This is a genomic window from Sandaracinobacter neustonicus, from assembly GCF_006385875.1.
Lineage (GTDB): Bacteria > Pseudomonadota > Alphaproteobacteria > Sphingomonadales > Sphingomonadaceae > Sandaracinobacteroides > Sandaracinobacteroides neustonicus.
The window spans coordinates 1-87,532 of the sequence record NZ_VFSU01000010.1 but is presented as its reverse complement, the minus strand read 5'-3'; the positions used below and the strand labels follow the sequence as shown (position 1 = coordinate 87,532).

Here is an 87,532-nt window from a genome sequence, read left to right as displayed (position 1 = left end):
TCGCGGACGTTCGTTAACGGAACGATCTGAAACTTCGTTCCGAAAACTGGCTTGACGTAAAATTCGGAACGCCCTTAGTATCGATACAGTATTACGGAACGGAGTGAGTTATGTCCCGAGTTTTCGCTTATTGCCGCGTGTCTACTGCCGACCAGACGACCGACAACCAGCTTGGGGAAATAGAGGCCGCTGGCTTCAAGCCAGACCCCAAGCGAGTGGTGACAGAAACGGTTTCAGGCTCTACGGCCGCAATGGAGCGCAAGGGTTTTGCCAAGCTGGTCGACCGGCTGGAAAGCGGGGACATTCTCATTGTCACCAAACTGGACCGGCTAGGCCGAAATGCGATGGATGTACGGGCGACCGTTGACCGGCTCGCCGTTCTGGGCGTGAGGGTTCATTGTCTCGCTCTGGGCGGAGTGGACCTCACGAGCCCGGCCGGTCGCATGACCATGGGCGTCATTGCAGCCGTGGCTGAGTTCGAGCGCGACTTGCTGATAGAGCGAACGCGGGCTGGACTTAGCCGCGCGAAAGCAGAGGGGAAGGCTCTAGGACGCCGATCAAGCCTAACTGCCCCGCAACAAGAGGAAATTTGCGCGAAGCTGGCAGAGGGGCAATCTTACCGCTCACTGGCCAAGGCCTATGGTGTCGGCCTCGCCACAATCCAGCGAGCGCAGCGGGCTGCCGGGAGCGGCCACAATTCCCAACCGTCCAGTGACCTCGCAGTCTGCTCTAGCTAGCGTCTGCTGTCAGCCGTCGCTACGCTGCCTGCCGAAGGGGTAGTCATGCGTCTCAGTTGGAACGAAGTCAGGGCACGCGCTGCGAAGTTCGCCCGCGAACATGCAGACGACAAGGACGAGCGGTCGCAGTCGCAGCGCTTCTGGATCGACTTCTTCGACATCTTCGGCTTGGATAGCCGCCGAGTCACCACGTTCGAGAAGCGCGTGCAGCAGCTCGACGCAACCAAGCGCGGCTTCATAGACCTGTATTGGCCCGGCACGCTTATCATCGAACACAAGTCGGCCGGGCGCGATCTGCTATCCGCCACCAAGCAAGCGCTGGACTACTTCGACTGGCTTTCCGAAAAGGAACGGTTCCGATACGGAGCACGATAGCCCCCTGCCGTGTGAAAGCAGTGCCCTCCGGCAGCTTGCCCGCTGTGATGTCAACACAGTTGCCCTGCCGCGCCGGGATAAAGCCACGGCTTAGGAAGCCGCCGGCCAATCGGGCACCGCGCGGGCTGGGCTGGGACACGCCCCCTATGGGGGAAACGGCGTCAGGAACGTGTGGGACTGCCCCCGCGCATGGGGATGCCGATTTCAGGTCGCAGGGCCGTTGGTGACGGTTAGCGCGTGGATCGCTGGCAACTCTCTGGATGGGAGAGCAAGGTGCTGCCCACACCGTTTCTAGAGGATAAGACCATGTTCGACCGACCGCAGTTCAAAGTGACCTTCTTCCGCAACTACAAGCCCGTTCAGGAAATCCGGGGCACCGCCCTTGATGTCTATGAAAAAGCACGGGCTTGGGAGGCCCAAGGTTTGGGAGCGGTTAGGATCGTTCGACACAGGGGACGCCGCCCCCTGTCGTTGGTCGATCTTTGGTGCTTAGCGGAGCGGGAGGCGCAGCAGCGCGACCGCGACATTTACGGCTAACAGCCCGCTCGATCTGCCACGAATTCAAGTCCCTCTCTCCGGCCCGGATTGACGCGGCTGTCTCCACATTGCTACACAGGCGCTCCACACCTGTCGCGGTGCAGGAAAAATAACTTATTGTTTTCAATAAATTGGCGAGCCGGATTTCAAGTCCTGCCCCCGCCACCACGTGTAGCTAAGCACCTTAAATGCTTAGAACGCATTGAAATCATAGGAATTTTCTACACACAACTGCCACAGGCGTGGCGATCGAAGGGCGTCCTATGTGCGCCTGCCTGAAGGCTCCATCCAAAGGCAGTGCATATTACAAATTCCGGCGGCGTGTCCCTGACAAGCTTCGTCCCATCATCGGCAAGCGGGAATGGCGGATCACCCTTGAGACGAAGGACCGAGCCGAAGCCAAAAGCCTCATTCCTGACCTAACCGAAGCAACCGACGCGGTGGTTGATGAAGGCGCGAGAGAAGCTGGCGGCCTGTGCAGGGTAGCCGAACCCGTGAAAACGCCCTCGGCGGCCTCCCCAGCCCCGGCAAAACACGTCCCGATCACGATCTCCCGAGGGGAATCGGTGCAGTCGGAGCGCGAGAGCGGACGCAGAAGCACAGGACAGAAACATAGATTGCAGCGCAAGCCCGCCGAACCTGCGACGGGATGCGACCCGGTGAAGCTGGAGCCGCTCCCCGAAGCCTATGTTGCGGAAACCGCGGAGGGGCGTTTGCCGCGCGATCTGGCCAGCAGCCGGATACACATGCGGAGTCTCGTGGATTTCCTCAAGGTCGATGACCTGTGGCCGGCTGCCAAGACCAGGATGATTTCCTGAAAGGACTAGGGCGTGAACTTATAAATGGAAGGCATTTTGATGGGGCAGGCAGGGAAAATCGGCGTTGGCAGACGCTGTAGGCGGGGCTTTGCCCCCCGGCGAGCGGCGCGACGACGTTGATTTTCCCTGCCTGCCCACCGAAGGCGTGGTTTACAGCCCCGATCCAGCGCTCGGTGCGCTGGCTGCGTACGGACACTGCCGCGATGCCCCGGCATCACGGCAGTTCCTGTTCCTTGCCAACACGAAAAACCCCGCGCGGCGATTCATTCAAAGAGGATTTGGGCTTCATCTTCGGTCCTTCGTCACTCCGACGAAGCCCAAATCCTGTTCACATCGCAACCTCATATCTGCGCCATTGGCACCGACAGCAGAAACGCGCCGAACCAACCCACAGATGATTTTGGTTAGTAGCTGTAATACATGTCAAATTCCACCGGACTCGGCGTCATTTCCCACCGCGCCACATCTTCCATCTTCAGCTCGATATAGCTGTCGATCTGGTCGTCGGTGAACACGCCGCCCTTGGTGAACACGGCCCGGCCCTTGTCGAGCGCGGTCAGAGCTTCCCGCAGAGACCCGCAGACGGTCGGAACCTTCTTCAGTTCCTTCGGCGGCAGATCATACAGGTTCTTGTCCATCGCGGCACCCGGGTGGATCTTGTTTTCGATCCCGTCCAGCCCGGCCATCAGCAGCGCCGAATAGCAGAGATAGGGGTTGGCCATGGCATCCGGGAAGCGCACTTCGACGCGGCGCGACTTGGCGCCCGAGCCATAGGGAATCCGGCACGAAGCCGAGCGGTTGCGGCTGGAGTAGGCCAGCAGCACCGGCGCTTCATAACCCGGCACCAGCCGCTTGTAGCTGTTGGTGGTGGGGTTGGTGAAGGCGTTGCAGGCCTTGGCATGCTTGATGATGCCGCCGATGAAATACAGCGCCATTTCAGAGAGGCCGGCATAGCCTTCGCCCGCGAACAGGGGCTTGCCCTTGTTCCAGATCGAAAGATGGGTGTGCATGCCCGAGCCATTATCTTCCTTGATCGGCTTGGGCATGAAGGTCGCCGTCTTGCCATAGGCCTGGGCGACCATGTGCACGACGTACTTGTAGATCTGCATCCGGTCTGCGGTTTGCACCAGCGTGCCGAATTCCAGACCCAGTTCGTGCTGGGCGGCGGCGACTTCATGGTGATGCTTGTCGCACGGCAGGCCCATGTCCAGCATGGTCTGCACCATTTCGGCGCGGATGTCGGTGGCGGAATCCACCGGAGCCACGGGGAAATAGCCGCCCTTGGCGCGCGGACGGTGGCCGAGGTTGCCTTCCTCATAGGTGCGGCCGGTGTTGGTCGGCAGTTCGATGTCATCGAAGCTGACGAAGCTGCCGTTGTAGGACTGGCCGAACTTCACATCGTCGAACATGAAGAATTCGGCTTCCGGGCCGATGAACGCGGTGTCGCCGATGCCGGTGCCCTTGAGGTAGGCTTCGGCGCGCTTCGCAGTGGAGCGCGGATCGCGGGCATAGAGTTCGCCGGTGGAGGGTTCCACCACGTCGCAGAACAGCACGCCCATCGGGGTGGCGCTGAACGGATCGATGTAGAAGGCGTCCAGATCGGGCTTCAGGATCATGTCGGATTCGTTGATCGCCTTCCAGCCGGCGATCGACGAGCCGTCGAACATGAAGCCTTCTTCCAGATTGTCTTCATCGATGACGCGCTTGGCCATCGTGAGGTGCTGCCACTTGCCCTTCGGATCAGTGAAGCGCAGATCGATCCACTCGATCTCCTTCTCCTTGATCTGCTTCATGATATCGCTCGGCTTGGTTCCCATGTGCGTCCTCGCTTGTGGTAAAACGGGTTAAGTGGCTTGAAATGAACAGCGAAATCAGATGGCGTCCAGATCCGTCTCTCCGGTGCGGATGCGGATGGCCTTGTCGATGGTGGAAACGAAAATCTTGCCGTCGCCAATGCGACCGGTGCGCGCAGCCGTGGCGACGGCTTCCACCACCCGATCCACCTGCGCATCGTCCACCACCACTTCCAGCCGCACCTTGGGCAGGAAATCGACGATATATTCGGCACCGCGATAGAGTTCGGTATGCCCCTTCTGGCGGCCGAAACCCTTCGCCTCTGTCACGGTGATCCCGGAAACGCCAATGTCATGCAGCGCTTCCTTCACTTCATCCAGCTTGAACGGCTTGATGATCGCTTCAACCTTTTTCATGTGCCCGGATAGCTCCCTCGCAGCGGGTGATCGCCCGCACCTCGATGCCATTTGTAATGCAAACCCCGTGCCAACCGCTGCACAGCAGGGACATAGGCCGTCCTGTGCGCAAGAACTGCCCATTTTGGCGGCAGTCTGATGAAAATTGGGGCAATCGGCTGGAAAGTGGCTGAAAACTGCGCGGAAAACCAGCGGAATCCGCTCAGTTGCCCACGGCTTCCGGCGGCGGGATTTCCCCCAGCGCGGTATCGGGCGCATCCGGCTGCCAGTTCTGGCCGGGGCGGAAAATGGTGTCCCGTCCGGCCATCACGTCGCCGGACGCCACCTGTAACGCCAGCCGCTCGCTGTCGCGGCGGATATATTCCTCATGGATGGCGTCGATCGTGTCTTCCGGCGTGCCCAGTTCGCGCAGAGCGATGCGCCCCAGTTCGATCGCGCTGAAGAACAGCTCCCGCACGGCAAGGTCGATGTCACCCGCCATCAGCCGCATATAGTGCAGCCTGTCATGCGCGCGCACCAGCACGCGCAAATGCGGGAAGGCATGGCGCACGGCGTCCAGCCGCTGCGGTTCCCACGCGCCGCCGGTCGTCACGATCAGCAGCCGCGCCTCGGCAGCGCCCGCCGCGCGCAGCACGTCCGGGCGAAAGCCGTCTCCATAATAGACCTTCCAGCCAAATTGCTTGGATTGCTCGATCTGATCCGGCCGCGTGTCGATCAGCACCACGTTCAGCCCGCGCGCATGCAGCATCTGCGTGACGATCTGCCCGAAGCGGCCATAGCCCATCACGATCACCCCGCCCGGCCCGGCGGCCTTGGGGGTTTCCAGCCCATCCGTATCGGCCTCTTTCGGGCCATGCTCCATCAGCCGGTGCCATAGCGCGAGCGCGGGCACGGTCAGCGCCATGGAAACGGTGACGACGGCGGTGAACAGCGATGCCGCCTCCGGCGCGATCAGCAGGCCGACGGTGGCGGCGGCCAGCACGATGAAGGCGAATTCCCCGCCCTGCGACAGGTGCACGCCGATCAAGGACGCCTCTTTCCACGAGGAGCCGAACAGCCGGGCCAGCGCCGAGACGACGGCGAACTTTATCGCCATCAGCCCCACGGCGAAGAACAGGATTCTGAGCGGCTGGGACAGCACGACCGAGAGATCCAGCGTCATCCCCACCGCCATGAAGAACAGCCCAAGCAGCAGGCCGCGGAACGGCTCGATATCGGCCTCCACCTCGTGCCGCCAGGGGCTGTCTGCCAGCATCACGCCCGCGATGAACGCGCCCATCGCCATGGATAGCCCCAGCGAGGCCATCAGGAACGACGCCCCCAGCACCGCCAGCAGCGCGCCCACCACGAACACTTCGCGCGTGCCCGTCATCGCGATCAGCCGGAACAGCGGGTTCATCAGGTAACGCCCCGCCAGCACCAGCCCGCCGATGGCGATCAGCGACAGCCCCAGCATTTCCCAGCCCGAAACCGCGTTGGGATCATGCACGCGGGACAGCGCGCTGGTGACGAGCAGCAGCGGCACGATGGCGATATCCTGCAGCAAATGAATGGAAATCACCCGCTCGCCCATCGGCGTGTTGATCTTCTGCTGATCCTGCAGAATCTGCACGTCCAGCGCGGTGGACGACAGCGCAAGCGCCAGCCCCACCACCACCGCGGCCTGCCATGTGAAGCTGCTGACCAGCAGCAGTGCCGCCGCCAGCACCAGCCCGCACATCACAACCTGCAGCGTGCCCAGCCCGAAGATATCGCGCCTCAGCGCCCACAGCCGGGCGGGGTTCAGTTCCAGCCCGACCACGAACAACAGCATCACCACGCCATATTCGGCGAAGGCAAGCACCCGCTCAGGCTCTGCGATCAGCCCCAGCGCAGAGGGGCCGATCAGCATGCCGCCCGCCAGATAGCCCAGCACCGCACCCAGCTTCAGCCGGGTGAAGAAAGGCACGGCGACGGCGGCGACGGCGAGGTAGATCACCGCTTCGCGCAGGATGGTGGTGTCGACGGCCCCGGCCATGTCAGACAGCCACGGGTTGCGTGGCTTCGGCCGCAGCGGCTGCTGAGGCTTCGAAGGCGAGCAGGATAGAGGGGTGCCGCCCCGGATGCGCGCGCGCGGGGTGCAGCAGCGCCAGTTCGGGGAAGCGTTCGGCCAGAGGCGCGGGCAGATCGCCCTCCCCCTTCAGCCAGCCCTTCAGCAGATCGCGCGCTTCGGCCAGCGACTGCGCGGTTTCGCCAAGGATGTGGCGGCCCAATATGGAGGCAGAGGCCTGCCCCAGCGCGCAGGCGCGCACCTCCTGCCCGAAGGCGGAAACCCGGCCTTCGGCATCCAGCGCGAGATCGACGGTGACGCGGCTGCCGCAGATCGGCGAGCTGCGCTGCGCGCTGGCCTGCGGCGCTGTCAGCCGCCCGGCATGCGGAATGGAGGCCGCGAGCCGGAGGATTTCGGCATTGTAAAGGGGCGCATCCATCGCCCGCTTATAGGAAGCGGTTCAGGGCCGGGTAAAGGCCGGGAGATAGCGCGGCAGCACAAAAGCCGTGAATGGGTCCGCATCGACCGTGATTTCATACACGCCCTCGGCCCATGGCCCGGCTTCATAGGGCGGGACGAGGATGAGGAAGCTGCCGATGCGGCCGTCGCCTACTGGCAGGATGGGATAGGCAGACGGATCGGGGCAATCGGTGAAGCCTTCCAGCTTTTGGCCCTGCCGCCGGTCCGCGCGCTCGGCGTCCAGTGCCTTGCAGAAGGCGGGCTTCAGCGCCGCCATCGCCGCCTTTTCGTCCTTGAACAGCTCGCCGAAGCTGATGCGGCGGCCCGCGCCGCGATCCCAGATCACCCCGCGCATCAGCAGATTGCCATGCGCGCCGCCGGTGAAGCTGTATTGCTGCGCCGAAAGCGCCAGCAACTGATCGGTTTCGGCCTGCGGCTTCCAGCGTTCCAGCCACTGCGTCTGATACTGGCGGCCGCCCGCGGCGGCTTTGAATGCTTCGTCTGCCTCGCGAATGGTCTTTTGCCGGTCCGCCAGCGCTTCGGTGCGCATCTGCGTGACGAGCGCGGGTTCCAGCGCGGCTTCGGGCGCGAGCGACCAGCGGAAGCTGAGCGCCGGGCTTTCATAGCGCAGCAGCAGGTCCGTCGCGGGCAGCTCCGGTTCGGCCTGCAAGGGGGCGCTGGCGCGCGGCGCGGAGGCGAGCGGGGCTGTCTGCGCCATCGCCGGGGCGGCGAGCAGCAGAGTGGTCAGCAGGATGTGGCAAGCCTTCATCACACGCTCTCCCTCAGCGTTTTTTCACGAATTCGGCGCGCAGCACGAGGCCCTTGATGCCATCGAAGCGGCAGTCGATCTCCTGCGGGTCGCCGGTTAACCGGATGGAGCGGATCACGGTGCCGACCTTCAGCGTCTGCCCCGCGCCCTTCACCTTCAGATCCTTCACCAGAGAGACGCTGTCGCCATCGGCCAGCAAATTGCCGACGGCATCGCGCACCTCGACGGCCGCAGCCGCCTTCGCCGCCACTTCAGAGGCAGGCAGCCATTCGCCGCTGGCTTCGTCATAGATATATTCGTCGTCAGACATGGGTCAGGCCTTCCGCCAGCTTGTGGTGCCGTCTTTCGCGACGGAGATTTCGATGCCCTGCGCTTTCAGCGCGTCGCGGATGGAGTCCGCCGCCGCCCAGTCCTTCCCGGCGCGGGCTTCGCGGTAACGGGCGAGATCGGTTTCGATTGCCGCTGCATCGGCCCCGCCAGCGAACCATGTCGCGGGATCGGCCTTGCCGAAGCCCAGCAGCCCGGCCCCATCCGGGAATACGGCCAGCGCTTCGGGCGTGTTCAGATCGTCGAGCAGCGCGGATGCATCTGCCGCGCCGGTTTCGCCATCCGCCTTTCGGCGATAGAGCCGATCCAGCTTGGCGCGGCTTTGCTCCAGCAGCGCGTCCGTCCATTGCAGCGGCTGGCGGTAGTGCGCGGAGAGCAGCGCCAGCCGCAGCACTTCGCCCGGCCAGCCCGCCTCCAGCAGTTCGCCCGGCGTGATGATATTGCCCAGCGATTTGGACATCTTGGTTTCGCCCATCGTCAGGAAACCATTGTGCATCCAGATGCGCGCCAGTTCCGCACCGCCATGGGCGCAGCAGCTTTGCGCGCGCTCATTTTCATGGTGGGGGAATTGCAGGTCCAGCCCGCCGCCGTGGATGTCGATGGTGTCGGTTTCCAGCACGCTGCGGATCATCGCCGAGCATTCGATATGCCAGCCGGGGCGGCCCCGGCCCCACGGAGATTCCCAACCGGGCTGATCTTCGCTGGAGGGTTTCCACAGCACGAAATCGCCGGGCGCGCGCTTATAGGGGGCCACTTCCACCCGCGCGCCGGCGATCATCTCGTCCATCGGGCGCTTGGATAGTTCGCCGTAGCCGGGGAATTTGGCGATTTCGAACAACACATGGCCATTCGCTTCATAGGCATGTCCGCGCGCGACCAGCGCCTCGATCATGGCGATCATGCCGAACTCACCCGCGATATGCTCGGTGGCGCGCGGGTTGAAATCCGGCTTCAGGCAGCCGAGCGCCGCCATGTCGGCGAAATAATGCGCTTCGAACTCAGCCGCGACAGCTTGCGGCGTGCGGTTCTCCGCCACCGCCTTCGCCATGATCTTGTCGTCGATATCGGTGATGTTGCGCGCGTAACGCACATTTTCCGGCCCGTGCAGCTGCCGCAACAGGCGATAGAGCGTGTCGAACACCACGGCGGGCCGGGCGTTGCCGATATGGGCGCGGCCGTAAACCGTGGGGCCGCAGACATAGAGGGTAATCGGCTTGCCCGGTTCGGGGGTGCGAACCGGCTTCTTCGCCCGGCTCAGCGTATCATACAACTGCAACTGCATCAGATTTCGACCTGATCGCCCGACTTCGCGCCTTCGTCCAGCAGCTCGTCCAGCGCACGGCGGTCGTCATTGCTGTAGCCCCGGTCGCCCGGATTGGCGGGCGCGCCCTGTTGCGGCCCGAGTTGCGGGTGGCCCGGCGGCAGCACGCCCGGCGGCGGCACCATGCCGGGCGGCAGCGTCAGCACCTTGCCTTCGGGCTTGTCGTCCTGAAACTCGTTCACCCACCCCACCATGGCATGGGCGCTGAGGCTGAGCAGCGGCGCGGTCTTGCTCTCTGCCAGCCATTCCGGCGGCTGCTGATCGGGATCAAACAGGCCGGTGGCGAACTGCGTCAGCAGGAAGATCACCGAGCCGAGGATCAGCCCCTTCAGCGCGCCGAAGCCAAGGCCCAGCACCCGGTCCATCGGCCCCAGCGCACTGCGCTTGGCGAAACCGCCCGCGGCACCCGCGATCATGCGGGCGACGATCACGGTGCCGAAGAACAGCAACAGGAAGGCGATGATCGCGCCGGAGGCCTCTCCGCCCACGCGGGGGGCCAGCCACAACGTTGTCTGCTCGTGGAAAAAGCGCACCACGACGATGCCCAAAATCCAGCCCGCAAGGCTCAGCGCCTCTTGCGTGAAGCCGCGCAGAAGCCCCGCGATGGCCAGCAGCCCAACCAGCGAGACCACGACCCAATCGAAACCGGTGAACCCATCAATGATATCCATAAACCCGCGCCTAAGCCCCGGACTTGATCCGGTCAACGAGCGCCGCGACGGATGCGACGGGTGACACCTTCAAAGCCCCCACGCCAGAGACGCCCGGCGGCACCAGCGCGCGGGCAAACCCCAGCTTCTCCGCCTCTTTCAACCGCAGCGCCGGGTGGGCCGTCGGCCGCACTTCGCCGGACAGGGCGATTTCGCCAAAGGCCAGCGCGTCGCCCGGCACCGGCAGGTCCAGCAACGCAGACACCAGCGCCGCCGCCACCGCCAGATCGGCCGCCGGATCGACCACGCGCATCCCCCCCGCGACGTTCAGATACACCTCCGCCCCGCCGAAGCCGAGGCCCGCGCGCGCCTCCAGCACGGCCAAAATCATGGCAAGGCGGGAACTATCCCACCCCACCACCGCCCGGCGCGGGGTCGCGCCACTGGGCAGCCGCACCGTCAGCGCCTGCAACTCCACCAGCACGGGGCGCGTCCCCTCCAGCGCGGGGAACACCACCGCGCCCGCAACCGCCTTGTCGCGCTGCGTCAGGAACAGGCTGGAGGGGTTCAGCACCTCGGCCAGCCCGTCGGATTCCATGGCGAACACGCCGATCTCGTCTGTGCCGCCAAAGCGGTTCTTCACCGCGCGCAGCACGCGATACTGGTGCCGCCCCTCCCCTTCGAAATAGAGCACGGCATCGACCATATGTTCGAGCACGCGCGGCCCGGCGATCTGGCCGTCTTTGGTGACATGGCCCACCAGAATCAGCGCCGTGCCGGATGTTTTCGCCCAGCTGATGAGTTCAAGCGACGCCGCCCGCACCTGACTGACGGTGCCGGGCGCGCCCTCCAGCTGATCGGAGTGCATCGTCTGGATGGAATCGATCACCAGCAGCGTCGGCGCGTCGCCTGCGGACAGCGTGGTGAGGATATCGCGCACGGAGGTCGCCGCCGCCAGCTGCACCGGCGCATCCGAAAGCCCCAGCCGCCGCGCCCGAAGCCGCACCTGATCCGCAGCCTCCTCACCCGAAACATAGGCCACTTTGTGCCCGGCCCGCGCCATCCGCCCGGCCGCCTGCAACAAAAGTGTGGACTTGCCGATGCCCGGATCGCCGCCGATCAGCACGGCCGAGCCGGGCACCAGCCCGCCGCCCAGCGCCCGGTCCAGCTCGGCAAAGCCGGTGGGCAGGCGCTTGGGCAGTTCGATCAACGCATCCAGCGGCTGCATCTGCAACACCCGCCCGCCTGCCTTCAAACTGTGCTTCTGCGCGAACGGAGTGACGCTGGCGGTAGCCTCTTGCTGGAGCGTGTTCCATTCCCCGCAATCGGGGCACTGGCCCATCCATTTCGGGGCCACACTGCCACAGGACTGGCACACATAACGGAGCTGCGGTTTCGCCATGGGGGGGATGTAGGGGGTTTGGGGCGGCGGGGAAATGGGGGATGCACGGCCAAGGGCTCTGCCCTTGGAACCCGGCAGGGAGCCGTGCTCCCTGCACCCACATTTGCAGGTCTTTCGGATAGGGTGGGCTTGCGGTTGGTTTGATTGCCTGCGGCGCTTTGGGGTGGTGTCCTGTCATCTCTCCCCCGCTCAGGCTGAGCTTGTCGAAGCCCGATGTGGGATGAGCGCGGGCTTAACCGTTGCGGTTTCACGTCCGGGGCTTCGACAAGCTCAGCCTGAGCGGGATGGGGAGTGGGTTGCGGATGGCAGCTACGGGTGGAGGTTGCGGGTTTGTGGAGATGGCGGAGGATCAGGCCCGGCGGGGCCACCCCCTCTCCAACTCTCCCCCTTGCAGGGGGAGAGGGCTGCGTAGCGCCGCAGGCAATCGAATCTGATCACTCACACGGTGTTGGAGGTTTCGCGCGACACCAATTAAGAGGGTGCAGGGAAATCATTTCCTTGGCACGGGTTCCAAGGGCAAAGCCCTTGGCCGCCGGAGGCAAGACCTTCTGCCCGCCGCTAAGCCGCCCCGAACGCCAGCAGCGCTGCGTGCAGGGCCAAACCGATGCTGCCGCCGATGAGGGTTCCGTTCAGGCGGATATATTGCAGGTCGCGCAGGACGGCGTTTTCGAGGCGGTCTGTGATGGTGGCGGCGTCCCAGCCTTTGACGGTTTCGCTAACGAGTTTGACGATGCTGTCGCCATGGTCCGCCACGGTGCCGACGACGGCGCGACGGGCGAGTTGGTTGACGGCACCGGAGAGGGCCGGGTCTTCGCGGAGCGAACGGGCCATGGCTTCGCCGATTTCGGAGAGGCCTTCGCCTTGGGCGGCGTTCAGCAGGCCTTCCTTCGCGCGCGCCCACAGGCCTTCCAGCCAGTCTGCGACGGCGGGGTTGGCGAGCAGTTCGCGTTTGACGCGTTCGACCTTGGCCTGTGTTTCGGGCATGTGCTGCAGATCGAAGGCGAGGTTGGCGAGCGCGGTGTCGGCACGGTCGCGCAAGGGGTGGTCGGGATCGGTGGCGAGGTCCGCCAGCAGGCCGCGCAGGCCGTTCACCAGTTCGTTGGAGATGCGTTCATCGACGTTGACGAGGCGCAGCACCCAGCTGGTGCGTTCCTCCACCATGGCGCGGATCAGGCCTTCCTGACTGTCGATGGCGTTGTTGGCCCAGAGGATCAGCTGATCGATGACGGGGCGGTGGCGGCCATCTGCGATCATCGCTTCCAGCATGCGGCCCAGCAGCGGGGCGATTTCCAGATCGCGCAGGCGCTGGGCGGTGCCATCCTGCAGGCGCTTCATCACGGCGGCGGCGGCGGGGGTGTCGGCCAGTTGGCCGATCAGGCGGGAGACGCCCCGCCGCACCCGGCCGCCCGAGGCCGGGCGTTCCAGCACCCCGGCCAGCGCGTTGGCGGCATCGAATCCATCCAGCCGGCGGGCGACATTGCCGGGGGTGAGGAAATTGTCTTTCAGGAAGGTGGCCAGCGCCTCGCCGATGCGATCCTTGGATTTGGGGATGATGGCGGTGTGCGGAATCGGCACGCCCATCGGGTGGCGGAACAGCGCGGTGACGGCGAACCAGTCCGCCAGCCCGCCCACCAGCGCGGCTTCGGCGAAGGCCTGCAACCAGACGAACTGCGGATGCACATGCGCCATCGCCCATGTGGAGGCGACGAGCAGGGCGGCCATCAGCAGCAGCAAACCGGTGGCCACCCGCCTGAGGCGGATGGCCTGTTCGGATCGCGTGGTTACGGCCGTGTCTGTCTCGTCATTCGGCAGGTTGGTGCCCCGTGGCGGAAGGAGTCGGCCCACCGCTACCAGCTTCGCCGCCGTTCGTGAACAGCCGCCTCAGCCACGGACCAACCTTTCGTTCCACATCATCCGCCAGCGTGAAGGCGGCCGGCACGATCAGCAGGGTGAGCACGGTGGAGAGCACCAGCCCGCCGATCACCGCGATGGCCATGGGAGCGCGGAAGCTGGCATCGCCGTGCAGGCCGGTGGCAACGGGGAGCATCCCCGCCGTCATGGCGACGGTTGTCATCACGATAGGCTGGGCGCGCTTGTGCCCGGCATCAAGGATGGCGGTTTCGCGGTCCACACCGTGGCGCATTTCCTCGATCGCGAAATCGACCAGCAGGATCGAGTTCTTGGCAACGATGCCCAGCAGCATCAGCAGGCCGATATAGACGGGCATGCTGATCGCATGGCCGGTGAGAATCAGCGCGATCACCGCGCCCAGCGGTGCCAGCAGCAGCGAGCCCATGTTCACGAATGGCGGCAGGATCCGCTTGTACAGCAGCACCAGAACCGCGAACACCAGCAACACGCCCGAGACGATGGCGACCATGAAGCCGGTGACCATTTCCTCCATCACTTCGGCCTGCCCTTGCTTCACCTGCTGCACCCCGGCGGGCAGATTCTTCATGGTGGGCAGCTGGTTAATCGCTTTCAGACCGTCGCCAAACTCCACGCCGTTCAGATCCGCTTCGATGGCGATGCGGCGGCTCTGGTTGTAGCGGCGGATCTTGGTGGGGCCTGCGCCGAAGCTGATATCGGCCACCACCTTCAGCGGCACGGAGCCGCCGGACGCGGTTGGAACCGGCAAATTGGCCAGCATGTCGGCATCTGTGCGGGCGTTTTCCACGAGGCTGACCCGGATCGGCACCTGCCGGTCAGACAGTGAGAATTTCGCCATATTCTGCTCGATATCGCCCAAGGTCGCGATGCGGATCGTCTGCGACAGGGTGTTGGCGGTGACGCCCAGTTGCGCCGCCACGTCGAACTTCGGGCGGATCAGGATTTCCGGCCGCTCGATATCGCCGTTGATGCGGGCGTCGCGCAGCACCTTCAGGCCCTGCATTTCCTTTTCCAGCTTGCGCGCCGTCTGATCCAGCAGCACCGGATCGTCTCCGGCCAGCATGATCACCATATCGCGGCCACCGAAGCCGCCGCCCATGGAGGCGAAGTTGATGCGCGCGTCGGCAATGCCCATCAGTTGCGGGGCAACGCGGCGCTCAAACTCCTTGGTGGTGACGTCGCGATCCTTGGCGTCTACCAGATTGATGAAGATGTTGGCGCGGCGCACATCGCCATCGTCGCCAATGGATTCGAACGCCTGCGCCACTTCGGGCTGCTGGCGCAGCACGGCATTCACCTGATCCACCACATGCGTGGTGTCTGCCAGCGTCACGCCGGGGGCCAGCTCGATCTGCACCTGCGAGGAGCCGAAATCGCCGTCGGGCTGGAAGGCCTGCGGCATCTGCGCAAACAGGAAGATGGTGAGGAAGAAGGAGAGCACGCCAAGGCCCACCACCGTCAACGGGCGGGCATGGGCTTCGATCTGCCCCCAGAAGCGGGCGAGCGCGTTGCCGTGCCGCTTCTGCGGCTCGCGGTGGATCGTCCATGAGAGCACGCGCATGTAGCGCTGCATCACTGGCCCGTCCTTATGTTCCTGATGGCCGTGCGGCTTCAGGAAATAGGCGGCGATCAACGGCGTTATCAATCGCGCCACCAGCAAGGACATAAACACCGCGATGGAGACGGTGAGGCCGAACTGCTTGAAATACTGCCCCGGAATCCCCGGCATGAAGGCCACCGGCAGGAACACCGCGATGATGGAGAAGGTGGTGGCGACAACGGCGAGGCCGATTTCGTCAGCCGCGTCGATGGAGGCCTGATAGGGCGATTTGCCCATGCGCATGTGGCGCACAATATTCTCGATCTCCACGATGGCGTCATCGACGAGGATGCCCGCCACAAGGCTGAGCGCCAGCAGGCTGATGGTGTTCAGCGTGAAGCCCATCATATCCATGAACCAGAAGGTCGGGATCGCGGAGAGCGGGATGGCCAGCGCGGAAATCACCGTCGCCCGCCAGTCGCGCAGGAACAGGAACACCACGATCACTGCGAGCAATGCGCCTTCCCACATCGCAGTCATGGCGCTTTTATATTCGACCTTGGTGTATTTGACGGTGGTGAACAGCTCCTGGAACTCGATACCGGGGAACTGTTTCTTCAGCTCGTCCAGCTGCTTGTACATCTTGTCATAGACTTCGACGTCGGAGGCGCCCTTGGCCTTCATCACGCCGAAGCTCGTCACCTGACGGCCGTTCAGCCGGGCGATGTTGCGCTGTTCCGATGCACCGTCGCGCACTTCGGCGATGTCGCCCAGGCGCACGTCGCGGCCATTGCCGATGGCGATGCGGGTTTCCGACAATTGCTCGGCGGTGCGGGCGCCGCCCAGCACGCGCACGGCCTGTTCGGCCCCGGAAATCTCCGTGCGGCCGCCCGGCGCATCCAGGTTCAGCTGGCGCAGTTGCGCGTTCACCTGCGAGGCGGTGATGCCATAGGACTGCAGCCGCGCCGGATCGAGGTTCACCCGGATCTCGCGGCTGACGCCGCCGCCACGATGCACCTGCGCCACGCCCGAAATGGAGGTGAGCGCCTTCGACACATTGTTGTCGACGAACCAGCTGAGCTGCTCCAGCGTCATCGCGGTGGAACTGACGGCGATATAGGCGAGCGCCCCGCCCTCGATATCCATCCGGCTGACCTGCGGCTCCATGATGCCGTCCGGCAGGTTCGAGCGCACCTTGGTGACGGCGTCGCGCGCATCGTTCACGGCGCGATCCACCGGCGTGCCCAGCTGGAATTCCACCGAGGTCCAGGAATTGCCTTCCTGCACCACGGAGGTGATGTTCTTCACATTGCCGATCCCGGCGACCGCGCCCTCGATCTTCTGCGTGACCTGCGTTTCAATCTCTGTCGGCGCGCCGCCCGGCTGGCTGACGGAGATGTTGACTATCGGCACCGAGATGTCGGGCATCTGGGTGATCTTCATCTGGTAGAAGCTGAGCAGGCCGACGGCCGTCAGCAAGACGAAGAGCATCAGCGGCGGAATCGGATTCCGGATCGCCCAGCTGGACATGTTGCGCATGTGCGGGCGCTCCTCAGCCGGCGGTTGCGGGTTGGGCGGCGGCCGCTGCGGCGGGGGCCGCCAGCTGCGGCGTCACCTTCTCGCCGGGGTTCAGGAACGCCCCGGCAGACAGCACCACCCGTTCCTGCCCCGTAAGGCCGGTGAGGATGGCGACACCCTGCGGTGTCACCGCCCCGACGGTGACGCCCACGCGCTTCACCACATTGTCTGCGCCCACCGTCAGCACATAGGGGCCGTCGCGATCGGACAGTACCGCCGATTGCGGCAGCAACGGCCGCTGCGCCTGCGCCCCATCCACCACCACGCTGGCGAAACCGCCGGAGCGCAGTTCAGAGGTGTTGGGCAAGGCGATGCGGGCGACGCCCTGACGGGTCGTCGGGTCGATCACCGGCTCCAGCAGCCAGACGCGCCCGGCATAGCGGTTGGTCGAGCCGACCGGCGTCACAGTCGCCTGCTGCCCCACGGCGAGGCCGTGCATGTCCTGCTCTGCCACCTGCGCGCGCAGTTCCATCTGCCCGCCCGCGGCGATTCGATAGAGCGCGCCGCTGCCGGGCGAGACGATCTGCCCCGGCTCCACGCTGCGCTGGAGCACAAGGCCCGCTTCCGGCGCGCGGATGGCCAGCCGGTTCAGCCGTTCCTGCATTTCGCGCACCTGCGCCTGCGCCACGCCGACCCGGGCGTTGGCGGAATCGCGCGTGGCGGTGCGGCGATCGATATCGGCCTTGGAAATGAAGCCGCGTTCCACCAGCGCCAGCGCGCGATCCAGTTCGGATTGCGCCAGCCGGGCATCTGCGCGCGCCTGCACCACGCCCGCCTGCAATTGCTGAAGCTGGGCGCGCTGCACGGATGAATCGATTTCGGCGAGCACCTGCCCCCGGTTCACATATTGCCCCGCTTCCACCCGGATGGCGGAAATCATGCCGCCTTCGCCAGCCACGCCCACGGGCATGTCACGCCGGGCGCTGATGCTGCCGGTGGCGGCCACACGATCCGCGACCATCGTGGTGCCGGGCACCAGCACGGTGACGGCAGGCGGCGCGGCAGGCGGCGCAGACGGCTTGGGCGCATGCGCCTTCCACACCAGAAAGGCGATGAAGGCCGCAACGGCAATGACAGACAAGGCCACGATCAGCCAGGTCTTGCCGCGATTCGTCTCGGCGTCCTGCACGGTGTAGGTGGATTCGCGCTCCAGACGAGCCCGAACTTCGGGATCCTGAGGGGACATATGCATGTTCATGCCGTTACCAAACCTTATGATGAACGGGAGGCATCCGCTGCACGGCGGCATCCTCCCCCGCTAAATCCTGCCGCTCCCCTCAAAGACAGCAGAACCCGGCCTGATCTTTCGACGATTAATCTGCACGATCAATCCATCGGCAAGATGCAGACCCGCGCCTATTACACAAAGCAGGTGGCAAGATAAAGGCAGCTTGTGCGCAATTCGAATTTCGCAGCCAGCACATTGCAAAGTTGCAACGCCTGCGCGAGCATGAAGCACTGGCCCCCGCGCTTTGCCGGGGCCGCCGCAGCATGGGGAGATTGCCATGGACTATTCGATTCTCGGCTGGGTCGTGATCGGCCTGATCGCCGGTGCGCTGGCGAAATGGCTGTCGCCGGGCAAGGATCCGGGCGGCCTGATCGTCACCATCCTGATCGGCGTGGCGGGCGGCCTGCTGGGCGGCTTTCTCGCCAATTTCATCGGCCTTGGCACCGGCGGCCATATCTGGAACCTCGTGCTGGCAACAGCGGGTGCCGTGTTGCTGCTGTGGATCTACCGCATGATCAAGAACCGCTCGGCCTGATCCGGCGCGGGCACCGCTTCAGCATCCGGAAAGGTGGGCCGTCGTTCATGTCGGCCCACCACAACAAGGAGCAGAGCATGAAATCCAGCCATATCGCCGCCATCGTCGCGGCGGCGACTGCGGCGACTGCGGCCGCCGCCCAGCCCGCCGCCCAGACCACTCCGGCCCCGGCGACATTGGACCTGAGCGCCACGGCCGAGGTGCAGGCCGCGCCGGATATCGCCAGCATCGGCGCGGGTGTGGTGACGCAAGCCCCTGAAGCACAGGCCGCCCTTTCCGCCAACAGCGAGAAGATGGTGCGTGTTGTCGCCGCACTGAAAAAGGCGGGCGTGGCGGATCGCGACATCCAGACCAGCGGGCTGAACCTGCAACCGCAGTTCCGTTACGAACAGAATCAGCCGCCGCAGCTGACGGGCTTCACCGCCTCCAACCGGGTGCAGGTGACGCTGCGCGACCTGAAGGGGGCGGGCAAGGTGATCGACACGCTGGTGAAGGAAGGTGCCAACCAGATCGACGGCCCGGATTTCCGTGTCGCCGCGCCGGAGCCGCTGCTGGACAAGGCGCGCGCCGAAGCCGTGGCCAAGGCCCGCGCCCGCGCCGAGCTGTATGCGCAGGCCGCCGGACTGAAAGTGGTGCGCATCACCGAGATCAGCGAAGGCTTCCAGCAGCAGGCCCCCAGCCCGAAGGTGCGGACGATGGCGATGGAAGCGGCGGCCGACACCCCGGTTTCGCCGGGCGAAATCGGCCTGTCCGCCACGGTGACAATGGCCTTCGAACTGGCCCCGCGCTGAGCGCCGCAGGCCAGCAAATGGCGATTGCATTCTTTGCTAAGCAGGCATCGCTTGCCTGTTCTTTGTCCCGCGCACCCTCCGCCCGCTCAGGCTGAGCTTGTCGAAGCCCCGGACGTGGAAGCCCAACGGCTGAGCCGGGATGAGCATGCTCATGGGGCTTCGACAAGCTCAGCCTGAGCGAGCGGAGGAGGTCGGCCTGAGCGGGTAGAGTTTGAGGGGGCAGCGCCCCCTCAACCCTGCCGTCACCGCCTCAAGGCCGAGGGCTGACCAGCAACCTCACAGTCGGCCCCGCATTGCCGCTGATCTGGATCAGGTGATCCCCCGCCCCCAACTGGAATTCCACCACTTTTGTCAGCGTGGTGCAGGGGGCCATATGGCCGTGTCCCATGGATTGCACCGCCTTGCCGTCCGGGCCGATCAGGTCGATCCACGCCCCGCCGGACAGGCCGATGCGCCAGACACCGGGGGTGGGGATGGCCACCAGCAGCAGTCCGGCGTGCGGGTTTTCGGTTTCGCGCGCGCGGCCGGGCGGCAGCACCGGGGTGATGGCGGGCAGCAGGCTGATGTCTGCCGCGACATTCGGCTGAATGCGGGCGGCGCTGGCGGCGGCCGCGCCTGCGGTGACGGCGACGGCGGGCTTGCCCCATGCGGCGAAGGCGGGGGGCAGGTTCGTGTCTGAAACGGCGGTGCAGGCCGGTTGCTGCGCCAGCGCCGGGGCGGCGCAAAGCGCCATTGCGGGGAAGCCGCACAGCGCCAGCGCTGCCAGCCAGATTCGTGTCGTCATGGAAGCTCTCCGGCCTGTCTCGCGGCTATCTGGCGCTCAATTCATCGCCAGCACAAGGTTGCGCACCTGCGGATAGACCTGGCTTTCCCATTTGGAGCCGGAGAAGATGCCGTAATGGCCGACGCCGGGCTGCAGATGGTGACGCTTCAGATGCGGGCGCAGGCTGGTGCAGAGCAGGTGCGCGGCGGCCGTCTGCCCCACGGAGCAGATATCGTCGCGCTCCCCTTCCACCGTCAGCAGGGCAGTGCGCTGAATGGCGGACGGATCCACCACCCGGCCCCGGTGGGTGAGTTCGCCCTTCGCCAGCAGCGCGCGCTGGAACACATAGTCCACCGTTTCCAGATAATATTCCGCCGACATATCCAGCACGGCGAAATATTCGTCGTAGAAATCCTTGATCTTGCAGGCAGAATCATCCTCCCCATCGGCCAGATGCTGATAGAGTTTGCGATACTGCGCAAAGTGCCGATCAAGGTTCATCGACATGAAGGCGGTGAGCTGGAGGAAGCCCGGATAGACCCGGCGGCCGCGCCCGGCATAGCGCATCGGCACGCGGGAAATCAGCTTGTCCTCGAACCATTCGATGGGGTTTTCCATCGCAAGCTGGTTCACCACGGTGGGGGCGATGCGGGTGTCCACCGGGCCGCCCATCAGCGTCATGGTGCGGGGCTGCGCCGGGTCTTTATCCTGCGCCATCACCGCGACGGCGGCAAAGGCCGGCACGCAGGGCTGGCAGACGGAGAGCAGATTGCTGTTCGGCCCCAGGAATTGCAGGAAGCGGATCACATAATCCACATAATCCTCAAAGCCGAAGCGCCCGGCTGACAGCGGCACGTCGCGGGCGTTCTTCCAGTCGGTGATGTAGACGTCATGATCGATCAGCAGCGTCTGCACGGTGGAGCGCAGCAGCGTGGCGAAATGGCCGGACAGCGGGGCGACCACCAGCATCTTCGGCTGCGGGGCCTCCACCTCCTCTTTCGCGAAGTGGAGCAGATTGCCGAACGGCAGCTCAAGCACGACTTCCTCGCGCACGGGGGCGACACTGTTGCCGCTGTGCACGGGGCGGATGGCATAGGGCGGGCGATCATGCGTAACCTTCGCGCCCTGATAGACATCGGCGACCGCGAACAGGCGGCGGAGATGATCCTCCCCTGCGGCGGGGCCAAGAAACTGATCCCGCCACGCCAGCAGCGACGCCGCCGCCATCCGCGAAGGGGCCATCATGTCCGTCCATGCCTGAAATGCGCTGTACAGCAAAAGTCCCCTTTCAGACGCATGCGTGCGATTCGGCTTCTCTCTGCCGCAGATATGTGCATAAATTGCTGCGTTGCACCATGCGCAAATGCACAGGAACCCGCAGCAACAGGGGGGGAAATGTCCAAACCGACGCTGACGATCTCCAGCAAGACCTATTCGGCATGGTCTCTCAGGGGCTGGCTGCTGTGCAGGCTGGCCGGGCTGGACGTGGAACTGGTGGATGTGCCCAACGACGCCAGCAACCGGGCCGAACTGCTGCTGCTCTCCCCTTCCGTGCTGGTGCCGCGCCTGAGTATCGGCAAGCTGAGCGTGTGGGACACGCTGGCCATCGCCGAGACGCTGAACGAACTGCATCCCGAAGCGCAGATGCTGCCGAAGGATGCGGCGGCGCGGGCGCTGTGCCGCTCCGTCTCCGGCGAAATCCATTCCGGCTTTTCCAACCTGCGCTCCGCCCTGCCGATGAATCTGAAGGTGCGGCACGAAAGCTTCCCGATCTTTTCCGGCGCAAAGCCCGATATCGAACGAATCGAGGCGATCTGGCTGGAGTGCCTCCAGCGCTATAAAGGCCCGTTCCTGTTCGGGAAAAAGCCCACCGTGGCAGACGCGATGTTCGCCCCCGTGACGCAGCGTTTCCTGACCTACGCCGTGCCGATGACGGCAGAAATCGCTGCCTATTGCGAAGCGGTGACGGCATGGGCGCCAATGGCCGAGTGGATCGCACTGGCCAAGGCCGAGCCGGAGGATATCGAGGAACTGGACGTGGAGTTCTGAGCGGTACGCGCGGCCGGGGAGCGGCGCGAAAGGTCATGAAAATCATGCCTGTGCAGGCTTGCACCTGATCGTTCCGGGGTGTGGGCCGGGTTCGGTTTGTCCCGGCATGGACAAGCGCGAGCGGCATTGGACATTGGAAAGAGCGGCGAGAGGGTAAGAGCAACAGAGGGTGTAGGACAGTTTGGCGCGACAAAGCGGCCGTATGCGTATTGCCCGCCCAACCCCGAAGCTCGCCTTACCGCTCAATGTCTTGTGCGTTGCGGTATGCAAGGCGCAACCGACATACCCCACTACTTCAGAAACAATCGCCTGAAGAATGACGAAGCAACACTCGACTTAGTCGCCGCATCAGACCCAACGGCAGCGTCCGATTGCGGGGGTGGCGCAGGATTCGCGGGAGCGCCGGAATCCACCTCTTCCATTGCCTCAACCCTTGATCGCAACTGCGCCATTTCGGGAAGGCGCAGAATCATAACTTCCCATGAAAGGGAAAACCCCCCCTCCCTCCGACTATTTTTCATATTTTTAAGATATGATGAATATATGACATACGAAACATGCAAGCCGAGATTGTTCAATTTTATTGATAGGAAAATATTCCTAATAATTTCCCATGTCGATCCTGTCGACCCACCAAATACTATAACTCCAAATTCTCCGTCGTAAAATTCTATTTTCGCATAAAAATTTTCTATTATTAATTTACGAATAAAATTAATAGATATACATGGAAGTATAATTATCGGATATAAAGGACTATCGAATGATAATAAGTCTTGATCATTTTTGGATACAACATTATAGTATGAGAGATGAATTCCATCAGCCGGATCTTCTCCCCACAAAATCTCTACCCATTTGGATCCACTGGATCCAAATATTCCTCCATTACTTCCAATCATTGCATTAGAAATATTTAAAGAATTTAAACTCGAGACCGACGGCGCATCGGCCAACTCTGAACCTGTTAAACCCGATGTAGACCATTTTCCAAAATAGGCGACACGAGCGATCGGATCGACTTCAAAACTCACCTCGATCGCAGCGCCGTTCTGTGCCGACCAAAAATTTCCCTGGAACCCCGTCATCACCAGATTGTCTGCGTGCAACTTTGCTGCAAGGGACACTTTCACCCACTCTTCAGAAATTTCGATAATCAGTGTCCAGTGGGATAGTGGCTGAATATTTTTACTTTTTGGCCATGAAACAGAGTCGAGCTGCCCACAGTCAAATGGCAGCGTCCGTTCATATCTTCCATCCGCTCCGTCTCTGAGTTTGCGTAAAATGAAAACACTCAACTCTTCGGGAATTGACAATTCTGAGCCGGCTTCACTTGGCTGCATGAATCCGGATGTTTCACGAACGGCGCGGCAGGGCGCAAGGCGAAGACCCCAGAGACGCGAAAGCCGCAAATACCCCGTCTCCATTTTAGGAAACAGCCCGGCATCATCAACCGGAAACACCATTGTTCCCGGAACAATCAAGTTGCCGTTCAGATCGACCCCTATCTCCCTTAGACGGGGTAGTGGTCGCCGGATGCTGGAGGTGCTGGGCATTGCGCACTCGCTTTGTGGATGGGCACTTGTGACAGGAGATTCTCCTCCAAACAATCGTGGAATTCCGGGGTGCAGGGGCCTGCGGCCCTTGCCGGGGTGAAGGGGTGGAACCCCTTCCTTGTTTTGGCTTTTGGGCGGGTTTCCCGGTGAGGTTCGGGGTTGGCAGCGGGGCGCCGCATCAAGTGCGGGGCGACGGGTTTGGGCGGGTGTCGAGGGCTGGGTGATCCTCAGCACTCGTTGCGCTTGCTCTGCGTCCCCACCCCTGCCCCTCCCCTGAAGGGGAGGGGTTTCTCACCGCTCAGGCCGCGTCGCCCTTCAGGACGGTTTTGGAGAGGCCGCCGACGAAGGTTTCGAAATCCCTCGCCTCGCGGAAGTCCTTGTAGACGCTCGCAAAACGAACGTAGGCAACCGGGTCCAGCCGCTCCAGCCCCTGCATCACCAGTGCGCCGATCTGGCCGGCTTCGATTTCGCTTTCGCCCATCGCTTCCAGCTGGCGCTGCATGGCGGAGACGAAGCGTTCGATGCGGTCTGCGTCGATGTCGCGCTTGCGGCAGGCGATCATCACGCTGTGGGCCAGTTTCTCGCGGTCGAAGGGTTCCTTCTTGCCGCTTTTCTTCACCACGATCAGCTCACGCAATTGCACGCGTTCGAAGGTGGTAAAGCGCGCGCCGCAGGCGGGGCATTGCCGCCTGCGGCGGATCGCGCTGCCGTCCTCTGTGGGACGGCTGTCTTTCACCTGGCTGTCGTCGTTGTGGCAGAAGGGGCAGCGCATCAGCTCTTCTTGGACTTCTTGGCGAGCGTTGCGAGATAGCCGAGGCCGCCGCCGACGACGGCGCCGATCAGCGGGTTCAGGATGACGAGGCCGAGCGCCGCACCAGCCGCCGTGCCCACACCAACGTTGCGGCCGAGCGGGGTTTGCCACACCTTCTTCGCCTGCTGACCATATTCGCTGGCCAGCGCCTTGTCGGTCAGATCAGAGGCGGTATCGGCCACCTTCTTGCCGACGTCCGTGTCCAGCGCCTTTTTCTGAAGGTCTGCGGCTGTCGCCGTGGCCTTCTTGCCGAAGTCGCTGTCCAGCGCCTTGCCGACCAGTTCCTCGGCCTTGTCAAACACCTGTTCGGCAGCGTCGACCACCTTTTTGCCGGTTTCGGATTCGGTGATCTTGCTGCCGGCTTCCAGCGCCTCGTCGGCCAGCTTTTCCACCTTGTCCTTCACCGGCTCGGCTGCCGGTTTCGGCTTTGCGGCGCGCGGCTTGGGCGGAGCCTTTTCCGCGGCGGGTTTCGCTGTTTTCGGGGCGGCCTTGGGGGCTGCGGCCTTCTTGGCGGGCTTCGGGGCTTCGGGCGTTTCGTCTGCCATGCTGGGTCCTTTTCAGCCGTAGATGGGGAAGCGGGCGGTAAGGGCTTCGACGCGGGTGCGCACGGCGGCTTCGACCTGTCCGTCTCCGGCTTCGCCGTTGCGGCGCAGGCCTTCGACGACTTCGGCGATCAGGCCGCCGACTTCGCGGAATTCGGCCGGGCCAAAGCCGCGCGTGGTGGCGGCGGGCGTGCCCAGACGGATGCCGGAGCCGATCTTGGGCTTTTCCGGATCGTAGGGAATGGTGTTCATGTTGCAGGTGAGGAAGGCACGATCCAGCGCCTTTTCGGTGCTGTTGCCCTTGGCCTGTTTCGGGCGGAGATCGACGAGCATCAGATGGTTATCCGTGCCGCCCGAGACGATGTCCAGCCCGTGCGATTGCAGCGAGGCCGCCAACGCACGGGCGTTTTCCACCACCGCATGCGCATAGGTTTTGAACGAGGGTTGCAGCGCCTCCTGAAAGGCGACGGCCTTGGCGGCGATCACATGCATCAGCGGGCCGCCCTGCAGGCCGGGGAAAACGGCGCTGTCGATTTTCTTGGCGATGGCCGCATCGTTCGTCAGGATCATGCCGCCGCGCGGGCCGCGCAGCGATTTGTGGGTGGTGGTGGTGACGACATGCGCGTGCGGCACCGGGCTGGGGTGCGCGCCGCCCGCCACGAGGCCCGCGAAGTGGGCCATATCGACCATCAGATAGGCACCGACTTCGTCTGCGATTTCGCGGAAGCGCTTGAAATCCCACACGCGGGAATAGGCGGTGCCGCCTGCGAGGATGAGTTTCGGCTTATGCTCGCGGGCGATGGCCGCCACTTCGTCCATGTCGATGATGGAATCATCGCGACGCACGCCGTAAGCCACCGGCTTGAACCACTTGCCGCTCATGTTCACCGGCGAACCGTGGGTGAGGTGGCCGCCGGCTGCGAGCTCGAGGCCCATGAAGGTGTCGCCCGGTTGCAGCAGGGCGAGGAACACCGCCTGATTCATCTGGCTGCCCGAATTGGGCTGCACATTGGCGAATTGCGCGCCGAACAGCGCCTTGGCGCGTTCGATCGCCAGCGTTTCCACCACATCGGCATATTCGCAGCCGCCATAATAGCGGCGCCCGGGATAGCCCTCGGCATATTTGTTGGTGAAGATGGAACCTTGCGCCTCCAGCACGGCGCGCGAGACGATGTTTTCAGAGGCGATCAGCTCGATCTTCTCACGCTGGCGGCCGAGTTCGCCCGCGATGGCCGCGGCGATTTCGGGATCGGCCTGAGCCAGTGTCGCGCCGAAGAAGGCGTCATTTGCGGGGGTGATGGGGCGGCTGCTCATGCGCTTATCCTAGCTTGTCGCGGCGGGCGGCGTGGCGGCCGCCTTCGAAGGGGGTTTCAAGGAAGGCGCGAAGGGCATCGCGCGCGGTTTCGGTGCCCATCAGGCGGGCACCGAAGGAAATCATGTTCGCATCATTGTGCTGGCGGCTGAGGCGCGCGCCGATGTTGTCGTGCACCAGCGCGCAGCGCGCGCCGGGCACGCGGTTGGCGGCGATGGAAATGCCGATACCGGAGCCGCAGACGACCACGCCGAATTCCGCTTCGCCGGACGCCACCTTTTCAGCGCAGGCGCGGCCGAAATCGGGGTAATCAACAGAGGTGGTGGCGTCATGCGCGCCGAGATCCAGCAGATCATGGCCAAGCGCGCGCAGATCCTCTGCGAGAACGGCCTTCAGCGGATAGCCCGCATGATCGGATGCGATTGCGATCTTCAACGGTGTTGCGCCCCGGGGTTATGAGGTGAATCGCAACCCCTTGTGGGGGTGCAACGCCCCTATGCGCCATATGTGAGCTTTCGCCAAGATGGGGGGTGGCAAGTGGGGCGTCGAAGCTTGCAGAGACGGCCGGTCTTGATTATTTTTCAATCAGAGTGATTGCCGGAGGCGTGAATGACCACTGAAACAAAGGTGCTGACCACGCATGTGCCGCTGAACCTTGCCGAGAAGGTGGAAGCGATGGCGGCACGGCTGGAGCGGTCTCGCGGCTGGGTGGTGAAGCAGGCGCTTGCGGCGTGGGTGGATCAGGAGGAGGAGCGCCACCGCCTGACGCTGGAGGCGCTGGACGATGTGCGCGCGGGCCGGGTGATCGACCATCAGGCGGTGCTGGCGTGGGCCGATAGCCTTGGGAGCGACAAGCCGCTGCCCCCGCCCGGCGAATGACCGTTCAGTGGACGAGCAAGGCGTCATCGGACCTTGTGCGACTGTATCAGCATCTGAGCCCGGTTGCGCCTGAGGCGGCAGCGCGGGTGGTGCAGCAACTCTCTCGCGCGCCAGATCGACTGCTGGAGTATCCGAGGCTGGGCGAGAAGCTGGAGGCCTATGCACCGCGCGAGGTTCGGCGGATCATCGTAGGGAATTACGAGATGCGCTATGAGATTGCGGGTGGGGTGATTTTCGTTCTGCGTCTTTGGCATTGCCGAGAGGATCGGGGGAGTGGGGATGATAAGCACTGAAATCCCAACACGATATCACTAGAAGTGAATTAAACTATATTATTCGTGGAAAACATAATTCTGTGAGGAATGTTATGCGCTGCTTATTTTTCGCAATTGCGCTGCTAGGATTGAGCGGGCCGGCTGAGGCAGTAGGTCGGCGCGGTGTAGCCGTCTCACCGCCAATTGGCCAAGAGAATACAGCCTCAGCAGGCTCCGCCATTTTCCAACGCGAAAACGTGTGGCAGGTTGAAGGGTTGATAATTCTGGCAGACGCACCTGAGGCCGAGCTATCTACGGGCGACCGACTGGCATTCTACATTAAGAGCAAAAAGAAGATTGTAGCCTGTCCCAACGAATATGGCGGGGCCAACTGCTTGATCGATCGAACGCCTGTCAACCACATCTTCACCGAGAAGGCATCAGGTCTTGGCACTGGCAAAATTCAGCTTGCAAAGCCGGTTCCCTATGAAGTCGGCCACTATGTAGACACGCCCGGCGACAAGGGCACGTTCCGCCAGCAGTTAAGTTTTCTGGGAGTTTCCGGTAGCACTCTTCGTTTCAGCTATCGTGAATTTGTGAACGATATGGCGCGCCCCGCATTCACAGATGAGGTGACGTTCACCCTTTCTGGAACTTTCCCTGAAACCATCACCTACAAGGATGTGGTGATCGACGTACTAGGCATCAGCAATGCGGGCTTGCGCTATGTAGTAAAGAGCACAACTCTGAAGTACATTGAGCCGCCGGGCGCACCGGCTCAATAGTGTTCGCTTAGGATTCAATTTAAATGTTTGAGCCGGAGAATTTGGTGAGCAACACGACGACGGGTGGCAAGTAGCGAAACCATCTAATTTTAAAAGTTCGCCTCGAACTGCCCCTAACAAGGCGATCTCGAGTTAAATCAAGTCGGGGGTGCAGGGGTTTCAAACCCCTGCCGGGTGGAGGGCAGCGCCCTCCCCGCCGGAGGCTTCTTGCGGATGGGGTGACACCCCTCCGACCCTTTGGGCCACCTCCCCTTGCAGGGGAGGATTTTTCAGGCGGCGGCGCGGAGTTCGAGGCGGCCCCAGATTTCCACCAGCGCTGCCACCAGTTCGCGCATCATCGCTTCATTGTGCGCCGGGCCGGGGGTGAAGCGGAGGCGTTCTGTGCCGCGGGGGACTGTGGGGAAATTGATCGGCTGCACATAGACGCCATATTCGGCGAGCAGGATGTCGCTGATTTTCTTCGCCTTTACCGGGCAGCCCACCATCAGCGGGACGATGTGGCTTTCGGAGGCCATCACCGGGAGATCGGCTTCGGCCATCAGCCGCTTCAGCAGCGCGGCGGAGGCTTGCTGGCCTTCGCGTTCGGCGCTGGAGGCTTTCAGGTGGCGCACGCTGGCCAGCGCGCCTGCCACCAGCACCGGGGACAGCGAAGTGGTGAAGATGAAGCCGGGGGCATAGCTGCGGATGCAGTCGATGATCATCTGATCCGCCGCGATATAGCCGCCCATCACGCCGAAGGCCTTGCCCAGCGTGCCCTCGATGATGGTGATGCGGGGCGCTGCCTCGTCCCGGTCTGAAATGCCGCCGCCGCGTGGGCCGTACATGCCGACCGCATGCACTTCATCCAGATAGGTGAGCGCGCCATATTTATCGGCGAGATCGCAAATGGCGTGCAGGGGGGCGACATCCCCATCCATCGAATAGACGGATTCAAACGCGATCAGCTTGGGGGTTTCCGGGTCTGCCGCGGCCAGCAGTTCCTCCAGATGCGCCAGATCATTGTGCCGCCACACCTGCTTTTCGCAGCCGGAATGGCGGATGCCCGCGATCATGGAGGCGTGATTCAGCTCATCGGAAAAGATGATGCAGCCCGGCAGCAGCTTGCCCAGCGTGGAGAGCGTCGCCTCGTTCGAGACATAGCCCGAGGTGAACAGCAGCGCGCCTTCCTTGCCGTGCAGATCGGCAAGTTCATGTTCCAGATCGATATGGTAATGGGTGTTGCCGCCAATGTTGCGGGTGCCGCCGGAGCCTGCGCCGACATCATGCAGCGCCTCTTCCATGGCGGCGATCACGCTGGGATGCTGGCCCATGGCGAGATAATCGTTGGAGCACCACACGGTGATCGGCTTCGGGCCATTGTGGCCGGCGAAGCAGCGCGCGTTGGGGAAGGCGCCCTTGTTGCGCAGGATATCGATGAAGACGCGGTAGCGCCCTTCCTCGTGCAGACGCTCGATCGCGTCTTTGAAGACCTGGCTGTAATCGACCACTTCGGCTCCGCGCCTTTCCACCCAAATTCCCTTGCGCCGTTAAACGCCGACGCGCTTTCCGGCAAGCGTAGCAATGCCGCCCTCTCGCGTCTACAAAGCGCACCGTCGAGGTATATTGATGACGATCAAACAGATTCCACTCTCTGAACTGGCGGGGAAACCCGTTGTGCTGCTGCTGTCTGGCGGGCTGGACAGCGCGACTTGTCTTGCGATGGCGAGCAATGCGGGAGCGAAGGTGCTGGCACTGACTATCGATTACAACCAGCGGCACCGGCGCGAGCTGGAAGCGGCCGACGCGCTGGCGGCGCGGTATAAGGTGGCGCGGCATATCCGCCTGCCGCTGGACCTGCGCGGCTTTGGCGGATCGGCGCTGACGGATGATATCGAGGTGCCTAAGGAGGGGGTTTTGCCGGGCATTCCGGTTACTTATGTGCCCGCACGCAATACGATTTTCCTGTCCGTCGCGCTGGGCTGGGCGGAGGCTTCCGGTGGTTCGGACCTGTTGATCGGGGTGAATGCGCTGGACTATTCCGGCTATCCGGATTGCCGCCCGGAGTTTGTGGCGGCGTTCGAGGACATGGCCAATCTGGCGACCAAGGCCGGGGTGGAGGGCACGGCGCGCTACAAGGTGCACACGCCGTTGCAGGCGCTGACCAAGGCCGGGATCGTGCAGGCCGCCGTGGAGGCCGGGCTGGACATGGGGATGACATGGTCCTGCTATGACCCGACGGTGGACGGCAAGCATTGCGGGCAGTGCGATTCGTGCCGCCTGCGGCAGAAGGGGTTTCAGGAGGCCGGCGTGCCCGACCCGACGCTCTACGCTGAAAAGCCGCCATCCGGCGGCGGCGCATGAGTTACGCAGTCAAGGAATTGTTCCTGACGCTTCAGGGCGAGGGCGCGCAGACGGGGATGCGGGCCGTGTTCCTGCGCTTTGCCGGGTGCAATTTGTGGACGGGGCGCGAGCAGGATCGCGACAAGGCGATCTGCAAGTTCTGCGACACCGATTTCGTGGGCACCGATGGCGAGGGCGGCGGCAAGTTCGCCGAGGCAGAGGCGCTGGCCGATGCGGTGGCGGCCATGTGGGGGCCGGGTGCCGTGCACCGGCTGGTGGTGTGCACCGGCGGTGAGCCGCTGTTGCAGCTGGACGCGGCGCTGATCGGGGCCTTGCACGCGCGGGGGTTCCGCATCGCGGTGGAATCGAACGGGACGGTAGAGGCGCCGGACGGGATCGACTGGCTGTGCATCAGCCCCAAGGCGGGGGCGGAAACAGTGCAGCGGCGGGGTGATGAGCTGAAGCTGGTGTATCCGCAGCCCGATCTGCTGCCCGATCAGGTGGCGGATTGGGCGTTCGCGCATTTCTTCGTGCAGCCGATGGACGGGCCGGAGCAGAAGGCGAATATCGACGCGGCGATCGGCTGGTGCCTTGCCAATCCGAAATGGCGGCTGAGTTTGCAGACGCACAAGCTGACGGGGATTCCATGACAGACGCGGCCGATGTGGTGGCCTTCTGGCGCGAGGCCGGGCCGCAAGCGTGGTTCGCCAAGGATGATGCGTTCGACGACCGCTTTCGCGCGGCCTTTATGCAAGCGCATGAAGCCGCCGTGCGCGGCGAACTGGCGGATTGGGAGGAAACGCCCGAAGGGGCGCTCGCGCTGATCCTGTTGCTGGACCAGTTTCCGCGCAATTGTTTCCGGGGCAGCGCGCGGATGTTCGCGTCTGACATGCTGGCGGTGGCGGCTGCCGACAGGGCGGTGGCGCGGGGGGATGATCTGGCGATTCCCGAAACGCTGCGGGCGTTTGTCTATTTGCCCTATGAACATGCCGAGGATCCGGCGTTGCAGCAGCGTTGCGTGGAATTGAACCGGCCGCTGGGCGGCGAATGGCTGCGCTTTGCCGAACTGCATCGCGACATCATCGCCCGCTTCGGGCGCTTTCCGCATCGCAACACCGTCCTCGGGCGGGTTTCCACGCCCGAGGAGATTGCGTTCCTTCAGACCGGCGGCTTCGCCGGCTGATCCGGCTTCAGGCGGCCGTAACCGGCAGTGAAACGCGGCGGCGACGCATGCTGGCCCCCACCAGCCCGAAGCCTGCGATCATCATCGCCCAGGTCGCCGGTTCCGGCACCACCGGGCCGGTGGGCGTGCCCGGCGTGTAGGTGAAGGTGAGCGTGCCGTTCCACAGGCCGTCCGGATTAGCCTCATCAGAATAGGTCTCGAAGAAATCCAACCACAGCAGACCGTCGGCATCGGTGGTGAAATCGAGCCCGTACCACACCAGATCGGCAAAACCATCAGCGCTATGGGTGCCGGGACCGTCGAGGCCGGGAGCTGGCGTGAAGAAGAAGCCGCCGGTTCCGCTCGTGTTGGACGCCATCATCGAGATTTCAGACAGCCAGGACGGATCGAAGGCGGTGACTGTGAAGGAGAAAGCGAAGCCGGTGACATACGCCCCCGCGCCGAGATCGAACGACATCGACACATTCTCGGCGCTGCCGAGATAGGTGTAGCTGGGCACATCCTTCAAATCGACCACAAGCGTGGCCGCGTTGGCGGATGTCGCCGCGAAGGCCGCAAGGGCCAGGGCAGGCAAAAGCTGCTTCATGAAATTACCCCTCTGTTAGCGGAGGGCAGCCCAATCGCGGACGGCCCCGGTGACGGAACAGCGGCACCGGCAGACAACGCCCGGAACCCACCACATCACAACGCGCAGGCAACCCCAACCTGCGATTCGGAGCTTACCGTTCCTATTGCGGTGCACAACAGACAATTTGACGACTCTGTCTATAACTGAGCCGAAATGGATCTATTCACGGACGACAGAGTGGGAAAAACGGGAACAGTTCATGATATTTCGAAAATGGAATATCATGAGTCATGTCGCAATGCAGCAAAATGAGCGAATAGCCCCGCCCTCGATCCGGCGGCGATTGCACCCTCGCGAACAGGCATTGCTTGTCTGCCCTCCGTCCCGCTCAACTCTCCCTGCGCTCAGGCCGAGCTTGTCGAAGCCCCGGACGCAAACGCACAATGGCTGAGCCGGGAGGCATGCCCCATGGGCTTCGACAAGCTCAGCCTGAGCGGGGTGAGGGGAGCAGTGGGAAAGGCGACGGGTTTGCAGAGAATAGGCTCTGCCAATCCAATGGCTTTATCCCAGCGCCTTTTTCAGCAGTTCGTTCACCACGGCCGGATTGGCCTTGCCGCCGCTGGCCTTCATCACCTGCCCCACGAAGAAGCCGAACAGCTTGTCTTTGCCGCCCCGGTAATCCGCCACCTTGTCGGCATTGGCGGCCATCACCTCGGCAATCGCGGTTTCCAGCGCGCCGGTGTCGCTCACCTGCTTCAGCCCACGCGCTTCGGCGATGGCGCCGGGATCTTCGCGGGTTTCCAGCATGATTTCGAACACCTGCTTCGCCAGCGGGCCAGACAGCGTGCCGTCCGCCATCAGCGCAAGCAGCTCGCCGCCCTGTGCCGGGGTGACGGGGCTGGCGGCGATCTCCACGCCCAGCTTGTTCAGCGCGCCGAACAGGTCGCCCGTCATCCAATTGGCGGCCTTTTCCGCCACCTGCGCCGGGGTTTTCGCCTGCCGCGCCGCGCTGTTCGCCAGCAGCGCTTCGAACCATGCCGAGCCATCCGCATCCGCCGTCAACACGCCCGCCAGATAGGGGCTGAGGCCCAGTTCGGATTCATAGCGCGCACGCTTGCTAGCGGGCAGCTCAGGCAGGCTGGCGGCGCAGTCCGCGATGAATTCCTCCGTCAGCTCCAGCGGCAGCAGATCCGGCTCAGGGAAATAGCGGTAATCATGCGCGTCCTCCTTGGAGCGCAGCGAGCGGGTTTCGCCTTTGTCCGGATCGAACAGCCGGGTTTCCTGTTGGATGCTGCCGCCATCCTCCAGAATTTCCACCTGCCGCTTCGCTTCATAAACAATGGCTTGCTGGATGAAGCGAATGGAGTTGACGTTCTTGATCTCGCAGCGCGTGCCGAATGGCTCCCCGGCCTTGCGGACAGAGACGTTCACATCGGCCCGCATCGAGCCTTCCTGCATATTACCGTCGCAACTGCCGACCGCCCGGAGGATGGCGCGCAACGTGGACACATAGGCCCCGGCCTGCGCCGGCGAGCGCATATCCGGCTTGGAGACGATTTCCATCAGCGCCACGCCGGAACGGTTCAGATCGACATAGGAGCGATCCGGCGAGAGATCGTGGATGGATTTGCCCGCATCTTGCTCAAGGTGGATGCGCTCGATCCCCACGGTGACTTTTTCGCCCTCATCGGTTTCGATCTCGATCGCGCCCTCGCCAACCACGGGGTGCTGGAATTGCGAGATCTGGTAGCCCTGCGGCAGATCGGCGTAGAAATAATTCTTGCGGTCGAACCGGCTCCAGCGGTTGATCGTCGCGCCCAGCGCAAGGCCGGTGCGAACCGCCTGCCGCACGCATTCGCCGTTCAGCACCGGCAGCATGCCGGGCATCGCCGCATCGACAAGGCTGACCTGGCTGTTCGGCTCCCCGCCGAATTCCGTCGCCGCGCCCGAAAACAGCTTGGAGTTCGAAACGACCTGCGCGTGGACTTCCAGCCCGATAACGAGCTCCCACGGGCCGGTACGGCCTTCGACAAGATAAGAGCCGGTGCGGCCGTCGTCATGATAAGCAGTTGCCATGCCCTGCCCTGTAGGCTGCCCTCATGGGGTGGCACAAGAGGGGCGATAGTGCGCGCAGATGCTGTCATTCCGCTTCGACAGCGTGGCGACGGGGCCGTTGTGGGCGATCTACCGGGCGAAACCGCCCGCCGCCGTTACCACCAGCGCGCAAGCGCAGCCGTAAACGCAGCCCGCTGCTCCAGCGCATAGGCCGCGTTCAGTACGCCCTGTTCATCCAGCGGACGGCCGATCAGTTGCAGGCCCAGCGGCAGCCCCTGCGCATCAAGGCCCGCCGGAATCGACATCGCCGGAAGCCCCGCAAGCGAGGCGGGCACCGTGAACACGTCGTTCAGATACATGGCGATGGGATCGGCCGTTTTCGAGCCAAGCTCGAACGCGGCGGTGGGGGCGGTGGGCGTCAGCAGCACGTCGCACGACTGGAAAGCGCGTTCAAAATCCTGCGCGATGAGGGCGCGGACCTTCTGCGCCTTCAGATAATAGGCATCATAGTAGCCCGCCGAGAGCACATAGGTGCCGATCATGATCCGGCGCTTCACTTCCGCGCCGAAGCCCGCCGCGCGGGTCGCCCCATACATGTCGGCGAGGCTGCCGCCTTCCGGCGCAACGCGGATACCATAGCGCACGCCATCATAGCGGGCGAGGTTGGACGACGCCTCTGCCGGGGCGACGATATAGTAGGTGGGCAGCGCCTCTTGCGTGTGCGGCAGCGAGACTTCGACGATCTCCGCGCCGGCATCCTTCGCCCATGCGACGCCATCCTCCCACAGCTTCACCAGCTGCGGGTCCATGCCCTCCACCCGATATTCCTTCGGGATACCCACGCGCTTGCCACGGAGATCGGCCGACAGCGCGCCTGCATAATGCGGCACGGGCACGTTCAGAGAGGTGGAATCCTTCGGATCGAAGCCCGCCATTGCTTCCAGCACCAGCGCATTGTCGGTCACGTCCCGCGCGAGCACGCCCGGCTGATCCAGCGAGGAGGCGAAGGCGATCACGCCCCAGCGCGAGCAGCGGCCATAGGTGGGCTTGATGCCCGCAATGCCGGTGAAGGCCGCCGGCTGACGGATCGAACCGCCGGTATCGGTGCCGGTCGCCGCCGCGCACAGCCGCGCCGCGACCGCCGCGGACGAACCACCGGACGAACCGCCGGGCACCAGCTTCGCCGTCGAGCCTTCGGCCCGCCACGGCGACACCACCGGGCCATAAGCCGAGGTTTCGTTGGACGAGCCCATCGCGAACTCGTCGAGGTTCAGCTTGCCCAGCATCGCCGCGCCCGCTTCGAACAGCTTCGAAGTGACGGTGCTTTCGTAGGTGGGCTTGAAGCCCTGCAAAATCTTCGAGGAGGCAGTGGTTTCCACCCCCTTGGTGCAGAACAGATCCTTGATGCCCAGCGGAATGCCCGCCAGCAGGCCCGCGTTGCCAGCCGCCAGCGCCGCATCGGCGGCATCGGCCGCCGCCAGCGCATGATCGGGCGTTTCCACGAGGAAGGCGTTCAGCGGCCGGGCGGCCTCCACCGCCGCCACATGCGCCGCAACCAGTTCGCGCGCGGTGAAATCCTTGGCAGCAAGCCCAGCCTTCATCGCGGCGAGCGAGAGATCGGTCAGCGCCGTCATTATTCGATCACCTTCGGCACCGCGAAGAAGCCGTGGCGGGCTTCCGGCGCATTGGCCAGCACGTCGGACTGGATGGCACCATCCGTCACCACATCCGCGCGCCAGTCGCGCGTGATCGGCATCACCGTCGCCATCGGCTGCACATCGCCGGTTTCCACCGCCTGCAGCTGATCGATCCAGCCGAGGATATTGTTCAGCTCAGCCGTGAGGTGCGGCACCTCCTGAGCACTCAGCGTCAGCCGGGCAAGCCCCGCCACGCGCGCAACCATCTTGTCGTCTACAGCCATGGCCGAGCGCCTAGCAGCGGGGGCGCTGGAGGGCAATTGGTCTGCTGCGAACCGCGCGGAAAGCGATCAGGCGGCGCGCTTGCCATCATCGAGTTCGCCGATCCCGGTAAGCGTGAACGGGCCGGTGCCGGGGAGTTCGACCCGCAGTTCCAGCTTGCCTCCGGCGGCCTCAACGAAGCGACGCAGGGTGGAGAGGTAAAGATCGGTCTGGCGCTCGATCTTCACAACCGAGGGTTGCTTGATGCCAAGGCTTTGGGCCATCTGTTCCTGGCTGCGTTCGGCCAGCTTGCGCAACGCCTTCAGACCTTCGACTTCGCGCTGGAGCTCGGCGGCGCGAGCCTTGATGCGGTCCCGGCGCTCGGTGGGAAGGCGCGCCAGCATCTGTTCCTGGGTGAGCGGCATATCGCTATCCTTTCAATGTTTCGAGATGCGCGGCGAACCGGGCATCGGCCTTGGCGATCAGGCCCTTGTAGAAGCGCTTTTGCGCCACCCCGCCCTTGTCCCCTGCCACCAATATGATGGCGCGGCGCGCGGGATCGAACGCAAACGCCACCCGCCATACCCCGCCATCTGCGGCGAACCGCAATTCCTTCATATTGGCGTGTTTCGACCCCACCAATGTATCGGCATGTGGCCGACCCAGCGATGGGCCATTGATGGCCAACAGCTCCGCCCGTGCCAGCAATTCGTCCTGCACATCTTCCGCCAGCGCCTCCATCTCGGGGAGGAAGGCGTCGTGGTAGAGAACAGTCCAGACCATGGACGCACATATCCTGAAAGCTATATATTGTCTATAGCCTAAAGGCTATTATTTGAAGTTATCAGTCCCCCGGCGGCCCCAGATACGCCGCCCCATACACCGCCTTGCGGATATCGGTGTGCAGGGTTCCGTCGAACGGCAGGGCCTGCACGAAAAACACCACGGCGAGCTTGTTGGCCGGGTCGATCCAGAACAGGGTGGAGGCCATGCCGTCCCAGAAGAATTCGCCGACGGCCCCCCGGTTCATGTTCGGCGAGGAGGGTTGGCGGGTGCGGACGGCGAAATCGAAGCCGAAGCCGCCATCCACCTTGCCGGGCAGCCAGTCGCGTTCGGTGATGGCGGGGTCCAGATGGTCGGTGGCCATCAGCCGCACGGTGGCGGGTTTCAGGATTCGCGCGCCGTCCAGTTCGCCGCCGTTCAGCAGCATGCGGGCGAAGCGCATATAATCGTCTATCGGGGCGACGATGCCAGCGCCGCCCATCGTCATGCGGGAGCCGGGGAAATTCATGGCGTGGAGTTGCGCATCCGGCACGCGGGTCAGCTGGCCGTCCGCGCCTTTCTGGTAGGCGATGGCGAGGCGGGGGAGCCGCTCCATCGGCTGATGCCAGCCGCTTTCGCGCATCTTCAGCGGGGTGAAGATGTGCTGCGCGACATAATCGGTGAGAGCTTGGCCGGAGAGTTTTTCCACCAGCAGCCCCTGCACATCCACAGCAGAGCTGTAGTGCCACTGGGTGCCCGGCTCGGCGAGGAGCGGCACCGTGGCGAGTTTCTGGCCGAACTCCGTGAGGTTGTTGGTGAGCGCCAGCGGATTGATCTTGCGGAATTCCTCGTCTGCGGCGGTCTGGCCGAAGCCGTAGGAGAAGCCCGCCGTGTGGCGCATCACGTCGCGGATGGTGATGGGGCGGGTTGCCGCACGCCACTTCGGCTTGCCTTCAGCATCCACGCCATCCTGCACGCGCATGTTCGCGAATTCGGGCAGATATTGCGCCAGCGGATCGTCCAGCCGGAACTTGCCCTGTTCCCACAGCTGCATCAGCGCCACCCCGGTGACGGGCTTCGTCATGGAGAAGATTTGCGCCAGCGTGTCGCGGCTCCACGGGCGCTTCGCCTCGCGGTCTGCGAGGCCCTGCTGACCGTAATAGGCTTCGCGGCCATCCTGCCAGACCAGCGCGGACACGCCGACCGCGCGGCCGCTGGAGAGCATCTGCGCCAGCGCCGCATCGATCCGGCGCTTGTCGAGGTGGACCTGTTCGGTGGCAGCGGCAGCAGGCGCGCGGGCCTGCACGGCGGGCGCGGAAAACAGCAGCGCGGCCGCGATGGCCGAGGCGATGGCAAGCTTCATGAAATCCCCCCGAATCAGCATTGTTAGCGCTATCCTAGGATGGCTCCGTCAGCGCCGCCATCTTCTTCAAAGCGATGGCCAGCCGTTCCGGTTCCTGCGCGCCCATCACCAGCCCCTTTTCCGCCAGGATCATCGCCGGCACGCCGCTGATGCCCATTTCCTGCCAATGCGCCTCCAGCGCCCGCACCTCGTTGGCGAACAGGTCGCTGTTCAGCACGGCGGCCGCCCCTTCGCGATCCAGCCCGGCGGCCTCCACGGCATTCAGCAGCAGTTGCCGGTCGCTCACATTCTCCCCTCGCGAGAAATAGGCGTTGAACAGCGCCAGTTTCAGATCGGTCTGTTTCCCCGAATCCTTGGCCCAGTGCAGCAGCCGGTGCGCATCCAGCGTGTTCCAGATGCGGGTGGATCGGGCGGAGAAATCGATGCCCAGCGGTTCGGCGATGGCCTTCATGCTGTGCCGGGTGGCCGCGGATTGGTCCGGCGTCGCGCCATATTTGCGGGCGATATGCTCGGCCACATCCTCGCCCTCGGGCGGCATCTGCGGGTTCAGCTCGAACGGGTGCCAGCGGATATCGCCCTCCAGCCCGGCGATCTCCAGCGCGCGTTCCAGCTGGCGATAGCCGATGAAACACCATGGGCAGACCACGTCCGAGATGATGTCGATCTGTATCCGGCCTGCCATGGCGCTCTCCGCTGCCCCATTCTCCGCTGCCCCATTCTCCACTGATTGAGGCGGGCGCATAATCGCGCTAGGGGCGCGCCATGTCCACACAGCCCGCACCGCGCGCCGGGGATAATCCCGAACGCCGCACCTTTGCCATTATCTCCCACCCGGATGCCGGGAAGACCACGCTGACCGAACGGCTGCTGCTGGCGGGCGGCGCGATCCATGCGGCGGGCGAAGTGAAGGCGCGCGGCGCGGCGCGGCGGGCGCGATCAGACTGGATGAAGATCGAGCAGCAGCGCGGCATTTCCGTCACCTCCTCGGTGATGACGTTCGAGCGCGGCGGCATCACCTTCAACCTGCTGGATACGCCGGGGCACGAGGATTTCTCGGAAGATACCTATCGCACGCTGACGGCGGTGGATTCCGCGGTGATGGTGATCGACGCCGCCAAGGGCATCGAGGCGCAGACGCTGAAGCTGTTCGAGGTGTGCCGGTTGCGCAGCGTGCCGATCATCACCTTCATCAACAAGGTGGACCGCGAAGGCCGCCCGCCGTTCGAATTGCTGGACGAGATCGCCGACAAGCTCGCTTTGGACGTGGCCCCGATGATGTGGCCCGCCGGGATGGGTGGCGAGTTCGAAGGGCTGTGGGATATCGAGCGCGAACGGCTGCAACTGGCCGACGGCAGCTTCTCGCCTGCGCCCTTCCCCGCCGCCCATGCCGATGAACTGGAGCTGGCGCAGGCGGGCTACCCCGCGTTCGACGAAGCGGCTTATCGGCATGGCGATCTGACGCCGGTCTATTTCGGCTCCGCACTGCGCGAACTGGGGGTGGAGCCGCTGATCGAGGCGCTGGCGCGCTATGCGCCGGGGCCGCGCCCGCAGCCTGCGGAGCCTGCGGCCATCGATCCGGCTTCGCCCACGGTGACGGGGTTCATCTTCAAGGTGCAGGCCAATATGAACCCGATGCACCGGGATCGGGTGGCCTTCATGCGGCTGTGTTCGGGGCGGTTCAAGCGCGGCATGCGGCTGAATCAGGTGGGCACCGGCAAGCAGATCGCCGTGCATTCCCCGGTGCTGTTCTTCGCGCGTGAGCGGGAAACGGCGGACGAGGCCTTCCCCGGCGACATTATCGGCATCCCCAACCACGGCACGCTGCGCGTGGGCGACACGCTGACCGACGGGCCGCCCGTCACCATCACCGGCCTGCCCAACTTCGCGCCGGAAATCCTGCGCCGCGTGGTGCTGAAAGACCCGACCAAGACCAAGCAGCTGAAAAAGGCGCTGGACGATATGGCCGAGGAAGGGGTGATCCAGGTGTTCCACCCGCAGATCGGCGCGCAGACTGTGGTGGGTGTGGTGGGGCAGCTGCAGCTGGAAGTTCTGATCTCCCGGCTGGAGGTGGAATATAAGGTGGACGCGGTGCTGGAAGCCTCCCCCTACGACACCGCGCGCTGGGTCGCCTCTGACGACGCGGCGGCGTTGCGCAAGTTGCAGGAGGAACACCGCAGCCAGATGGCCGGGGATCGCGACGGCCACCCCGTGTTCATGGCCAAGGATTTGTGGGACCTGAACTATATTCAGGGGCGGCACCCGGCGGTGCGTTTTTCCGCGACGCGGGAGCGGCGGTGAAGGTTGTTGTGCCGAACGGAGCCGCCCCGTTGCTGCTGTTTGCAGGAAGTGCCATCAACAGGTGGTGATCAGCGCTGCAAATAGTCCGCCTCTTGTTGCATCATTCGTCGAGCCAATGCTTGGTTCAACGGCTTGGGGCGTGAAGCAAGGCCATGGCAGCCTTCTGACCTTCGAATTCGGTCCACCGAAGTTGGAAATCAACGAGCAAATTTCTCGCTCTCGCCGGTTCGCTTACGTTCGCGGCCAGTGGCATTTGTGGATTTACTGCTGTCACTGGAAAATCATTCAGGGCGGGGAGCAATTGGCTTGGAGCGAGGACGACGAAAAGACCATTGCTCGGGCGACCGCCATGCTGAACGGCCAAAATCTTATCGAGATAAATGTTGGCCCTGACGATGGTCGCTCCATGTTCAGCTTCGATCTCGGCGGATATCTAGAAACATGGCCCTATGCCGGGGATGCCACTGAGGAGCAGTGGATGATCTACAATGAAACCGACGTGCTCAGCCTGAACGCGTCGGGTCTCTTTGCGCTCAACCCAAGCGATGCTTCCGCCGACATGGTTTGCTGGGGCGTGTCGAAATAGCGGTCGCCGCACCGCCGTCGCCCAGTACCTGACACCGGGCTGCGCCAGTCTGGCTGGAGGGGGGAGACCATTGAAGTTGTTCAGACGATTTGAGTGGAAGCGCCATGGTCAGGATAAAGCCATATGCAGCGGAGCATTTTGAAGGCGTAAAAGCGCTTTGGGAGCATGTGTTTCCGAACGATCCCATGTGGAACCGCGCGGAATTTTCGATCCCCAAAAAGCTTGAGGTGCAGCCAGACCTGTTCCTGGTTGCTGAAGACAGCGGGCAAGTCCTCGGCACGGTGATGGCCGGTTATGACGGGCATAGAGGCTGGCTATATTCGGTTGCCGTCCGGCCTGATGCGCAACGCAAGGGAATTGGCTCAAGCCTGCTCGCCGAGGCTGAACGGAGGCTGGCAGCACTTGGGTGCGGCAAGATCAACCTCCAGATCAGGGCAGGCAATGAGGCCGTCACGGCCTTCTATCGTCATCACGGCTATGATGTTGAGGATCGCGTCAGCATGGGAAAGCGCTTCGGCAGCGAGTGAAGGCGGCGGTGCGAGACGAAATCAGCACCCCGCCGCCCCCGCCTCAGGTCGTCTGCCCGCCATCCACCGTCAGGATGGCACCCGTGATGTGGCGCGCCGCAGGGCTGGCCAGAAACGCAACGGCGGCCGCGATATCCTGCGGTGTGCCATAGCGGCCCAGCGGGCTCAGGCTGCGCTGGAAGTCGGCGAATTGGCCGTCGGCCGGATTCATGTCGGTGTCGGTCGAACCCGGCTGCACCAGCGTGACGGCGATGTCGCGCGGCCCCAACTCGCGGGCTAGCCCCCGCGTGTACGAATGCAGGGCGGACTTCGTCATGAAATAAATGCTGGCCCCATCGCCGACGATCCGTTCCGCGCCGGCGGAACCGATGGTGATGATCCGCCCACCGGCCGGAAGATAGGAAATGGCCGCCTGCGCCGCCAGGATTGGCCCGCGCACGTTCACATTGAACAGCGCGTCAATCGTCTCGACGCTGATATCCGCGAAGGTTGCATAGGCGGCGATTCCCGCATTGTTGACGAGGATGTCCAGCCCGCCCAGTGCCTCTGCTGTGGCATCGACGGACCGCTTGATCGCCACGGGATCGGCACTGTCCGCCTGAATCGCCACGGCCTTGCGCCCCTTCGCCTCGATCGCGCGGACAACGTCCGCTGCCCGCTCTGCCGAGCGTTCATAGGTGAGCGCGACATCCGCGCCCTGTTCCGCAAGGGCAATGGCAATCGCCGCCCCGATGCCACGCGAACCGCCTGTCACGAGCGCGCGCTTTCCTGCCAGTTCCGCCATTTCAACGTCCTTTCTGTAGTGATTGATACAAAACTAACTAGACGATTGCCGGGCACGGTCAAGCGATTTATATATCAATCGATGCAGAATTATGTCCCGAAGGCCGAAACGACACCCCGCGCCGGGGCGAGGGCACGCGGACGGCCGCGCGCATTCGATCGGGAAGCCGCGCTGGAACAGGCGACCCGGCTATTCTGGGCGAAGGGATTCGAAGCCACATCCATCACCGACCTGACTCAAGCCATGGGGATCGGGGCGCCCAGCCTCTATGCCGCCTTCCAGTCGAAGGAAGCGCTCTATGCTGAGGCGCTGGATCATTATGCCCGGACCAATGAAGGCTATGTCTGGTGCGGTTTTCATTCAGCGCCGACCGCGCGCGAAGCCGTGCGACGGCTGCTGATGGATTCGGCAGCGGTGCTGACAGGCTGCGTCATCGACAGTCCGCGCGGCTGCATGGTGACGCTGTCGTCCGTCGGCAGCGAGGGCCATCAGCAACTGGGCGAACTGGTCCGATCGGCACGCGGCATCACCTTTCAGCGCCTGCTGGGCCGCCTGCAAACGGCCGTTGCAGACGGTGAAATTCCGCCTGAGACCAATCTGGAAGGCCTCGCCCGCTTCGTGCAGGCCTTGCAGAACGGCATGTCGATCATGGCGCGCGATGGTGTGGGCCGCGCTGATCTGGAGGCCGTTGCCGATGTGGCGATGGTAGGCTGGGATGCGCGGATCGGTGCCGCACCGGCCTGAAGGCGCTCGTCTCGGCTGACAATCCGCGCCACCGCCCATTCCACCCTTTCGCGCGCCGGTTCCCCCGCTATGCTGCCGCCATGCGCTTCCTCACCATGGCCATCGCCGCCCTCGCCCTCTCCACCCCCGCCGCTGCCCAATCCTCAGCACCGGCCACCGGGCTGGAGGCGGCCCTGCCGGAAATCCGCAAGGGGTTTGCGGACTGGCAGCTGGACAACCGCGTGCCCGGCCTCGTGTGGGGCATCGTGAAGGACGGCAAGCTGATCCATGTGGAAGCGCTGGGCGTGCAGGATCTGGAAACGAAACGCCCCGTCACCGCTGACTCGGCGTTTCGCATCGCCTCCATGTCGAAGGCGTTTACCGCTTATGAAATTTTGCAACTGGAGGCGCAGGGGAAGCTGAGCCTGTCCGATCCGGCCGCGAAATATGTGCCCGAACTAAAGGGCTGGGCGGCCGGGATTACCGTGGGCGATCTCTTGCACCACACCGCCGGTTTCGTAACCGACGACCCTTGGGGGGATCGCCAACAGGTGCGCACCCCGGCCGAGTTCACCGCCATGCTGAAGGCCGGGTTCCCCCTGCAATCCGCGCCGGGCAGCGCCTATGAATATTCCAACTTCGGCTATGCCACCCTTGGGCGGATCGTCACCAACGTCTCCGGGCGGCCCTATCAGCAGCAGATCGGTGAGACGGTGATGAAGCCGCTGGGCATGGCATCCACCACTTATGACGTGTTCAAGGTGCCCGATGCCCGGCTGGCGCGCGGATACCGCTGGGAAAACGGCAAATGGTCGCCCGAGCCGATGATGAAGGACGGCGAGTTCGGGGCGATGGGCGGCGTTGTCACCACGGCCAATGATTATGCGAAATGGGTGGCGCATCTGCTGTCCGGCTGGCCAGCCGAGGCGAAGGCCGCCGGGCCGAACGGGGTGATCCGCGCCATGCGATACGGCGGCGGCATCCCGCACGCCCGCACCCGGCCGGGCAAGGACGCGCCGGATTGCCGCATCGGCTTCATCTATGCGGGCGGGCTGGTCTCCGGCACCGATTGCCTGCTGGGGCCGGTGCTGTTCCATTCCGGCGGCTACCCCGGTTACGGATCGCACATGCTGCTGTTGCCGGAGGCCGGGGTGGGCCTGTTCGCCTTTGCCAACCGCACCTATGCCGCGCCGCTGCCGCCCGTTTGGGACGCCGCAGGCGCGTTGCAGCGCGCGGGGCTGCTGGCGAAACGCCCCACGCCCGTGTCGCCGCAGCTGGCGGCTTCCTATGCGGTTGCGCAGCGGTTGTGGGCGGCCGGACGGATCGACGCCGAGCCGGGCGTGCTGGCCGAAAATATGCTGATGGATCGTTCCGCCGAGAATTGGGCGGCGGAATTCGCCCGGCTGAAGGGCGAGAGCGGCGATTGCGACACCTCCGCGCCGATCGTGCCGACGGGGGCGATGTCCGGCACCTTCCAGTGGCGCTGCGCGGTGGGGCGGATCAACGGCCAGCTGCTGCTGGCCCCCACGCCGACGCCGCAGATTCAGGCGCTCAGGCTGTCGCGGCCCTGAGGCCCCGGCCCTAATTCCAGCGCCGCCGCTTGCGCAGCCAGCCCATGCGCCAGGGGATCAACACTACGCCCGTCAGCGCCAGCAGCAGCGCCAGCGCAGAGGCCCCGCGCAGCCAGTTGTTGTTGATATCCTCATGGTCGCGCCAATCCATGATGTGCAGGCTCCAGAGGAAATCATAGACGCGCCACAGCCCGGTGCGCCGCGCGGCCACCCGGCCTTCATCGGCGGACACGAACAGGCGGGTGGTTTCCGCATCATCGAAATCCACCCGCCACGCCGGAAGCGGACCGCGATATTCCGGGCTGGCGGCGGTGACGGCGGAGACGGACACGGGCTTGCCCTTGCCGGTGAAATCGGCCGCTGCCAGCGCCCGCGCAGTGTCGGCGGAAATGGGCGACAGCGGCGCGCCGGTGCGGGCATCGAACAGGCGCGCCCCGCCCTCCCCTGCCAGCAGCAGCACCGGCTGGCCCAACATCTGGCGGATTTCGATCCGGTCCGCCTTGCCGGGCGGCAGCGCGGCCAGCGCCGTGGCGATTTCGGGCACGAGTGCGTGCGGATCGACGGCGGGCGCGGGCACGGCCTTCAGATGCTCGCCCCGGATGCGCTCGATGGGCACCACGCTCATGAACAGGCCGCTTGCCACCCACAGCAGCAGCTGAATGCCCACGATCAGCGCGATCCAGCGGTGCAGCCGCCCGGCGGAACTGGCGAAGCGCGCGCCGCCCGCCACCATTAAAGGCCGAGCGCGCGGTTGGCGGCGGCCACCCGATCGCGCGAGCGGGCAGAGAGCGCCTCGGTGCGCGCCGTCAGCGCCAGCACCGCCTGCCGGTCCGCGTCGGTTTCGGGCAGGCTGTCCACCATGCGCGCCAGCGGCACCAGCCGCACGCCGATTCCATCCAGCGGCGCGCGGGCCTGATCATAGCGCGACAACGCCATCTGCGCGTTGGACCAGCCTTCCGTGCCCACCCCCTTCCCGCGTGCGGCCGCCAATTCGCGATCCAGCGCCCCGCCCAGCGCGGCCAGTTCCGATTCGGCAGCGGCAAGGGCGGCGCTTTCGCGTTGCAGGTCTGCGCGCAGGCTGGCCTGTTGTTCGGGCAGCAACGCAGGGGTGATCTCCGCGCCGGGGGCCTCGATCAGCCGCTCCGCCTCTGCCGGGCGGGGGGCGAGCGAGGGAAAACTGCCCTTCGGCCCGGCACATGCGGACAGGGCGGCAGCAAGGGCGAGGGCCGTGGCGGCGGGGAAAATCGGGGAGGCGCGCATATTTTCTCCCTAGCCGGGTGGCGCGCGCGCTTGCAATCCGCAGACGCCTCCCTTAAACGCCGCCCTCCAAGGCGCGCGCCCGTAGCTCAGCTGGATAGAGCATCAGACTACGAATCTGAGGGTCGGACGTTCGAATCGTTCCGGGCGCGCCATTTCGGTTCAAAGGCACGAACGCCTAGCACCGCCGCCTCTACGCCAGAGGCGGCGGTTAGGGTTCGGAGCAGCTCGCTCCGCAGCCCACGGATGCGGACCTCTTTCCGGCTCACAACCTCGACTCGCTGCGCGACCGCGCGAACCTGATCACGGGCGAACGTGCCGTCGCCGTTCCGCAGCTTCTTGCGCAGGGCAGACGCAAACGCGCGCAGACTCTCCGGCGTGATCGCCGGGCCAATCTTCACGATATGCGCCAATGCGCGCTCGGAGTCGCCCTTGGCCTGGTCGCGAGTCGCGGTCAGCTCGGCGATGCGATCCTTCAGCGACGGGTCGCTCACGTCGATCACACCGTTCTCAATCGCGTCATAGAGGCGCTTGAGCTTTGCTTCCGCCTCGGTCGCACGCCGCTCAAGATCGGCGACATGCTCGCGGCGCTGGTTCACCCACTCGTCGCGGCGTTCGAGGATCTGATCCATCAGAACTTCGAGCCGCGCCGGGTCGAGCAGCCGGGCTTCGAGATGGCCGACCACCGCCTCATTGAGACGGTCCATCGGCACGGTGATGCCTGGACAGCCGGTCGCACCCTGCCGCGCCTTCGTCGAGCAGGTGTAATAGCGATACTCCCGCCCGACGCTGCTGGTGCCCGTGCGCAGCGTCATGGCGCCGCCGCAGCACGCGCAGAAGCAGATGCCGGTGAGCAGCGTCGGCCCACCCACCGCCATCGGCGGCATCATCTTCGGGCTGCGCGCCTTGAGCGAGCGCTGGACCGCCTCGAACTCCGCTTCCGAGACGATCGGCGGCACTTCCATGACCGCGTGCTCGCTCTCGGGCTTGGGCGTCTTCGTCTTGTGGTCGCGGGTGTTGAAGCGGTGCTGGCCGATATAGGTCGTGCGGGTGAGCACCTGATGCACCGCGCCCAAGCCCCAGCGCCCGCCGTCGCGGGTGCGGATGTTGTTCTCGTTGAGCCAGGTCGCGATCGACTTGAGGCCCATTGGCCCCCGATTATCGACGCCGTTGAGCGCCATGCGGTAGATGCGCCGCACCGTCTCGGCCTGGATCGGGTCGATCTCCAGCTTCTTCTTGATCTTCGCGCCCCGCTCCTCCGCCGCAACCACGCGATAGCCGATCGGCGCCCGCGCGCCGTTCCAGAAGCCTTGCCGGGCATTCTCCTTCATCGCGCGAAGCGTGTGCTTGCCGTTCTCCTTCGACTGATACTCGTCGAACAGCGTCATGATCTGGCGCATCATCACGCTCATCGGATCGTCGCCCAGGTCTTGCGTGATCGAGATCAGCCGCACGCCGTTCTTCGCCAGCTTGCGGACGTAGAACTCGAACTGGAATTGGTCGCGAAAGAACCGCGAGAAGCTGTGGACGAGAATGACATTGAACGTCGGCGGCTTGACCATCGCCGCTTCGATCATCGCCTGGAACGAGGGCCGACGATCATCGGTGGCGGTGTTGCCCGGCTCGACGAACTCGGCCGCGACCGACCACCCCTTGCCGACACAGTAATTCTCCATCTGGCGGCGCTGGTCGGGGATCGACAGATCATGTTCCGCCTGGCGCGGCGTTGAAACTCGCAGATAGAGCGCGGCGCGAGCGGTCGCCACGACCGGCGCCTCATCCTCATCTCGTCGCAGGGCGGCGCTGGTCATGACGCTTCACTCCTCACTTCACGGCAGCGGTCCGAACAGCTTGTCCAGCTCTTGCCGCATATGGCCTTCGATCGCGCGCAGCTCGGCGTCGCCGATCGGAACCTGCTCCGGCCAATCGTCAGTGACGACGATCGGCCCGTCATCCTCGCGCACCGGACGCGAAGCCCGGCGCGGCGCGACGCGGTTGGTGTAGTCGTGCAGGTCATGCGGGCTTTCGGCCCAGCGACGAGGCGTGCGGCGGCGGAGCTTGCGCGGAAGGGCCATTCCGACACGCTGCGTCGCGGCCGCGCCGCGTGCAAAGCCTCTGTCGCGGTGTAGCGCAGATAGGGGCGTGCTGCGGCGGGCGTCATGCTTCGCCCCACGGATCGACAACCGTAATCCCGCAATCGACGAAATCGCGGACGTTACGAGTCGCCAGCCGCGCACCGCGCGAGCGCACGATGGCGGCAATCTGCGCGTCAATCTGACTGATCGGCTTGCCACTCTGTTTCCGACCGGCGGCGATCTCGGGGTAGAAAAGCGCCGCGTCGGTATCGAACGGCAGCACGCGCCCTGCCAGATCGACATCGAACATCGGACGTGCGGCCGCGAGCAGATCATCGCGGCGGCGTCCCTCGGGAAGTAGGGCCAGACCGTAGAAGATTTCCGCCTGTGTCAGCGTCGTCGTAAACACGCCCGCCATCGGCTGCTCGGCGATCCACGCCATGACCCTGGGGTCAGGCTCGCGCCGCATCAGCTCGGAGATGACGTTGGTGTCGAGGACGATCATTCGCCGAAATCCACCGGCGGCCGGATCGCTTCGCGCGGCATGGGAGGCAGATCGACGCCGCCCAACGGGCCGAACCTTTCACGGATTGCTTGAGCGAGATTGCGGGGTCGCGCATCGTCTGTGGAGAGCGCCGAGCGCAGGATGTCGCGGGCCTCGTCTTCCATCGAGCGGCCATTGACGGCCGCGCGCACGCGGAGGCGCTTCTTGATCACATCGTCGATGTTTCGGATCGTCATCACCGCCATGCGGGCCTCCATAAGTCAATGACTTCATATTAGTCGATGCTGTTGAAAGTTGCAAGCTCAGAAGGTTTGGCGCCTCCCTGCGGGACCGCCGCCCTATCTCCGCTCCGCTCCGACCGAGCCCCTCAAGGGTCTCGTCCCTGCCGGGTGACGACCGGACTGGCGTGGGGCGCTCGCGCGCCCAATCGGTCAATCCGCCATGCGGATCGGATTCTTCCCGCTGCGGAGATCGGGCCAGGGCTCCGCCAGCCCGATCGCGTTGACGGTCGTTGCACTTCCCGCGATGGGGTGGGCGTCGCTTCCCTCTAGGCCCGCCGCGCCAGGCCGCAACGCGCGCAGGCGCGCTTACCTCCTCTGCGTTCCGGTCCTGCGGATGCTGCCCGGCTCCGCCGGCGGGCCTGCCGGTCGCTCTTTCGCCGCCCACCCCATTCCGGGGTGTGTGTGGTTTTAGAAGGAGTAGTGTGATGAACGCTGTTACCGAAACCGTAGCCGCCGAGCCCGTGTCGGGCGTCGAGATTTTCGTGCCGCTCGCTAAGCTGAAGAAGTCCCCGCGCAATGCCCGCAAGGTGCCGCATGGGGAAGCCGCTATCGAGGCGCTGGCCGCTTCGATCCAGCACAAGGGGTTGATCCAGAACCTTGTCGTGGAACCGGAAGCTAAAGAGGACGGGACGCCGACCGGCTATTATCTCGTCACCGCTGGCGAAGGCCGCAGGCTGGCGATGCTGCTGCGCGTCAAGCGCAAGCAGATCAAGAAATCCGAGTCGGTGCGCTGCTGGCTGGATACGGCGAACGACCCCGCCGAGATCAGTCTGGACGAGAACGTGACCCGGACGCCCATGCACCCCGCCGACCAGTTCGAGCGGTTCGCGGAGCTTTCCAACGACAAGGGTTGGGGGGCGCAGGAGATCGGCGCGCGGTTCGGCGTGTCGGCGGGCGTGGTGAAGCAGCGGCTTCGCTTGGGCGCTGTCAGCCCGAAGCTGTTGCAGGTTTATCGGGAGGACGGGCTTACGCTGGACCAGCTTATGGCCTTCGCCGTCACCGAGGACCACACCCGGCAGGAGCAGGTTTTCGAGGGTCTGCACCACAATCGCGAGCCGTGGATCATCCGGCGCGACATGACCGCCGCCAACGTGCCCGCCGATGATCGCCGTGCGGTGTTCGTCGGAGCCGACGCCTATATCGAGGCGGGCGGCAACATCATCCGCGACCTGTTCAGCGAGGACCGGGGCGGGTTCTTCGAGGATGCGAGCTTGCTTGACATGCTCGCCGCCGAGAAGCTGCGCGAGATCGCGGGCGAGGTTCAGGCCGAGGGCTGGAAATGGGCCGAGGCGCATATCGACTATCCCCACGCCCACGGGATGCGGCGCTTCTATCCGCAGACTATCGCCCTGTCCGACGAGGACGAGGCGCGGTTGGAGGCGCTGTCCGCCGAGCATGACGAGCTTGCCGAGGGTTATTCGTCCTACGACGAGATGTCCGAGGACGTGGCGGCGAAGCTGGAGGCGGTGTCCGACGAGATCGACGCCATTTCCGAGAAGCGTTCCGCCTACGACGCCAGCGTGATCGCGCATGGCGGCGCGTTCGTCGTGCTTCACCATGACGGCAGTGTCAGGGTCGAGCGTGGTTTCGTCCGTGCCGAGGACGAGGCGCTGGCGGACCCGCAACCCGAGGACGAAGCCTTCGACCCGAAGGCCGTGGAGGACGAGCAGGCCGAGGACGGCGACGAGGACGTGCAGGAGATCGAGGAAGAGGACGAGGAACCGGGCAAGCCGATTTCCGACAGCCTCACCCGCGACCTGTCCGCCCATCGGACGCTGGCCCTTCGCGTGGCGCTTGGCGAGCGGCCCGATCTGGCGCTGATCGCCCTGACCCACACGCTCACGGCGCAACTGTTCTACAGCTACGCCGAGGCCGGTTGTCTTGAGGTTCGTCCGACCGTGACGCCGCTTGGCAGCCATGCGGACGGGATCGAGGATACTTCGCTGGCCGCAAAGGCGAACGAGGCCCGCGAGGCATGGGCCGAGCGGATGCCGCGTGATGTTGCGGACCTGTGGGGCTTCATCGTCGGGCTGGACGATGAGAAGCGGCTGGCGCTGCTGGCGCATTGCGCGTCCCGCACCGTCAACGCGCTGCGCCTGCCGTGGGACCGCAAACCCCGGACGCTGCAAACGGCGGACAGGCTGGCGACCGCGCTCGCGCTGGACATGGCGAAGGACTGGACGCCCACCGTGGACAGCTACCTTGGCCGCGTCACCAAGGCGCATATCCTTGAAGCCGTCGCCGAAGGCGTTTCCGAGGATGCCGCGCGCCATATCGCGGACAAGAAGAAGCCGGAAATGGCCGAGGCCGCCGAGCAGCGTCTGGCCGGGAGCGGCTGGCTTCCCGCCGCGCTGCGGACGCCGAAGGCGGAAGCGGAGCAGCCCGCGCCCGTCGAGGTCGAAGAGGTGGGAAGCGTGGAGCAGCCGTCCGAAGCGGAGGCTCCCGATACCGAAGCGGAGGACGGCGAAGCGTCCTTCGCCGTCGCCGCCGAATAGCGGCATCAGGCCGGGGCCGCGCGAGCGGTCCCGGCCTTTCATTTCGGCCGGCGAAAAATCGCGGCCGCGCCCGTTGGGGCGCGGCCGCTTTCGTTTTGCGAACACGCGATCCTCCCAAGGGAGGCGCAACGGGTGGCGTATTGACGGGCAGCGTCTTGGCGATCGGTTCGCCGATTGAGCTTGTCACACCCTGGAGGCGGGGTCGCGTCGCGATGACGATACTGCGGTTCAGGGACTGCAAATCCCACGTCGCATTCGATGTATGTTTGTCGAGGTTGCGGGCCGTCGTTTGCGCCCGCCATCCCATGATCGCCTCCGTTGTCGGTCGTTTGCTGATCGCGGGGTTGAGCACAGCAGCCGTTTTCCGCCTGTCAAGTCGCGAGGTGCGCCAAGGCGTCTGGTTTCGGCTTCGGCATGACCGCGCGGCCTCTCGATTGGCTTGATCTAACCGGGGCCGGCTTCGCCTTGCTCGGCCTGGTGCAACGCCGCCGCGCGGCTTTTTTCCGCCGCCTTCGGCTTTGCATCGCGAAACAAAAAAGCCGCGCGTCGCCATCCTCCGCTGCGCTTCGGCCGCAAGCGGTGCGCGCCCGATCATCCCCGCTTCACCGATCGCCATCGAGGCCGCGGCGGTCGCGGCCCGAGATCGAAAGGAACTTTGACATGGCGACCATCGGCACCTTCACCCAGGCGGCCAACGGCTCCTTCACCGGAACCATCAAGACGCTCACCCTCAACGCCAAGGCCACCCTCCGGCCGATCGACAAGGAGAGCGAGAAAGCCCCCGACTACCGCCTCGCGGTCGGTTCGGTCGAGTGCGGCGCGGGATGGAAGAAGACCAGCCGCGAGAACCGCGAATACATCTCGGTCAAGCTGGACGATCCCACCTTCCCGGCCCCGATCTACGCCACCCTGTCCGAGACGGACACCGCCGGCGAATATGCGCTGATCTGGTCGCGCTGACCCCGGCACGGCGCCCCGCTCCTTCGGAGCGGGGCGTCTTCGCGCGTTTGTCTCGTCGGTTTTCAAAGCGGACGGGCCAATCGGCCCGGCATGTTGTCGGAGGTGCTTGGGGCGCTGCCCCGGCGCACTTCAAGCAGCTTCCGCCCAGCTTCCTCCACGCGCGAGCGCGTTCCGTGCAGCCGGTTCCCCGCGAAGCCGCTTTCCGTTTGCACCCCCGGTCTCGCCGACGGGCAGGGTTTCAGCGCGGCGCTCCGCTGCGCGGAAACCCAAGCCCAAGGAGGCCAAAATGCACTACCAGCTTGCCACCCGGTTCGGCCGCAACGCCCATCAGATCAGCGGCCGGGAGCCGCTCGACAACGAGGCGCTCTATCGGCATGTCCCGTCCATCTTCGCCCGCGAGGCGCACGACAGCCGTTCGGAGCGGTATGTCTATGTTCCCACCATCGACATCGTGGAAGGGCTACGCCGGGAGGGGTGGTCGCCGTTCTTCGCAGTCCAGTCGGTGCCGCGCGACGGCAGCCGACACGGCCACGCCAAGCACATGCTGCGCCTGCGTCGGGATGACGGCATCGGCAAGCCCGAAGCCGCCGAAGTCATCATCGTGAACAGCCATGATGGGACAAGCGCCTATCAGATGTTCGCCGGGATGCTGCGCTTTGTCTGCACCAACAGCATGATTGCAGGCGAGCGGTTCGAGGAAGTCCGCGTGCCGCATAAAGGCAATATCGAGCATGACATTATCGAAGGCGTGTTCACTGTCGCGGAGGATTTCCCCCGGCTGGTCGACGCCAGCGAGTCTATGAAGGCGATCCAGCTTTCGCCCGATGAGCAACGCTTGCTCGGCGAAGTCAGCCTTGTCGCCCGTTATGGCGATGATGAGAGCCCGATTCGGCCCGAGCAGATCATCGAGCCACGCCGCCGCGAGGATGTGGACCGCAGCCTATGGACCACGTTCAACGTCATTCAGGAGAATGTGGTTCGTGGCGGGTTGCAGGGCCGTAAGCGCAATGCCGAGGGCCGTATCCGCCGCGCGCAGACCCGCGCGATCAACGGCATCGACCAGAATGTGACGCTCAACCGCGCGCTCTGGACGCTGGCCGAGGGGATGCAGCGCCTCAAAGCGGCCTGACCATAACTACCGCAGGGCCGGAGTTTCCGGCCCTGCGGCTTTGCCATTTTCGCGCCGATCCGCTGCGCTGGATCGGCGGCGGCCGCGCGTCCCAAGGTCCGCGCGGCCGCAACGGCGCGCTCGCCGGGCTGGTGCCCGGCTCGCGTCGAAGTTTTGCGAAGCTAGTCGGTTTCGGACGGATCGAGTTCGGCAACAAGATCGGCGGGCGTGACGCCAAGCGCGGAAGCCAAGTGAAACAAGGTGACGACGGTCGGATTGCGCCGGCCGCGCTCCAGATCGCTGACATATTGTTGGGTAAAGCCGGACGTCTCGGCAAAGCGCTCTTGGGTAAAGCCCTTATCCTTCCTCAGCTTAGCGAAGTTCAATCCCACTAGGCGGCGCATATCCATGCGCGCGAAGCTGGACGATACATCTCATCCGGTTTATCCCATATCAGTTGTATTGGCTAAATCGCACTATCCGCCGCTGCGGGAGGTGCATCTAACGATGCAAGGCTTGCGCATATCCGGTTCTGTTTTTTGAGCTAGGCTGGTTAACGGGGACACCATGAGCACCAGCCAATTCGCCGATCGCGCGCCGGAGGTATCGCAGCTCACGGCCTATGACGAAAGCCATCTCACTGTCTATTTGCGGCTGCTCGATGCGGACGAAGGAGGAGCGGACTGGCGCGAGGCGGCGGCCGTGATTCTCGGCGTAGACCCAGCCGCCGAGCCGCAACGAGCCAAGGCGATGCACGATAGCCACCTTGCTCGCGCGCGGTGGATGACGGAGGTTGGTTACGCGCATCTGCTCGGCTGCGAGCGCCCGCTAAGTCGTTAAGTTTTAATCCATTTTGGTATCAATTCATTGCTTCCGTCGCAGCGCGCGCGGCATGGTTGAACTCATCCTTGCCGCTATCATGCGTTGGGTAAGGCGGCGACTTTCATCCTCCGAAATCTGCGCATAGCGCGATTGGAGGATGCAATGCCGACGCCGCCGAGCCGGCGCCAGAGGCGCGCCGGCAATCTGTCCGACGCGCTCGGTCGCGCCGATCTAGCCGCCGAGTTTTTGCGGCGAAACCACACCTATCGCGCCGAACATGCGCAGATGCAGCAACGCATCGCGGACGGCGCCGTCGCGAAGAACGCCGCCGAAACGGCGTTCGCGCGGCGCTGGGGGTTGTCTTTTCGCCACGGCGCCGGATGACTTTTCAGACCCGGTTGTTTGGCGTCCGGAACTGACCGCCGTCACGGTCATTCTCGACGCCGCACCGGATGGATTCAAAACCGCCACTCCGGTTGATCCGCGCGCCCTCGGTGCGTTGCTCGCCGACCAAGCTGGAATTGAAGGACGCCATGTCATTGTCGCCGATGCGGCCGGCGAGCATCGGCTGTGGCTGCGCGATCCGCAGCCCGGCCGGCCGCTCGCCGCCGTTATCCCGTTGGACAAGGATTTCATCACGCGCATCGCTAGCCTGTTGCGCTTCCACCGCCGGGTGCTCGGCCGAGCGGTAGGGCCGCTGCCGCGCGGTTGGCCGCTAACCGCCTATCGGATGGCGCGGCTCAACCTGATGCTCCGCGCACTGGACCTGCGCGACGAGGGCGCGACCTACCGCGAGATCGCCACCGCACTGGGACGCGGCGATGCCGCCCGGCTGTCCGCGAGCGACTGGAAAATGTCGGCGACGCGCTCGTTCGTTGTGCGCCTGGTCCGCGATGGCATCGCGATGATGAACGGCGACTACCGCAAACTCCTCCGCATCCGCTGATTCGCAGCCCTTTTTCGACACCCTTTGGGGGTGGTCGCATCCGTGCAGCCGCACATCTTCATACCCCACCCGGCTGCGCCAATTCTGACAATTACGCCTCCTGCCGCCACTGCCCGCAGGAGCCGACACTTGTCCGATACGCCCACAAACCTGCCGCCCCGCTTCCTGCGCACCCCGGAAGCCGCCCGGTTTCTCGGCCTCTCCGGCCGGACCCTTGAGAAGCACCGCTATTTCGGGACCGGCCCGGCCTACCGCCGCATCGGCGGCCGGGTGGTCTATTCGGTCGATGACCTGCGCGCCTGGGCCGACATCGGCATTAAGCACTCGACGTCCGATCCGGGCCAGAACGACCTCATGCCGCGCGCGGATTCGGCCATCGCCCGGAGCCGGCGATGACCGTCCCGCCGTCACCTATGCGGCACCGCCAGCCGTCCGAAGACGGTATGACCCGCGTCGAGCTGACGTGGATCGAGAAGCGGATTGAGCACTGGATCAGGTTCGGCCGGGTCGCGGTGGACGAGATCGTTGATCGCCGCCGCCGCATCGTCCGCTTCCGTCCCGGCGCGATCTTCGCGTTCGTTCGCTGGGCGGCGAACGACTATGGCACGGTCAGCTCGCGCATCGACATCGTGCGCGCCGTCAACGCGGGCGAGCCGTTCACGACGCTGCCGTTCGTCCGGCCTGGCGGCGACATCCTGCTCAAGATCGAGGGCTGGCCCAAGGTCAGCCAAGTGCTCGCCGCGATCGACGCGACCGAGGCGGCCGACGTCGATCCCTGTGACGCCGCGCCGGACCATTGGCGACACGTCGCCAACCGTATCGCCGCCGGTCATCAGCCGCGCCCCTACACGCTGGAGCGCCATCGCGCGTGGCTCAAACGCCGGGAGATCGAGCGATGACCCGCCGTGGATGGGCCGTTGCGACGGCCTCCGCCGCGTCGCTGTTCGGCGCGTCGTTCCTCGCCGTGGCGGTGTTCGATCCGCTCCCGCGCATCGTCTGGAACGCCAGCGCGAGCGTGCCGATCGGGCTTTATCGGATCGAGCCGCTTCCCGATCCGCCGAACGGTGCATTGGTCGCCGTGACGCCGCCACCGGCGCTGGCGCATTGGCTTGCGGAGCGCGGCTATCTCGGAGAGCGCGTGCCGCTGTTGAAGCACGTCACGGCGCGGCCGGGGCAGATGGTGTGCCGCATCAACGCAGTGGTGAGCATCGATGGGCTGCCCTTCGTCATCGCTCGGCAGCGTGACGGCCGAGGCCGTCCGCTGCCGGTTTGGCAAGGCTGCCGCACGCTGCGCGCCGGCGAGCTGCTGATGCTCAATCCCGACCGCGCCGACAGCATGGACGGCCGCTATTTCGGGCCGCTTCCGGCCTCGGCCGTGCTCGGCCGCGCCATCCCGATCCTCACCCGCGATTCCCCGACCGCGCCGCTCGTCTGGCGCTGACCCGCTTCACCGCCCGCCAACCCAAAGGAGATCATCATGCAGATCGGCAGCTTCTTCCGCACCGCCAATGGCTACGAAGGCATCATCGAGACGGCGACGCTCGACATCCGTATCTCGATCGTTCCGGCCGAGCAGAGCGACGCCGATAAGGCGCCGGACTGGCGCGTCCACCGCGGCGATAGCGGCGAAGGCCCGGAGATCGGTGCCGGCTGGAACGAGACCGGCGAACGCGCCGGGGATTACGTCTCACTGCGCATCGACGATCCCGCGTTCGCGCAGCCGATCCGCGCCGCGCTCTTCCAGAGCATGGGCGACAAGTCGGCCTGGTCGCTGCGCTGGAACCGCCAGCCGAAGTCGCGTGAGCAGGACTGATCCCGTGCGCTTCCCACCCATCCCTTTGTTCGCGGGAAAGCCGTCTCATCCCTTCGTCCCGCTCGGTCGCAGGCCGGCCGGGGCGCGCAGCGAAGGTCAAGGGCGGCCGAAGGCCGGCGCTGCGCGCGCACCCTTTACCGCAGCGAGCACGCTGGCAGGCTGGCGGCGGAGCGGAGTCGGATCGGTGGTCGTGGTTGCCGTCGTCCTGCTGTCCGGCGGTGCTGTGTCTGCCCCGACGATGGCGCAGGATATGCCGGCTGCGCGATTAGCGGCCGTTCATCCTTACGCCGGTCATGTCGCCGAGGCAGCGCGCCGGTTCGGCATCCCCGAAGCGTGGATATGGGCCGTGATGCGCGTCGAGAGCGGCGGCAATTCCCGCGCCGTCTCGCGCGCCGGGGCGATGGGCTTGATGCAGATCATGCCCGCGACTTGGGGCACGCTGCGCACCCGCTACGGCCTCGGCCCCGATCCGTTCGATGTGTGCGACAACATCATGGCGGGTGCGGCCTATCTGCGCGAGATGCACGACCGCTACGGCAACGCCAGCGCGATGCTGGCAGCCTATAATGCGGGACCGGACCGCTACGACGACTTCGTGTCGCGCGGCCGTCCGCTGCCTCCCGAGACGGTCGGCTATCTCGCCCAGCTCGCGCCGATTACCGGCACGGCGGGCGCGGTGGAGGTGACGGCGACTGCAACGCCTGATCCCTTCGCATGGCGTCGTGCGGCGCTGTTCGTTCGCACTGCCAGCGCCGGTTCGGAAGCCGTCGCCGGACAGTCGGACGGCCAAGGAGCCGCGTCCGATCTACCCAACGACCGTCCGACATCCGGCGACGTTCACGCAGCCGAGCCTTCCGTCAATCAGCCACGCGACACGCTGTTCGTGTCCCGCGCCCGCGCGGGCCGACCGCAATGATTGCCCGGTCGCTTCCCGCATCCGTCCGAAGCAGCAAGGTGTCTGGGGAGGAGGAAAACGGCAGGGACAGACGAGGGCAAGATATAAGCAGCGCCCCGTTCAGCCGAAAAGCCAAGGCTTTTCCGTGGCTTCACGCGGGGGCGTCGGTCGGCGCGCGTGCCGCGCGGAAGGGAAAAGCCAGCAAAAACAGCGCCTCGAATGGCACCACAGGCCGTTTTCGGCCGAAAGCGGCCCGGCCGTGAGCGAGGACAGCGAGTTCCGCGTCCGGCCGGGCAAGGCCAAGCGCAGCAAGGCGCAGGGCCGCAATGCCCGCGGCCTGGTCGCCGAGGTGCTGCGCGTCGCCGCGATCCACAGCGGCGGCCGGCGCGGCGGCGCCAGCGGAGCGCGCCGGGGTGCGCAATCGACCTTCGGGCGGGGACGCACCGCCTTCGCCCGCAGTCGCCTGTTCGGCTCGGGCCGGCGCGTCATGGTCAAGATGCTGCCCGTGACCACCCGCAGCCGGGGTGACCGGCGCTCGGCGCCCCTGTCCGCGCATGTCGCTTATTTGAAGCGCGAGGGCGTCACCCGCGACGGCTCGCCTACCCGGATGTTCGACGCGGCCGGCGACAACGCCGACGATCGCGGTTTCGCCGACCGGTGCAAGGATGACCGGCATCATTTCCGGGTCATCGTGTCGCCCGAGGACGCCGCCGAGCTGACCGACCTGCGCGAATACACGCGCGACCTCATGCGCCAGATGGAAGCCGACCTGGGGACGCGGCTCGATTGGGTTGCGGTCGATCACTGGAACACCGACAATCCGCATGTCCACTTGCTCGTGCGCGGCGTTACCGATCAGGGCGCCGATCTCGTCATCTCCCGCGACTACATCAGCCACAATCTCCGCTCGCGCGCGCAAGACCTGGCCTTCGCCGAACTAGGGCCGAAGCCCGAGCATGAGGTGCAGCGCGCGCTCGACCGCGAGGTGACGGCGGAGCGCTGGACCCGGCTCGATTCCGAGATCCAGCGCTCCGCCGACGAGCTAGGCGTGATCGACCTGCGCCCAGAGCGGCCCGGCCCCGACGATCCGCGGCTCCGCCGCTTGATGATCGGCCGGTTGCAGCATCTGGAAACGATGGGGCTCGCAGCCGAGGGCGATACCGGCCAATGGGCGGTCGCGGAAGGTGCGGGGGCGAAGCTGCGCGAGCTGGGCGCGCGCGGAGACATCATCCGCACGATCGGCGCGGCGCTCAAAGATCGGGGGCAGGACCGGCCGCTCGACAGCTACGCCGTCGTCACCAGCGCGCCCGAGAAGCCGATCGCCGGCAGGCTGATCGACAAGGGGTTGCACGACGAACTGACCGCCACCGCCTATGCCGTGATCGACGGCACGGACGGGCGCACCCACCATGTTCGCCTGCCGGGCATCGAGGCGCTGGAGCATAGCCCCAAGCTCGGCGGCATCGTCGAGTTGCGCGCGGTAGGGCGGTCCGGCGAAGAGAAGCCGACGCTTATCGTCGCAACGCGGTCCGACCTCGACCTCGCCGCACAGGTGAAAGCGCCCGGCGCGACCTGGCTCGACCATCGGCTGATCGAGCGCGGCGCCGGAGTCGCGGATGGCGGGTTTGGCGCCGAGGTGCGGCGCGCGATGGACGCGCGCACCGACCATCTCGTCAAGGAAGGGCTAGCCCGCCGCTTCGGCGAGCGGACGGTGTTCGAGCGCGGGATGCTCGACACGCTCCGCAAGCGCGAGCTGGACGCGGTTGGCGCGAAGATCGCGGGTGAGACCGGGCTTGCCTATCGCCCCCCCGCGTCCGGCGAGAAGATCGCCGGCGTCGTGCGCCAACGCCTCGCGCTCACGTCAGGCCGCTTTGCCATGATCGACGACGGGCTCGGCTTCCGACTCGTGCCCTGGGCCAGCACCCTCGAACAGCAACTCGGCCGTCAGGTGTCCGGCGTGGTCCGCGCCGGCGGCGGCATCGACTGGACGCTTGGCCGCAAGCGCGGCCTCGGCATCTGAAAACAGGAGACACCCATGTCCGCGACCAAAATCCTTTGGGGCCAGATCATCATCGTGTTCCTGATCGTGCTCGCCGGGGTGTGGGGCGCGACACAGTGGACCGCCGCCGCGCTCGCCTATCAGCCCGAGCTGGGGCCGCCTTGGTTCGAGGCGTTCGGCTGGCAGGTTTATCCGCCGCCCGCTTTCTTTTGGTGGTGGTTCAGCTTCGACGCCTATGCGCCCCGCATATTCCTGACGGGCGCCTATATCGCTGCGTCCGGCGGGTTCGCGTCGATCGCGGTCGCCATCGGCATGTCGGTGTGGCGCGCGCGCGAACTGAAGAACGCCGAGACCTATGGCTCGGCTCGCTGGGCGAGCGAGCGGGAGGTGCGCGCGGCCGGGCTGCTCGGGCCGAACGGCGTTGTGCTCGGCAAGCTCGCGCGCGACTATCTCCGCCACGACGGCCCCGAGCATGTGCTGTGCTTCGCCCCGACCCGTTCGGGCAAGGGCGTCGGCCTGGTCGTGCCCTCGCTGCTGACCTGGCCGGCGTCGGCGATCGTCCACGACATCAAGGGCGAGAACTGGATGCTGACCGCCGGTTTTCGCGCGCGGCACGGTCGCGTGCTGCTGTTCGATCCGACCAACGCCGAGTCGGCCGCCTACAACCCGTTGCTGGAGGTGCGGCGTGGCCAATGGGAGGTGCGCGACGTGCAGAATGTCGCCGACGTGCTGGTCGATCCCGAAGGCTCGCTGGAGCGGCGAAACCATTGGGAGAAAACCTCCCACTCGCTGCTGGTCGGCGCGATCCTCCACGTCCTCTATGCCGAGGTGGACAAGACCTTGGCTGGCGTCGCCGGATTCCTTTCGGACCCGGCGCGCACGATCGAGCAGACACTGGCCGCGATGATGGCGACGCCACACTTGGGCGAAGCGGGCGTGCATCCTGTCGTCGCCAGCGCGGCGCGGGAGCTGCTGAACAAGTCTGACAACGAGCGATCGGGCGTGCTCAGCACCGCCATGTCTTTCCTCGGCCTCTACCGCGATCCCGTCGTGGCGCAGGTCACGCGGGCCTGCCAGTGGCGCATATCGGATCTGGTCGATGGCGAGCGGCCGGCGACGCTCTATCTGGTCGTGCCGCCCAGCGACATCTCGCGCACCAAGCCGCTGATCCGCCTTATCCTAAACCAGATCGGGCGCCGGCTGACCGAGGAACTGACCCCAAAGGGCGACCGCCATCGGGTGTTGCTGATGCTGGACGAGTTTCCGGCGCTCGGCCGCCTCGACTTCTTCGAGTCCGCGCTGGCGTTCATGGCGGGCTACGGGCTCAAGGCGTTCTTGATCGCGCAGTCGCTCAATCAGATCGAGAAGGCTTACGGCCCCAACAACGCGATCCTCGACAACTGCCATGTCCGGGTGAGCTTCGCCACCAACGACGAGCGCACCGCCAAGCGCGTGTCGGACGCGCTCGGCACCGCCACCGAGATGCGGGCGATGAAGAACTACGCCGGGCATCGCCTGTCGCCGTGGCTTGGGCATCTGATGGTGTCGCGGTCCGAGACCGCCCGCCAGCTCCTTACGCCGGGCGAGGTCATGCAGCTTCCGCCCGACGACGAGATAGTCATGGTGGCGGGCGTCCACCCGATCCGGGCAAAGAAGGCGCGCTATTATCAGGATCGCCGGCTGTCCGAGCGGATCGCGTCGGCGCCCGCGCCCGAGGCGGCCGGGGTCAGGCCCGATGACTGGACCGGGCGGCAGGCATCCGCCGATCCGAAGCAAATCGCGCGCATCGTCCGCGATGCCGAGGACGCCGCCAATGGCGGGCTGCGCCGGGAGCCCGAGCTGCCCGAGCATATCGCCATTGCGCCGGAAACAACGGCCCCGCCCGCGCAGGAGTTTTCGATCGTCGATGACGAACAGGATGACGCGGCCCGGCAAGCGGCCGTGCGCCGCCGGATGCAAGGGCTCGCGCGGCAGGCGTCGCTCGATCCGGGCGATGGCATCGACTTGTAGGAGCGTGCCCATGCGAACCCGGCTCAACGTCTATTTCCCGCCTGCGCTCGCCAAGCAGGTCGATGAGTTGGCGATCCGCCGCCGCATCTCCCGCTCCGCGATCGTGGAGGCGGCAGTGGCGTCCTATCTTTCGCCGGACGGCGCCGACCGGATGGAAGCCGCGTTCGCACGCAGGCTTGATCGCCTGTCGCGTCAGGTCCAGCGACTTGAGCGCAACACTGGCCTGACGACCGAGGCGCTGAGTCTGTTCGTCCGGTTCTGGTTGGCCGTGACACCGCCGCTTCCTGATGAGGATCAGGCGGCGGCGCAGGTGAAGGGGCGGAAACGCTATGAGGGCTTCATCGAGACGCTCGGCCGGCGCTTCGCCAGCGGCAAGACGCTGTTGGATGAGATACCGGAAGATGTCTGGCCGAAGAGTGCGACTGATCCAGACTAGCGAACCACTTGGCTTTCCCGCCTCCAATTGCGGCTGACAAACTCGACAACCCAACCCCGTTCATATAGGGGGGTGGGGTATGTCGCACATCAAGTCATCGAGCGCTGATCTGCTGGCCCGCGTCCGCCGCATTGGAGGCCAGGTCGGTGCGATCGACCGCGCGTTGCAGGCGGACGCGAGCTGTTCGGAGATTCTTCACCTGGTTGCGGCCGTCCGAGGCGCGGTGAACGGCCTGCTGGATGAGATCATAGCGGAGCATCTGGAAGCCCACGTGTCTCGGCCTGGGCTTGATGATGCCGAACGAGCGGCGGGTGCGGAGGAGCTGCTCGCCGTGATCCGTCGCTACTCGAAATAGGATAGTTCATGGCGACTTTGCCCGATCTCGACGCGCACACTCACGACCACGTTTTACTCGGCGCGGCACATGATGAGAACGCCCGCCGCACGCGCTGGGTGGTTGCGCTGACCGCAGTGATGATGGTGGGCGAAATCGTCGCCGGCTACTTCACAGGGTCAATGGCGCTGCTCGCCGACGGCTTTCACATGGCGACGCACGCCGGCGCATTGTCGGTTGCCGCGCTTGCCTATGCCTATGCAAAGCGGAACGCCCGAAACCCGGCATATAGCTTCGGCACCGGCAAGGTTGGTGATCTTGCCGGCTTCGCCTCGGCAATGGCGCTGGGCCTGATCGCAGTCGGTATTGGCGTCGAATCCGTCACCCGGTTGCTCCAGCCGATCAACGTCGCGTTCGGCGAGGCAACTTGGGTTGCGGTCGTCGGCTTGGCCGTGAACGTGGTCAGCGCCGTCCTGCTGTCGGGCGGCCACGACCATTCTCATCATCACGGCCACGATCATGGGCACCATCATCACGGTCATGCCGCGCACACGGGCGATAACAATCTGCGCTCAGCCTATCTGCATGTGCTCGCCGACGCTCTGACATCGGTTCTCGCCATCACGGCGCTCTTGGCAGGCCGCTATCTTGGCTGGGTATGGATGGATCCCGTAATGGGGATCGTCGGCGCAATCGTGATCGCGCGTTGGTCCTGGGGGCTTATGCGCGACACAGCGGAAGTGCTTCTGGATCGAACCGACGAGCATGTGGCCGAGGAGGTGCGCGAGCTGGTCGAAGAACCGGGCGATGCGAGGATCGCAGACCTCCACGTCTGGCGCGTCGGGCCGGAGGCACAAGCTGCGATCGTCAGCATCGTCGCGGCGCGTGGGGTCACGAGCGACATGATCCGCGCCCGTCTCGCGCCGGTGCATGAGTTGGCGCACCTCACAGTCGAGTGCCGCTAACCATCGACTCGATTACCGGCATCCGTAAGAAAGCCTACGCGCGCATCGCCATTTCGTAGTTCGGTTGCCGTATCTGCGGAATGCCGACGAGAGGCATTCCGCCGTCGTCCTCGTATGTGCCGCCCCCTCTACTACGCCCGTAAGTAGCTGTTGCGAGCCGAGTCTTCCTGCGTCTCTTGATGTGCCCCGACAGCCGGGCGGCGGTTCGCCCGGTCCTTTGCAGGGGCCAGTCGTTGACCATCCACCCAATCCGATCCGAGGCTAAATCACGCGGCGCGCGGATGCTGCGCACTGCGCTCGGGCCGTCGATCGCGGGCTGGCTCGACGACGCTGCCGTTATCGAAGTCATGCTGAACCCGGACGGGCGGCTTTGGCTCGATCGGCTGGGCGAGGGCGTCAGCGACACAGGCGAAACGCTGAGCGCTGCCGATGGCGAGCGCATCGTCCGCCTGGTCGCGCACCATGTCGGCGTCGAGGTTCATGCGCGATCGCCGCGCGTTTCGGCCGAGCTGCCGGAAGGCGGCGAGCGGTTCGAGGGGTTGCTGCCGCCTATCGTCGCCGCGCCAGCCTTTGCCATCCGAAAGCCCGCCGTCGCCGTGTTCACACTCGACGACTATGCGCGCGCCGGCCTCATGTCGGCGGCCGAGGCCGAGGCGTTGCGCCACGGCGTCGAGACCCGCGCCAACATCCTCGTCGCGGGCGGCACCGGCGCGGGCAAGACCACGCTGGTCAACGCGCTGCTCGCCGAGGTGGCGAAGACCACCGACCGCATCGTCTTGATCGAAGACACGCGCGAGCTGCAATGCGCCGCGCCGAACCTCGTCGCCATGCGGACCAAGGACGGCGTGGTGTCGCTGTCCGAGTTGGTCCGCTCGTCGCTGCGCCTGCGCCCCGACCGCATCCCCATCGGCGAGGTGCGCGGCGCCGAAGCCCTCGACCTCATCAAAGCCTGGGGTACCGGCCATCCCGGCGGCGTCGGCACGATCCACGCAGGCACTGCGCTCGGCGCGCTGCGCCGCATGGAGCAACTCATCCAGGAGGCCGTCGTCACCGTTCCGCGCGCTCTCATAGCCGAGACGATCGACCTGATCGCCGTGCTGGTCCGCGACGCGCACGGACGCCGGCTGACCGAGCTGGCCCGCGTCGAAGGGCTCGACCCCGCGACCGGCGACTACCGCCTCGCACCCCTCACCAACCACCAAGCCGGAGACCTGCCATGATCCATGCCCTTCGGCATGGCGCACGCCGCGCCATGCTCGCCGCCACCACCAGCGTCATCGCGTTGACATTCGCCGTTCCGGCCCATGCCGGCGGTTCGTCAATGCCGTGGGAAGCCCCGCTGCAAAGCATCCTCGAAAGCATCGAGGGGCCGGTGGCGAAGATCGTTGCCGTTATCATCATCATCGTGACCGGCCTGACGCTGGCCTTCGGCGACACGTCGGGCGGCTCGCGCCGGCTGATCCAGATCGTGTTCGGCCTGTCTATCGCGTTCGCGGCGTCGAGCTTCTTCCTGTCGTTCTTCTCGTTCGGCGGCGGAGCGCTGATCGCATGAACGGCGGGGCCGATCATGGCGAACCGATCGCGGGCTATTTTGCCCCGCTCCACCGGGCGCTGACCGAGCAGATTTTGCTCGGCGGCGCCCCTCGCTCGCTCGCCATCGTCAACGGGACGCTGGCGGGCGCGATCGGCCTTGGCCTGCGCCTGTGGATCGCCGGGCTCGTCATCTGGGCGATCGGCCACGGGCTGTCCGTCTGGGCCGCCCGCCGCGACTCGCAATTCGTGGACGTGGCCCGGCGCCACCTCCGTTACCCGACGTGGATGCGGCCATGATGAGCTTGCGTGAATATCGCAGCAAAGCTGCGACCCTTCCCGATTTCCTGCCCTGGGCCGCGCTGGTCGGCGAAGGCGTGGTGCTGAACAAGGACGGCTCGTTCCAGCGCACCGCCCGATTCCGCGGTCCCGATCTCGACAGCGCGACGCCGGCCGAGCTGGTCGCGACGACCGCGCGGTTGAACAACTCGCTCCGCCGTCTCGGCTCCGGCTGGGCGATCTTCGTCGAGGCGCAGCGCACCCCGGCGCTCGACTATCCGCTGTCCGACTTCCCCGATCCCGTGTCGTCGCTGGTCGAGTTCGAGCGTCGCGAGCAATTCCGCGAGGAGGGCGCGCATTTCGAGAGCCGCTATTTCCTCACCCTGCTGTGGATGCCGCCGGCCGAAGAAGCCGCCCGCGCCGAAGGTTGGCTCTACGAGGGCCGGTCCACCAGCGGCGTCGATCCGTGGGAACTGCTCAAGGGCTTCACCGACCGCAGCGACCGGGTGCTCAACCTGGTCGAAGGGTTCGTGCCCGAGGTCCGCTGGCTCGATGACGCCGAGACGCTGACCTATCTGCACAGCACGGTTTCGACGCGCCGCCAGAGCGTCCGCGTGCCGGAAACGCCGATGCACCTCGACGCGCTCTTGGCCGACCAGCCGCTGACCGGCGGCCTCGAACCGAAGCTCGGCGACCAACATCTTCGGACGCTCACTATCGTCGGCTTCCCGAGCGTGACCTTCCCCGGCGTGCTCGACGAACTGAACCGGCTCGCCTTCGATTATCGCTGGGCGACCCGCGCGATCATGCTCGATAAGACAGACGCGACCAAGCTGCTGAGCCGCATCCGACGCCAGTGGTTCGCCAAGCGCAAGAGCGTCATGGCGATTCTGAAAGAGGTGATGACCAACGAGGCGTCGGTCCTGATGGACAGCGACGCATCGAACAAGGCCGCCGACGCCGACACCGCCCTGCAGGAGCTGGGCGCCGACTATGCCGGCATGGCCTATGTCACCGCGACGGTGACGGTGTGGGACCGCGATCCAGCCATTGCGGCGGAAAAGCTGCGGCTGGTCGAGAAGGTTATCCAGGGCCGCGACTTTACCGTCATCCCCGAAGGCATGAACGCGATCGAGGCATGGCTGGGGAGCCTCCCCGGTCACACCTACGCCAACGTCCGCCAGCCCCCGATTTCCACTATCAATCTCGCCCACCTGATCCCCCTGTCAGCAGTATGGGCGGGGCCGGAACGGGACGAGCATTTCGGTGCTCCCCCCTTGCTCTACGGCAAGACCGAAGGCTCGACCCCGTTCCGGTTTTCCCTTCACGTCGGCGATGTCGGCCACACGCTCATCGTCGGGCCGACCGGCGCCGGCAAGTCGGTGCTGCTCGCCCTCATGGCGATGCAGTTTCGCCGCTACGAGAACGGCCAGGTCTTCGCCTTCGATTTCGGCGGCAGCATCCGCGCCGCGGCGATCGGCATGGGCGGCGACTGGCAGGATCTCGGCGGGATGCTGGCCGACGAGGCCGGCGACGGCGTGCAGCTCCAGCCGCTCGCCCGGATCGACGATCCGGCCGAGCGCGCCTGGGCGGCCGAATGGCTGGCGGCGATCCTCGCGTCCGAAGGCGTCGCGGTCGATCCGCAGGCCAAGGAGCATTTGTGGTCGGCGCTCGGCTCGCTCGCCAGCGCGCCCGTGCCGGAACGCACACTGACCGGGCTCGCCGTGCTGCTCCAGAGCCAACAGCTCAAGCAGGCGTTGGCGCCCTACTGCATCGGCGGGCCGTGGGGCCGGCTGCTCGACGCCGAGGCCGAGCGCCTCGGCGAAGCGTCGGTGCAGGCGTTCGAGACCGAGGGTTTGGTCGGCGCCGGGTCGGCCGCCGCAGTGCTGTCCTATCTGTTCCACCGGATCGAAGGCCGGCTGGACGGCTCGCCCACGCTCATCATCATCGACGAGGGCTGGCTGGTCTTAGACAGCCCGGACTTCGCCGCGCAGCTCCGCGAATGGCTTAAGACCCTGCGCAAGAAGAACGCCAGCGTCGTGTTCGCCACGCAGAGCCTCGCCGACATCGAAACCTCGAACATCGCGCCGACCATCATCGAGAGCTGCCCGACTCGCATCTTCTTGCCCAACGAACGTGCGGCCGAGCCGCAGATCGCCGCCATCTACGAACGGTTCGGGCTGAACGCCCGCCAGATCGAAATCCTCAGCCGGGCCACGCCCAAGCGCGACTATTACTGCCAGTCGCGGCGCGGCAACCGGCTGTTCGAGCTGGGGCTGGGAGAGGTCGCGCTGGCCTTCGCCGCCGCTTCTTCCAAGACCGACCAGCTCCGCATCGCCGAGCTGGTCGAGACCCACGGCCGCGAGCGCTTCGCCGCCGAATGGCTGCGCCATCGCGGCCTGGCCTGGGCGGTCGATCTTCTTCCCGAACCCCAACCCGATCCGCTGGCCGGCCGCCGGGAAGATGTCGGCCAGCTCCCCCCTGCCTTGAAGGACATGACCCCATGAAACCCAATATCCTGCGTCGTGCCATGCTGGCCGGCGCCATCGCCACGTCGAGCATGATCGGCATCACCGCCGCCACGCCGGCGCACGCTCAGTTCGGCGGGATCGTCTATGATCCCACCAACTATGCGCAGAACGTGCTGACGGCCGCGCGGTCGCTCCAGCAGGTCAACAACCAGATCCAGCAAATCCAGCAGCAGGCGACCAGCCTCATCAACGAGGCGCGCAATCTGGCGTCGCTGCCGTTCAGCTCGCTCCAGCAGTTGCAGCAACAGGTGCAGCGCACCCAGCAGCTTCTCGGCGAGGCGCAGCGCATCGCCTATGACGTGCAGAACGTCCAGCAGGTCTTTAACGGCCGCTACAAGGGCGCGGCGCTCACCGGCACCCACGCGCAGATGGTCGCCAACGCCAATGCGCGTTGGGAGGATAGCGTCGGCGCGTTCGAGGACGCGCTTCGCGTTCAGGCCGGCGTCGTCGGCAATATCGACGGCGCGCGCACGACGATGGACGGCCTGGTCACATCCAGCCAATCGGCGACGGGCGCGCTTCAGGCCGCGCAGGCGGGCAACCAGCTTCTCGCGCTGCAATCGCAGCAGCTCGCGGACCTGACGGCACTGCTCGCCGCGCAGGGCCGGGCGCAGGCGCTGGACTCGGCGCGCAACGCGGCCGTCGAAGCCGAAAGCCGCGAGCGGCTCCGCCGTTTCCTCACGCGGTCCACCGGGTATCAGCCGGGCAACGCCCGCATGTTCCACGACTGACGCCCGTGGACAGCAAGCTCCTCGCGCGCATCGGCGCCGTCATCTTCATCGCCATCGCCATCACGATGACGGCGATCGAGATGAGCCGCGCGCCCGAACCACCGCGCGCGGGGCCGGCGGCTGTCGCCGAGACATCGGCGACGGACCCGCTGCTGATCGAGCTGCGCCGCTGCCAGTCGATCGGCGCGGCCGGGGCAAGCGACCCCGATTGCCTGCGCGCCTGGGCCGAGAACCGCCGCCGTTTCCTCGCTCCCGGCGCGCGTCCCGCTGCGCGCATCGCCGATGGCGCCAACCGCCAGGAGAATTGATATGGGCGGCACCGGCGTCGTCGATCGCTTTCTGGATGTCTTCACCCGCTATATTGACAGCGGCTTCGGCCTGCTCGGCGGCGAGGTGGCGTTCATCGCCACCACCCTGATCGTCATCGACGTGACCCTGGCCGCGCTGTTCTGGACGTGGGGTGAAGGCGACGACATCATCGCGCGCCTCGTCAAGAAGACGCTGTTCGTCGGCATCTTCGCCTACATCATCGGCAACTGGAACAGCCTCGCACGCATCGTCTTTGAGAGCTTCGCCGGGCTCGGGCTGAGAGCGTCGGGCACCGGCTTCACCGCCGCCGAGTTGCTTCAGCCGGGCCGGGTCGCGCAGGTAGGCTTGGAAGCGGGCCAACCTATTCTCGAATCCATCTCCGACCTTATGGGCTGGGTCGCGTTCTTCGAGAATTTCATCCAGATTGCAGTGCTGTTGATCGCCTGGCTGCTGGTCATCCTCGCCTTCTTCATTCTGGCGATCCAGCTCTTCGTGACGCTGATCGAGTTCAAGCTGGCGACGCTCTGCGGCTTCGTCCTTATCCCGTTCGGCCTGTTCGGCAAAACCGCTTTCATGGCCGAGCGCGTGCTGGGGCTAGTGATCTCGTCGGGCATCAAGGTGCTGGTGCTCGCCGTCATCGTCGGCATCGGCTCGACCTTGTTCGACGAGTTCCGCGCCGGATTCGGCGGCGCGCAGCCGAGCATCGAAGATGCGCTGGCCGTCGCGCTCGCCTCACTGTGCCTTCTCGGCCTCGGCATCTTCGGCCCGTCGATCGCCAACGGCATCGTCTCCGGTGGCCAGGCGCTTGGCGCAGGGGCCGCAGCGGGAACCGTGCTCGCAGCCGGCGGCGCGCTGGCCGGTGGCGCCGCTGCGGCCCGCCTCGGCGTCGGCGCGGCGGCGGGCGCGGTCGGCGGCGCCGCGCGAGGCGCCGCTTTCACCTCGGGCGCGGCCAACAGCGCCTATGCGCTCGGTTCAGCCGGTAAAACCGGCGCGGCAGCCGTTGCCGGCGGCGCTGGCGGCGTCGGCCAAGCCGCCGTTGGCGCCGCCATCTCACCGCTTCGCAAGGCGGCCGCCTCGCTGAAGGACAGCTACCGCTCGGGCGGCCGCGCCGCCGTCACCGCCACCGGCGGGACCATTTCAGGCGGCAGCTCCACGCCCTCGCCGGACGCGCCGGACGGCGCGCCCCCTTGGGCGTCCGCGATGAAGAACCGCCAGACCATGACCCACGGCGCGACCATCGCCGCTCACACGCTGCGCTCCGGCGATGGCGGCGGCAGCGGCGCATCCGTCGACACCAGCCAAAAGGATTGATCCATGTTCAAGCGACCGACCATCCGCTACGGCCAAACGCCCGAGCCGGCCACACCCTATCAGCGCGCGGCGCAGGCATGGGATGACCGAATCGGTTCGGCGCGCGTGCAGGCGAAGAACTGGCGGCTCGCCTTCTTCGGCACGCTGGCGCTTTCCGGCGGTCTGGCCTGCGGCCTCGTCTGGCAATCGACGCGCGGCCATATCGTCCCGTGGGTCGTGCAGGTCGATCGGCTGGGCGAGGCCCAAGCGGTCGCGCCGGCCGAGGCCGGCTACCGCCCGACCGATCCGCAGGTCGCATTCCATCTCGCCCGCTTCATCGAGCAGGTCCGCGCGATCCCGGCCGATCCTGTGATCGTCCGGCAAAACTGGCTAAGGGCATACGACTTCACGACCGATCGCGGTGCGCTCGCGCTGAACGACTATGCGCGGGCCAACGACCCGTTCGCCAATGTCGGCCGCGTGCAGGTCGCGGTGGACGTGTCCAGCGTCATCCGGGCATCGCCCGACAGCTTCCGCGTCGCCTGGATCGAGCGCCGCTATCAGGACGGCAGCCTCGCCGCCACCGAGCGCTGGTCGGCGATCCTGACCATCGTCGTGCAGCCGCCACGCACCCCCGACGCCCTGCGCAAGAATCCGCTCGGCGTCTTCGTCAACGCCCTCAACTGGTCGAAGGAGCTGTCGCAATGACCGGCATACCCATCCGCCGCGCAGCCACGGCCGCGCTGTTCGTTTCCGCATCCGCGCTCGCCGGCTGCGCCACCACGTCGGCCAGGCCGCCCGTAATCGCTTTGGACGATCCGCCCCCTGCGATCGTGGCGACGCCTGCGGCCGACCCGCCCCGCGCGGTCGAGATCGTGACGATACCAGAGCCGTTGCCGCTGCCCGGCCAGTTGAAGCCGGTAATGGAGAGAGTGCGACCGCCAGAGCCCGCCGATCCGCGCCGCCGTGTCGGCGACGCCAACGACGCTGCGCGCATCCAGCCGGCGCGCGACGGCTTCTTGAACGCAATCCAGCAATACCCGTGGACCGAAGGCGCGCTCTATCAGGTTTATACCGCGCCCGGTCAGGTGACGGACATCGCCTTGCAGGAAGGCGAACAGCTCGTCGGGCCGGGTCCGGTAGCGGCCGGCGACACGGTGCGGTGGATCATTGGCGATACGGTGAGCGGCAGCGGCGCAACCGCGCGCGTGCACATCCTAGTGAAGCCCACACGGCCCGATCTTGTTACCAACATCGTAGTCAACACCGACCGCCGAACCTATCACCTCGAATTGCGCGCGACGCCTGCGACCTACATGGCGTCGGTATCGTGGACTTATCCGCAGGACGCGCTGATCGCCTTGCAAGGTCGCAATGCGGCTGCCGCCGCTGCTGCGCCAGCCGCAACCGGCGTGGACGTAACGGCGCTCAACTTCCGCTACCGCATCGAGGGCGACCGCGTGCCGTGGGCGCCGGCCCGCGCGTTCGACGACGGGCGGCAGGTCTTCATCGAGTTTCCGGCCGGGATCTCGCAGGGCGAAATGCCGCCGCTGTTCGTGACCGGCGCGAGCGGTGACGCCGAGCTGGTCAATTACCGCGTGCAGGGTCGCTACATGGTGGTTGATCGGCTCTTCGCCGCCGCTGAGCTGCGCCTGGGCGACCGCCGCAGTGAACAGCGCGTCCGCATCGTGCGCGACGGCGCGGAGACGCGCCGGAGGGGGCGGCCGTGACTGACAGCCACGATGCGCCAGCCGAAGCACGGCCGGAGCCGCAGCCCGCTCGCCCTGATCCCGCCGCGTTCCAGCTTCGCGGCGATCCACCCCGCGTCATGCGGCTCTCCCGCAAGGCGCTCGCCGTCGTCGGCGTCGCCGCCGGCCTCGGTATCGGCGGTTCGCTGATCTATGCGCTGCAACCGCCGGGCGATCGGGCCGCGCAGGAACTCTACAACACCGACAGCCGCGCCACCGCCGAGACCATCACGTCCGGCCCGCGCGATTATGCGCAGGCGCCCCGGCTCGGCCCGCCGCTTCCCGGCGACCTCGGCCGCCCGATCGTGTCGGCGCAGCAGCGCGGCGAGGACGTGCCCGTGCCGCCGATCGGCGCGCAGCCAGGTCCGCCCGATCCGCGCGCGCAAGCGGCGGAAGCCGCCCGGCAGCGCGCGGCGCAGGAACGCGATGCGGCCCGCACCAGCTCGGTCTTTCTCGGCAGCGGCGGCGCGCGTGCGGGTGCGGAGCCGGTCTCGATGCCGGGCTTGCCGGCGCCTTCCGCGCAGGAACCGGCCCAGCAGGCGGCGCAAGGCGACCAGGCCGGCAAGCGCGCCTTCATGGCGCAGGCGTCCAACCAACGCACGGTCAGCGTCGAGCGGCTGACAGCGCCGGCATCGCCCAACATCGTTCAGGCCGGCAGCATCATCCCGGCTGCGCTCATCACGGGCGTCCGTTCGAACCTCCCCGGCCAGATCACCGCGCAGGTGACGGCGAATGTCTATGACAGCCCCACCGGGCGCATCCTCCTCATCCCGCAGGGCGCGCGGCTGATCGGCGAGTATGACAGCGAGATCGCCGCCGGACAGACCCGCGTGCTGCTCGCCTGGGATCGGCTCATCATGCCGGACGGACGCTCGATCGTTCTCGAGCGCCAACCCGGCGCGGACGGAGCCGGATTCGCCGGTCTGCAAGACCGCGTGAACCAGCATTGGGGCAACCTGCTACGGGCGGCGGCCGTTTCGACGCTGGTCGGTGTCGGGACCGAGCTGGGTGCGGACGGTGAGGACGACCTGACCCGCGCCCTTCGGCGAGGCTCACAGGACACCATCAATCAGACGGGCCAGCAGATCGTGCGGCGGCAGCTCAACGTGCAGCCGACGCTCACGATCCGGCCGGGGCACCCCCTGCGCGTGGTCATCACGCGCGATCTCGTGCTCGAACCTATCGGAGCAACGCGATGACCAAGTTGAAGCTCGGGCCGCTCGCCGACGACCGGCCCGTCAAGCTGGCGGTGGAGCTGCCTGCGGCCGTCCACCGCGATCTCGTCGCCTATGCCGCTGCGCTGGCCACTGAAACCGGCAGCGAAGCTGTGACGCCGGAGAAGCTGGTCGCCCCGATGCTAGCGCGATTCATGGCGACTGACCGGGCGTTCACCAAGAGCCAGCGTCAGGGGATGTCGAAGGATAGCGCATAGCGGTCGCGCACGAAGGCGAGGAATCGCCGCAGCGCGGGATTGCCGTTGTCTCTCCGCCAGTATCCTGAATAGCCGATGAGCACCGGCCCCTGTTCGCTATGAACGGGTCGGTAAACCACATCGGGATAGCGCGCGCCCGTCCCGCCCTCGCAGACGATCGATAGGCCGAGCCCATCACCTAGGATGCTTAGGATCGTCTCGCGGCTGGCATGGTGCATCCTGATGTCCGGCTGGACACCGACGAGCGACAGGCGGCCCAGCAGCATGTCTCGGATTTCCGGGCCGGGATCGGCGGCCGTAAGCAGGAACCGCTCTCGCCGTAGGTCCGTCCAGTGGAGCAGGTCACGCTCGGCCAGCGGATGATTGGCCGGCAGCGCGACCATTACGCGCTCGCTCCAGAGCGATTCGTGCCGGAACCCGTCATGGCTGGCGTCGCCCAACAGGATCGCAATGTCGATCTCGCCGGTATCGAGCCCGGCGAACAGCGCGCGCCGGTCCGCTTCCACGCCATCTAGATCGGCATCGGGATGCGCGTTGCGCCAGCCCAACATGGTCGCGCGCAGGTTTCCGGCGGAGACCGAACTGTAATGCCCGACCATAAGCCCGCCGGCGCGGCCTTGCCCCGCCGCCCGCATGGTCGCCACCAGCTTGTCGGCGCTTGCCACCATCGGCCGGGCGCTGCGGACGAGCTGACGCCCCGCGATCGTCATGGTGACGCCCGCGCGGGATCGCTCGAATATCTTCACCCCGACCACGCGCTCCAGCTTGAGAATGCTCCGGCTAAGTGTCGATTGATCGACATCCAATGCGCGCGCCGCTCGGTAGAAACTGCCATGATCTGCCGCCGCTATGGCGTAGCGAAGCTGACGAATGTCGAACGGCACGCATAGCCCTCTATTCTTTTTGTTAGCGCGTCTTTTCGATCAAGAGCCTTCCTGAAAGGATACTTTGCTTGATAGTCAAACGGGCACGATCCTTGGCGTGGCTTCACGCCCACGAACGACGCACGCCTCAATCATGGTCGCCCTCGGGAACCCAGATGCTGTGGGAATCGATCTGCAACTTCAGCAGCGCCCGCGATGCTTCCGATCGCGCATCAATCTCGGATCGGCGGGCGTCGTTCGCCTGCCGACGAGCATAGAGCAGATCGACCAGATCAATCTGGCCTAGCTGATAACCACGCTCCGTCCTCCCGGCAGCGTCGGATGCGCTCTGTGCCGATGCCTGCGCGCTTCGCCACGCCTCCAGCCGGGTGCGTGCGTTGGACAGGTCCGCGTCGGCAATGGCCGCGACCGATCGCTGGATATTGGCGAGTTCAAGACGGGCGGCGTTCGCCTCGGCCGAAGCCTGATCGGCTGCTGCCCGGCGATAGCCACCGCCCAGCGGGATGGATGCCACCACGCCTGCTCCTCGCTCCATGCCGCTACGCTCGCTGAACAAGCGGACACCAAAGGAGGGATCGGCGATCCGGTCTGCTCGAACCCGCCGCGCAACGACGGCTAGCCGCTGTGCCTCGCGATCGGCGGCGCGAATCTCGTGACTGCGCTCGACGACCAGCGCCCGCATGGTTTCGAGATTCTGTAGCGGCCGTTCGGGCAAGGCCAGTTCAGCCGGCTCGGGAGGAAGCGGTATCTCTGGAAACGTCGCGACCAGGATCACGCGCGCCTGCTCGCGCGCAGAGAGCGATGCAGCGGCCTGGGCTTGCGCCTGCGCCAGCGCAGCGGAAGCCTGGTCGAGATCGAGCGCCGAAGCATCGCGGAGCTGGACGCGGCGCCGCAAGGCGGTCAGCGCCGCTTCCAGCGAGCGCACCGTGTCGAGGTCGTTGCGATAATGGCTGCCGGCGGTCAGCCAGTCATGCCAGAGTCCAGACAAGACCAACGCGGCCTGGTGGCGGGCATCCTCCATCTGGTTTTCCGCAACCTCGACGCCCAGCGCGCCAGATTCTCGGTCAAGCGCAGCCTTGCCGGGAAGGCGGAACGGGCGGGACAGGGTCGCGTCGAACTCGTCATAGCCGCCTTCGCGGTCGACGCTGCGGCGAATATAGCTGCCCGCGATCGTCGCTTCATGGGTGCCCCTGCGCAGCATGTCCCCGCGCGCGCGGGCGGCTTCGACCCGGGCGGCCGCCGCCATGACGGTTGGATGGTTGTCGAGAGCTTCGTTGACTTTCTCGACCGGCGGCAGGTCGGCGCGCTGGGCGTGGAGTGTGCCCGGCGCCAGCATCAGCACCATGGCCAGGGCCAGCACGGACGCTCTCATGCGATCCTCCCGTGGCTGACGACCCGCAGGGCGTGCCAGCGCACCGGCCGTTCGCGCCGTGAGTCCGTCACCGCTCGGATCACATCTTCCTGGACAGTGTCCGCGATGATGAGTTCGACCGCACTTCGCCGAAGATTGCCCGTCACCTGTTCGGCGGTTCGCGCGTCGCTGAAATCCCGGCCACGCACCGCCTCTTCCCGGACGTGGATCGGCGCCCGCGCGACGGTGCGGATCGCTTCCACGATCGTCTCCGTATCCCGGATCGCACAATGGAAGGTCAGAAGCAGGTCAGGCATTTTCGGGTTTCCCGGCGCTCTCGCCAAAGCGCTCGAACAGGATGGGCAAAAGCACGAGCGTCAGCAGCGTGGACGTGATGAGGCCGCCGATGACGACGATGGCGAGCGGACGCTGGATTTCCGATCCGGGGCCGCTGGCGAACAGCAAGGGCACCAGGCCGAAGGCCGTGATGCTGGCGGTCATCAGCACCGGCCGTAGCCTGCGCTCCGCGCCTTGCCGGACCGCCTCGGCCATGCCGTAGCCCTCGGCCAGCAGTTGACGGAAATAGGCCACCAGCACGAGACCGTTGAGAACGGCGATGCCGAGCAAAGCGATGAACCCGACCGATGCGGGCACCGAGAGATATTCGCCCGAAGCCCAGAGCGAGACGACGCCGCCGACCATCGCGAACGGAATGTTGAGCAGGATAAGGATCGCGGCGCGCAGCGACCGCAGCGTCGCCAGCAGCACGAAGAAGATCAGCAGCAGCGCCACCGGGATGACGAGCATCAGCCGGGCCGAGGCGCGCTGCTGGTTCTCGAACTGGCCGCCCCAGACGATGCGGTAGCCGGCCGGCAGCTTCACCTTTGCGGCGACCGCCGCCTTGGCCTCATCGACATAGCCCACCAGGTCGCGGCCAGAAACGAACGCCTGCACCAGCGCGAAGCGGGAGCCGTTCTCATGATCGAGCTTGACCGGACCCTGTGTCGTCTCGACCCGAGCCATGTCGCTGACGCGCGCCAACCCTCCGTCCGGCGTGCGCAATTGCAGGTCGGCGAAACGGGCGGGATCGGAGCGCAGGCTCTCGTCACCCCGGATGACGATCGGCACGCGCTTCTGTCCCTCGGCGACGATGCCGGCCCGAACCCCCTCGACCTGAGCGCGAAGCGCATCCTGCATCTGGTCGACCGGCATCCCGAAGCGTCCGGCGGCCGCGCGATCGATGTCGAGTTGAAGATAATCAACACTGTCATTGGCGACGGTCAGGACTTCCGAGGCGCCGCTTATGCCCGAGAGCGCGTGCTGGACCTGCCCGGCAAGATCACCGAGCGTCGCCAGGTCCGGGCCGAATATCTTGACGGCAAGATCGCCGCGCGCGCCGGTCAACATCTCCGACACACGCATCTCGATCGGCTGTGTGAAGCTGGGCTGGATGCCGGGCAGTCCCTCGATCGCCTTGCGCATCTCGCCGACCACGAAGTCCTTGTCGCCGCGCCACTCGGACTGCGGTTTCAGGCGCACGAAACTGTCGGTCTCGTTCGGCCCCATCGGATCGAGGCCGATCTCGTCGGAGCCTACGCGGGCGATCACATCCTGCACCTCGGGCACGGCGCGCAGCGCGCGCTGCACCGCCAGGTCGCCCTTCACCGACTGGTCGAGGCTGATCGAAGGCAGCTTGGTGAGCTGGACGATCACCGAGCCCTCATCCATCGTCGGCATGAAGGTCTTGCCGACCGCGCCATAGGCCATGCCGGCGATCACCAGGCCCGCCGCCGCCAGGCCATAGACCACCCGCTTGTGAGCGAACGCGGTCGCCAGCAGCGCATGATAGCGCGGTGAGAGCTGGCGCATGATCCACGGCTCGCCATGATGGCCGCTCTTGAGTCCGAACGACGACAGGACCGGCACCAGCGTGAGCGCCAGCAGCAGCGATCCGGCGAGCGCGAAGACGATGGTGAGGGCCACCGGCGCGAACAGCTTGCCTTCAAGTCCCTGGAGCGCAAGCAGCGGCAGGAACACGAGTGCGATGATGATGATACCGGCCGAAACCGGCACGATGACCTCGCTTGACGCCTGGAAAATCTGATTGAGGCGCGGATGGCCTTCCTCATGCGGACGCCCGAGCCGCTCGACGATATTCTCGACCACCACCACCGCGCCATCGACCAGCATGCCGATGGCGATGGCGAGTCCGCCCAGGCTCATCAGATTGGCGGACAGGCCCATGCCGTGCATGAACAGGAAGGTGATGAGCGCCGCCATCGGCAGGGTCGCGGCCACGATCGCGGCGGCCCGCCAGTCGCCCAGGAACAGGATGAGCAGGACGACCACGAGGATCGTGGCTTCGAGCAACGCTTCCTCGACCGTGCCGACGGCGTGCCCGATCAGATCGGATCGGTCGTAGAAGACATCGACATGGGTGCCGGCCGGCAGGGTTTTCTCAAGCTCCGCCAGCCGGGCGCGCACGCCATCGACGACCATGCGGGCATCGGCGCCGCGCAGGGCGATCACCAGCCCTTCGACCGCCTCGGCTTTGCCATTCTTGGTGACCGCGCCATAGCGGGTGAGACTGCCGGTCCCGACTGCTGCGACGTCGCCCAGACGGATGATGCGGCCGTCGCGGCTGGCGATCACAAGCGACTGCAGGTCGTTGATCGTGCGGATCGCACCGACCGCGCGCACGATCAGCGATTCCTCGCCGCTGGTGAGTCGTCCCGCGCCGTCATTGCGGTTTCCGCTCTCGATCGCGCCGCGCAGGTCGGCGATAGAGAGTTTCGCGCTGGCCAGCGCCACCGGATCGGGCCTGACCTCGAAGGTCCGCACATAGCCGCCGAGCGCATTGACGTCGGCGACGCCGGGCACGGTCCTCAGCGCGGGCCGGATCGTCCAGTCGAGCAGTTCGCGTTTCTGCTGGAGGCTGAGCGGCCCCTCGATCGTGAACATATAGATATCGGACAGCGGCGTCGAAATCGGGGCGAGACCGCCGCCGACCGAAGCCGGCAAGTCGGCCAGCACGCCGGACAGGCGCTCGGCGACCTGTTGGCGTGCCCAGTAGATGTCGGTCCCATCGGTGAAGTCGATGGTGATATCGGCGATGGCATATTTGGCGGTCGAGCGCAGGATCGCCTGATTGGGGATACCCAGCATCTCCATCTCGATCGGCGTGATGACGCGGCTCTCCACCTCCTCGGGTGTCATACCAGGCGCCTTCAGGATCATCTTGACCTGCGTCTGGGCGATATTGGGATAGGCATCGACAGGAAGGTTTACGAATGCCCATGCGCCGAGGCCCGCCACTGTCAGGGCGAGAGCGAGAACGAGCAGGCGATAGGATAGGGCCGTGGCGACCAGCGCGCGAAGCATGGCCGATTACCGCGACAGGGCGAGCGCTTTGAGCGCGCTCGTGCCAGCGATGACGACCTGTTCGCCGGGCTTCACGCCGGACAGCAATACGGCCTGGCCGCCGCCCGTCCCGCTGATCTCTACGTCGCGCATGGCAAAGCCGCCGGTGGTGGCGACGAAGACGACAGTCCTGTTGTTCACCGTGGCGACTGCGGCAGCCGGCACACCAACCGCACCCGCAGGCGCTGGGCCGGCGATCGACAGGCTGGTTGCCCGCCCGGCCACGATACCTGGACCGGCGGCGATCTCGGCCTTCACGCTGGCTGACCGGGTTGCCGGATCGATGGTCGATCCGACCGCCGTCACGCGGCCCCTGATGTCTGGATCGATCCGCACGGTCATGCCAGGGTGGACCAGCCCCACCAGCCGCTCGGGCAACTGGCCGAGCACTTCGTAACGGTTCGCCGCGTCGATCACATAAGGCGCGGTCGTCCCGTCCACCGAACCTCCCGCCTGGATGCTGGCGGTCGTGACGCGGCCTGCAATCGGCGCCGTCAGCGTATAGCTGCCGCTTGCGCCATGACCGTTGACCATCCGCAGGATGCGCGCTTTCTCGGAAACGTCGGCGCTGGTTTCCACAGCCATCGCACTGGCCTCGTCGGCGCGAGCGCCGGCAATGATGCCCTCGCGGCTGAGTTGTGACAGGCGGGCGGCATTCGACCGAGCAACTCCGAGGCGCGCATTTGCCCGCGTCAGGTCCGCGCCCATCATCAGCACCTCGCGGCTGGAAATGACCGCCAGCGGCTGTCCCTGCCGCACCGTGTCGCCCTCGACGACCAGCGTGCGCATCACCACGCCGGGGAAGGTCGCTGCCACCGCCACGCGCGCATTCGCCGGAGGCTGGATCACCGCCGGCACCGTCGCCAGCGGGGCGTCTTCAACGGCGACCGCAGGAGCCAGCCGGATACCAAGCTGTGCCGCCTGCTTGCCGTCCACCCTGAGATCACCGGGGACGGCTCCAGCATTTGCCTGAACCGTCCCCGGCCGCGCCGCAGGGGGTGCCGGCGCGTTCGAGTCAGCAGCGATCCACCACAGGCCGGATACGATGCCGACCGCTACTATGGCGCCAATGGAAAGATAGGCTCGGCTGTTCATGCCCTTCGCCTAGAGGGACAAACTGACGGCTCCCTGACGGCGAGGAGATTCAGCTATTCTCCGGGAACCGCAATGTCAGTTCGCGTGCGCCCGGATCGGTGGTCAGCGCGCCGCCATGCGCGGCCATGATTCGCTCGACGATCGCGAGCCCGAGGCCCGCGCCGTCCTTGCTGGCATGGTCGGCGCGGCTGTGGCGCCGGATCAGATCATGCAGCCGATCGGAAGACAGGCCCGGCCCCTGATCCTTGACCCGGATGGCACACCCAGGGCCGACGAACACCTGCACGGCGCCACCGGCAGGCGTTGCGCGCACCGCATTCTCCACCAGATTGCGGAGCGCCGCCGCTATCGCTTCGCGCCGGCCGCGCACGATCGGCGATTCCGCCCCGGCTTCCAGGGCGATCGTCTTGCCGGCCGCGATCACACCCGGCGCCAATAGGCTAACGACATCGGTCGCTACATCGGTCAACGGCACGGCCTCGGGTGCCAGTTGCGCCGCCGCCGCCGCGTCGATCTGGGCGAGCAGCATCAATTGATCGATCAGCCGTCGCATTGCCGCGACATCGGCTTTCAGGCGACTTGCCTCGGTATGGTCGAACTGGTCGAGTTCGAGCGACAGCACCGCAAGCGGGGTGCGCAGTTCGTGCGCGACATCAGCGGCGAACGCTTCCTGCCGTGTGGCAGCGTCATCCAGCCGCGCGAGCAGATCGTTGACGGCATCCGTGAACGGCAGGGCTTCGGCAGGCATCCGCGACGTGTCGATCCGGTATCCGCGCTCATGCCCGCGCGCCGCCTCGATCTCCATGGCGGCCTCTTCCAGCGGCATGAAGGCCTGTCGGATGACCCTGAGACCGACAAACGCCATTGGCACCATCAGGACAAGGACCGGCAGACCGACATGTTCGAGCATCTCGCGGATCGCGCGATCCGTGGCCTGCTTCGCGCTGAGATCGACAAACGAAAGACGGTAGAAGAAGACGACGGCAGCGAGCAATAGGATCGAGCCGATCAATCCGACCAGACCGAGCCCTCTTGCCAGACGCCGGGAAACGGATCGCCGATGTGTCATGCTGTCTCTCGCAGCATATAGCCTATGCCCCGGATCGTATTCAGCTTTCCGCCCGCACCAGCTTCGTCGAGTTTCCGTCGCAATCGCGACATTGCGGCTTCCACCGCATTAGGCGTGACTGGCTCGTTGAAGCTGTAAAGCGCGTCCTCGATGGCGCCGCGCCGGACAACCGTGCCCGCGCGCCGCATCAGTAGTTCCAGAAGATCGGCTTCACGGCGGGACAAGTCGATCTCATTACCTTCGTAGCGCGCCGCTCTGGCCGCCGTGTCGAAACTTAGCGCTCCTATTTCGATCACGGTCTGCGCTCGTGGACCGGGACGGCGCAGCAGCGCCCGGACCCGAGCCGCGAGTTCCTCGATCTCGATCGGCTTCACGACATAATCGTCCGCGCCACCATCGAGTCCCGCAACCCTGTCCTCCAGTGCGCCGCGCGCTGTCACGATGAGCGCCGGTGCGACATGTTGTGCGCGGCGTCTTGCGCCAAGCCAGTCGACGCCATCACCGTCCGGCAGGCCGAGGTCGAGGATGATCGCGTCGTAGGCCGCTCCATCCATGGCGCTGTCCGCATCGGTGAGATTGCCGGCGATGTCGCAGGAGAAGCCACGGCGCTGAAGCCCCTCGGCCATCAGCTTTGCCAGTCGGTCGTTGTCCTCGACGATAAGCACTCGCATGAGGGGCGACTCTCTAGTCTAGAGTTCCGGCGCGGTCGTGTTCGACCTGCGTTCTCCAATCACAATGACGGAAATCGCATGGATATCTGCTGCACTTCGGGAGAAGATGATCGGCCCTCGTCGCGATACGTCCCATGGCCGAAATCACCCTGACGGTAGAGATTTCTCGATGCGATGCGAAAATTCAAAGAGATGTCCCGAAAAGGCGTCCGATACCCGCCGTCAGAGCCATCGCCAGTGCGCCCCAGAAGGTGACTCGGATCACGGCGCGGATAGGTGCAGCTCCGCCCGCCTGGGCGCCGAGGAATCCGAGCACAGCCAGGCAAACCAGCGACGTGGCGATCACTAGCGGGATCAGGAACTGTTGCGGGGCTAGCGCAATGACGGCCAGGGGCGCCGCCGCTCCGGCGCTGAAGGTGATCGCCGAAGTCAGCGCGGCCTGCAGGGGGCGCGCAGTCGAGACTTCCGAGATGCCAAGTTCGTCGCGAGCATGTGCTCCCAAAGCGTCCTTGGCCATAAGTTGATCGGCAACCTGCAAGGCGAGATCGACATCGAGTCCTCGTCCGACGTAGATATTCGCCAGTTCCTGGCGCTCGAAATCGGGTTGATCTGTGAGTTCGCGCTTTTCCAGCGCAAGATCGGCCTTCTCTGTATCCGACTGCGAACTGACCGAAACATATTCACCCGCCGCCATCGACATTGCGCCGGCAACCAACGCCGCAACGCCTGCGATCAGGATAGCGGCTTTATCCGCGCCGGAAGCAGCGACACCGGCGATCAGGCTCCCTGTCGACACTATCCCGTCGTTGGCGCCCAAGACGGCAGCGCGCAGCCAGCCGATGCGGCTCACTGCGTGGCGCTCAGGATGAGTTCGTAGTCTGCTCATCGCTTGGTCCCCACGCGATCTGACCCGGCGGCGCGGGCCGGCTGTTCTAGGCGCGCCATGGCAGCATCCTGCGCAATGTATCGTCCTTCATGACATAGTGATGGACGAGTGCAGCGAGGGCGTGAAGGCCGATCAGGTAATAGCCGATAGTCCCCACCGTTTCGTGCAGTTCCTTGATCTGGTGGGCGGCATCGCTGTTCTCTCCCATCAGCGGAGGCAAGACGAGGCCGAAGAACGGGATTGGCTTGCCCGAAGCGCTCAGAACCAGCCAACCGGCCACGGGCATGAAAATCATGAACAGATACAATGCTAGGTGGACAGAACGCGACAGGAAGCGTTGCCATGCCTTTGGTTCAGGCGTGATTCGAGGCGTGGTCCCCACTATGCGGGCGATCACGCGGATAATGACCAAGGCCAGGACTGTCAGGCCCAGCATGAAATGCAACGCTTTCATGCCTTCCCTGATGTCACTCCCTTTTGGATAATATCCGCGAAGTTCGATGCAGGCATAAACGACCGCAATCAACAGCAGCATCAGCCAATGCAGCGCGATGCTCAAGCTGCCGTAGCGTCCGGATTTCAGGCTCCCACTCATCCTTAACGCTCCACTTGTGACATCGTCCCGGTCCGGCGATGATTCAGTTCGAGTTTCGGCCTGCGCCATCAAGCTCACCGATCATTGGACTGATCGGAAGTATCGTTATTGTCAGCTTAGCCGCCTACAGGATGAACCTGACCGCATTCTGACGATGCGGTCGCGAAAAACTATTCTGGCGCATAGCCGTCAGTTGCCCAAGAATCGCTTGCGCCGTTCCTGGGCATCGGCCTTGATAATCGCTTCCTCGGCGGTGGTGCATTCGCTACCCCGCACCGAACCATTGCGGCATCCGGTAACGACCTGCCGCGCCTCGTCGATGTGGACCAAGAAATACTGGGTGCCGCGTGCATCGGTCGATGTCGGCGCGATGGGCGCCGCGTTGGCGTCCGCCACCGATTGCTGCGCTGGAATGATGATGGGCCTTAGGACGAACCCTCCGGCAAACCCGATGACCAACGCAACCAGCACGATGAGTGTCTTGCCTTGTAACATGCCATCTACCTCCGACAAGAAATAGAAATAACAATCTCGCTATTTAAATATAGTCAAAATAGACTCTTATGAATTACAGAAAAATCTGTAAACTTGAATTGACGCTATCATCACGCCATTATCCATAATACACCGTGGACGCTGGATTTGTTCTCCGTGAGTTGGCCGAAGGTTGCGACTTAGGGTTGATTCTTCGAGGTCGAGCGCGCGCCGCGCGGTAGAAACTGCCATGATCCGCAGCCGCGACAGCATATTGAAGCTGGCGAATATCAAAGGACAAGCGCCTGAGACCTGCTTGCGATGGGTGAGAGGTCTGTTTCTTGATCGACTGGCGCGCCGGCCGCCTTCCGTTCAGAGTAGCGATCAACGAGCTGGACCGTATGAGGGCGGAGCAGCACTGTGAGGCGCACCAGTTCCTCCATCACGTCCACGATGCGGTCATAGTAGCTGGACGGCTTCATGCGGCCGGCTTCGTCGAACTCTTTCCAGGCCATCGCGACCGAGGACTGGTTCGGAATCGTAAACATCCGCATCCAGCGCCCGAGCAAGCGCAGCGTGTTGACCGCGTTGAACGACTGCGACCCACCCGATACCTGCATGACGGCGAGCGTGCGCCCCTGCGTCGGACGCATCCCCTTCATCTCTAGTGGGAGGTGGTCGATCTGCGCTTTCATCAGCCCGGTTATCTGGCCGTGGCGTTCGGGCGAGCACCAAACTTGCCCTTCCGACCACATCGACAGCTCGCGCAGTTCCCGCACGGCGGGATGATCGTCACCCTTGACCTGATCGGGCAGCGGCAGCGTGGCGGGGTCGAATATCCGAGTTTCCGCGCCGAACAGGCCTAACAGACGAGCGGCTTCCTCCACCGCCAATCGAGAGAACGACCGCTCGCGTAAGCTACCGTAGAGAAGCAGAATGCGCGGCGCGGGATCGGCTGGCCCTAGCCCCAGCGCAGGCCGCTGGCGGACATAGGCGGGATTGAGCGCCGGTAGATTGTCGGAATCGGGGAGCTGGCGCAGCGGCATCAGGAGACTTTCATTAGATCGGTGGTCGGCAGCATAGCGGCGTCGAGCACGCCCGACAGTTCGCTCGGCGCGTCGGGATTGTAGCGGGCAACGGTCAGCCCCTTCACGCAGTCGCACCCCGCTCATACCAACCGCGCGACCGCTTCACGATCGCCACTACCGAGAGCATCACCGGCACCTCGACCAGCACGCCCACCACCGTCGCAAGGGCCGCGCCCGACTTGAGGGCGAACAGCGATATGGCCGCCGCGACCGCCAGCTCGAAGAAATTGGATGCGCCGATCAGTGCTGCCGGCGCGGCGACGCACCAGGCGACTCCAAACCGACGCGAGAGCCAATATGCCAGGCCAGCGTTGAAATAGACTTGGATGAGGATCGGCACCGCCAGAAGTGCGATCACCAGCGGTTGCGCCACGATTTGCTCGCCTTGGAATCCGAACAGCAGCACCAGCGTCGCCAGCAGTGCGATTAGCGATACCGGCCCGAGCCGGGCAAGCAGCCGATCAAGCGTGGGTTGTCCGCCACGGCCGAGGACCGATTGGCGCACGAACTGCGCCACGATCACCGGCACGACGATGTAGAGCACGACCGAAATGAGCAGCGTGTCCCACGGGACCGAGATCGAGGCGACGCCGAGCAACAGCGCCACCAGCGGCGCGAAGAGGAAGACCATCAGCACGTCGTTCAGGGCCACTTGCGACAGTGTATAGGCGGGATCGCCTTCGCAGAGGTTGGACCACACGAACACCATCGCTGTGCAAGGCGCGGCGGCGAGCAGGATCAGGCCTGCGATGTAGGACGGGCCTTCGCCGGCCGGGAGCAGTGGTGCGAACAGCCATCCGATAAACAGCGCGCCGAGCGCCGCCATCGAGAACGGCTTGACCGCCCAGTTGATGAACAGGGTGACGCCTACGCCCTTCCACTGCTGGCGAACCGAACCGAGCGCACCGAAGTCGATCTTAAGCAGCATCGGCACGATCATCAGCCAGATAAGCACTGCGACGATCAGGTTGACACGCGCGACCTCAGCCGAGGCGATTGAGGCGAATAGGCCGGGCAGCAGATGCCCGAGGCCGATGCCAGCGACGATGCACAGCGCCACCCATAGAGTCAGATAGCGCTCGAACGTCCCCATGCTTGGGCGGGCCGACACGGAGCCGGCAGCGGGTGCGACACTGGACATGGTTCAGGCGACCCGTTCGCCATTGGCATCGACTACCCGCTCGCCGTCCTCTTTCGCGAACGCGCCCTGTTGGCGGTTCGGGAGCAGATCGAGCACGGCTTCCGATGGCCGGCAGAGCTTCACGCAGAGCGGCGAGACTACCAGCGGACGGTTGATGAGGATCGGATGCGCCATCATCGCATCCACCAGCGCGTCGTCGGAAAGCGACGTGTCGGCAAGGCGCAACTCGGCGTAAGGCGTGCCCTTCTCGCGTAGTAGTTCGCGCGTGGTAATCCCGGCGCGTTCGATAAGCTGAACCAGCAATGCGCGAGAAGGCGGAGTTTTCAGATACTCGACCACATGCGGCTCAATGGCGGCGTTGCGGATCAGTCCGAGAGCGTTACGCGAGGTTCCGCACTCGGGGTTGTGATAGATGATGATGTCCGTCGTCTGTCCGCCGTCAGCACCAATGGCACAGATTTGAGGTTGTGATTTAAGGAGGGTTGGGGCTTCGTCGTAGTGACGAAGGAACGAAGATGAAGGCCCAACCCTCCTTGAAAAAATCGCCGACCAAGGCCCCTGCTGAGCGGGTGGTGAAGGACATTCGGCGGCAGACGCGTCGCCATTTCTCGGCGGAGGACAAGATCCGCATCGTGCTCGATGGGCTACGCGGCGAGGACAGCATTGCCGAGCTGTGCCGCAAGGAAGGCATCGCGCAGAGCCTGTACTACACCTGGTCGAAGGAGTTCATGGAAGCTGGCAAGCGCCGCCTGGCCGGCGACACCGCTCGTGCCGCGACCACCGGCGAGGTGCAGGACCTGCGCCGCGAGGCCCGCGCCTTGAAGGAATGCGTGGCCGACCTGACACTCGAAAACCGTCTGCTGAAAAAAAGCATGATCGCGGATGGGGGCGACGACGAATGAGGTATCCCGCATCCGAAAAACTCGAGATCATCCGGATCGTCGAGCAGTCGCACCTGCCCGCCAAACGCACGCTGGACAAGCTCGGTATCGCCCGCCGGACGTTCTATCGCTGGTATGACCGCTACCTTGAAGGTGGGCCGGAGGCGCTGGAAGATCGGCCATCGGCTCCAGGCAGGGTGTGGAACCGCATCGGCGGCGACATCCAAGACCAGATCGTCGAAATGGCGCTGGAAGAGACTGACCTGAGCCCTCGCGAACTGGCAGTGCGCTTCACCGACGAGAAGCGCTACTTCGTGTCGGAAGCCACGGTTTATCGCCTGTTGAAGGCCCATGATCTGATCACCAGTCCGGCCTATGTCGTGATCAAGGCCGCCGATCAGTTCCACACCAAGACTACCCGGCCGAACGAGATGTGGCAGAC

94 protein-coding genes, 1 tRNA gene and 1 pseudogene are annotated in these 87,532 nt (G+C 65.2%); 47 read left to right on the top strand and 49 right to left on the bottom strand.

Going from position 1 to position 87,532, the window contains the following annotated elements; translation table 11 throughout:
• The first annotated feature begins 110 nt into the window (after window positions 1-110).
• The 4 genes from FJQ54_RS01580 (at window position 111) to FJQ54_RS17355 (ending at window position 2,467) form a co-directional block, all read left to right on the top strand.
• Window positions 111-737: a recombinase family protein gene (locus FJQ54_RS01580; RefSeq protein WP_140926529.1), complete on the top strand. Its 627-nt coding sequence runs from the start codon at window positions 111-113 to the stop codon at window positions 735-737.
• 45 nt (window positions 738-782) lie between these two features.
• Window positions 783-1,112 carry a type IIL restriction-modification enzyme MmeI gene (locus tag FJQ54_RS01575; RefSeq protein WP_140926528.1) on the top strand — a complete coding sequence of 110 codons (330 nt, stop codon included), beginning with the start codon at window positions 783-785 and terminating at the stop codon, window positions 1,110-1,112.
• 237 nt (window positions 1,113-1,349) lie between these two features.
• Entirely contained in the window at window positions 1,350-1,649 is a 300-nt protein-coding gene (locus FJQ54_RS01570) for a hypothetical protein (protein WP_140926527.1), read from the top strand.
• 242 nt (window positions 1,650-1,891) lie between these two features.
• Complete coding sequence (locus FJQ54_RS17355; protein ID WP_181159934.1) at window positions 1,892-2,467, top strand: DUF6538 domain-containing protein; 576 nt, start codon at window positions 1,892-1,894, stop codon at window positions 2,465-2,467.
• Window positions 2,468-2,871: 404 nt separating this feature from the next.
• Here the strand turns inward: FJQ54_RS17355 and glnA are convergent, their stop codons facing one another.
• The 12 genes from glnA to FJQ54_RS01505 form a co-directional block, all read right to left on the bottom strand.
• Window positions 2,872-4,284, bottom strand: coding sequence for a type I glutamate--ammonia ligase (gene glnA / locus FJQ54_RS01560; RefSeq protein ID WP_140926526.1), 1,413 nt, complete (start codon window positions 4,282-4,284; stop codon window positions 2,872-2,874).
• A 54-nt stretch (window positions 4,285-4,338) separates the two neighbouring features.
• Entirely contained in the window at window positions 4,339-4,677 is a 339-nt protein-coding gene (locus FJQ54_RS01555; RefSeq protein ID WP_140926525.1) for a P-II family nitrogen regulator, read from the bottom strand.
• 202 nt (window positions 4,678-4,879) lie between these two features.
• Window positions 4,880-6,694, bottom strand: coding sequence for a monovalent cation:proton antiporter-2 (CPA2) family protein (locus tag FJQ54_RS01550; RefSeq protein ID WP_140926524.1), 1,815 nt, complete (start codon window positions 6,692-6,694; stop codon window positions 4,880-4,882).
• Window position 6,695: 1 nt separating this feature from the next.
• A complete protein-coding gene (locus FJQ54_RS01545; protein WP_140926523.1) occupies window positions 6,696-7,145 on the bottom strand; it encodes an iron-sulfur cluster assembly scaffold protein in 450 nt (149 codons plus the stop codon).
• A 21-nt stretch (window positions 7,146-7,166) separates the two neighbouring features.
• The gene (locus FJQ54_RS01540) at window positions 7,167-7,934 is read right to left on the bottom strand and encodes a DUF3298 and DUF4163 domain-containing protein (protein WP_140926522.1); all 768 of its coding nucleotides are present in this window, start codon (window positions 7,932-7,934) and stop codon (window positions 7,167-7,169) included.
• 13 nt (window positions 7,935-7,947) lie between these two features.
• Window positions 7,948-8,244 carry an alkylphosphonate utilization protein gene (locus FJQ54_RS01535; protein WP_140926521.1) on the bottom strand — a complete coding sequence of 99 codons (297 nt, stop codon included), beginning with the start codon at window positions 8,242-8,244 and terminating at the stop codon, window positions 7,948-7,950.
• A 3-nt stretch (window positions 8,245-8,247) separates the two neighbouring features.
• A complete protein-coding gene (cysS, locus tag FJQ54_RS01530; RefSeq protein ID WP_140926520.1) occupies window positions 8,248-9,543 on the bottom strand; it encodes a cysteine--tRNA ligase in 1,296 nt (431 codons plus the stop codon).
• On the bottom strand, window positions 9,543-10,253 hold the full coding sequence (locus FJQ54_RS01525; protein ID WP_140926519.1) for a CvpA family protein: 711 nt from the start codon (window positions 10,251-10,253) through the stop codon (window positions 9,543-9,545). Before FJQ54_RS01525 ends, cysS begins: the two co-directional genes overlap by 1 nt.
• A gap of 10 nt (window positions 10,254-10,263) precedes the next feature.
• Window positions 10,264-11,634, bottom strand: a complete 1,371-nt coding sequence (gene radA, locus FJQ54_RS01520) for a DNA repair protein RadA (protein WP_140926518.1) — start codon at window positions 11,632-11,634, stop codon at window positions 10,264-10,266.
• A gap of 558 nt (window positions 11,635-12,192) precedes the next feature.
• A complete protein-coding gene (locus FJQ54_RS01515; RefSeq protein ID WP_408006007.1) occupies window positions 12,193-13,479 on the bottom strand; it encodes a DUF445 domain-containing protein in 1,287 nt (428 codons plus the stop codon).
• Window positions 13,436-16,603, bottom strand: coding sequence for an efflux RND transporter permease subunit (locus FJQ54_RS01510; RefSeq protein WP_140926517.1), 3,168 nt, complete (start codon window positions 16,601-16,603; stop codon window positions 13,436-13,438). Before FJQ54_RS01510 ends, FJQ54_RS01515 begins: the two co-directional genes overlap by 44 nt.
• 13 nt (window positions 16,604-16,616) lie before the next feature.
• Window positions 16,617-17,840 (bottom strand): efflux RND transporter periplasmic adaptor subunit, encoded by a 1,224-nt coding sequence (locus tag FJQ54_RS01505; protein ID WP_235890264.1) that lies wholly within the window; start codon window positions 17,838-17,840, stop codon window positions 16,617-16,619.
• A 307-nt stretch (window positions 17,841-18,147) separates the two neighbouring features.
• Here FJQ54_RS01505 and FJQ54_RS01500 point away from each other — a divergent pair, with 307 nt between their 5' ends.
• Window positions 18,148-18,405 carry a GlsB/YeaQ/YmgE family stress response membrane protein gene (locus FJQ54_RS01500; RefSeq protein WP_140926516.1) on the top strand — a complete coding sequence of 86 codons (258 nt, stop codon included), beginning with the start codon at window positions 18,148-18,150 and terminating at the stop codon, window positions 18,403-18,405.
• A gap of 77 nt (window positions 18,406-18,482) precedes the next feature.
• Entirely contained in the window at window positions 18,483-19,196 is a 714-nt protein-coding gene (locus FJQ54_RS01495; RefSeq protein WP_140926515.1) for an SIMPL domain-containing protein, read from the top strand.
• Window positions 19,197-19,446: 250 nt separating this feature from the next.
• Here the strand turns inward: FJQ54_RS01495 and FJQ54_RS01490 are convergent, their stop codons facing one another.
• Together FJQ54_RS01490 and FJQ54_RS01485 are read right to left on the bottom strand one after the other, a co-directional pair.
• Window positions 19,447-19,980, bottom strand: a complete 534-nt coding sequence (locus FJQ54_RS01490; RefSeq protein WP_140926514.1) for a hypothetical protein — start codon at window positions 19,978-19,980, stop codon at window positions 19,447-19,449.
• 36 nt (window positions 19,981-20,016) lie between these two features.
• A complete protein-coding gene (locus FJQ54_RS01485; RefSeq protein WP_140926513.1) occupies window positions 20,017-21,237 on the bottom strand; it encodes a polyhydroxyalkanoate depolymerase in 1,221 nt (406 codons plus the stop codon).
• Between the two features lie 117 nt (window positions 21,238-21,354).
• On the opposite strand from FJQ54_RS01485, the gene FJQ54_RS01480 reads away from it, so the two are divergent.
• Window positions 21,355-22,008: a glutathione S-transferase gene (locus tag FJQ54_RS01480; RefSeq protein ID WP_140926512.1), complete on the top strand. Its 654-nt coding sequence runs from the start codon at window positions 21,355-21,357 to the stop codon at window positions 22,006-22,008.
• Window positions 22,009-22,298: 290 nt separating this feature from the next.
• Here the strand turns inward: FJQ54_RS01480 and FJQ54_RS01475 are convergent, their stop codons facing one another.
• The 5 genes from FJQ54_RS01475 to rpiB form a co-directional block, all read right to left on the bottom strand.
• Window positions 22,299-23,564 (bottom strand): hypothetical protein, encoded by a 1,266-nt coding sequence (locus tag FJQ54_RS01475; protein ID WP_140926511.1) that lies wholly within the window; start codon window positions 23,562-23,564, stop codon window positions 22,299-22,301.
• 298 nt (window positions 23,565-23,862) lie between these two features.
• On the bottom strand, window positions 23,863-24,336 hold the full coding sequence (gene nrdR / locus FJQ54_RS01470) for a transcriptional regulator NrdR (RefSeq protein ID WP_140926510.1): 474 nt from the start codon (window positions 24,334-24,336) through the stop codon (window positions 23,863-23,865).
• Window positions 24,336-24,920: a hypothetical protein gene (locus FJQ54_RS17350; RefSeq protein WP_181159936.1), complete on the bottom strand. Its 585-nt coding sequence runs from the start codon at window positions 24,918-24,920 to the stop codon at window positions 24,336-24,338. Before FJQ54_RS17350 ends, nrdR begins: the two co-directional genes overlap by 1 nt.
• A 12-nt stretch (window positions 24,921-24,932) precedes the next feature.
• Complete coding sequence (glyA, locus tag FJQ54_RS01460; protein WP_140926509.1) at window positions 24,933-26,231, bottom strand: serine hydroxymethyltransferase; 1,299 nt, start codon at window positions 26,229-26,231, stop codon at window positions 24,933-24,935.
• A gap of 4 nt (window positions 26,232-26,235) precedes the next feature.
• Window positions 26,236-26,664 carry a ribose 5-phosphate isomerase B gene (gene rpiB / locus FJQ54_RS01455; protein WP_140926508.1) on the bottom strand — a complete coding sequence of 143 codons (429 nt, stop codon included), beginning with the start codon at window positions 26,662-26,664 and terminating at the stop codon, window positions 26,236-26,238.
• A 174-nt stretch (window positions 26,665-26,838) separates the two neighbouring features.
• On the opposite strand from rpiB, the gene FJQ54_RS01450 reads away from it, so the two are divergent.
• The 3 genes from FJQ54_RS01450 (at window position 26,839) to FJQ54_RS01440 (ending at window position 28,147) form a co-directional block, all read left to right on the top strand.
• Window positions 26,839-27,108 carry a CopG family ribbon-helix-helix protein gene (locus FJQ54_RS01450; RefSeq protein ID WP_140926507.1) on the top strand — a complete coding sequence of 90 codons (270 nt, stop codon included), beginning with the start codon at window positions 26,839-26,841 and terminating at the stop codon, window positions 27,106-27,108.
• Window positions 27,105-27,401 (top strand): type II toxin-antitoxin system RelE/ParE family toxin, encoded by a 297-nt coding sequence (locus tag FJQ54_RS01445; RefSeq protein WP_140926506.1) that lies wholly within the window; start codon window positions 27,105-27,107, stop codon window positions 27,399-27,401. Before FJQ54_RS01450 ends, FJQ54_RS01445 begins: the two co-directional genes overlap by 4 nt.
• 74 nt (window positions 27,402-27,475) lie before the next feature.
• Complete coding sequence (locus FJQ54_RS01440) at window positions 27,476-28,147, top strand: hypothetical protein (RefSeq protein ID WP_140926505.1); 672 nt, start codon at window positions 27,476-27,478, stop codon at window positions 28,145-28,147.
• A gap of 269 nt (window positions 28,148-28,416) precedes the next feature.
• Here FJQ54_RS01440 and hemA read toward each other — a convergent pair whose 3' ends face one another.
• Window positions 28,417-29,655: a 5-aminolevulinate synthase gene (hemA, locus tag FJQ54_RS01435; protein WP_140926504.1), complete on the bottom strand. Its 1,239-nt coding sequence runs from the start codon at window positions 29,653-29,655 to the stop codon at window positions 28,417-28,419.
• Between the two features lie 97 nt (window positions 29,656-29,752).
• On the opposite strand from hemA, the gene queC reads away from it, so the two are divergent.
• Genes queC through FJQ54_RS01420 form a run of 3 tightly spaced genes read left to right on the top strand, consistent with a single transcriptional unit; the run spans window position 29,753 to window position 31,649 of the window.
• Window positions 29,753-30,487 (top strand): 7-cyano-7-deazaguanine synthase QueC, encoded by a 735-nt coding sequence (gene queC, locus FJQ54_RS01430; RefSeq protein WP_140926503.1) that lies wholly within the window; start codon window positions 29,753-29,755, stop codon window positions 30,485-30,487.
• Complete coding sequence (gene queE, locus FJQ54_RS01425; RefSeq protein ID WP_140926502.1) at window positions 30,484-31,116, top strand: 7-carboxy-7-deazaguanine synthase; 633 nt, start codon at window positions 30,484-30,486, stop codon at window positions 31,114-31,116. The genes queC and queE overlap by 4 nt, the downstream gene beginning before the upstream one ends.
• Window positions 31,113-31,649: a DUF924 family protein gene (locus tag FJQ54_RS01420; protein WP_207790335.1), complete on the top strand. Its 537-nt coding sequence runs from the start codon at window positions 31,113-31,115 to the stop codon at window positions 31,647-31,649. The genes queE and FJQ54_RS01420 overlap by 4 nt, the downstream gene beginning before the upstream one ends.
• Window positions 31,650-31,656: 7 nt before the next feature.
• Here FJQ54_RS01420 and FJQ54_RS17680 read toward each other — a convergent pair whose 3' ends face one another.
• The 8 genes from FJQ54_RS17680 to FJQ54_RS01380 form a co-directional block, all read right to left on the bottom strand.
• Complete coding sequence (locus FJQ54_RS17680; RefSeq protein ID WP_235890262.1) at window positions 31,657-32,235, bottom strand: PEPxxWA-CTERM sorting domain-containing protein; 579 nt, start codon at window positions 32,233-32,235, stop codon at window positions 31,657-31,659.
• Window positions 32,236-32,778: 543 nt separating this feature from the next.
• Complete coding sequence (gatB, locus tag FJQ54_RS01410; protein WP_140926500.1) at window positions 32,779-34,293, bottom strand: Asp-tRNA(Asn)/Glu-tRNA(Gln) amidotransferase subunit GatB; 1,515 nt, start codon at window positions 34,291-34,293, stop codon at window positions 32,779-32,781.
• A 134-nt stretch (window positions 34,294-34,427) separates the two neighbouring features.
• Complete coding sequence (gene gatA, locus FJQ54_RS01405) at window positions 34,428-35,906, bottom strand: Asp-tRNA(Asn)/Glu-tRNA(Gln) amidotransferase subunit GatA (RefSeq protein ID WP_140926499.1); 1,479 nt, start codon at window positions 35,904-35,906, stop codon at window positions 34,428-34,430.
• Complete coding sequence (gene gatC, locus FJQ54_RS01400) at window positions 35,906-36,193, bottom strand: Asp-tRNA(Asn)/Glu-tRNA(Gln) amidotransferase subunit GatC (RefSeq protein ID WP_140926498.1); 288 nt, start codon at window positions 36,191-36,193, stop codon at window positions 35,906-35,908. The genes gatA and gatC overlap by 1 nt, the downstream gene beginning before the upstream one ends.
• Before the next feature lie 66 nt (window positions 36,194-36,259).
• Window positions 36,260-36,595 carry an XRE family transcriptional regulator gene (locus FJQ54_RS01395; protein WP_140926497.1) on the bottom strand — a complete coding sequence of 112 codons (336 nt, stop codon included), beginning with the start codon at window positions 36,593-36,595 and terminating at the stop codon, window positions 36,260-36,262.
• Between the two features lie 4 nt (window positions 36,596-36,599).
• Window positions 36,600-36,953 carry a type II toxin-antitoxin system RelE/ParE family toxin gene (locus tag FJQ54_RS01390; RefSeq protein WP_140926496.1) on the bottom strand — a complete coding sequence of 118 codons (354 nt, stop codon included), beginning with the start codon at window positions 36,951-36,953 and terminating at the stop codon, window positions 36,600-36,602.
• A 61-nt stretch (window positions 36,954-37,014) separates the two neighbouring features.
• The gene (locus tag FJQ54_RS01385) at window positions 37,015-38,316 is read right to left on the bottom strand and encodes a serine hydrolase domain-containing protein (protein WP_235890261.1); all 1,302 of its coding nucleotides are present in this window, start codon (window positions 38,314-38,316) and stop codon (window positions 37,015-37,017) included.
• A 13-nt stretch (window positions 38,317-38,329) separates the two neighbouring features.
• Entirely contained in the window at window positions 38,330-38,977 is a 648-nt protein-coding gene (locus FJQ54_RS01380; protein WP_140926495.1) for a DsbA family oxidoreductase, read from the bottom strand.
• 80 nt (window positions 38,978-39,057) lie between these two features.
• Here FJQ54_RS01380 and FJQ54_RS01375 point away from each other — a divergent pair, with 80 nt between their 5' ends.
• From FJQ54_RS01375 to FJQ54_RS01365, 3 genes are all read left to right on the top strand, one after another.
• Entirely contained in the window at window positions 39,058-40,593 is a 1,536-nt protein-coding gene (locus FJQ54_RS01375) for a peptide chain release factor 3 (RefSeq protein WP_140926494.1), read from the top strand.
• A 64-nt stretch (window positions 40,594-40,657) separates the two neighbouring features.
• A complete protein-coding gene (locus FJQ54_RS01370) occupies window positions 40,658-41,179 on the top strand; it encodes a hypothetical protein (RefSeq protein WP_140926493.1) in 522 nt (173 codons plus the stop codon).
• A gap of 104 nt (window positions 41,180-41,283) precedes the next feature.
• Window positions 41,284-41,706: a GNAT family acetyltransferase gene (locus FJQ54_RS01365; protein ID WP_140926492.1), complete on the top strand. Its 423-nt coding sequence runs from the start codon at window positions 41,284-41,286 to the stop codon at window positions 41,704-41,706.
• 43 nt (window positions 41,707-41,749) lie between these two features.
• Here the strand turns inward: FJQ54_RS01365 and FJQ54_RS01360 are convergent, their stop codons facing one another.
• Window positions 41,750-42,490, bottom strand: coding sequence for an SDR family NAD(P)-dependent oxidoreductase (locus tag FJQ54_RS01360; RefSeq protein ID WP_140926491.1), 741 nt, complete (start codon window positions 42,488-42,490; stop codon window positions 41,750-41,752).
• An 81-nt stretch (window positions 42,491-42,571) separates the two neighbouring features.
• Here FJQ54_RS01360 and FJQ54_RS01355 point away from each other — a divergent pair, with 81 nt between their 5' ends.
• Complete coding sequence (locus FJQ54_RS01355; protein ID WP_140926490.1) at window positions 42,572-43,234, top strand: TetR/AcrR family transcriptional regulator; 663 nt, start codon at window positions 42,572-42,574, stop codon at window positions 43,232-43,234.
• 80 nt (window positions 43,235-43,314) lie between these two features.
• Entirely contained in the window at window positions 43,315-44,784 is a 1,470-nt protein-coding gene (locus tag FJQ54_RS01350; RefSeq protein WP_140926489.1) for a serine hydrolase domain-containing protein, read from the top strand.
• Between the two features lie 10 nt (window positions 44,785-44,794).
• On the opposite strand, the gene FJQ54_RS01345 is transcribed toward FJQ54_RS01350, so the two are convergent.
• Together FJQ54_RS01345 and FJQ54_RS01340 are read right to left on the bottom strand one after the other, a co-directional pair.
• Window positions 44,795-45,517 (bottom strand): PepSY domain-containing protein, encoded by a 723-nt coding sequence (locus FJQ54_RS01345; protein ID WP_140926488.1) that lies wholly within the window; start codon window positions 45,515-45,517, stop codon window positions 44,795-44,797.
• Window positions 45,517-46,044: a hypothetical protein gene (locus FJQ54_RS01340; protein ID WP_140926487.1), complete on the bottom strand. Its 528-nt coding sequence runs from the start codon at window positions 46,042-46,044 to the stop codon at window positions 45,517-45,519. Before FJQ54_RS01340 ends, FJQ54_RS01345 begins: the two co-directional genes overlap by 1 nt.
• Before the next feature lie 75 nt (window positions 46,045-46,119).
• Between FJQ54_RS01340 and FJQ54_RS01335 the strand changes: the two genes are divergently transcribed.
• Window positions 46,120-46,196, top strand: a tRNA-Arg gene (locus FJQ54_RS01335).
• On the opposite strand, the gene FJQ54_RS01330 is transcribed toward FJQ54_RS01335, so the two are convergent.
• From FJQ54_RS01330 to FJQ54_RS01315, 4 genes are all read right to left on the bottom strand, one after another.
• Window positions 46,152-47,852: a recombinase family protein gene (locus FJQ54_RS01330; RefSeq protein WP_093065119.1), complete on the bottom strand. Its 1,701-nt coding sequence runs from the start codon at window positions 47,850-47,852 to the stop codon at window positions 46,152-46,154. The two genes, FJQ54_RS01335 and FJQ54_RS01330, sit on opposite strands and share 45 nt — an antisense overlap.
• Before the next feature lie 18 nt (window positions 47,853-47,870).
• Window positions 47,871-48,116 carry a hypothetical protein gene (locus FJQ54_RS01325; protein ID WP_093063397.1) on the bottom strand — a complete coding sequence of 82 codons (246 nt, stop codon included), beginning with the start codon at window positions 48,114-48,116 and terminating at the stop codon, window positions 47,871-47,873.
• An 82-nt stretch (window positions 48,117-48,198) separates the two neighbouring features.
• Entirely contained in the window at window positions 48,199-48,621 is a 423-nt protein-coding gene (locus tag FJQ54_RS01320; RefSeq protein ID WP_093063398.1) for a type II toxin-antitoxin system VapC family toxin, read from the bottom strand.
• Window positions 48,618-48,866, bottom strand: coding sequence for a FitA-like ribbon-helix-helix domain-containing protein (locus tag FJQ54_RS01315; protein ID WP_093065121.1), 249 nt, complete (start codon window positions 48,864-48,866; stop codon window positions 48,618-48,620). Before FJQ54_RS01315 ends, FJQ54_RS01320 begins: the two co-directional genes overlap by 4 nt.
• A gap of 461 nt (window positions 48,867-49,327) precedes the next feature.
• Between FJQ54_RS01315 and FJQ54_RS01310 the strand changes: the two genes are divergently transcribed.
• The 3 genes from FJQ54_RS01310 to FJQ54_RS01300 all read left to right on the top strand — a co-directional run bounded on the left by FJQ54_RS01310 (window position 49,328) and on the right by FJQ54_RS01300 (window position 53,486).
• Window positions 49,328-51,397, top strand: a complete 2,070-nt coding sequence (locus FJQ54_RS01310; protein ID WP_140926486.1) for a ParB/RepB/Spo0J family partition protein — start codon at window positions 49,328-49,330, stop codon at window positions 51,395-51,397.
• A gap of 660 nt (window positions 51,398-52,057) precedes the next feature.
• Window positions 52,058-52,357 carry a DUF736 domain-containing protein gene (locus FJQ54_RS01305; RefSeq protein WP_093065123.1) on the top strand — a complete coding sequence of 100 codons (300 nt, stop codon included), beginning with the start codon at window positions 52,058-52,060 and terminating at the stop codon, window positions 52,355-52,357.
• A gap of 286 nt (window positions 52,358-52,643) precedes the next feature.
• Window positions 52,644-53,486, top strand: coding sequence for a DUF932 domain-containing protein (locus tag FJQ54_RS01300; protein ID WP_093063400.1), 843 nt, complete (start codon window positions 52,644-52,646; stop codon window positions 53,484-53,486).
• Window positions 53,487-53,647: 161 nt separating this feature from the next.
• On the opposite strand, the gene FJQ54_RS01295 is transcribed toward FJQ54_RS01300, so the two are convergent.
• Complete coding sequence (locus tag FJQ54_RS01295; protein WP_093063401.1) at window positions 53,648-53,875, bottom strand: helix-turn-helix domain-containing protein; 228 nt, start codon at window positions 53,873-53,875, stop codon at window positions 53,648-53,650.
• A 157-nt stretch (window positions 53,876-54,032) separates the two neighbouring features.
• On the opposite strand from FJQ54_RS01295, the gene FJQ54_RS01290 reads away from it, so the two are divergent.
• The 24 genes from FJQ54_RS01290 (at window position 54,033) to FJQ54_RS01175 (ending at window position 73,535) form a co-directional block, all read left to right on the top strand.
• Window positions 54,033-54,305: a DNA -binding domain-containing protein gene (locus tag FJQ54_RS01290; RefSeq protein ID WP_093063402.1), complete on the top strand. Its 273-nt coding sequence runs from the start codon at window positions 54,033-54,035 to the stop codon at window positions 54,303-54,305.
• A 144-nt stretch (window positions 54,306-54,449) separates the two neighbouring features.
• Window positions 54,450-54,671: a transcriptional regulator domain-containing protein gene (locus tag FJQ54_RS01285; RefSeq protein ID WP_093063403.1), complete on the top strand. Its 222-nt coding sequence runs from the start codon at window positions 54,450-54,452 to the stop codon at window positions 54,669-54,671.
• Window positions 54,565-55,233 (top strand): DUF2285 domain-containing protein, encoded by a 669-nt coding sequence (locus FJQ54_RS01280; RefSeq protein ID WP_371262768.1) that lies wholly within the window; start codon window positions 54,565-54,567, stop codon window positions 55,231-55,233. The genes FJQ54_RS01285 and FJQ54_RS01280 overlap by 107 nt, the downstream gene beginning before the upstream one ends.
• 129 nt (window positions 55,234-55,362) lie before the next feature.
• Window positions 55,363-55,629: a helix-turn-helix transcriptional regulator gene (locus FJQ54_RS01275; RefSeq protein ID WP_048578566.1), complete on the top strand. Its 267-nt coding sequence runs from the start codon at window positions 55,363-55,365 to the stop codon at window positions 55,627-55,629.
• A complete protein-coding gene (locus FJQ54_RS01270; protein ID WP_093063404.1) occupies window positions 55,626-56,132 on the top strand; it encodes a DUF2840 domain-containing protein in 507 nt (168 codons plus the stop codon). Before FJQ54_RS01275 ends, FJQ54_RS01270 begins: the two co-directional genes overlap by 4 nt.
• On the top strand, window positions 56,129-56,674 hold the full coding sequence (locus tag FJQ54_RS01265) for a S26 family signal peptidase (RefSeq protein ID WP_093063405.1): 546 nt from the start codon (window positions 56,129-56,131) through the stop codon (window positions 56,672-56,674). The genes FJQ54_RS01270 and FJQ54_RS01265 overlap by 4 nt, the downstream gene beginning before the upstream one ends.
• Window positions 56,675-56,710: 36 nt before the next feature.
• On the top strand, window positions 56,711-57,046 hold the full coding sequence (locus FJQ54_RS01260; protein ID WP_140926485.1) for a DUF736 domain-containing protein: 336 nt from the start codon (window positions 56,711-56,713) through the stop codon (window positions 57,044-57,046).
• A gap of 184 nt (window positions 57,047-57,230) precedes the next feature.
• A complete protein-coding gene (locus tag FJQ54_RS01255) occupies window positions 57,231-57,962 on the top strand; it encodes a lytic transglycosylase domain-containing protein (RefSeq protein ID WP_456238789.1) in 732 nt (243 codons plus the stop codon).
• Window positions 57,963-58,200: 238 nt separating this feature from the next.
• Window positions 58,201-59,961 (top strand): relaxase/mobilization nuclease domain-containing protein, encoded by a 1,761-nt coding sequence (locus FJQ54_RS01250; RefSeq protein ID WP_093063408.1) that lies wholly within the window; start codon window positions 58,201-58,203, stop codon window positions 59,959-59,961.
• A 15-nt stretch (window positions 59,962-59,976) separates the two neighbouring features.
• Entirely contained in the window at window positions 59,977-61,950 is a 1,974-nt protein-coding gene (locus FJQ54_RS01245; RefSeq protein ID WP_093063409.1) for a conjugal transfer protein TraG, read from the top strand.
• 10 nt (window positions 61,951-61,960) lie between these two features.
• Window positions 61,961-62,386 carry a ribbon-helix-helix domain-containing protein gene (locus tag FJQ54_RS01240; RefSeq protein ID WP_093063410.1) on the top strand — a complete coding sequence of 142 codons (426 nt, stop codon included), beginning with the start codon at window positions 61,961-61,963 and terminating at the stop codon, window positions 62,384-62,386.
• 79 nt (window positions 62,387-62,465) lie between these two features.
• Window positions 62,466-62,741, top strand: coding sequence for a metal/formaldehyde-sensitive transcriptional repressor (locus FJQ54_RS01235; RefSeq protein WP_093063411.1), 276 nt, complete (start codon window positions 62,466-62,468; stop codon window positions 62,739-62,741).
• Window positions 62,742-62,749: 8 nt separating this feature from the next.
• Window positions 62,750-63,685, top strand: a complete 936-nt coding sequence (gene dmeF / locus FJQ54_RS01230; RefSeq protein ID WP_093063412.1) for a CDF family Co(II)/Ni(II) efflux transporter DmeF — start codon at window positions 62,750-62,752, stop codon at window positions 63,683-63,685.
• A 233-nt stretch (window positions 63,686-63,918) separates the two neighbouring features.
• Window positions 63,919-64,905 (top strand): P-type conjugative transfer ATPase TrbB, encoded by a 987-nt coding sequence (gene trbB, locus FJQ54_RS01225; RefSeq protein WP_093063413.1) that lies wholly within the window; start codon window positions 63,919-63,921, stop codon window positions 64,903-64,905.
• Window positions 64,902-65,237, top strand: coding sequence for a TrbC/VirB2 family protein (locus tag FJQ54_RS01220; RefSeq protein ID WP_093063414.1), 336 nt, complete (start codon window positions 64,902-64,904; stop codon window positions 65,235-65,237). The genes trbB and FJQ54_RS01220 overlap by 4 nt, the downstream gene beginning before the upstream one ends.
• A complete protein-coding gene (locus tag FJQ54_RS01215) occupies window positions 65,234-65,515 on the top strand; it encodes a VirB3 family type IV secretion system protein (protein ID WP_140926484.1) in 282 nt (93 codons plus the stop codon). Before FJQ54_RS01220 ends, FJQ54_RS01215 begins: the two co-directional genes overlap by 4 nt.
• Entirely contained in the window at window positions 65,512-68,001 is a 2,490-nt protein-coding gene (gene trbE, locus FJQ54_RS01210; protein WP_140926483.1) for a conjugal transfer protein TrbE, read from the top strand. The genes FJQ54_RS01215 and trbE overlap by 4 nt, the downstream gene beginning before the upstream one ends.
• Window positions 67,998-68,756, top strand: a complete 759-nt coding sequence (trbJ, locus tag FJQ54_RS01205; RefSeq protein WP_129926682.1) for a P-type conjugative transfer protein TrbJ — start codon at window positions 67,998-68,000, stop codon at window positions 68,754-68,756. The genes trbE and trbJ overlap by 4 nt, the downstream gene beginning before the upstream one ends.
• Before the next feature lie 5 nt (window positions 68,757-68,761).
• Window positions 68,762-69,064: a putative entry exclusion protein TrbK-alt gene (gene trbK-alt, locus FJQ54_RS01200; RefSeq protein WP_140926482.1), complete on the top strand. Its 303-nt coding sequence runs from the start codon at window positions 68,762-68,764 to the stop codon at window positions 69,062-69,064.
• Window position 69,065: 1 nt separating this feature from the next.
• Window positions 69,066-70,376: a P-type conjugative transfer protein TrbL gene (trbL, locus tag FJQ54_RS01195; RefSeq protein ID WP_140926481.1), complete on the top strand. Its 1,311-nt coding sequence runs from the start codon at window positions 69,066-69,068 to the stop codon at window positions 70,374-70,376.
• A gap of 3 nt (window positions 70,377-70,379) precedes the next feature.
• Window positions 70,380-71,063: a conjugal transfer protein TrbF gene (gene trbF / locus FJQ54_RS01190; RefSeq protein WP_140926480.1), complete on the top strand. Its 684-nt coding sequence runs from the start codon at window positions 70,380-70,382 to the stop codon at window positions 71,061-71,063.
• Entirely contained in the window at window positions 71,060-72,085 is a 1,026-nt protein-coding gene (trbG, locus tag FJQ54_RS01185) for a P-type conjugative transfer protein TrbG (RefSeq protein ID WP_140926479.1), read from the top strand. Before trbF ends, trbG begins: the two co-directional genes overlap by 4 nt.
• A complete protein-coding gene (locus tag FJQ54_RS01180) occupies window positions 72,082-73,302 on the top strand; it encodes a TrbI/VirB10 family protein (protein ID WP_140926478.1) in 1,221 nt (406 codons plus the stop codon). Before trbG ends, FJQ54_RS01180 begins: the two co-directional genes overlap by 4 nt.
• Window positions 73,299-73,535, top strand: a complete 237-nt coding sequence (locus FJQ54_RS01175) for a DUF2274 domain-containing protein (protein ID WP_093063422.1) — start codon at window positions 73,299-73,301, stop codon at window positions 73,533-73,535. The genes FJQ54_RS01180 and FJQ54_RS01175 overlap by 4 nt, the downstream gene beginning before the upstream one ends.
• On the opposite strand, the gene FJQ54_RS01170 is transcribed toward FJQ54_RS01175, so the two are convergent.
• The 13 genes from FJQ54_RS01170 to arsC all read right to left on the bottom strand — a co-directional run bounded on the left by FJQ54_RS01170 (window position 73,508) and on the right by arsC (window position 86,659).
• Window positions 73,508-74,419, bottom strand: coding sequence for a LysR family transcriptional regulator (locus FJQ54_RS01170; RefSeq protein ID WP_093063423.1), 912 nt, complete (start codon window positions 74,417-74,419; stop codon window positions 73,508-73,510). The genes FJQ54_RS01175 and FJQ54_RS01170 overlap by 28 nt on opposite strands.
• A gap of 127 nt (window positions 74,420-74,546) precedes the next feature.
• Window positions 74,547-75,791 carry a TolC family protein gene (locus tag FJQ54_RS01165; RefSeq protein ID WP_093063424.1) on the bottom strand — a complete coding sequence of 415 codons (1,245 nt, stop codon included), beginning with the start codon at window positions 75,789-75,791 and terminating at the stop codon, window positions 74,547-74,549.
• Window positions 75,788-76,087 carry a DUF3240 family protein gene (locus FJQ54_RS01160; RefSeq protein WP_093063425.1) on the bottom strand — a complete coding sequence of 100 codons (300 nt, stop codon included), beginning with the start codon at window positions 76,085-76,087 and terminating at the stop codon, window positions 75,788-75,790. The genes FJQ54_RS01165 and FJQ54_RS01160 overlap by 4 nt, the downstream gene beginning before the upstream one ends.
• Window positions 76,080-79,151: an efflux RND transporter permease subunit gene (locus tag FJQ54_RS01155; protein WP_093063426.1), complete on the bottom strand. Its 3,072-nt coding sequence runs from the start codon at window positions 79,149-79,151 to the stop codon at window positions 76,080-76,082. The genes FJQ54_RS01160 and FJQ54_RS01155 overlap by 8 nt, the downstream gene beginning before the upstream one ends.
• A gap of 6 nt (window positions 79,152-79,157) precedes the next feature.
• On the bottom strand, window positions 79,158-80,285 hold the full coding sequence (locus FJQ54_RS01150; RefSeq protein ID WP_093063427.1) for an efflux RND transporter periplasmic adaptor subunit: 1,128 nt from the start codon (window positions 80,283-80,285) through the stop codon (window positions 79,158-79,160).
• Window positions 80,286-80,334: 49 nt separating this feature from the next.
• On the bottom strand, window positions 80,335-81,354 hold the full coding sequence (locus FJQ54_RS01145; protein WP_093063428.1) for a sensor histidine kinase: 1,020 nt from the start codon (window positions 81,352-81,354) through the stop codon (window positions 80,335-80,337).
• Window positions 81,351-82,025 carry a response regulator gene (locus FJQ54_RS01140; RefSeq protein ID WP_093063429.1) on the bottom strand — a complete coding sequence of 225 codons (675 nt, stop codon included), beginning with the start codon at window positions 82,023-82,025 and terminating at the stop codon, window positions 81,351-81,353. The genes FJQ54_RS01145 and FJQ54_RS01140 overlap by 4 nt, the downstream gene beginning before the upstream one ends.
• Window positions 82,026-82,209: 184 nt before the next feature.
• Window positions 82,210-82,911 carry a VIT1/CCC1 transporter family protein gene (locus tag FJQ54_RS01135; RefSeq protein WP_093063430.1) on the bottom strand — a complete coding sequence of 234 codons (702 nt, stop codon included), beginning with the start codon at window positions 82,909-82,911 and terminating at the stop codon, window positions 82,210-82,212.
• Window positions 82,912-82,957: 46 nt separating this feature from the next.
• Entirely contained in the window at window positions 82,958-83,575 is a 618-nt protein-coding gene (locus FJQ54_RS01130) for a cytochrome b (protein ID WP_235890259.1), read from the bottom strand.
• 120 nt (window positions 83,576-83,695) lie between these two features.
• Entirely contained in the window at window positions 83,696-84,001 is a 306-nt protein-coding gene (locus tag FJQ54_RS01125) for a hypothetical protein (RefSeq protein WP_093063432.1), read from the bottom strand.
• Between the two features lie 269 nt (window positions 84,002-84,270).
• Window positions 84,271-85,026: an arsenical resistance protein ArsH gene (arsH, locus tag FJQ54_RS01120; protein ID WP_093063433.1), complete on the bottom strand. Its 756-nt coding sequence runs from the start codon at window positions 85,024-85,026 to the stop codon at window positions 84,271-84,273.
• Window positions 85,027-85,129: 103 nt separating this feature from the next.
• Window positions 85,130-86,209: an ACR3 family arsenite efflux transporter gene (arsB, locus tag FJQ54_RS01115; protein WP_207790334.1), complete on the bottom strand. Its 1,080-nt coding sequence runs from the start codon at window positions 86,207-86,209 to the stop codon at window positions 85,130-85,132.
• A 3-nt stretch (window positions 86,210-86,212) separates the two neighbouring features.
• Window positions 86,213-86,659: an arsenate reductase (glutaredoxin) gene (arsC, locus tag FJQ54_RS01110; protein ID WP_140926477.1), complete on the bottom strand. Its 447-nt coding sequence runs from the start codon at window positions 86,657-86,659 to the stop codon at window positions 86,213-86,215.
• Between the two features lie 65 nt (window positions 86,660-86,724).
• On the opposite strand from arsC, the pseudogene FJQ54_RS01105 reads away from it, so the two are divergent.
• A pseudogene (locus FJQ54_RS01105) lies at window positions 86,725-87,532 on the top strand (helix-turn-helix domain-containing protein); the annotation flags it as partial.

Excerpts from the sequence above, each read along its gene's own strand:
- FJQ54_RS01580 (WP_140926529.1), top strand. The coding sequence starts at position 111 with ATGTCCCGAGTTTTCGCTTATTGCCGCGTGTCTACTGCCGACCAGACG.
- FJQ54_RS01575 (WP_140926528.1), top strand. The coding sequence starts at position 783 with ATGCGTCTCAGTTGGAACGAAGTCAGGGCACGCGCTGCGAAGTTCGCC.
- glnA (WP_140926526.1), bottom strand. The coding sequence starts at position 4,284 with ATGGGAACCAAGCCGAGCGATATCATGAAGCAGATCAAGGAGAAGGAG.
- FJQ54_RS01555 (WP_140926525.1), bottom strand. The coding sequence starts at position 4,677 with ATGAAAAAGGTTGAAGCGATCATCAAGCCGTTCAAGCTGGATGAAGTG.
- FJQ54_RS01550 (WP_140926524.1), bottom strand. The coding sequence starts at position 6,694 with ATGGCCGGGGCCGTCGACACCACCATCCTGCGCGAAGCGGTGATCTAC.
- FJQ54_RS01545 (WP_140926523.1), bottom strand. The coding sequence starts at position 7,145 with ATGGATGCGCCCCTTTACAATGCCGAAATCCTCCGGCTCGCGGCCTCC.
- FJQ54_RS01540 (WP_140926522.1), bottom strand. The coding sequence starts at position 7,934 with ATGAAGGCTTGCCACATCCTGCTGACCACTCTGCTGCTCGCCGCCCCG.
- FJQ54_RS01535 (WP_140926521.1), bottom strand. The coding sequence starts at position 8,244 with ATGTCTGACGACGAATATATCTATGACGAAGCCAGCGGCGAATGGCTG.
- cysS (WP_140926520.1), bottom strand. The coding sequence starts at position 9,543 with ATGCAGTTGCAGTTGTATGATACGCTGAGCCGGGCGAAGAAGCCGGTT.
- FJQ54_RS01525 (WP_140926519.1), bottom strand. The coding sequence starts at position 10,253 with ATGGATATCATTGATGGGTTCACCGGTTTCGATTGGGTCGTGGTCTCG.
- radA (WP_140926518.1), bottom strand. The coding sequence starts at position 11,634 with ATGGCGAAACCGCAGCTCCGTTATGTGTGCCAGTCCTGTGGCAGTGTG.
- FJQ54_RS01510 (WP_140926517.1), bottom strand. The coding sequence starts at position 16,603 with ATGCGCAACATGTCCAGCTGGGCGATCCGGAATCCGATTCCGCCGCTG.
- FJQ54_RS01505 (WP_235890264.1), bottom strand. The coding sequence starts at position 17,840 with ATGAACATGCATATGTCCCCTCAGGATCCCGAAGTTCGGGCTCGTCTG.
- FJQ54_RS01500 (WP_140926516.1), top strand. The coding sequence starts at position 18,148 with ATGGACTATTCGATTCTCGGCTGGGTCGTGATCGGCCTGATCGCCGGT.
- FJQ54_RS01495 (WP_140926515.1), top strand. The coding sequence starts at position 18,483 with ATGAAATCCAGCCATATCGCCGCCATCGTCGCGGCGGCGACTGCGGCG.
- FJQ54_RS01490 (WP_140926514.1), bottom strand. The coding sequence starts at position 19,980 with ATGACGACACGAATCTGGCTGGCAGCGCTGGCGCTGTGCGGCTTCCCC.
- FJQ54_RS01480 (WP_140926512.1), top strand. The coding sequence starts at position 21,355 with ATGTCCAAACCGACGCTGACGATCTCCAGCAAGACCTATTCGGCATGG.
- FJQ54_RS01475 (WP_140926511.1), bottom strand. The coding sequence starts at position 23,564 with ATGCCCAGCACCTCCAGCATCCGGCGACCACTACCCCGTCTAAGGGAG.
- nrdR (WP_140926510.1), bottom strand. The coding sequence starts at position 24,336 with ATGCGCTGCCCCTTCTGCCACAACGACGACAGCCAGGTGAAAGACAGC.
- FJQ54_RS17350 (WP_181159936.1), bottom strand. The coding sequence starts at position 24,920 with ATGGCAGACGAAACGCCCGAAGCCCCGAAGCCCGCCAAGAAGGCCGCA.
- glyA (WP_140926509.1), bottom strand. The coding sequence starts at position 26,231 with ATGAGCAGCCGCCCCATCACCCCCGCAAATGACGCCTTCTTCGGCGCG.
- FJQ54_RS01450 (WP_140926507.1), top strand. The coding sequence starts at position 26,839 with ATGACCACTGAAACAAAGGTGCTGACCACGCATGTGCCGCTGAACCTT.
- FJQ54_RS01445 (WP_140926506.1), top strand. The coding sequence starts at position 27,105 with ATGACCGTTCAGTGGACGAGCAAGGCGTCATCGGACCTTGTGCGACTG.
- FJQ54_RS01440 (WP_140926505.1), top strand. The coding sequence starts at position 27,476 with ATGCGCTGCTTATTTTTCGCAATTGCGCTGCTAGGATTGAGCGGGCCG.
- queC (WP_140926503.1), top strand. The coding sequence starts at position 29,753 with ATGACGATCAAACAGATTCCACTCTCTGAACTGGCGGGGAAACCCGTT.
- queE (WP_140926502.1), top strand. The coding sequence starts at position 30,484 with ATGAGTTACGCAGTCAAGGAATTGTTCCTGACGCTTCAGGGCGAGGGC.
- FJQ54_RS01420 (WP_207790335.1), top strand. The coding sequence starts at position 31,113 with ATGACAGACGCGGCCGATGTGGTGGCCTTCTGGCGCGAGGCCGGGCCG.
- FJQ54_RS17680 (WP_235890262.1), bottom strand. The coding sequence starts at position 32,235 with ATGAAGCAGCTTTTGCCTGCCCTGGCCCTTGCGGCCTTCGCGGCGACA.
- gatB (WP_140926500.1), bottom strand. The coding sequence starts at position 34,293 with ATGGCAACTGCTTATCATGACGACGGCCGCACCGGCTCTTATCTTGTC.
- gatA (WP_140926499.1), bottom strand. The coding sequence starts at position 35,906 with ATGACGGCGCTGACCGATCTCTCGCTCGCCGCGATGAAGGCTGGGCTT.
- gatC (WP_140926498.1), bottom strand. The coding sequence starts at position 36,193 with ATGGCTGTAGACGACAAGATGGTTGCGCGCGTGGCGGGGCTTGCCCGG.
- FJQ54_RS01395 (WP_140926497.1), bottom strand. The coding sequence starts at position 36,595 with ATGCCGCTCACCCAGGAACAGATGCTGGCGCGCCTTCCCACCGAGCGC.
- FJQ54_RS01390 (WP_140926496.1), bottom strand. The coding sequence starts at position 36,953 with ATGGTCTGGACTGTTCTCTACCACGACGCCTTCCTCCCCGAGATGGAG.
- FJQ54_RS01385 (WP_235890261.1), bottom strand. The coding sequence starts at position 38,316 with ATGCTGATTCGGGGGGATTTCATGAAGCTTGCCATCGCCTCGGCCATC.
- FJQ54_RS01380 (WP_140926495.1), bottom strand. The coding sequence starts at position 38,977 with ATGGCAGGCCGGATACAGATCGACATCATCTCGGACGTGGTCTGCCCA.
- FJQ54_RS01375 (WP_140926494.1), top strand. The coding sequence starts at position 39,058 with ATGTCCACACAGCCCGCACCGCGCGCCGGGGATAATCCCGAACGCCGC.
- FJQ54_RS01365 (WP_140926492.1), top strand. The coding sequence starts at position 41,284 with ATGGTCAGGATAAAGCCATATGCAGCGGAGCATTTTGAAGGCGTAAAA.
- FJQ54_RS01360 (WP_140926491.1), bottom strand. The coding sequence starts at position 42,490 with ATGGCGGAACTGGCAGGAAAGCGCGCGCTCGTGACAGGCGGTTCGCGT.
- FJQ54_RS01355 (WP_140926490.1), top strand. The coding sequence starts at position 42,572 with ATGCAGAATTATGTCCCGAAGGCCGAAACGACACCCCGCGCCGGGGCG.
- FJQ54_RS01350 (WP_140926489.1), top strand. The coding sequence starts at position 43,315 with ATGCGCTTCCTCACCATGGCCATCGCCGCCCTCGCCCTCTCCACCCCC.
- FJQ54_RS01345 (WP_140926488.1), bottom strand. The coding sequence starts at position 45,517 with ATGGTGGCGGGCGGCGCGCGCTTCGCCAGTTCCGCCGGGCGGCTGCAC.
- FJQ54_RS01340 (WP_140926487.1), bottom strand. The coding sequence starts at position 46,044 with ATGCGCGCCTCCCCGATTTTCCCCGCCGCCACGGCCCTCGCCCTTGCT.
- FJQ54_RS01330 (WP_093065119.1), bottom strand. The coding sequence starts at position 47,852 with ATGACCAGCGCCGCCCTGCGACGAGATGAGGATGAGGCGCCGGTCGTG.
- FJQ54_RS01325 (WP_093063397.1), bottom strand. The coding sequence starts at position 48,116 with ATGGCCCTTCCGCGCAAGCTCCGCCGCCGCACGCCTCGTCGCTGGGCC.
- FJQ54_RS01320 (WP_093063398.1), bottom strand. The coding sequence starts at position 48,621 with ATGATCGTCCTCGACACCAACGTCATCTCCGAGCTGATGCGGCGCGAG.
- FJQ54_RS01315 (WP_093065121.1), bottom strand. The coding sequence starts at position 48,866 with ATGGCGGTGATGACGATCCGAAACATCGACGATGTGATCAAGAAGCGC.
- FJQ54_RS01310 (WP_140926486.1), top strand. The coding sequence starts at position 49,328 with ATGAACGCTGTTACCGAAACCGTAGCCGCCGAGCCCGTGTCGGGCGTC.
- FJQ54_RS01305 (WP_093065123.1), top strand. The coding sequence starts at position 52,058 with ATGGCGACCATCGGCACCTTCACCCAGGCGGCCAACGGCTCCTTCACC.
- FJQ54_RS01300 (WP_093063400.1), top strand. The coding sequence starts at position 52,644 with ATGCACTACCAGCTTGCCACCCGGTTCGGCCGCAACGCCCATCAGATC.
- FJQ54_RS01295 (WP_093063401.1), bottom strand. The coding sequence starts at position 53,875 with ATGGATATGCGCCGCCTAGTGGGATTGAACTTCGCTAAGCTGAGGAAG.
- FJQ54_RS01290 (WP_093063402.1), top strand. The coding sequence starts at position 54,033 with ATGAGCACCAGCCAATTCGCCGATCGCGCGCCGGAGGTATCGCAGCTC.
- FJQ54_RS01285 (WP_093063403.1), top strand. The coding sequence starts at position 54,450 with ATGCCGACGCCGCCGAGCCGGCGCCAGAGGCGCGCCGGCAATCTGTCC.
- FJQ54_RS01280 (WP_371262768.1), top strand. The coding sequence starts at position 54,565 with ATGCGCAGATGCAGCAACGCATCGCGGACGGCGCCGTCGCGAAGAACG.
- FJQ54_RS01270 (WP_093063404.1), top strand. The coding sequence starts at position 55,626 with ATGACCGTCCCGCCGTCACCTATGCGGCACCGCCAGCCGTCCGAAGAC.
- FJQ54_RS01265 (WP_093063405.1), top strand. The coding sequence starts at position 56,129 with ATGACCCGCCGTGGATGGGCCGTTGCGACGGCCTCCGCCGCGTCGCTG.
- FJQ54_RS01260 (WP_140926485.1), top strand. The coding sequence starts at position 56,711 with ATGCAGATCGGCAGCTTCTTCCGCACCGCCAATGGCTACGAAGGCATC.
- FJQ54_RS01245 (WP_093063409.1), top strand. The coding sequence starts at position 59,977 with ATGTCCGCGACCAAAATCCTTTGGGGCCAGATCATCATCGTGTTCCTG.
- FJQ54_RS01240 (WP_093063410.1), top strand. The coding sequence starts at position 61,961 with ATGCGAACCCGGCTCAACGTCTATTTCCCGCCTGCGCTCGCCAAGCAG.
- FJQ54_RS01235 (WP_093063411.1), top strand. The coding sequence starts at position 62,466 with ATGTCGCACATCAAGTCATCGAGCGCTGATCTGCTGGCCCGCGTCCGC.
- dmeF (WP_093063412.1), top strand. The coding sequence starts at position 62,750 with ATGGCGACTTTGCCCGATCTCGACGCGCACACTCACGACCACGTTTTA.
- FJQ54_RS01220 (WP_093063414.1), top strand. The coding sequence starts at position 64,902 with ATGATCCATGCCCTTCGGCATGGCGCACGCCGCGCCATGCTCGCCGCC.
- FJQ54_RS01215 (WP_140926484.1), top strand. The coding sequence starts at position 65,234 with ATGAACGGCGGGGCCGATCATGGCGAACCGATCGCGGGCTATTTTGCC.
- trbE (WP_140926483.1), top strand. The coding sequence starts at position 65,512 with ATGATGAGCTTGCGTGAATATCGCAGCAAAGCTGCGACCCTTCCCGAT.
- trbJ (WP_129926682.1), top strand. The coding sequence starts at position 67,998 with ATGAAACCCAATATCCTGCGTCGTGCCATGCTGGCCGGCGCCATCGCC.
- trbL (WP_140926481.1), top strand. The coding sequence starts at position 69,066 with ATGGGCGGCACCGGCGTCGTCGATCGCTTTCTGGATGTCTTCACCCGC.
- trbF (WP_140926480.1), top strand. The coding sequence starts at position 70,380 with ATGTTCAAGCGACCGACCATCCGCTACGGCCAAACGCCCGAGCCGGCC.
- trbG (WP_140926479.1), top strand. The coding sequence starts at position 71,060 with ATGACCGGCATACCCATCCGCCGCGCAGCCACGGCCGCGCTGTTCGTT.
- FJQ54_RS01175 (WP_093063422.1), top strand. The coding sequence starts at position 73,299 with ATGACCAAGTTGAAGCTCGGGCCGCTCGCCGACGACCGGCCCGTCAAG.
- FJQ54_RS01165 (WP_093063424.1), bottom strand. The coding sequence starts at position 75,791 with ATGAGAGCGTCCGTGCTGGCCCTGGCCATGGTGCTGATGCTGGCGCCG.
- FJQ54_RS01160 (WP_093063425.1), bottom strand. The coding sequence starts at position 76,087 with ATGCCTGACCTGCTTCTGACCTTCCATTGTGCGATCCGGGATACGGAG.
- FJQ54_RS01155 (WP_093063426.1), bottom strand. The coding sequence starts at position 79,151 with ATGCTTCGCGCGCTGGTCGCCACGGCCCTATCCTATCGCCTGCTCGTT.
- FJQ54_RS01150 (WP_093063427.1), bottom strand. The coding sequence starts at position 80,285 with ATGAACAGCCGAGCCTATCTTTCCATTGGCGCCATAGTAGCGGTCGGC.
- FJQ54_RS01145 (WP_093063428.1), bottom strand. The coding sequence starts at position 81,354 with ATGACACATCGGCGATCCGTTTCCCGGCGTCTGGCAAGAGGGCTCGGT.
- FJQ54_RS01140 (WP_093063429.1), bottom strand. The coding sequence starts at position 82,025 with ATGCGAGTGCTTATCGTCGAGGACAACGACCGACTGGCAAAGCTGATG.
- FJQ54_RS01135 (WP_093063430.1), bottom strand. The coding sequence starts at position 82,911 with ATGAGCAGACTACGAACTCATCCTGAGCGCCACGCAGTGAGCCGCATC.
- FJQ54_RS01130 (WP_235890259.1), bottom strand. The coding sequence starts at position 83,575 with ATGGCGCAGGCCGAAACTCGAACTGAATCATCGCCGGACCGGGACGAT.
- FJQ54_RS01125 (WP_093063432.1), bottom strand. The coding sequence starts at position 84,001 with ATGTTACAAGGCAAGACACTCATCGTGCTGGTTGCGTTGGTCATCGGG.
- arsH (WP_093063433.1), bottom strand. The coding sequence starts at position 85,026 with ATGCCGCTGCGCCAGCTCCCCGATTCCGACAATCTACCGGCGCTCAAT.
- arsB (WP_207790334.1), bottom strand. The coding sequence starts at position 86,209 with ATGTCCAGTGTCGCACCCGCTGCCGGCTCCGTGTCGGCCCGCCCAAGC.